This is a genomic window from Streptomyces sp. NPDC042100 (assembly GCF_055582325.1).
On the sequence record NZ_JBVJDK010000016.1, the window covers coordinates 1 to 113,874 of the forward strand.

Consider the following 113,874-nt stretch of genomic DNA (forward strand, 5'->3'; position numbering starts at 1 on the left):
ACCCTCTCGGGCTTTCCTCCGGGCGCTTCCTTCGTTCTTGCGTTTCCGACTCTATCAGATCTTTCCGACCCGATTTCCTCGGTGCTTTCCGGTCCGAAATTAGCTTTCGCTTTTCGGCCCTTCCGGCGGGGTCAAACACTACCAGGCTTTTTCGCTCCCCCTGACCACGTCCCGCTGCGAGCACGCAGAGGTGTAGACCACTGGGGTTAGGATCGGGCTTGGTAGATGCTGCCGACCCACGACTCAAAGCCGCGTTGGGGTCAGGCAGGAGTACGACAGTACATCCCACCGCCACTAGAGGCAAATCGTTTCCGGTAGTCCCTAGCTCCGCCCAACTGGTACGTCTCGTGCGGAACTGGGACTTCTTATGACTTAGGCTTCTGAACAGTACGCCGTCCAGGACAGGTAGTGACGGCGCCACACAATCTCCGCCCCTGGGAGGCTTCCCATGACATCCGTGTCCTCGCCACTCGCTGGAAAGGCCATCGGTCTCGCCGCAGTACCCGACCCCGTCTTCTCGGGCGCCATGGTCGGGCCCGGCACCGCCATCGACCCCGTGCGTGAGCCGTCCGCGGCCGTCTCGCCGGTCGACGGTGTCGTCGTCTCGCTCCACCCGCACGCCTTCGTCGTCGTCGACGGCGAGGGCCACGGCGTCCTCACCCACCTCGGGATCGACACCGTTCAGCTCAACGGCGAGGGCTTCGAGCTGCTCGTCAACAAGGGCGACACCGTGACGCGCGGCCAGGAGGTCGTGCGTTGGGACCCGGCCGCGGTCGAGGCCGCCGGCAAGTCCCCCATCTGCCCGGTCGTGGCTCTGGAGGCCACCTCGGACTCCCTCTCCGATGTCGTCGAGTCCGGTGACGTGAAGGCCGGCGACGCGCTCTTCAGCTGGAGCTGACCGCCGACCCGTCCCTGTGACGGGTCCGCGTACGACATTCAACGCGGCGGCCCCAGGCCGCCGCTCTATCGGAGACGGGTGAGATGGAGACAACGCTGCGAGGCGTCGGTGTCAGCCACGGAGTGGCGATCGGCGAGGTCCGGCACATGGGCACGGCGGTTCTGGAGCCGCCGGCCAAGCAGATTCCCGCGGAGGAGGCGGAGCGCGAACAGGGGCGCGCCCGCCAGGCCGTGGAGGCTGTTGCTGCCGACCTGATTGCACGCGGCAATCTGGCGGGCGGCGAGGCCCAGGCCGTGCTCGAGGCCCAGGCGATGATCGCCCAGGACCCGGAGCTCATCGCCGACGTCGACCGCCGGATCGTGGTCGGCAGTACGGCCGAGCGCGGTATCTATGACGCGTTCTCGCACTACCGGGAGCTCCTCGCGGGCGCCGGTGAGTACATGGCCGGCCGGGTGGCCGACCTGGACGACGTGCGGAACCGGATCGTGGCGCGCCTGCTGGGCGTGCCGATGCCCGGTGTGCCGGACAGCGACGAGCCGTATGTGCTGATCGCGCGGGATCTTGCCCCCGCCGACACGGCGCTGCTCGACCCGGCGCTCGTCCTCGGTTTCGTGACCGAGGAGGGCGGGCCGACCAGCCACAGCGCGATCCTCGCGCGGGCGCTGGGTGTGCCGGCCGTGGTCGCGCTGCCGGGTGCGGGCGAGCTGGCCGAGGGCACGATCGTCGCGGTGGACGGTTCCACCGGTGAGATCTTCGTGGACCCGAGCGAGGAGAAGAAGGCGGAGCTGACCAAGGCCGCCGAGGAGCGCAAGGCCGCTCTGTCCGCCTCCAGCGGTCCCGGTGCGACGTCGGACGGGCACAAGGTGCCGCTGCTGGCGAACGTGGGCGGTCCCGCCGACGTTCCGGCGGCGGTCGAGGCCGGTGCCGAGGGCGTCGGTCTGTTCCGTACGGAGTTCCTGTTCCTCGACGACAGCAAGCACGCGCCGTCGGAGGAGAAGCAGGTCGAGGCGTACCGCAAGGTGCTGGAGGCCTTCCCCGAGGGCCGTGTGGTCGTGCGGGTGCTGGACGCCGGCGCGGACAAGCCCCTGGACTTCCTGACGCCCGCCGACGAGCCGAACCCGGCGCTGGGCGTGCGGGGTCTGCGGTCGCTGCTGGACCACCCGGAGGTGCTGCGGACGCAGCTGACGGCGCTGGCGAAGGCCGCCGAGGGTCTGCCGGTGTACCTGGAGGTCATGGCGCCGATGGTGGCCGACCGCACGGATGCGAAGGCGTTCGCCGACGCGTGCCGTGAGGCGGGGCTGCGGGCGAAGTTCGGGGCGATGGTGGAGATTCCCTCCGCCGCGCTGCGGGCCCGCTCGATCCTGCAGGAGGTCGAGTTCCTGTCGCTGGGCACGAACGACCTGGCGCAGTACACCTTCGCGGCCGACCGTCAGGTCGGTGCGGTGTCCCGTCTCCAGGACCCGTGGCAGCCGGCGCTGCTCGACCTGGTGGCGCTGTCCGCCGACGCGGCCAAGGCCGAGGGCAAGAGCTGTGGTGTCTGTGGCGAGGCCGCCTCGGACCCGCTGCTCGCCTGTGTGCTGACCGGGCTCGGGGTGACCTCCCTGTCCATGGGCGCGGCGTCGATCCCGTACGTGCGGGCGACGCTGGCGAAGTACACGCTGGCGCAGTGCGAGCGTGCGGCCGCCGCGGCGCGTGCCGCGGACACGGCGCACGACGCGCGGCTGGCCGCGCAGGCGGTGCTGTCCGGGGAGTGATCTCCGGTCCGGCGTCGTAAGGCGTCCTCGAAGGGGCTTCCCGTCACTCAGGTGGCGGGAAGCCCCTTCTTTTGTTCTTCGGTCTTTCAGTGGGGGTGGCGGCGGGTGTCGTCGTCGGTGCCGGTGAGGGGGAATCCGGCGCGGTAGTCGACGTCGGACTCCGGGGGGATGGGTTCGCCCGTGCGGGCGTCTGTGCAGTAGGCGTCGAAGACCTCGGCCGCGGTGAGGGGGAGCAGGCGGCCCTGGTGGAGGCGCCAGCCGTGGAGGCGGGCGGGGGCGTCGGGGGCGTGGGTGCGCAGGACGAGTCCGCCGGGGGTGCCGAGGGCGATGCCGGTGGCGAGGACGGTCACGAACTCGGCGCCCTCGGAGCTGTCGAGGCGGGCGGGGCCGGTGGTGTCGCGGGTGGTGTGGAGGACGGCGACGAGCTGTTCGTCACCGGCGGGGACGCTGCAGACGAGGTGGTGGGTGCCGGGTCCGGCGGTGTCGAGGAGGCGCATGAGGAGGTGGGAGGCGCGCTCGAAGGAGGCGTGGCCGATGTCCTCGCCGCAGTCGGCGCAGGTGCCCGCGTCGGCGAGGAGCATCGTGGCGTACTCCCAGGTGGCGCGGCGGACGGCGGTGTCGACGAGGACGGGGAGGAGGGTGGCGAGGGGCTGGCCCGTGTAGGTGAGGCGGGCGCCGGTCGCCGCCCGTTCGGCCGTGTAGCGGCCGCGGCTCGTGGGGTGGTCGGGGTCGAGGCCGGTGTCGGCGCAGTAGTCCGCGAACTCCTCGGGGTCGAAGAGGGCGAGGGTGGTGTGGCCGCCGTCGGCGGCGAGGGTCCGCAGGAGCTCGTCGACGTGGGCGAGGTAGCGGGTGTGGTCGTCGAAGGCGAAGGTCCCGTACCGCCGCATGGCGGTGAAGTCCTCTTCGTCGGCGAGGAGCGCGACGGTGTTGGGCATGTCGCGGCGCAGGGCGCGGCGCAGGGTCTCGGTGGTGCGGTGGTCGGTCATGTCTCCCCCTGGACGGCGTCGATCAGTGTTCACTCACCGTAACCGTGGCCACTGACAGTGACGGTTCGGCGGTGGGGGCGACGCGGTCGCGGATCACGCGGTGCTGGGCGGCTCCGGCGCCGACGAGGGCGAGGCCGAGGAGGGGCCAGGCGAGGGGGCCGGCGGCCATGACGCCGGTGACGAGCAGGGGGCCGGCGAAGCGCTGGGTGGACTGGGCGAGTCCGTGGACGCCGAGGTAGGCGCCCTGGGCCTCGGCGGGGGCGAGGGCGACGGAGAGCTCCCAGGAGGCGGTGGCGTGGATGATCTCGGCGAAGGTGAGGGCGATGACGGCGACGACGAGGGCGGTGACGGCGAGGGTCCGGCCGCCGGCGGCGGAGGCGGCGAGGGCGAGGGTGCCGAGGACGAAGAGGCCGGTGAGGGGGATGAGGAGGCGGCGGGCGGCCGGGGTGGTGGCGCCGAAGCGGGTGAGGGGCACCTGGAAGAGGACGACGAGGACGGTGTTGAGGACGAGGAGCAGCGGGGCGAGGCCGACGGGGGCCGAGGTGGCGTGGACGATCCAGAGCGGGACGGCGACCTGGAGGATCGTGTCGTCAAGGAAGAGGGCGGCGTCGGTGGCGGTGTAGGCGAGGAAGGTGCGGTCGCGCCAGGGGTTGCCGGGGAGGTCCTTGGGGGCGTCGGCTGAGGTGGCGACGGTGCGGGAAGGAGCGGCGGGTTCGGCGCAGCGCAGGGTGAGGAGGGCGATGACCAGGTAGGTGAGGACGTTGCCGACGAGGAGGAAGGTGTAGGCGCGGGGGTCTCCGGTGGCGAGGGCGGCGGCGGCGCCGAGGCCACCGATGGACCAGCCGATGTTGACGGTGGTGCGCTGGATGGCCTGGTAGCGGGTGCGGTCGGGGCCTGCGATGCGGGCGGCGTAGAGCTTGATGAGGACGCTGCCGGCGCGGTCGGGCAGGGCGCCGAGGGCGGAGTAGACGGTGAGGAGGAGGAAGTGGTCGGTGGTGAGGAGGGCGAGGAGGGCGAGGCCGCGCATGAGTTGGGCGGCGACGATGACGCGGACGAGGGGGAAGCGGTCGGCCAGGCGGCCGGCGAGGGGGGCGCCCGCGATGCCGACGCCGCCGGCGACGGTCATGAGGAGGCCGACCTGTCCGAGGCCGAGGCCGGAGACGTAGGTGAAGTAGAGGGCGGTGCAGCCCGCCCAGAGGCCGGTGCCGGTCTTGTCGATGATGCTGACGAGCAGCATCCGGCGGCCGTCGCGGCCTCCGGGCACGCGGTCGAGCGCGGTGCGGTGCCAGGTCGTGCGGTTCACTCGGTTCCCCCTTGACGCGAGTTATGTATTGATACATAATCCAGTACGTGGCAACACAATATTCGATCACTGGGACCACAGCCAAGGGGATTGCCGCGTCCGTCGAACGCGGCGTGACCGAGGGCGAGCTCGCACCGGGCGACGCCCTGCCCCCCGTGCGGCGCCTCGCCGACGACCTGGGCGTCAGCCCCGGCACCGTCGCCACCGCCTACAAGGAGCTGCGGGGGCGCGGCCTCGTCGTCACCCGGGGCCGGGGCGGCACCGTCGTCGCCGAGGCCCCCTCCGTCGCCTCCCGGCGCCCGCCCCGGGTGCCCGAGGGGCTGGTGGACCTGGCCGGCGGGCATCCCGACCCCGCGTTCCTGCCGGTGCTCCGGCCGCCCGCCGAGGTGCGCCCGGTGTACGGCTCGCACCGGGCGGCGCCCCGGCTCGCGGCGCTGGAGGAGCTCACCCGCGCGTGGTTCGGCCGGGACGGCGTGCCGGCGGAGCAGTTGACCTTCGCGCACGGGGCCCTGGACTGCGTCGCCCGGCTGCTCTCCACCGAGCTGCGGCCCGGGGACGCCGTGGCCGTGGAGGACCCCGGCTTCCACCATCTGCTCGACCTGGTCCCGGCCCTCGGGCTGCGGATGGTGCCGGTCGCCGTGGACCGCGAGGGGATGACCCCGGACGCCCTGCGGGCCGCGCTGCGCGCGGGGGTGCGGGCCGTGCTGTGCAGTCCGCGCGGCCAGTCCCCCACCGGCGCCGCCTTCACCCCGGCGCGCCGGGACGAACTGGGCGCGCTGCTGAGGGAGTTTCCCGAGGTGCTGGTCGTGGAGGACGACCACAACGCGGAGATCTCCGGTGTCGCCCCGGTCTCCCTCGCCACGGCGGGCCTGGAGCGCTGGGCGCACGTCCGGACGGTCTCCAAGCACCTGGGCATCGACCTGCGGTGGGCCGGGGTGGCCGGTGATCCGGTGACGCTCGCCCGGCACGACGGGCGGATGCTCATGACGTCCGGCTGGGTCAGCCACGTCCTTCAGGAGACGGTCGCCGGTCTGCTCGTCGACCCCGGGGTCACCCGGCTCGTCGCGGCGGGCGAGGCCGCGTACGCGGAGCGGCGGCGGGCACTGATCGACGCCCTCGGCGCGTACGGGATCCGCTCGACCGGGCCCAGCGGGCTGAGCGTGTGGGTGCCGGTGCGGGACGAGTCGGCGGTGGTGAACGGGCTGCGGACGCAGGGCTGGTGGGTGGCGGCCGGAGCCCGGTTCCGGATCGCCGCGCCCACGGGCGTGCGGATCACGACCGCGACGCTGCTCCCGGCCGACGCGCGGCGGCTCGCCGCGGATTTCGCCGGGGTGCTCGGCGACGCGCAGGCCACCTACGGGGGCTGAGCCGGTACCGGAAGAGGAAGGAAGGGCCCCGCGCACCCGCGCGGGGCCCTTCCTGCGCGTTACGCGCCGCCCGCGCGGGCGCGGGCCAGCTCCTCGTAGAAGCGCAGCAGGTCCAGGTCGTCCACCGAGCCCGCGTTCACGGCGCGCTCCAGCGGGGTGCCCTGGAGGAGGCGCTTGACCGGGACCTCGATCCGCTTGCCGGTGAGGGTGTGCGGGACGCCGGGGACCTCGATGATCTCGTCGGGCACGTGGCGCGGGGAGAGCTCGGCGCGGATCGTGCTCCGGATCCGGCCGACCAGCTCCTCGTCGAGCGTGGCGCCCTCGGCGAGGTGCACGAAGAGCGGCATCCAGTAGCCGCCGTCCGGCTCCTCCAGGCCGATGACGAGCGACTCCCGGATCTCCGGGAGGCGTTCGACCGCCTCGTAGATATCGGCGCTCCCCATCCGGACGCCCTGACGGTTCAGGGTGGAGTCGGAGCGGCCGTGGATGACGACCGAGCCGTGGTCGGTGATCGTGATCCAGTCGCCGTGCCGCCAGACCCCGGGGAACATCTCGAAGTAGCTCTCGCGGTAGCGGCTGCCGTCCGGGTCGTTCCAGAAGCGGATGGGCATCGACGGCATCGGGTTCACGACGACGAGCTCGCCGACCTCGCCGATCAGCGGCTTGCCCGAGGGATCCCAGGACTGCAGGTCGGTGCCGAGGCCGGCGGCCTGGAGCTCGCCGATGTGGACCGGGAGGGTGGGCACCGCGCCCGCGAAGCAGGAGCAGACGTCGGTGCCGCCGCTGACGGAGGCGATCCACAGGTCCGCGCGGACCTGGTCGTGCAGCCAGCGGAAGCCGTCGGGGGGCAGCGGGGAGCCCGTGGTGGCCACGCACTTCACGCGCGAGAGGTCGAAGTCGCGGCCCGGGTGCACGTCGGCCTTGGCGCAGGCCATGACGTACGCGGCGGAGGTGCCGTACAGGGTGGCGCCGGTCCGCTCGGCGACCCGCCACTGGGCGGCCGTGTCCGGGTAGCCGGGGCTGCCGTCGTAGAGGACGACGGTGGTGCCGGTGAGCAGGCCGGAGACGAGGAAGTTCCACATCATCCAGCCGGTGGAGGTGTACCAGAAGAACACGTCCTCGGGCCCGAGGTCGCAGTGCAGGCCGAGCTGCTTGACGTGCTCGATCAGAATGCCGCCCTGGGACTGCACGATCGCCTTCGGCAGGCCGGTGGTGCCGGAGGAGTACAGCACCCACAGCGGGTGCGCGAACGGGACCGGCTCGAACTCCGGCTCGGTGTCGGCGGCGGTCAGGTCGGCCCAGGCCAGTGCCCCCTCGGGGGCGGGGGTGCCGAGCAGCGGGATGTGCACGACGGCGCGCAGCGAGGGCAGTTCGGCGCGCAGATCGGCGACGGTGTCGCGGCGGTCGTGCTCCTTGCCGCCGTAGCGGTAGCCGTCGACGGTGAACAGCACGACGGGCTCGACCTGCTGGAAGCGGTCCAGGACGCTGCGGGCACCGAAGTCGGGGGCGCAGGAGGTCCAGACGGCGCCGACGGCGGCGGTCGCGAGGAGGGCGGCGACGGCCTCGGGGATGTTGGGCAGGTAGCCGCTGACCCGGTCGCCGGGGCGGACGCCGAGGCGGCGCAGCTCGGCGGAGAGGGAGCCGACCTGGCGGCGGAGTTCGGCCCAGGTCACCGGCGTCGGGTCATGTGTCTCGTCCACATGGAGCAGCGCCGTGTCGTGGGGGCGGTCCTCGGCGGCGCGCAGGGCGTGCTCGGCGTAGTTGAGGGTGGCGCCGGGGAACCAGTCGGCGCCGGGCATGTCACGGCTGCCGAGGACCCGCTCGTACGGGGTGTGGAAGCGGAGGTCGAACCACTCGGCGACGGCGGCCCAGAAGGTCTCCGGCTCGTCGACGGACCAGCGGTGCAGGGCCGGGTAGCCGCCCTCGGCGGGCGCTCCGTGGCGCTCGGCCGCCCAGGCGTGGAAGCGGGTGACGGCCGCCGCTGCGACGCGGTCCTCGTCAGGCTGCCAAAGCGGCTCGGTCTGCGCTGATGTCATTGCTGTGGCTCCCTGGCTGTAACGCGGGGTCTGCGTGTGTCGCGCGCACGTGCGAGGGGTGTGCGCGTGACGCGGCTGACAGGGACGATGCCATGCGGGGCGCGATCGCACCAGGGTTCCCCGCCCATGGTCGGTGGGTTGAACATGTGCTCCCACCACGGGTGAACGGCAGTTGAACGGAGCTCGTTCGCCGTGGTCCGGGTGGCAGGGTGAGCGCCATGGACGGTCGTGAGCTGGTGCGCTCGGTGAAGGTGCTGGGTTCGGTGGGGGGACTGCGGGCGGCGCGGGTGGCGTGGCGGCGGCGGCGCGCCGACGCGCGGGCGCTGCCCCCGAGGGGGGCGGAGCGGGCCCGGGTGCCGGGACCGATGGGCGAGGTGGAGCCGCTGCCGGGCGGCGGGATCGTCCGGTTCGCCCGCTCCGAGCTGCGGATCTCCGTGTCGGCCGGCGGAACGGTGTTCTGGGGCTGGGACGGGGCGGGCCCGCTGCCCTCGTACGCGCTGGCCGGACAGGCGCCGGAGCCGGACCCCCGGGCGGTCCTGGAGCCGGACACCGAGGGCGGCTGGCGGGTGGTGTCGGAGCGGGTGACCGTGACGGTCTCCCGGCACGGGGCGGTGGAGGTGCGCACCCCGGGCGGGGTGGTACTGCGGCGGGACCTGCCGCCGCGCTGGTGGGAGCCGGTGCGGGGCGGGGCGGCGCGCTGGGTGCAGCGCAGCGAGGTGCCGGCGGACGCGCGGTTCTTCGGGCTCGGCGGGCGGGCGGCCGGGCCTCGGCTGCGGGACGGCTCGTACCGCCTGTGGAACACCGATCCCGGCGGGAGCTTCGGCCCCGGCGACGACCCGCTGTACGTCACCATGCCGGTGCAGCTGGTGGTGGCGGACTCGGGGACGCACCTGGCCTTCCACGACAACTCCTGGGACGGCCGGGTGGTGCTCGCGGAGGGCGAGGAGGGGGCCGGCTCGGGGCACGACCGGCCCGGGAGGAGCGAGCTGCGCATGGACGGGGGGCCGCTGCGGTGCTGGGTGGTGGTCGGGACGCCCGCGCGGGTACTGCACGGCTGGGCGGCGCTGACCGGGGCGCCGGCGCTGCCGCCGTCCTGGGCGCTGGGGCCGCAGCACGCGCGGTGGGGCTTCGGCAGCGAGCGGGAGGTGCGGCGGGTGGTGGACGGCTACCGGGACCGGGGGCTGCCGCTGTCCGTACTGCACCTGGACATCGACCACTACGCCGGGCACCGGGTGTTCACGGTGGACCGGGAGCGGTTCCCCGATCTGCCGGGGCTGGCGGCGGAGCTGCGCGGGCACGGGGTGCGGCTGGTGTCGATCGTGGACCCCGCGGTGCGGGCGGAGCCGGGTGATCCGGTCTACGACGGGGGGCGGGCGGCCGGGGCGTTCGTCCGGGACGCGGGGGGCGGGGAGGTGCGCGGGGTGGTGTGGCCCGGGGAGTGCGCCTATCCGGACTTCACCGACCCGCGCGCGCGGGAGTGGTGGGGCGGGCTGTACGAGGAGCGGCTGCGGCAGGGCTTCTCGGGCGTGTGGCACGACATGAACGAGCCGGTGTCCTTCGCCCCGTTCGGCGAGCGGACGCTGCCCCGGTCGGCGCGGCACGCGCTGGAGGGGCTGGGCGGGGACCACCGCGAGGCGCACAACGTCTACGGGCTGACGATGGCCCGCGCGGGGTACGAGGGGCTGCGGCGGCTGCGGCCGGAGGAGCGGCCGTTCCTCTTCTCGCGCTCCGGGTGGGCGGGGATGCAGCGGTACGGGGGGACCTGGTCGGGCGACGTGGCGTCGGAGTGGCCGGGGCTGCGGGCCTCGCTGGCGCTCGTGCTGGGGCTGGGGCTGTGCGGGGTGCCGTACTCGGGGCCGGACGTGGGCGGCTTCGACGGGAGTCCGTCGCCGGAGCTGTTCCTGCGGTGGTACCAGCTGGGGGCCTGGCTGCCGCTGTTCCGCACCCACGCGGCGATCGACGCGGGGCGGCGCGAGCCGTGGGAGTTCGGGCCGGAGGTGCTGGAGCACGCGCGGGCGGCGCTCCTGGAGCGGGAGCGGCTGCGGCCGTACTTCGTGACCCTGTCCCGGCTCGCGCGGCTGACGGGCGCGCCGTATGTGCGTCCGGTGTGGTGGGGCACCCCGGAGGACCGGGCGCTGCGGGACTGCGAGGACGCGTTCCTGCTCGGCGACGCGCTGCTGGTCGCGCCGGTGCTGGTGCCGGGCACGGACCGGCGCGCGGTGCGGCTTCCGCGCGGACGGTGGTACGACACGGCGACCGGGCGCGCGTACGACGGCCCTGGCCAGGTCCTGCTGGACGCGCCGCTGTCCCGGGTGCCGGTGCTCGCCCGCGCGGGCGCGGTGCTGCCGGTCCTGGACGGGGACGGCGAGCTGTCGCTGGAGGCGTGGGCCCCGGTCCCGGGCCGCACCGGCGGCGGCCTGGTCGTCCGCGACGCCGGCGACGGCTGGCGGTCCGCCGAGGTCGAGCGCTACCAGTCGCGGCTGGTGGACGGGCGGGTGACGGTGGAGCGGGTGACGGAGCACGGGCCGGAGGAGCCGGAGCTGCCGGTGCGGGTGCGAGGGGAGGGGGCGGAGGGGGGCGGGGGGTGAGGCTCCCGGGACGGGGAGGTGGAGGCCCCAGGCGCCCGGGGCCCGAGGCGGGAGCCCAAGCCCGAGGCCCGAGGCGGGAGCCCAAGCCCGAGGCCCGAGGCGGGAGCCCAAGCCCGAGGCCCGAGGCGGGAGCCCAAGCCCGAGGGCGGGCTGAGGGACAGGGTCCGCGGGCCCGAGGCCGAGGCGGGAGCCCGCGGCCCCACGGCGCGAGCCCGTGACCAAGGCGCGAGCCCGGGACCCCGAGGCGCGAGCCCGGGATCTAGGCGCGAGCCCGGGACCCCGAGGCGCGAGCCCGGGGTGTCCCTGTCGGGGACCGGCCTCCCCTATGCGTACGCGCCCGCGAAGAACCTCCGTACCGCCTCCGTGTGCAGGGGGAAGGCCAGGTCCTGGGGGGTGTGGAGGAGGTGGTGGCCCGTGGTCTCGGTGGTCGGGGCCGGGGGCGGGAGGGCCGCGGCCGGGCGGGGTGGGAGGAGGCCGAAGAGGAGGAGGTGGGCCGTCGGGGAGGAGAGGGCGTCGGCGAGGCGGACGTCCTCGGCGGCGGCCTCGATGCCGGTCTCCTCGCGCAGCTCGCGGACGACGGCCGCGCGCCAGTCCTCGCCGTAGTCGACGAAGCCGCCGGGCAGGGCGACCCCGCCGGCCGCCGGTTCGATGGTGCGGGTGATGACGACGAGCGCGGTGCCCTCGGGGCCGGTCACCGGGAGCAGGGCGACGGCGACGGGCAGCGGGTTGCGGTAGGCGGTGGTGCCGCAGGCGGGGCAGGTGCGGGGCCAGCCGGCGTCGGCCGGGTAGCGGGTGCCGCAGGTGGAGCAGTGGGAGTGCGCGGAGGAGTCGGTCACGGGGCGACCGTACGCGATCTCCCTTTCCCGGGGCGCCCGTTGCTGGTAGACGGGTGCCATGAATCGACCGACTGGACTCGCCTCCGCCGCCCGTGCCCTCGGTGTGCTCGCCGCCGCCGGTCTGCTCGCCGCCACCGCGGGTGCTCCCCCGGCCGGGGCCGTGCCGGAACCCAAGGCGCCGCGGGAGTTCGTGGCGCTGGACCGGGTGGACCCGACGATCCTCCAGGAGATGCGCTACACCACGGCGCACGACTTCGTGGGCGAGCCGGTCGACGGCTACCGGCAGCCCGTGTGCATCGTGACCCGGCCCGCCGCCGAGGCGCTGCACCGCGCGCAGACGCGGCTGCTCGCGCGCGGGTACACGCTGAAGGTGTACGACTGCTACCGGCCGCAGCGCGCGGTGGACCACTTCGTGCGGTGGGCGAAGGACCTGGGCGACGAGCGGATGAAGAAGGAGTTCTATCCGCTGGTCGCCAAGGAGCGGCTGTTCGAGGACGGGTACATCGCCGAGAAGTCCGGGCACAGCAGGGGCTCGACGGTGGACGTGACGATCGTGCGGCTGCCCGCCGTACCGACCCGGCCGTACGTGCCGGGCGAGCCGCAGGTGGAGTGCTTCCGGCCCCGGGCGGAGCGGTTCCCCGACAACTCCGTGGACATGGGGACGGGCTTCGACTGCTTCGACCCCCTGTCGCACACCGACGACCCCAGGATCACGGGCGTCCAGCGCGCCAACCGGGACCTGCTCCGGGGCGCGCTGGCGGAGCAGGGCTTCGTGAACCTGCCGGAGGAGTGGTGGCACTTCACCTTCAAGCCGGAGCCGTTCCCGTCGACGTTCTTCGACTTCCCGGTGGCGCGGCGGTCGGTGGCCGGGCACTGACGCCGCCGGTCCGTCTTCCGTCGCCGGGCACCCCGTGCCACACTTCTGACGGATCGTCAGGTAACGGGAGGGGTGGCGCATGGCACGGACGCAGAGGCCGGTGGTGGACGGCTGGTTCACCGGCCGGCCGGAGGGCGGCGCGGGCGACGACCGGGGCGGCGACGGCTTTCGGCTGCTCGGGACCCGCTGCACCGCCTGCGCCTCGGTGTTCTTCCCCCGCGAGGACGGCGCCTGCCGCAACCCCGGCTGCCCCGGCGGCGGCGAACTGACCGAGACCCCGCTGTCCCGGCGCGGCCGGATCTGGTCCTTCACCGACGGGCGCTACCGGCCCCCGGCCCCGTACGTCTCCGATCCGGCGGTGCCCTGGGAGCCGTACACGCTCGTCGCGGTGGAACTCGAAGCCGAGGCCATGGTGGTCCTCGGTCAGGCCGCGCCCGGTGTGCGCACGGCCGATCTCGCCCTCGGCGACGAGATGGAGCTGGTGCCCGGCGTCCTCAACGAGGACGACGAGCACATCTGGACCACCTGGCACTGGCGGCCGGTCGCCGGGGCCGATGGGGCTGATGGGGCCGATGCGGCCGATGCGGCCGACAAGGAGGGGAAGGCGTGAACGACATCGCCGTGCTCGGCGCCGGGATGCACCCGTGGGGCAAGTGGGGACGCTCCTTCGTCGGCTACGGGACGCACGCGGCCCGCGCGGCGCTCGCCGACGCGGGCCTGGAGTGGCGGGACGTCGGCTCGGTCGTCGGCGCGAACACCATGCGGTGCGGCTACCCCGGCTACGTGTCCGGCGCCACCTTCGCGCAGGCGCTCGGCTGGCAGGGCGCGCGGGTCACCAGCGTCTACGCGGCGTGCGCCTCGGGGGCGCAGGCGGTGAACACCGCGCGGTCGCAGATCCTGGCGGGGCTCGCGGACGTGGTCCTCGTGGTGGGCGCGGACGCGGCGCCGAAGGGCTTCTTCGCCCCGGCGGGCGGCGAGCGGCCGGACGACCCGGACTGGCTGCGCTTCCGGGTGCTCGGCGCGACCAACCCGGCGTACTTCGCGCTCTACGCCCGCCGCCGGATGGCGTTGTACGGGGACACGCCCGAGGACTTCGCCCAGGTCAAGGTGAAGAACGCGGCGGCCGGCGCGCTCAACCCGCTGGCCCGCTACCGCACCCCGGTCAGCGCGGCGGAGGTGGCCGCCTCGGCGGTGGTGGCCGATCCGCTGCGGCTGCTGGACATCTGCGCCACCTCCGACGGGGGCGCGGCGCTGGTGCTGTCGAGCATGGACTTCGCCCGGCGGCACGGGCACCCGGATCCGGTCCGTATCCGCGCGGTGTCGACGGTCACGCCGACCTACCCGAAAGCCGTCCTGGACCTGCCGGACATCGCGACCGACTCGGCCGTCGCGGTCTCCCCCGCCGCCCACTCCTTCCGCGCGTCGATCGCGCGGGCGGCGTACGAGGAGGCGGGGATCGGTCCCGAGGACCTGTCGCTGGCAGAGGTCTACGACCTGTCCACGGCGCTGGAGCTGGAGTGGTACGAGGACATCGGCCTGTGCGGGGCGGGCGAGGGCGCGAAGCTGCTGCGGGACGGGGTGACCGCGCTCGGCGGGCGGCTCCCGGTCAACACGAGCGGCGGGCTGGCCTCCTTCGGCGAGGCGGTGCCGGCGCAGGCCATCGCGCAGGTCTGCGAGCTGACCTGGCAGCTGCGGGGCACGGCGGGCGCCAGGCAGGTGCCGGGGGCGCGCACCGGGATCACCGCGAACCAGGGGCTGTTCGGGCACGGGTCGGCGGTGGTCGCGGTGCGGTGAGGGCGGGGGCGCGGCCCTTCGGGCCGGACGCGCGGCCTTCCGGGCGGGAGGCCGCGCCCCCGTGCCCGGCCCCCGCGCCTTCGTCAGCCGACGGCCGCCGGGCCCCGGTCCGCCAGGACCAGGGCGTGTTCGACGACGGCGACCAGGACGTTCTTCACGGACTCCCGGTCGCGGGCGTCGCACATCAGCAGCTCCACCTCGGGGTCGAGGTCGAGCGCCCCGCGCACGCTCTCCGCGGGGAAGCGGCGGGAGCCCTCGAAGCAGTTGACGGCGACCGTGAAGGGGATGCCGCGCCGCTCGAAGTAGTCGATCGCCGCGAAGCTGTCCTCCAGCCGGCGGGTGTCCGCGAGGACGACCGCGCCGAGGGCGCCCTGCGCCAGCTCGTCCCACAGGAACCAGAAGCGGTCCTGGCCGGGTGTGCCGAACAGGTAGAGGACGAGGTCCTCGCGCAGCGTGATCCGGCCGAAGTCCATGGCGACCGTGGTGGTCGACTTGGTCTCGACGCCGTGCAGGTCGTCGACGGGCCGGCCGGCCTCGCTGAGGATCTCCTCGGTCCGCAGCGGCCGGATCTCGCTGACCGCGCCGACCAGCGTGGTCTTGCCGACTCCGAAGCCGCCCGCGACCAGGATCTTCAGCGTGACCGGCTCCACCGGCGGCTGCTTGCGGCTAGAGCGCCCGAAGGCCATTGATCACCTCGCGAAGGATGCTCACGTCCGGCAGTTCGGCCGGCGGAACGGGGCGGGTCACATGGACGAGCTCGTCGTCGACGAGATCGCCGACGAGGACCCGTACCACCCCGACGGGGAGGTCGAGTCCCGCGGCGAGCTCGGCGATCGACTGGGGCTGCTCGGAGCAGCGCTCGACGATCTCGACGTGCTCGGGGGACAGCGTCTGGTCGCGGCCGGGGTCGTCGGCGGCCGGTTCGGGCACCACCACCGCGATCAGGTCGAGGCGGTGGCGGGTGGCGGCGCTCGTCCGGCCCCGGGTCATGGCGTACGGGCGGACCACGGGGCCCGCCTCGTCGTCGAACCAGTGGCCGGGCGCGTCCTCGTGGGACTGCTCTGCGTCACTCATGCCGTCCCCCTCCGCCTCACGCGCCGTTGGGCAGCCCGGAACGGGGCGCCGTGGCCAGGTGCGCGCCGACCCGCTTGACCATCAGGGTCATCTCGTACGCGATCTGGCCGACGTCCGAGTCGGCGTCGGCGAGCACGGCGAGGCAGCTGCCGTCGCCCGCGGCGGTGACGAAGAGGAAGGCGTCCTCCAGCTCGACGACGGTCTGCCGGACCCTGCCCGCCTCGAAGTGGCGGCCCACCCCCTTGGCGAGGCTGTGGAAGCCGGAGGCCACGGCCGCGAGGTGCTCGCCGTCCTCGCGGGAGAGGTCCTGCGAGGCGCCGGTGGGCAGGCCGTCGCCGGAGAGCACCAGGGCCTTGCGGATGGAGCCGACGCGCTGGACGAGTTCGTCGAGGAGCCAGTTCAGCTCCCCGTTGCCGTGAGCGGAGCTGTGGGTTGCTGCGGCGTTCGGTGCGGTCATCGACCGTCCCCCTCGGGTGTCGTTCCTGGTGCTGTCGTTTCGGCGTTGTGCCGGCGTCCGCGCTGCCAGCCGCGCTGCATGGAGGCCATGCGGCTGCGCACCTCCTCGGCGTCGCGCTCGAAGGAGTCGGTGTCGGCGGCGGAGGCCGCCGCGCCCGGCTGGTCCTCGGCGCGCCCGGCGTCCTCGCGGAGCTGCGGCGCGAGGCTGGCCTGGCGCACCCGGCGGGGCAGCCCGCCGAACGGAGCGGGGCCTTCCTGCGGTACGGGGACGAGCGTGGGGCCGGTGCCGTGCGGCGGCACGGGCTGCGGGACGCGGGCCAGCTCCATCGTGTCGCCGTCCACCGGGGTGCTGGGGACGGGATGGGCGCGGCCCGGCTCGTCCAGGCGGCGGCCGTGGTCGACGACGAGGGTGGGCTGGCGGCGCCGGGGCAGCCGTACGGGGTCGGCGGGCGGCTCCGTGTCGTCCCGGTCCCGGGAGGCGCCGGTCCGGCCGCCGGTCCGGTCCGGGACCTGCTGGTGCTGCTCGCCGCGGCGGCGGTGCTCGCGGGCCCGGAAGAGGCTGCCGCGCTCGCTGTCGCTGTCGAGGAGGTCGGAGGCGCCGCCGAGCAGGTCGTCGAAGCCGTCGGGGCCGAGCGGTGCCTCCAGCTCGACGGGGCCGTCGAGGAGCGGCGCGGCGGGTTCGAGCGCGGGGTCGGGCACCTTGGTGAGGACCGGGCGGCGTACGGGCAGCCCCTCGCCCTTCGCGGCGCCGGCTCCGGCGCCCGTGCCGGAGCCGGTTCCGGCGCCCGCGCCCGCGGCTTCGGCGGACTTGCGGTCGAGGCGGAAGCCCGCGCCCTGGGTCTCGGGGGCGTCGGTGAGCAGCGCGGCCGGGATGAAGACGACGGCGGTGGTCCCGCCGTACGGGGAGGGCTGGAGGGAGACCCGGACGTTCTGGCGCTGGGCGAGCCGGCTGACCACGAAGAGGCCGAGCCGGTCGGTGTCGGAGAGCTCGAAGTCGGGGGTCTCGGCGAGGCGCAGGTTGGCGTCGAGGAGGGCGTCGGGGTTCATGCCGAGGCCCCGGTCGTGGATCTCCAGGGTGAAGCCGTTGGCCACCCGCTCGCCGAGCACCTGCACGGCGGTGTGCGGGGGCGAGAACACCGTGGCGTTCTCCAGGAGTTCGGCGATGAGGTGGGTGAGGTCGGCGACGGCGGGGCCGCCGACGCCGAGCCGGGGCAGCCGGCGGACCTCGATGCGCTCGTAGTCCTCGACCTCGGCGACGGCGGCGCGGACGACGTCCATGAGCTGGACGGGCTTGCGCCACTGGCGGGAGGGCGCCGCGCCGGAGAGGATCACGAGGCCCTCGGCGTGACGGCGCATGCGGGTCGTCATGTGGTCGAGCCGGAAGAGGTCGGCGAGCTCCTCGGTGTCCTCGGTGCGGCGCTCCATGGTGTCGAGGAGGGTGAGCTGGCGGTGGAGCAGGACCTGGTTGCGGCGGGCGAGGTTGACGAAGACCTCGGAGACGCCTCGGCGCATGTCGGCCTGCTTGACGGCGGCCTCGACGGCGGCGCGCTGGAGGGTGTTGAGGGCCTGGCCGACCTGGCCGACCTCGTCGTCGTCGTACCGGAGATGGGGCACCTCGGTCTCGACGTCGACGTGTTCGCCGGCGGCGAGGCGGCGCATGACGCTGGGCAGCCGGACGCCGGAGACCTCCTGGGCCTCCTTGCGCAGGCGGCGCAGGTCGCGGACGAGCTCGCGGCCGACGCGGACGGAGACGATGACGGAGACGAGCAGGGCGACGAAGCCGAGGACGCCGGCGACGCCCGCCTTGAGGAGCACGCTGTACGCGGCGGGCTGGACGCGGTCCTGGTAGCGGTCGCCCGCGAGGGTGTTGTCGCGGGCCAGGTCGTCGAGGACCGAGGTGGCCTGCTCCGACCAGAGCTCGGGGCTGACGGCGCGGGGGCGGTCGGTGGGGCCGGCGGCGATGACCGCCTCCTCCGCCTTGCGCAGCGGGGCGGTGTGGGGGCCGCGCCAGTACTTCTCGAAGCGCTCGCGCTCGCTGCCGGGGAGCAGTTCGAGGTTGGACTCGTAGTAGACCTCGCGGGCCGCCACCAGGTCGGAGATCGCCCGGACCTCCTGGGCGGTGACCCGCTCGGCTATGAGGGCGGAGAGGACGAGGGCGTCCTCGCGGGAGAGGGCCTCGCGGGCGCGGACGATGCCGACGAGGGCTCGGCCCTGCTTGTCCATCTCCACGTTCTCCAGGGCGTGGAGGGTGAGGAGGAAGCTGTAGCAGGGGTCGACGAGCCGGTTGTAGAAGTCGAGCGCCTGGAGCCTGCCGATGTCGCGGTTCTCGACGGAGCGGCGCAGCGAGGAGAGGCCGTCGAGGGCTTCGAGGAGGGAGGTGAGGCGCTGGGCGGTCACCGGGTTCATCTCGGAACGGACGCCGGAGTCGGCGGCGTTGCGGCGGATGAGGTCGAGCTGCCGGTCGGTCGCCTCGCGCTGCTCGCGGAGCCGGGTCAGCGCGTCGGAGGCGCGGGGGTCGGCGAGGTAGACGAGGGACTGGCGGCGCTCCTTCTGGATGACCCGGACGGTGTCCTCCAGGGGGTAGCCGACCTTGTCGACGATGTAGCCGACGTCGAGGAGCTGGCGGGCCTCACGGCCCGTGAGGACCGTGGAGAACCCCCACAGTCCGGTGAGGGAGACGAGCGGCACGAGAAGCAACGCCACGATCTTCCTGCGGATGGACTTCCCGCGAAAGCGCATGGCCTCCCCCACCTCGGCCCCCGCGGCCACGGAGGTCACTCACGTCGTCACGCCCGGCGTCAACACGCGGCGTCAACCTTCAGTTTCAACAAACGGCGGCGCGAGCCTACTACTGCATCACAGCCATCTCGAAGACGCGTCCGGGCGATTTTCAGCCTGTCGAGTGAGTGTTGATCATGAGATGTCCTGGTATTCGGGGAGTTGGGTTCCGGCAGTGTGGCGCAGGACACCTGACAGAACGCCACTTCCCCGGCCTCAGCAGATGGCTGGAACTGCTTGTTCCGCTCCTGAGGTCGCCGCACTGACGGGGTGTCGGAAAGGGGACCCCGGCGAAACCTTTTCCCTCCCTCGTGCGTCATTCTGTACCGGGGGGGTTGTGTCCGCGTAAAGCGGCTGAAGACGGGCAGCCACCCTGAAGACGTCGGTGGTGGGGAGTGACAGCGCTATGGAAGACGAGGCGCGACCGGTTCGGCAGTTGTGGGTGGAGGAGAAGAAGGGGCGCGGGCGGATGCCCGACCCCGTGCGGACGGCCGCCGTCCGCGCGGTGATGCTGACGGCGGTGACCCTGATCCAGGCGATGGTCGCCTTCTTCTGCTCGGTCACCGGATCCTGGCTGGCGTTCCCGGTCACGGTCACGTCGGTGATCAGTACGGTGGCGGCCACCTGGAGCGTGCTGGACGTGTGGATCACCCGTCAGGTGTGGCGCCAGCGCAACGGAGTGGTGTCGCAGCCGAGCAGCACCGCCCGGTCCCGGCGCGGCGAGCAGCCGGCCGAGCGCCTCTCCGAAGCGGCCTGACGAACGTACGCGCACGAACGCGGACGTACGCACACGAAGAACGTACGCGCACGATGGCCGGGTGGCCCGGATCTCCTTACGGGGATCCGGGCCACTCTGCTTTCACCGGGCGGGCCGGGCGGCCCGGGGGCTACTCCGCCGTCGCGGCGGCGGGTGCCGGTGAGGGCGCCTGGGCGTCGGGCGTCCGGCGGAACATCCGGGTCGCGGTGATCTCGCCGTGGATCGCCTCGCCCTCGGCGCTCGGCTGCGGCAGCCCCGGGCGCAGGTGCTCCTCCACGCTGATGTACTTCAGGCCCGCGCGCAGGTCCGCGTCATTGCGCAGTCGGATGACCAGCGGGAACTCGGCGAGCGCGGTCGTGTCGAACAGGCCCGTCGTGTACAGCAGCTGCACGCCCAGCGCGTCCGACACGGCCCGCTGGAGCTCCAGCAGGTACGTGGCGTTCGCGCGGCCGATCGGGTTGTCGAGGAAGAGCGTGCCCGCGTGGCGGTGCTTGTCGCGGCCCCGGTCGTTGGAGCGGAGCGCGGCCATCGTGCAGTAGAGGGCGATGGCGGCGGTGAGCAGCTGGCCGCCGGAGAAGACGTCGCCCATCTGGCCCACGGGCACCCGCTCCGCGCGCAGCACCGCGTCCGGCTTGAGGATCTCGACGGCGATCCCCTTCGGTTCGAGGGCGGCCTGGACCCCGCGCAGCAGCAGGGACATACCGTCGCGGCGCAGGTCGGAGTTCTTCCGCACGGCCGCGCGGGTCGCCTCGTCGACGACCTCGCCGAGCCGCTCGGTCAGCGTCGCCGGGTCGGGCTCCTCGAAGCGGATCCGCAGGAACTCCTGGCCCGACCACTCGCCGAGCCCCTCGGGCAGCCGGGACAGCCGCTGGGCCGACCGCAGGGTGGCCAGCGAGGACTCCACGAGGCCCCGCAGCCGGTCCACGATCGACTCGCGGTTGCGCTCCAGCTGCGCCAGCTCGTCGGTGAGCACCCGCAGCCGGGGCGCGAAGGCCTCGGCCCACTTCGCGGCGTGCTCCGGGAGCGCGGCGGCGGGCAGCTCGCGGATCTGCTGCCGGGCCGGGGTGCGCACCTGCTCGAAGCGGGTCGCGTTGGCGTGCCGGACGAGGATGTCGCTCGCCTCGCGGACGGCCGCGTCGGCGGCCGACAGCTCGGCGGCGCAGCCGCGCAGCGCCCGGCGGTTCTCCGCCGCCGCCTCGCGGGCCTCGGCCAGCGGGCCCGGGTAGGGCTCGGGCCGCTCCTGCTCCTCGTCCGTGTGGTCGCGCAGCAGGTCGCGCAGGAGCGCGGCGGTCTCGTCGAAGCCGCCGGTGGCGTCCTCGGCGGCCCGGTGGGCCTGGAGCAGCCCGGTGTGGGCGGCGCGGGCCGCCTCCAGGGCGTCGGTGCGGGCGGCCAGCTCGGTGGTGGCGGTGCGCAGCAGGCTCTGGGCGTGCTCGGCGTCGGCGGGGTGCAGTTCCTCGGGCAGCTCGGTGTGCGCCTCGCCGTCCTCGGGGGCGAGCCGCTCGGACTCGCCGCGCAGCCGGCCGAGCTTCTCGCTGGCCTCGGAGGCGCGCGACTCCAGCTTCTGCACCAGCGCCTCGGCGCGGGCGGCGGCGGCCTGGCGGGACGGGCCGTCGGCGCCGTCGGTCGACTCCAGGAGCTGTTCGGCGCGGGTGCGGACCTTGTTGGTGAGGCGGTCGAGCTCGGCGAGGGCGGCGGACTCGTCGCTCTCGGCGCGGGCCTGCTCGGCGCGCAGGTCGGCGCCGACGCCGACCTTCTCGTACACCTGGGAGGCGGCCCGGTAGGCCTCGCGGAGGGTGGGGAGCGCGGCGCGGGGCGCGGCGGCGTCCTCCTCCGGCAGGTTCTCCGGGGCGCCGGCGATCTCGGCGCGCTCGGCGCGCAGCGCGCGGGCGGTGCGGTGGGCGTCGTCGGCGGCGCGCTGGGCGGCGCGGCGGTCCTCGTCGGCGGCGCGGGCGCGCTCCAGGCAGGTCTGGGCGCGGGCCTCGGACTCGGTGGCGTCGTCGGCCAGTTCGCGCAGCTTCGCCTGCCAGGCGGAGCGCTCGCGCAGCCGGTAGGCGAGGCCCGCGAGCGCGTCGGCGGCGCGGCGGGCGCGCTGGGCGGCGTCCTGGCGCTCGTCGCGGACGCGGGTGGCGTCGGCGGCGGTCTCCTCGGCCTCGGCGCGGACCGCGCGGGCCTCGGCGAGGACGGCGGCCGCGGTCTCGGCGGCGGTGCGGGCGGAGGCGGCGACGGCGGCCAGCTCGGCGAGCATCCCGGGCGGGCAGTCGGCGCGCCAGGAGCCGATCCGGGCGGCCAGCGAGCGGTCGCCGGTGAGCCGGGCGGCGAGCGCGCGGATCTCCTCGTCGCGGGCGGCGGCCCGGCCGCGCAGCGCCTGGCGCTCCTCGTCGGCGGCGTTCTCGTCGTGCATGGCCGGGTTCGGCGGGACGAGGAAGACGTCCGCGTCCTGGCCGGAGGCGGGGGCCGGTACGGGGGCGAGCAGCGCGGCGGCGGTGCCGACGGCGACGGTGGAGCGGGGCAGCAGGGCGGCGCCGCCGAGGACCTCGCGGGCGCGGCCGTACGAGACGGGGTCGGTGATCACGACGCCGTCGACCAGCTCGGGGCGGGCGGCGAGGACGGCGGCGTGGTCGGCGGGGTCCACGGACTGGGCGAGGTAGCGCCAGCCGGGCAGGGCGGGGATGCCGTGCTCGCCGAGGAACTCGACGGTGGCGAGGACGTCGGGGCCGGGCGGCAGCAGGCCGCCGTCGCCGAGGGCGCCGAGGATGCGGTTGTCGTCGGCGGCGGCGGTGCGCAGGTCGAAGAGCTGGCGTTCGGCGGAGCCGATGGACCGGTCGAGCAGGGCGCGCAGCTCGTCGGCGTACCGGTCGAAGTCGGTGACGGAGAGCGCGTCGCCGTCGGGGGCCGCGAGGGGGCCGGCGGCGGGGGTGGCGGCGTCGCCCGCGCGCTGGCCGGGCAGCGGGGAGCCGGCGGGCTGGCCCGTGGTCTCCCCGGCGGCCGGCAGGGAGAGCAGTTCGGCCAGGCGCGGGTCGGCGGCCAGGGACTCGGCGGCGCGGCGCTCGGCGTCGTAGGCGTTCTCGGCGGCCTCGGCCGCGTCGGCGGCGCGGGCGGCGGCGAGTTCGGCGCGGGACTCGGCGCCGGCGGTCTCGCGGGCCCGCTCGGCGGCGGCGCGCGCGGCGTCCCGGGCCGCGTCCCAGGCGGCGACGGTGGTCTTCTCGGCGTCGCTGGCGGCGAGGGCGGCGCGGGCCGGGTCGGCGTCGGGGGCGGAGTCGTCGAGCCAGCCGGCCCGTACCGCCTCGGCGGTCTCCTGCTCGACCTCGGCGAGGCGCTGGCGCAGGTGGCCGGCCTCGCTGCGGGCGCGCTGGGCCTCGGTGGCGGCGGCGGTGGCGTCGCGGTGGGCGCTCTCGCCGGCCTCCTGGAGGGCGGCGGAGCGCTCCTCCTCCTCGGCGGCGTGCCGCTCGCCCTCGGCGGCGGCCGAGGCGAGGGCGCGGACCAGGTCGGCGGCGGCCTTGGCGCGGGCGGCGAGGGCGGGGGCGGCGTCCCGCTCGGCCTCGCGGATGGCGGCGGCGACGCGGGTGGAGCGGTCGCCGGCGGCGCGGTGCCGGAGCACGGACTCGGCGGCCTGCCAGGCGGAGTGCAGGGTGCGGGCGTCGGTGAGCTCGCGGCGCTGGGCGGCGGCGCCCTTCTCCGCGGCGGTCAGGGCCAGCGAGGCGTGCCGGTAGGCGAGCTCGGCGGCGATGAGGGCGCTGCGGCCTCGGGCCAGCTCCGCCTCGGCGACGGCGTGGGACGCCGCCGTGACCTGCTCGGCGAGCTCGGCGACCCGGCCGCGCTCCTGGGCGGCGCGGGCGGAGAGCCGGCGGGCCAGGGTGCGGGTGCGGCGCTCGGCCCCGGCGTGCACGTCCCGCGCGCGGGCGCGGGTGTCGGCGGCCTCGACGATGCGGGTGAGCAGGTCGACGGAGCCGGCGGTGAAGTCGCGCTCGGCGGTGAGTTCGGCGCGGCGGCCGAGCTTGTTGCCGAAGCCTCCGACGAGGTCGGCGAGGCCGTCGGTGTCGCGGGTGTCGGTGACGGCGCGCAGCAGGAGGTCGGTGAAGTCGGAGTCCTTCTTGACCGCGAAGAGGCCGGCGGCCTCGCCCTCGTCGGCGTTCATCTCGCGCTGGTAGCGGAAGAGTTCGGGGTCGAGTCCGAGGTCGCCGAGGTGCTCGTTCCAGCGGTCGTGGATCTCCTCCCAGGAGACCTCCAGGTGCGGGTACGCCTTGCCCGCCTCGGTGATCGCGTCGCGGAAGCCCTTCATGGTGCGGCGGCGGCCGGAGGCGCCGGAGGCGCCTTCGACGGGCGGGCGCACGGAGGTGGCCTCGGCGACGGGCAGGTTGTCGAGGCTGAGGCCGGGGCCGGGGCGGAAGGAGTACCAGGCCTCGGCGAACTTGCGCGGGTCGTTGGAGACCTGGCGGCCGCGCCACTCGCTGGCCTTGCCGACGACGACGAGCTCGCCGGTGAGGGTGTGCTGCCACTCCAGGGCGACGTGGCCGCAGTCGTCGGCGAGCAGGAACTTGCGGAGCACGCCGGAGCTGGCGCCGCCGAGGGTGTTGCGGTGGCCGGGGAGCATCACCGAGAAGATCAGTTTGAGGAGGACGGACTTGCCGCCGCCGTTCTCCAGGAAGAGCACGCCCGCGGGGGCGGGGCGACGCGGCGGGCCGACCGGCTCCTCCTCGAAGAAATCCGCCTGGGCGGGGGCGGGGTGGGGCACCGGGGCGCCGACGCCGCGCAGATCCAGGACGGTGTCGGCGTAGCGGGCGCCGGCCGGTCCGATGGAGTAGAGACGGACCCGGGACAGCTCGTACATGCGGCGGACTCTCGTGCTTCTCGTACGCGGGATGGGCGGTGACGTGCGGTGGGGGTGGGACGTGCCGGGGGCTTGCCGGGGGGCGGTCGGCCGGTCGGCCGTTCAGCCGTTCAGCCGGTCAGCCGTGGAAGGACAGGCCGGCGTCGGCGGCGAGCGCCAGGTCGTCGCCCTCGGGCGGCGGCAGGAGGGTCGCGGAGCCGTCGCTGACGGGGACGACGCCGAGGTCGAGCAGTTCGGCCATGGCGGCGGTGCCGGCCATGTCGCGGACCTGGAGCTGGTAGCGCGCGGTGGTGCGGTAGGAGCCGCCGGACTCGTCGCCGGTCCGCTGGAGGAAGCCGGAGTCGGTGAGGAAGGCGACGGCCTTGCCGACGATGCCGGTGGTGGAACCGGCGAGGCGGCGGGCGTCCTTGGTGGCGCCGGTGGCGCTGCGCCGGGCGTAGATCCGCCAGGCGGCCTCCAGGCCGGGGGCGTCGGAGGCGGGGTCGGTGTTCTCGCCCTGCTCCTCGGCGCGCTCTTCCAGGCGGCGGCAGGCCTGGCGGACGAAGGCGTCGACGCCGTTGACCGTGAGGCGGCCGATGTAGCCGTCGTCGGCGAGGTCCTCGGGGCGGGGGAAGGCCATGGTGGCGACGGCGAGGTGCGCGAGGCCGTGCAGGAAGCGGTCGGCGGAGTCGGTGGAGGCGCGGCGGGCGTAGTCGCCCATGCGGACGGCGAAGACGGAGTCCTCGCCGGCGGTGACGGCCATGCCGGCGCGCGGGGAGACCTCCAGGACGACGAGGCCGAGGCCGGTGGCGACGGCGTCGGCGAGCCGCGCGAAGGCGGGGTCCTCGCGGTAGCGGCGGAGCAGCTCGGCGTACTCGGCGTCCCGCGCGGGCAGCAGCTTGGGCTGGAGCCCGAAGGAGACGAGCCGGGCCGCGTCGGCGGCGTCGGCGGGGGTGACGGCCGAGGGCGCGACGGGGGTCCCCGGGGCCTCCGGCTCGCTCCACGCGTCGGTGTGCTCGACGTGGTGTTCGCTCACGGCTGGGGCTCCTCGGTACGGCGGGGCTGCGGCGGGGCGGTGCGCCCTGCGGGGGCGGGGGTCTGGGGGGCTGCGGAGTCGGCCGCGGCGTCCGGGGCCGTCGCCGTCGCCGTCGCCCCCGCCGGGGCGGGGCCGGAGAGCGGCAGGCGTACGGGAGTGACGGTGACGGGCGCGGACTGCGGGCCCGCGTCGGACCCGTCCCGCGATCCGGCCGGGGTGCCGGGGCCGCCTCGCGCGGGCGGCTCCTCGGGGTGCCGCCCGCGCGGGAGCGGCACGGCGCGCACGAAGGCGCGGCGCACGGGCCGGGGGGCCGTCCCGGCGGGCACCGGGCGGACCCGGGGACCGTCGGCGGGCGGCTCGCCGGGCCGCTCGGCGGCGGGCCGCGCGAGGGGCACGGCGGCGACCCGGGGGCCGGGGGTCCGCGTGTCCGGGGTGCCGGGGGTCCGCGCGTCCGGGGTGCCGGAGGTCCGCGCGTCCGGGGTGCCCGGGGTCCGCGCGTCCTCGGGCGGGTGGGGCGCGGTCACGTGGCCTCCGTGCGGTCCGCGGCCATGCCGACGGCGTCGAGGAGGGCCGTGCCGACGATGAGGTCGGCGCCGCCGAACTCGTGGTCGTCGAGGGGGGTGCCGTCGTCGACGGCGAACAGCAGGCGCTCCTCGCCCTGGCGGTAGGCGGTGCCGACCGGGGGGCTCGCGGCGTGGACGGCGAGGAGGGCGACCAGGTAGGGCAGGTCGAGGTCGCCGCCGAGCCGGGCTTCGGCGAGCAGGCCCGAGAGGCGGCGCGGGGCGTCGTGCTCCAGGTCCAGCAGTTCCATGGCGGCGGCGAGCTGCTCCTCGCTGAAGCGGCTGTCGTCGGGGGTGGCGATCAGGTCGGGCTCGGGCATCTCGGCGCCGAGGTGCTGGCGCTCCACGGGCGGGGTGAGCAGCAGCTCGACGAGGTCGGCGACGCGGACGGAGGCGGGTGTGCGCAGTCCGGTGCCGTGCGCGAAGAAGGCGTCGGTGACCCGGGTGGCCTGCTCGACGGGGAGCGGGAGCAGCGGGGCGACGAGCTGCCCGTACAGGTCGAGGCCGGTGTACGCGGTGGGCGCGGCGAAGGCCTGGCGGTCCTGCTCGGCGCGGAAGAGCGGGCCGGCCTCCAGCAGGCGGGACTGGAGCTGGGTGTGGCGCCGGATGCAGTCCTTGACGATGTCGACGAGCTCGGCGGCGCGGCGCTTGTGCTCGTGGTCCTCGGCCTCGTCGCGGGCCTTGCGGATGTTGGTGAGGATCGCGTTCTCGTGGCGGTAGCGGTCGGCGACGTGGTCGAGCGCCTCGGCGATCATGTCGGGCACCGTGGTGAGCCAGTCGACGGCGCGGACGTTGCGCCGGGTGGCCTCCAGGGTGCGGCGGAGGGTCTCCGCGTACTGCACGGTGCGGTAGCGGGCCTGCTCGGCGGCGAGCTGGGCGTCGGCGAGGCGGCCCCGGCTGATCAGGACCTCCAGCTTGACCTCGGCGGCGATCTGGGCGCTGGTGACGTCGGTGTCGAGGGCGCCGACCAGCACGTTCACCGCCTCGTCGGTGGTGCGGAGGCAGACTCCGCCGCCATAGCCGGGGACCTCTTCGACGAGCTTGAAGTCGTAGTCGCGGCGGGTGTAGACGCCGTCGGCGCCGAAGGTGCCGTAGACCGCGCGGAAGCCCCGGTCGACACTGCCGACGTTGATCAGGTTCTCCAGGACCCAGCGGGCCACCCGCTCGTGCTCGGCGGCGGGGCGCTCGGGGGCCTGGGCGGCGACGCGGGGCAGCAGCCGGGAGACGACCTGCTCGTGGTCGGCGCCGGTGTCGAAGTCCATGTTGAGCGTGACCAGGTCGATCGCGGCGAGGGCGACCTCGGCCATCGCGTAGACCGTGTACTCCCCGGCCAGGTGCGCCTTGCGCACGTCCAGGTCGTGCAGCGGGGCGGTGCACGCGAGCGCGCGGAGGCGCCGCGCGAGCCCTTCGTCGGCGGCCGGACCCTGCGCGGGCCGCGGCCCCGCGCTGAGCTGGGGCGGAGCGAGGTCCGTCGAGGCAGGCGAAGTCACGGTGCACAGAGTAGGTCCTCGGACTGACAACGGTCGAAACGGCGCTTATACGACCGTGGCCCTGTCCGGAACCCGCCGGGCGGGCGGGCCGGGCGCGTCCGGCGGCTCCCGGACGGCTCACGTCTCCGGGTCGTCGACCGCCTTCGCGTACGCGTCGGTGATCCGGGTGCGGGAGTCGTCGAGGTAGCGGGCCAGCAGCCGCTCGGCCCGGTCGCGCTCCCCGGCGTTCAGGGCGCCGAGGATCTCCCGGTTCCGCACGAGGTAGGGCTCGTGGAGGCCGCGCGGGTCGGCCACGGTGTGGAAGGCGAGGCGGAGTTCGGCGAGGACGCCGCGCATCAGCTCGTCGGTGCGGGCGCTGCCGGCGAGGGCGACGAGCTCGCGGTGGAAGTGGATGTTGGCGGTGGAGACGCCCTTCCAGTCCTCCGCGCGGGCGGCCCGCTCCCCCTCGGCGACGGCGTCGGCGAGCCCGTCGACGGCGAACGGGGGCTCCCCGAGGGCGTGGACGACCGCGCACTCGACGAGCCGCCGGGTGCGGTAGATGTCGGCGACGTCGTCGACGGTGAGGACCCGGACGAAGACGCCCCGGTTGAGCCGGTGGACGAGCAGGCGTTCGTGGGTGAGCAGCCGGAACGCCTCGCGCAGGGTGTTGCGGGACACTCCGAGGGCGCCGCCGATGCCGTCCTCGGAGAGCCGGGTGCCGGGCGGGAAGAGCCCCTCGGCGATCCGGGTGCGCAGGATGTCGGCGACCCGCTCCGCCGTGCTCGTGCGTCCCAGCAGCGCGCGGTCGTCCGCCAGCTCGCCGATCGAGTCCCTCGGTTCCATGCCGTTCCCGTTCCCTCCGTCGTTCGCGGCCGAGTCAATCGCAGGTCAGGCGCCGGAAACAAGGACGTGCCGAAAGGATCGACGACAGGTCTCTTGTCGGATCGTTGAACGATCCCTACATTGAACGACACCGCACGGCACGTCAGCACGGTTCGTCAGCACGTCTCTCCCGCACTCTCCTCCCCTTCTGCGAGGTGCAGATGAGCACGACCCAGACCCGGCACTCCGCCCGGGACGAACGCCCCGACGACACGGGCGCGTTCGCCTGGCTGCGCGCCCTCGGCCCGCGCGGCAGGCGCGCGTTCGGCGGCGCCTTCGGCGGCTACGCCCTCGATTCCTACGACTTCTTCACGCTGCCCCTGGCGATGGTGGCGATCGCCGCCTACTTCGGCCTGGACAAGGGGCAGACCGGTCTCCTCACCACGGTCACGCTGGCGGTCTCCGCCGTCGGCGGCGCGCTGGCCGGCGTCCTCGCCGACCGGATCGGCCGGGTGAAGGCGCTGCTGGCCACGGTGATCACCTACGCGCTCTTCACCGTCCTGTGCGGCTTCGCGCCCAACTACGAGACCCTGCTGGTCTTCCGCGCCCTCCAGGGCCTCGGCTTCGGCGGGGAGTGGGCGGTCGGCGCCATCCTGGTCGCCGAGTACGCCTCCGCGCGGCACCGCGGCCGGACCCTCGGGGCCGTGCAGAGCGCGTGGGCGGCCGGCTGGGCGCTCGCCGTGATCGTCTACACGCTGGTCTTCCGCTTCGTCGACGCCGACACCGCCTGGCGGGTCATGTTCTGGACGGGCGCGCTGCCCGCGCTCCTCGTCGTCTACGTGCGGCGGCACGTCGAGGACGCCCCGCAGGCGGCCGAGGCACGCCGCGCGGGCGCCGGGCGCGGTTCCTTCACCGCCGTCTTCAAGCGCCCGCTGCTCGGCACCACGTTCTTCGCGGTGCTGCTCTCGACGGGCGTCCAGGGCGGCTACTACACGCTCGCCACCTGGGTGCCGACCTTCCTGAAGACGGAGCGCGGGCTCACCGTCGTGGGCACCGGCGGCTATCTCGCCTTCCTCATCTCGGGCGCCTTCACCGGCTATCTGGCCGGCGGCTACCTCACCGACCGGCTCGGCCGGAAGAAGAACATCGCGCTCTTCGCGGTGCTGTCCGCGCTCGCCGTCCTCGTCTACACCCGCATCCCGGACGGGGCGAACACGCTCCTGCTGCTGCTCGGCTTCCCGCTCGGCTTCTGCATGTCGGCCATCTTCAGCGGCTTCGGCTCCTTCCTCGCGGAGCTCTATCCGACCGCCGTGCGCGGCACCGGGCAGGGCTTCACGTACAACACGGGGCGCGCGGTCGGCGCCGTGTTCCCGGCCCTGGTCGGCTTCCTCGCCGAGAGCTGGGGCGTCGGCGGGGCCCTGGTGTTCGGGGCGGTGGGCTACGGCCTCGCCGTACTGGCCCTGCTGGGACTGCCGGAGACCCGGGGGAGGGAGCTCGCGTGACCACCCACGACGCCGTCCCCTCCGCCGTTCCCTCAGCCATTGCCTCCACCGCCCGCCACCGCGCCCACTCCCCCGCCCACCCGGCCGTACGGGACCCCCGGGAGGCCCGCGCGCGGGTGCGCGCCGGGGCCACCGGGCCGACGGCCGGCTGGGCGCCGGGCCACGCGCAGGCCAACCTGATCGCGGTGCCCGCGGACTGGGCGTACGACGTCCTGCTCTTCTGCACCCGCAATCCGCGGCCCTGCCCGGTCCTGGACGTCACCGACCCGGGCTCCTGGCGCACCCTCCTCGCCGCCGGCGCCGACCTGCGCACCGACATCCCGCGCTATCGCGTGTGGGAGCACGGGCGGCTGGTGGACGAGCCGACCGACGTCACGCCCTACTGGCGGGGCGACCTGGTGTCGTTCCTCATCGGGTGCAGCTTCACCTTCGAGGGCGCGCTGGCCGAGGCGGGGGTGCCGCTGCGCCACGTCGAGCAGGGGCGGAACGTGTCGATGTACGTCACCGACCGCGCCTGCCGTCCGGCGGGGCGGCTGCACGGGCCGATGGTGGTGTCGATGCGCCCGGTGCCGGCGGCGCTGGTGCCGACGGCGCGGCTGATCAGCGGGCTGCTGCCCGCCGTGCACGGCGCCCCGGTACACGAGGGCGATCCGGCCGCGCTGGGCATCTCGGACCTGGCCCGGCCCGACTTCGGGGACGCGGTGCGCGCGGAGCCGGGGGACGTGCCGGTCTTCTGGGCCTGCGGGGTCACTCCGCAGGCCGCGCTGACGGCCTCGCGTCCGCCGTTCGCGATCACCCACGCGCCGGGCCGGATGCTCGTGACCGACGTCAGGGACGCGGAGTACCGCGTCGGGGCCTGAACGCGGGGCCGGAACGGGGAGCGCGCGCGTTCGCGGGCTCTTCCGCGTACGAAAGGAAGGAAACCCACCATGGACCGGGTCTCGATCGACCTCAACGCCGACCTCGGCGAGGGCTTCGGCCGCTGGACGCTGACCGACGACGAGCGGCTGCTCTCGGTGGTCACCAGCGCCAACGTCGCCTGCGGCTTCCACGCCGGGGACGCGGCGACGATGCGGCGCGTGTGCGAGCTGGCGGCGGCGCGCGGGGTGCGGATCGGGGCCCAGGTCTCCTACCGGGACCTCGCCGGCTTCGGCCGCCGCTCGATGGACGTGCCGGCGGCCGAGCTGGCGGCCGAGGTCGCTTATCAGATCGGCGCCCTGGAGGTGTTCGCGCGGGCCGCCGGCTCCCGGGTCGCGTACGTGAAGCCGCACGGCGCGCTCTACAACCGGGCGGTGCACGACGAGGAGCAGGCGGCGGCGGTCGTCGAGGGGGTCCTGCTCGCCTCGGCGGAGCTGCCGGTGCTCGGGCTGCCCGGCTCGCGGCTGCACGAGGCCGCGCGCGAGGCCGGGCTGCCCGTGGTGGCCGAGGCCTTCGGCGACCGCGCCTACCGGGCCGACGGCACCCTGCTGCCACGGGGGCAGGAGGGCGCCGTGCTGTCCGATCCGGGCGAGGTCGTCGAACGGGCGGTGTCCATGGCCCGGTTCGGGGTGGTCACCGCGCACTGCGGGCGGTCCGTGCCCGTGCGGGCGCGCTCGCTGTGCCTGCACGGCGACACACCGGGCGCGGTGGGGCTGGCCCGGCGGGTGCGCGAGGGCCTGGAGTCCTCGGGCGTCAGGGTGGAGGCCTTCGCGTGAGGGCCCGCAAGGTGTACCGGGTCGGGGACCGTGGGCTGCTCGTCGAGCTGGTGAGCGGGGAGGCGACGGAGGCCTTCCACGCCGAGCTGCTGCGGCGGCGGGCGGAGGGTGCGCTGCCCTCCGTACGCGAGATCGTGCCGGCGGCGCGGACCGTGCTCCTCGAAGGGGTGGCGGCGCCGGACCGGCTGGCGGCCGAGCTGCGCTCCTGGGACGTGTCCGCGCGGTGCGCGCCGGAGGGGGCCGCCGTGACGGTGCCGGTGCGCTACGACGGGCCGGACCTGGCCGAGGTGGCCGCGCTGTGGGGGGTGTCGCCGGAGGCGGCGGTGCGGATCCACGCGGCGACCGTGTTCCGGGTCGCGTTCTGCGGGTTCGCCCCGGGCTTCGGCTATCTGACGGGGCTCGGGCCCCGGTACGAGGTGCCGCGCCGGGCGACGCCGCGGACCGCCGTCCCGGCCGGGTCGGTGGCGCTGGCGGGGCCGTACACGGGGGTGTACCCGCGCTCCTCGCCGGGCGGCTGGCAGCTGATCGGCACGACGGACGCGGTGCTGTGGGACACCGCGCGGGAGCCGGCCGCGCTGCTGTCGCCGGGCGCGCGGGTGCGGTTCACGGTGGCGGCCCGATGAGCGATCGTGCCGTGGCCGTCGTCCGGGCCGGGGCGCTGACCACGGTGCAGGACCTGGGCCGGGCGGGGCACGCGCATCTGGGCGTGCCCCGCTCCGGCGCGCTCGACCCGGGCGCGGTGCGGCTGGCGAACCGGCTGCTCGGCAACGAGGAGGGCGCCGCCGTGCTGGAGACCACGGTCACCGGCTGCGCGGTGCGGCCCCGGTGCGCGGTGACGGCGGTGGTGGGCGGCGCGCCGTGCCCGGTGCGGGTGGACGGGCGTCCCGCGGCCTGGGGGACGCCGGTGCGCGTCCGTGCCGGGCAGCTCCTGGAGGTGGGCGCGGCCGTGCGCGGGCTGCGCTCGTACGTGGGTTTCGGCGGCGGTATCGGCGTCGATCCGGTACTCGGCAGCCGCTCGGCCGATCTGCTGTCCGGGCTCGGTCCGGCGCCGCTGACGGACGGGATGGTGCTGCCGCTGGGGGCGGCCTCGGCGGCGGTGCGGGGGCCGGTCGACGCCCCGCCCTGGCCGGGGCCGCCGGACGAGCTGGTCCTGCGGGTGCGGCTGGGTCCGCGCGAGGACTGGTTCACGCCGGGTGCGCTGCGGACCCTGGCGACGGGGGTGTGGCGGGTGTCGCCGGCGAGCAACCGGATCGGGCTGCGCACGGAGGGGCCCGCGCTGGAGCGGTCCGTCGCGCGGGAGCTGCCGAGCGAGGGCATGGCGCTGGGGGCGGTGCAGGTGCCGCCGGACGGGCGTCCGGTGGTGTTCCTGGCCGACCATCCGACGACCGGGGGCTATCCGGTGGTGGCGGTGGTCCGGGAGGCGGATCTGGCGGCGGCGGCACAGGCCCGGCCGGGGACGGCCGTGCGTTTCGTCCCGTACCGCTGAGGAGGCCGAGTATCGCCTTTTTCTCTGAAAACCGTGTTCACAGGGGTGGTGGTCCGTAACCGCCGCCACCGGGGGTGCGGATGACGAGGACGTCGTCGGGGCCGACCTCGGTGGTGTCGACGCCGTCGAGGCGGTCCACGGTGCCGTCGGCGCGTTCGACGGTGTCGGCGCCGAGCGCGCCGGGCCCACCGCCGGCCATGCCGTAGGGCGGGACGCGGCGGTGGCCGGCGAGCAGGGCGACCGTCATGGGCTCCAGGAAGCGGATGCGGCGCTCCACGCCGTCGCCGCCGTGCCGTCGTCCCCGGCCGCCGCTGCCCGCGCGGACGGCGAAGGAGTCGATCCGGACCGGCAGGCGCCATTCCAGGACCTCGGGGTCGGTGAGCCGGGAGTTGGTCATGTGGGTCTGGACGGCGTCGGCCCCGTCGAAGTCCGGGCCCGCTCCGGAGCCGCTGGCGACCGTCTCGTAGTACTGGACGCGGTCGTTGCCGAAGGTGACGTTGTTCATGGTGCCGGAGCCCTCCGCCTGCACGCCGAGGGCCGCGTACAGGGCGCCGGTGACGGCCTGGGAGGTCTCGACGTTCCCCGCGACGGTGGCGGCGGGGTGGACGGGGGCGAGCATGGAGCCGGGCGGGACGCGGACGTCGAGCGGGGCCAGGCAGCCGCTGTTGAGCGGGATGTCCTCGTCGACGAGGGTGCGGAAGACGTAGAGCACGGCCGCCATGACGACGGCCGTGGGAGCGTTGGCGTTGCCGGGGAGCTGGGGCGAGGTGCCGGTGAAGTCGATGACGGCGCCCCGGCGTTCGCGGTCGATCCGGACGGCGACCTGGATGACCGCGCCGCCGTCGGTCTCGTAGCGGCAGCTCCCGTCGCGCAGCCGGGCGACGATCCGGCGGACGGACTCCTCGGCGTTGGCGCGGACGTGCCGCATGTAGGCGTGGACGACGTCGAGGCCGAACTCGGCGACGGTCCGGCGCAGTTCCTCGATGCCCTTCTCGTTGGCGGCGAGCTGGGCGCGCAGGTCGGCGAGGTTGGTGTCGGGGTCGCGCGAGGGGTGGCGGGCGCCGGTGAGCAGGGCCCGGGTCTCGGCCTCGCGCAGCCTCCCGTCGCGGACGAGCAGCCAGTTGTCGAAGAGGACGCCCTCCTCCTCCACGGTGCGGCTGAAGGCGGGCATGGAGCCGGGGGTGATGCCGCCGATCTCGGCGTGGTGGCCGCGCGAGGCGACCAGGAAGAGCAGGGCGGTGCCCTCGGGGTCGAAGACGGGGGTGACGACGGTGACGTCGGGCAGGTGGGTGCCGCCGTGGTACGGGTCGTTGACGGCGTAGGCGTCGCCTGGGCGCAGGGTGTCCCCGTTGCGGCGCAGCACCTCCTTGATGGACTCGCCCATGGAGCCGAGGTGGACGGGGATGTGGGGGGCGTTGGCGATGAGGTTGCCCTCGGGGTCGAAGAGGGCGCAGGAGAAGTCGAGCCGTTCCTTGATGTTGACGGAGCGGGCGGTGTTCTCCAGGCGGAGGCCCATCTGCTCGGCGATCGCCATGAAGTGGTTGTCGAACACCTCCAGGAGGACCGGGTCGACGTCGGTGCCGACGGCGGTCCGCGCGGGGCGCGGGGCGGCGCGGCGCAGCAGGAGGTGGCCGCCGTCGGCGGCGGTGGCGCGCCAGCCGGTGTCCACGACGGTGGTGGCGTCGTCCTCGGCGAGGATCGCGGGGCCGGCGACGGAGTCGCCGGGGCGCAGGTCCTCGCGGCGGTAGAGGGGGGTGGGGACCGGTGCGTGTCCGTCGTGGGTGCGGACGGTGGCGAGCGGGGCGAGCGGTCCGCGCCGGGCGCCCTGGGGGACGACGACGGGTCCGTGGGGTCCGGCGGCGCCGACCGCCTCGACGGAGACGGCTTCGACGACGACCGGCTGGTCCATGGTGAAGGCGTACCGCGCCCGGTGAAGGGCTGTGAACTCGGTTTTCATCGTTTCCGGGTCGGTGAGCGGCACCGGGAGGCTCGCGTCGGTGCCCGCGTACCGCAGCAGGGCGCGGGCGCGGGTGGTGATCGCGGTCTCGGGCAGCCCGTCGGAGCGCAGGTCCGCGCGGGTGCGGGCGGCGAGGTCGGCGTGGAGCGCGGTGAGGCGCGCGGCGGTTCCGGGGGCGTCGAGCCCGGCCGCGACGGTCTGCTCGCGCATCGCGGTCGCGTCGGCCAGGCCGATCCCGTACGCGGAGAGGACTCCGGCCAGCGGCGGTACGAGGACGGTGTCGATGCCCAAGGCGTCGGCGACGGCGCAGGCGTGCTGGCCGCCGGCGCCGCCGAAGCAGGTGAGGGCGTAGCGGGTGATGTCGTGGCCGCGCTGGACGGAGATCCGTTTGACGGCGTCGGCCATGCCCGCGACGGCGATCTCCAGGAAGCCGGCGGCCACCTGCTCGGGGGTGCGTCCGCCGCCCGCCTCGGCGGCGAGGGCCGTGAAGCGGGTGCGGACGGTCTCGGTGTCCAGCGGCAGGTCGCCGTGTTCGCCGAAGACGGCCGGGAAGTGGGCGGGCTGGATCCGGCCGAGCATCACGTTGGCGTCGGTCACGGTCAGCGGGCCGCCGCGCCGGTAGCAGGCGGGCCCGGGGACGGCGCCCGCGGAGTCGGGTCCGACGCGGTAGCGGCGCCCGTCGTAGTGCAGGACGGAGCCGCCGCCCGCGGCGACGGTGTGGACGCTCATCATCGGGGCGCTCATCCGGACGCCCGCGACGGAGGTGCCGAGCTCGCGCTCGAACTCGCCCGCGTAGTGCGACACGTCGGTGGAGGTGCCGCCCATGTCGAAGCCGATGACCCGGTCGAACCCGGCGTGGACGGAGGTGCGGGCCATGCCGACGACTCCGCCGGCGGGTCCGGACAGGACGGCGTCCTTGCCTCGGACGTGGGCGGCGTCGCGCAGGCCCCCGTTCGACTGGAGGAACATGAGGCGGATCCCGGCGAGTTCGCGGGCGACCTCGTCCACGTACCGGCGCAGGATCGGCGAGAGGTAGGCGTCGACGACGGTGGTGTCCCCGCGCGGGACGAGCCGGATCAGCGGGCTGACCTCGTGGGAGCTGCTGACCTGGGTGAACCCGGCGGCGCGGGCGAGGGCGGCGACGCGGGTCTCGTGCGCGGGGTGGCGGTAGCCGTGGAGGAGGACGACGGCGGCGGAGCGCAGTCCGGCGGCGCGGGCGGCGGCGAGCTCCGCGCGGACGGCGTCCTCGTCGAGCGGGCGGACGACGCCGCCCCGCGCGTCGACGCGTTCGGGGACCTCGATCACGCGCGCGTAGAGCGCCTCGGGCAGGACGATGTGCCGGTCGAAGAGGCGGGGGCGGTTCTGGTAGGCGATGCGCAGGGCGTCCCGGAACCCGGCCGTGACGAGCAGGACGGTGGGCTCGCCGCGCCGTTCGAGGAGCGCGTTGGTGGCGACGGTGGTGCCCATCTTGACGACGTCGATCCGGTCGGCGGGGACGGGCTCGTCCGGGGCGAGGCCGAGCAGGAGCCGGATGCCGGCGACGGCGGCGTCCTGGGTGCGGGCCGGGTCGTGCGAGAGCAGCTTGCGGGTGACGATCCGGCCGTCCGGCCGCCGCCCGACGACGTCCGTGAAGGTGCCGCCCCGGTCGATCCAGAACTCCCAGCCCGCGGCCATGCCTTCATTGTGACGGTCCCGCGGCGGCGAGGGCGGTCGACAGGGCGCGCTCCGCGCGGGCGTCCAGGCGGGCGCTGGTCCCGGTGGCCGTGTGGCGCAGTTCGGCGGCGGCGAGCAGGAGCAGCTGGGGCAGCAGGTCGTGGCAGCGGCGCAGCACCCAGGCGGTGCCCGCGGTGGCGAGCCAGAGCGCCGCGTCCGCGCGGCCGGGCGGCGGCTGCCCCGGCTCGGGGCTCGGGGGCGGGCCGTCGGCGAGCCCCCGGTCGCGCAGCAGCCGGTGGTAGGCGGCGGCGATGGCCCGGTGGCCGCGCTCCCCGGGGTGCAGCCGGTCGGCGCTCCACAGCGCGCGGTCGGCGGTCCAGGCGGGGGCGTCCAGGTGCAGGTGGACCGTGTCGTAGCGGGCGGAGAGGGCGTGGACGACGGCGTTCACGGAGCGCTGGCGGCGGGCCAGCGGGCGGGCGAGCGGGGCGGGCAGTCCGAGCATGAGCCCGGGGTCGGGCAGGCAGGCGGTGAGCAGCACGGCACCGGCGGCGGTGAGCTCCGCGCACACCCGGTCGAGGCGGGCGGCGAGCAGCCCGATGTCGAAGGTGTGCCGCAGGGTGTCGTTGACGCCGACGACGACGGAGGCGAGCCGGGGTTCCAGGGCGAGCGCCGCGGGGAGCTGCCGTTCGGCGACCTCGCGGCTCTGGGCGCCGCTCTCGGCGAGGTTGGTGAAGGCGGTGGCCGCCGCGTCGGCCCGCAGCCCCTCGGCGAGCAGCGCCGCCCAGCCGCGCCAGCGCCCGTCGACCCGGTCGCCGACGCCTTCGCTGAGCGAGTCCCCGAGCGCGACGAAGCGGGCCGGGGCCGCGCGCGGGCTCATCCCGGCGTCCTGAGGCGTACGGGGGCGTCGTGGGCGGCCAGGAAGGCGGCGGTGGCGCGGTCCCAGGAGAAGAGCTCCGCGCGGGCGCGGGCGGCGGCCCGCCGGGGCTCCTCGGGGAGGGCGAGGAGGGTGCGGACCGCGCGGGCGAAGGCGGCGGGTTCGTCGGCGGCGCAGGCGCCCGCGTCGGCGACGACCTCGGGCAGGGCGGAGGAGGCGCTGCAGACGACGGGCGTGCCGCAGGCCAGGGCCTCCAGGGCGGAGAGCCCGAAGGTCTCGGCGGGTCCGGGGGCGAGGCAGACGTCCGCCGCCGCCTGGAGGTCGGCGAGCGCCTCCCGGTCGGCGACGTGGCCGAGGAAGCGGACGGGCAGCCGGCGCTCCCGGGCCCGGCGCTCCAGGGCGGCCCGCAGCGGCCCGTCGCCGGCCACGACGAGCGCGGCGGCCACCCCGAGGGCGCGGAGCTCGTCGAGGGCGTCCAGGGCCGCGCCGGGGCGCTTCTCGACGGAGAGCCGGGAGCACAGGACGAGCAGCACCCGCGCGCCGTCCGCGTACCGGGCCCGCAGGACGGTGCTGCGGCGGCCGGGCCGGCAGCGGTCGAGGTCGACGCCGAGCGGGGCGCGGACGACGTTGCGGGCCCCGATCCGTACGAACTCCCGCTCGGCCCACCCGGTGGTGCAGACGATCCGGGAGTAGGCCCAGGCGGTGCGCCGGTTGAGCCGGTCGGCCGCGCGCGCGGCGAGCGCCCCGGGGACGCCCCAGGTGCGCAGGACGCCGTCGGCGGTCTCGTGGGAGACCATCACGGCCGGCACCCGCGCGCGGCGCGCCCACTCCCCCGTCCAGCGCAGGGTGGTCCGGTCGGAGACCTCCAGGCGGTCGGGGGCGAGCCCGTCGAGGACGTGGCGCAGGCGGCGCCGGTCGGCGAGCACCCGGTAGCCGCCGGTGCCGGGGACCACGGGTCCCGGCAGGGTGACGACGCGGCCCTGGGCGGCCTCCCGGTCGCCCGCCGTCGCGCCGGGGACGACGAGCACGGGGCGGTGCCCGGCGGCGGCGTAGCCGCGTCCGAGCCGGTCGAGCGCGGTGCGCAGGCCGCCGGAGGTGGGGGTCACGAAGTTGGCGACCCGGACGATCCGCAGCGCCCGCCCGGGGTCCCCGGGCCGTGTCCCGGTCACGCCGCCACCGCCGCCCGCTCGCGCAGCACCTCGCGGTAGTGGCCGATCAGCTCGTCGCCGACGGACTCCCAGGTGCGCCGTTCGACGGCGGCGCGGGCGGCCCGGCCGTAGACCGCGCGCAGGGCGGGGGCGGCGGCGAGGGCGGCGACGGCCTCGCGGAGCGCGCCGGGGTCCTCGGGCGGGACGAGGTAGCCGGTGCCTCGGTGGTCGACGAGGTCCAGGGGGCCGCCGGCGGCGGGGGCGACGACGGGGACGCCGGAGGCCATCGCCTCCTGGACGGTCTGGCAGAAGGTCTCGTAGGGGCCGGTGTGGGCGAAGACGTCGAGCGAGGCGAAGATCCGGGCGAGCTCGTCGCCGGTGCGGCGGCCGAGGAAGACGGCGCCGGGCAGGGCGGCCCGCAGCGCGGGGGCGCTCGGCCCGTCGCCGACGACGACGAGCCGGACGCCGGGCAGTCCGCAGACCCCGGCGAGCAGGTCGACGCGCTTCTCGGGCGCGAGCCGTCCGACGTAGCCGACGAGGGTCTCACCGCCGGGCGCGAGGAGCCGCCGCAGGGACGCGTCGCGCAGCTCCGGCCGGAAACGCGCGGTGTCGACGCCGCGCCTCCAGAGCCGGATCCGGCCGATGCCATGCGCCTCCAGGTCGCGGACGGCGGCGGTGGAGGGGGCGAGGGTGCGGTCGGCGGCGCCGTGCACGGCGCGCAGCCGGCGCCAGGCCGCGGCCTCGCCGGCGCCCACGTACGTACGGGCGTAGCCGGCGAGGTCGGTCTGGTAGACGGCGACGGCGGGCAGGCCGAGCCGGGCGGCGGCCGTCATGCCCCGGACGCCGAGGACGAAGGGGCCGGCCAGGTGGACGATCTCGGCGCGGTGCGCGGCGAGGGCGGCGGCGACCCGGCGGCTGGGCAGGGCGACCCGTACCTGGGGGTAGCCGGGCAGCGGCAGGGAGGGCACCCGGACGACGGGGCAGGGCGCGTCGGTGTCCGGGCCGGCGGCGGCGAGGGCGCCTTGGGGGGCGGGGGCGACGACGAGCGGGGTGTGGCCTCGGCGGGCCAGGTGGAGCGCGGTCTGCTGGGCGCAGTGCGCGACCCCGTTGACGTCGGGCGGGAAGGACTCGGTGACGATGACGACACGCATACGGGTGTTGTCGTCGCGCTCGGCGTGTCCCCGTCAAAGTGGATCTGGACGGGCGGGGAACGTCCCATGAGCGTTTGCCCCGGGCGGCACCGGAAGCCGCGGGGGTGGCCGGATGAGGGCCACCCCCGGGGTGCGGTGCTCAGACCTGGAGGTCGAGATCCGGTCCTATCCGGTTGCGCACGGCCGTCTGGACCTCGGCCTCCTCGGCCGGGTCGGCGGCCAGGCGGCGCAGCCGGTCGGCGACGCGTACGTCCCCGGTCTCGGCGTGCAGCGCGGCCAGCTCGCGGGTGGTCTCCTCGCAGTCCCACAGGCACTCGACGGCGAAGCCGGTGGCGAAGGTGGGGTCGGTGGCGGCCAGCGCGCGGGCCGTGCGGCCGCGCAGCTGGGAGGAGGCCGTCTCGCGGTAGATGTGGCGCAGCACGGGGGCCGCGCAGCCGATGCCGAGGCGGCCGGCGCCGTCGACCAGGGGGTAGAGGGCGACCGCGTCGGGGCCCTGGGCCCGGACGGTCTCGCGGAGGGCGCCGAGGACGAGGGGGGAGTCCTGGGTGCCGCCGCGGAAGGCGAGCGTCCCGGCGGCGGCGGCGCCGAGCGCGTCGGGCCGGTGGATCCAGCCGCGGGCGCGGTCGACGGCGGCTTCGCCGGTCATGCGCGCGAAGGCGGCGACGGCCGCCTCGGCGACGGTGGAGCCCTCGCCGGCGGCGAGCTCGACGAGGTCGAGGACGGCGGGGTCCTCCGCCGCGGCGAGGTAGTGCAGCGCGGCGCGGCGGGCGCCGTCGGGGCCTCGGCGGGCGGTGGCGAGGATCAGTTCGCGGTCCTCGGGGCCGGCGACGGCGGCCAGGCAGCGGGCGGCGGGCCCGGTGAGCTCGGCGCCGCGCTCCAGGCCCTCCTGGGCCCAGTCGAGGACGGCCTGGACGCTCCAGCCGGGCCGGGGCCCGGTGGGGCTGAGCTGGCGCTGCCAGCGGTCGAAGGAGCCCTGTTCGCCGGCGGCCCTGATCCGGGCGCCGACGGCGGCGCGCGGGTCCTCGGCCCACAGCCGCCAGGGCCGCGGCTCGTAGGCGTCGCGGACGGCGGCGGCCAGCGCGGCCTCGCCCTCGGCGTCGGCCGGGAAGCGGGCGAGCACGGCCCGCGCGAGGGAGCGCAGTCCGGCGTCGTCGTCGCGCAGCGCGAGCTCGTCCAGGGCCCAGGCCCAGTTGGCCCCGGTGGCGGCGTAGCGCCGCAGCAGGACCACCGCGTCGCGGCGTCCGTACGAGGCGAGGTGCCCGAGGACGGAGAGCGCGAGCCCGGTCCTGGCCTCCTCGTCGTCGAGGCGGTCCTCGGGCGCGAAGAGGTGCGCCTCGATCTCGTCCAGACCTCCGTGGAGGTCGAGGTAGAGACGGGCGTAGTAGAGGGAGCGGTTCTCGACCTGCCAGTCGTGGCGGGGGTCGTCGAGAACGCAGCCGTTGAGGGCCGCGAGGGCCTCGGCACGTGGCGCCGCGAGCGCGTGCAGGGTGCCGTCGCCGCGGCCCCTCTGCAACAGGCCGAGCAGAGTGCCGCTCGGCGCTATGACTGGATCGAACATGGAAGACGCCTCACATCAAGCTGTCGACACGACCGGGGGAATCCGGGATGAACCGGGTCAGGCTGATCGCCTAGGCCGTGCGGCAACATGTAGGGCCGCCCGTGGTTCCGCGCTTGTGATTGACCATCTTCCTCTGCCTCTCGTCGGTGGCCCGCTGCGGGCCCGTCGTCATGATGACCCACCCATTTCGCCACCGCGACCACATTTACGACGCTGCTCTCACCTGGGGTTCAGCCGGTGTTCACCGGGCCTGGAAGAGCTCCAGGAGTTCGGCCTTGCCGAACATCCGTGCGGTGTCCACGGCGGACGGAGTCCCGGCTTCCGGATTCGCCCCGCCGGCCAGCAGGGCGCGGACGACGTCGTCGGCGCCCTTGAAGACGGCACCGGCGAGCGGGGTCTGGCCCCGGTCGTTGGCGCGGTCGGCGTCGGCACCCCGCTCCAGGAGCGCGGCGACGGCCCCGGCGTGCCCGTGGTAGGCGGCGAGCATGACGAGGGTGTCGCCCCGGTCGTTGGTGAGGTCCGCCGGGACGCCCGCGTCGAGATAGGCGGCGAGGGCCGCCGCGTCGCCGGTCCTGGCCAGGCCGAAGACCTTGCCGGCCAGCTCGACGACCTCGGGGTCCGGGGTCTGGCTCTCGCTCATGGTGGCGCCTCGCTCTCGTGCTTGACCTGCGCACGGCAAGTGAGGCCGTACGAGTGAATCGACAGGGTACTGCCCACCTGGGGACATGACCGTGCCTGTTGGAGGCAAAGATCACTCGCGACACCCGCCCTTTTAGCGCGATCCGGACTTTTCGCCACCCGAAGAAGGGTCACTTCTAGGCCGGTCAAGTGAAAACGCCAGCAATTCACCCATATGCACCTTTAGTCACATAGATACTTGCTGTGAACCTGGAAGAACTGATGGTGACTGTCCCCTCAACCAGGAGAACACCTCATGATCCTGTCCATTTCAGGCGTCGTCCTGCTCGGCATCATCTGCTTCCTGTTCTTCAAGAAGGACGGCATGAAGGCCTCGCACGCCCTCGTCAGCGCCCTCTTCGGGTTCTACCTCGCGGGCACCGCGATCGCCCCGAGCATCACCGCGGGCGGACAGAGCCTCGCCAGCCTTCTGGGCGGGATCAAGTTCTGACGCCCCTCCGCCCCTTCCACCACTCCAGGAGTACGACGTGGCCCGGCGACCACTCCCCCGCATTCTGAGCAGCGGCAGCGCCCAGATCGCTCGCAGCCGAGAGATCGCGCGCACGGCCGCCGACAGCGCCACCGATGTGCTCCATCCGCTGATCACGATCTCGCGCGGTCTGCGGAAGCTGGCCGCGACCGTGCGCGCCAGGTGGGCCGCGACCCCCAAGGAGCGGCGCGGTCCTACGCTGTTCCTGGTCGCGGCCTGCGTCCTGGTCCTCGCCTTCCTGCCGTACGGCCCCCTGCTCGCCCTCGTCGGGGTGATGGGCGCCGCCGCCTGGCAGGGACGGGAGCGCCCCGTCGTCAAGACCGGTCCCGACGACGCCGAGGCCGCCCGGCTCAAGGGCCTCTACGAGGCCCTGGTGCCCTATCTCTCCCTCCCCGAGGACCCCGCGCCGCTCTTCGCGCACGGCGGGGACTGGAGCGCCGCCTTCGCGGACCACGCCTTCGACGAGGACGGCCGGCTGACCCGGCTGCGCATCTCCTACCCCCCGTACTTCACCGACGGCGAGCCCGCCGCCCGCGCCCGCGTCGAGCAGCTGCTGCACGCCAAGTCGGGCCGCGGCCGCGAATACCTCTTCACCTGGGACGAGGAGGGCAACCGGCTCACCATGCGGGTCCTCGACGCCCTCCCCACCACGATCGCCGCCCAGCGCTTCGTCACCGCGCCCGGCGAGACCGTGCTCGGCTTCACCGACGCCGACGCCGTGCCCCGGACCGTGCCCGTCCAGGGCCCCGACGGCACCGAGGACGCCCCCGCCGTCATCTGGCGCACCGGCCCCCGCTCCGCCGAGCCCCACCTGCTCGCCGTCGGCCAGCCCGGCAGCGGCACCACCTCCCTGCTGCGCTCGATCGCGCTCCAGGCCCTCCCGCACGGCGACGTCCTCGTCATCGAGGGCGGCGGCACCGGCGAGTTCGCCTGCCTCGTCGGCCGGGCCGGGGTGCTCGCCGTCGAATGCGGCCTCGCCGGCGCGCTGGCCAGCCTGGAGTGGGCGGCCCACGAGACCGAGCGGCGCCTCATCGCCGCCAACCGCGCCCGCCAGGCGGGCCACCCGGCGCCCGAGGACACCCGGCGCCCGCTGTGGATCCTCCTCGACCGGCCGAGCGTGCTGGGCCACCTCGCCGCCGCCGACGGCCGCCCCGACCCTCAGGAGCTGCTCCAGGTGCCGCTGCGGCACGGGCGCGCGGCGCAGGTCACGGTGGTGGTGGCGGAGCAGTTCGACAGCCTGGACGCGCTCGGCGAGACCGTACGGACCCACACCCGGGCCCGGATCGCGCTCGGCCCGGCCGCCCCGGACCAGATCGCCGCCGTCCTGGGGGCCCCGCCGCACACCACCCCCGTCCCCGAGGTGCCCCCGGGCCGGGGCTACGCCCGCCTCGGCGCCGCCCCGGTGCTGCGCCTCCAGGTCCCGGCCACGCCCGACCCGTACGACGACGCGACCGGCGAGGCGCACCGCCAGGCGGTCCTGGAGCTGCTGCCGGAGCGGCAGACGGCCACCATGGCGACGATCGAGGCCGCCCCCGGCTCGGCCCCGGACCCGGACGTGGAGGCCGACACGGCGCCGACCCTCCGCAAGGGCCCCGGCACCACCGCGCTGCCGTCCCCGGTGCCCGCCGAGGGCTGAGCCCCGTACGGACACGAGAGGGCGGGCGCACCTTCACCGGTGCGCCCGCCCTCTTCTCGTGCCGCCGGGGCGCGAACCGCCCGTCCGGGTCAGGCCACGAAGGACCTCGGGGCCTCGGCGCCCGAGCCCGCCGCGCCCGACTCCACCAGCCGCGCGGCGGCGGCCAGGCGGGCGGCGGCCTCGTCGGCGACCGGGCCGCCGACGGTGAAGGGCAGCCGGACGTACCCCTCGAAGGCGCCGTCCACCCCGAAGCGCGGCCCCGACGGCACCCGGACGCCGACCCGCTCGCCGACCTCGGCGAGGCGGGAGCCGGACAGGCCGCCGGTGCGCACCCAGAGCGTCAGCCCCCCGCGCGGCACCTCGAACTCCCAGTCCGGCAGCTCCCGGCGCACGGCCGTCACCAGCGCGTCGCGGTTCTCCCGGGCCTGGGCCCTGCGCAGGCCGACGGCCTCCTCCCAGCCGCCGGTGCGCATCAGCCAGTTGACGCCGAGCTGCTCCAGGACCGGGGTGCCGAGGTCGGCGTAGGCGCGGGCGGCGACCAGGGAGCGGATGACGTCGGGCGCGGCCCGCACCCAGCCGATCCGCATCCCGGCCCAGAAGGCCTTGCTGGCCGACCCGACGGTCAGCACGGTGGCGCCCGCCGGGTCGAAGGCGCAGACCCGCCTCGGCATGGTCACGTCGTCGTCCAGGAAGAGCTCGGTCATCGTCTCGTCCACCACCAGCACCGTGCCGGCCGAGCGGGCGGCCTCGACGAGCTGCCGCCGCTGGTCCTCGTCGGCCAGGGCGCCGGTGGGGTTGTGGAAGTCGGCGACCACGTACGCGAGCCGGGGCGCGGCGTCCCGCAGCACCTGGCGCCAGCGGCCCAGGTCCCAGCCGCCGAGGCCCTCGGCCATGGCGACGGGCACCAGCCGCGCGCCGGCCTCCCGCATCAGCTGGAGGATGTTGGCGTACGAGGGCGACTCGACGGCGATCCGCTCGCCGCGCCCGGCGAAGAGGTGGCAGATGGCGTCGATGGCACCCATGGCGCCGGTCGTCACCATGATCTGCTCCGGCATCGTCGGGATGCCCCGCTCGGTGTAGCGGTCGGCCAGCATCTGCCGCAGCGCGGGCAGCCCGGCCGGGTAGTCGCCGTGGGTGTGCGCGTAGGGCGGCAGCTCCTCCAGGGCGCCCTGGATGCCCCGGGTGAGCCAGGGTTCCGGCGCGGGCAGCGCCGCGCAGCCCAGGTCGATCATGGAGCCCAGCGACTCCGGGGGCAGCGGTTCGAGCCCCCGCGCGGGCAGCGGATTGCCGGCCGGGACCGCCGTCCAGCTCCCCGCCCCGCGCCGGGACTCCAGGAAGCCCTCGGAGCGCAGCGCCTCGTAGGCGGCGGCGACGGTGGTGCGGCTGACGGTGAGGGCGAGGGCCAGTTCGCGCTCGGCGGGCAGCCGGGCGGCCACCGGGACGCGGCCCTCCAGGACGAGCAGCCGGATGCCGTCGGCGAGGGCGCGGTAGGCGGGCGGCTTGCGGGTGCCGGGCGCGGCGGGCCGGGCCTGCTGGGCCTGGAGCTGCCGGGCGAGCTGGGCAGGCCCCACCGCCGAGGTCCACTGAGCCATGGAAATCAGTCCACCTTCCGCGAATTGGCCATGGTTGGCGCGTTCTCTCCCGCCACAGAGTGTCATGAGCCAGTCCACCACGACCACCCAGGTCATCTCCCAGGGGGCAAGTCCTGTGTCCATCGCCTCCGGCCTCCGCGGCCGGCATCTGACCCGCCGCCTCGTCCAGCTGTACGCGGGCCTCGCGCTGTACGGGATCAGCTCGGCGCTGCTCGTGCGCGCGGGGCTCGGTCTGGAGCCCTGGGGCGTGCTCCACCAGGGGCTCGCCGAGAAGACGGGCCTGACGATCGGCGTGGTGTCGATCGGCGTCGGGGCGGTCGTGCTGCTGCTGTGGATACCGATCCGGCAGCGGCCCGGCCTCGGGACCGTCTCCAACGTCTTCGTCGTCGGCCTGGCCATGGACGCCACCCTCGCCCTCGTCCCCGGCCTGGACGGCCTGGCCGCCGGGATCGCCCTGATGGTCCTCGGCATCGTGCTCAACGGCGCCGCCACCGGGCTCTACATCGCGGCCCGGCTCGGCCCCGGCCCGCGCGACGGCCTGATGACGGGCCTGCACCGGCTGACCGGGCGCTCGATCCGGCTGGTCCGCACCGCGATCGAGATCGCGGTCGTCGCCACCGGCTTCGTCCTGGGCGGCTCGGTCGGCGTGGGCACGGTGCTCTACGCCCTGTGCATCGGCCCGCTGGCCCAGTTCTTCCTGCGCCGCTTCGCGATCCCGGAGCCGGACGCCGCCTCCGGGACGCCGGAGGCGGCCTCCGCCGCGCCGGGCGCCACTCCCGCCGCGCCGGACGCCGCCTCCGGTGTGCCCGACGTCGCACCCTCCCCCGTCCCCACCCCGGCGCCCTGACCGCCATACTGCGGCGGTGACTCGCGTACCCCACCCCTACCTCGACCACCCGGCCCCCCTCCCCTTCGCCCACCGCGGCGGCACGGCGGACGGTCTGGAGAACACCGCGGAGGCGTTCCGGCGCGCGACCGCGGCCGGCTACCGCTACTTCGAGACCGATGTGCACACCACGGCGGACGGCGTCCTGGTCGCGTTCCACGACGCGACCCTGGACCGGGTGACGGACGCCGGGGGCCGGATCGGGGACCTGCCCTGGGCGGCCGTCAAGGAGGCCCGGGTCGCGGGCAAGGAGCCGCTGCCGCTCTTCGAGGAGCTCCTGGAGGAGTTCCCCGAGGCACGCTGGAACGTGGACCTCAAGGCGGAACCGGCCCTCGGGCCGCTGCTGGACCTGATCGCCAGGACCGGCGCCTGGGACCGGATCTGCGTGGGCTCCTTCACCGAGGCACGGGTGGCGCGCGCGCAGCGGCTGGCCGGGCCGAGGCTGGCCACCTCGTACGGCGTGAAGGGCGTGCTGGGGCTGCGGCTGCGCTCGCTGGGCCTCCCGGCGGCGCTGCGCGCGGGTGTGGTCGCGGCCCAGGTGCCGGAGCGGCAGGCGGGGCTCCCGGTGGTGGACCGGCGCTTCGTGCGGGAGGCGCACGCGCGGGGCGTCCAGGTGCACGTGTGGACGGTGAACGAGCCGGAGCGGATGCACGCTCTCCTGGACCTTGGCGTGGATGGCATCATGACCGATCATCTGGAGACGCTGCGCGGTGTCCTGACCGACCGCGGACTGTGGGTCTGAGCGCGCGTACCACGGGGAACACGGGGACGAACGAGGGGGCGCGGCCGTGACCGACGTCGACAACACCGGCCTGCCGGACGGCCACGCCGCCGGCCCGGGGAGCACGGGCGGCCCGGGGAGCCCGGAAAGCCCCGTGAGCCCGGCCGAGCGCAGGCGCGAGCAGCACGGCTGGTACTTCTACGACTTCGCCTGCTCGGTCTACTCCACGAGCGTGCTGACGGTGTTCCTGGGGCCGTACCTGACCTCGGTCGCCAAGGCGGCGGCGGACCCGGAGGGGTTCGTGCACCCGCTGGGCATACCCGTGCGGGCCGGCTCCCTCTTCGCGTACGCGGTGTCCGCGTCGATCGTGGTCGCGGTGCTGGCGATGCCCCTGGTGGGCGCGGCGGCCGACCGCACGGGGCGGAAGAAGCCGCTGCTCGCGGCCTCGGCGTACGTGGGGGCGACGGCCACGACGGGGATGTTCTTCCTGTCGGGCGACCGCTATCTGCTGGGCGCCTTCCTGCTGATCGTCGCGAACGCCTCGCTGTCGGTGTCGATGGTGCTCTACAACGCCTATCTGCCGCAGATCGCCGAGCCGGACGAGCGGGACACCGTCTCCTCGCGCGGCTGGGCCTTCGGCTACACCTCGGGCGCGCTGGTGCTGGTCCTCAACCTGGTCGTGTACTCGGGCCACGAGTCCTTCGGGCTGACCGAGGGGACCGCGGTGCGGATCTGCCTCGCCTCGGCGGGGCTCTGGTGGGGCGCCTTCACCCTGGTGCCGCTGCGGCGGCTGCGCGACCGGCACGCGGATCCGGCCGCCCGCGCGGGCGAGGGTTCCGTCGGCAGCGGCTGGAAGCAGCTTCGGGCCACCCTGAAGGACATGCGCCGGCATCCGCTGACGCTCTCCTTCCTGCTCGCGTACCTGATCTACAACGACGGCGTGCAGACGGTGATCTCGCAGGCGTCGGTGTACGGCTCGGAGGAGCTGGGCCTGGACCAGACGACGCTCATCACGGCGGTGCTGCTGGTGCAGGTGCTGGCGGTGGCGGGGGCGCTCGGCATGGGCCGTCTGGCGCGTTCGTACGGGGCCAAGCGGACGATCCTCGGCTCGCTGGCGGTGTGGACGGCGATCCTGGCGGCGGGATACTTCCTGCCCGCCGACGCGCCCGTCTTCTTCTACTGCCTGGCGGCGGCGATCGGCCTGGTCCTGGGCGGCAGCCAGGCGCTGTCGCGCTCGCTGTTCTCGCATCTGGTGCCGCGCGGCAAGGAGGCGGAGTACTTCTCGGCGTACGAGATGAGCGACCGCGGGCTGAGCTGGCTGGGGCCGTTGGTGTTCGGTCTCGCGTATCAGCTGACCGGGAGCTACCGGGATGCCATCATCTCTCTGGTGATCTTCTTCGCGGTCGGGTTCGTGCTCCTCGCGAGGGTCCCGGTGCGGGCGGCCGTGGCCGCCGCGGGGAACCCCGTACCGGACCGGATTTAGACGCGGAAATGAAAGACCGGTAGTGTACGCCTTTGGCCTGCCAGGCGGACCGTTACTGCGTGCTGACTTGGTGAAGACGTTGGGTGACATCTCCTGCCAGATGTGACAAAACGGGCACTGGTGGGTAAAACAAGGGGCGGCACGACGGGCGACGCATGACCCGTAACGGGAATCTTTACCGCCGACCGGACGTTGACCGGATGACGACGACAGCGACACCTGTCCTGTGGGCGACAAGCCCGGGAGGCACGATTCATGAGTGAGCGAGCTCTTCGCGGCACGCGCCTCGTGGTGACCAGCTACGAGACCGACCGCGGCATCGATCTGGCCCCGCGCCAGGCGGTGGAGTACGCATGTGAGAAGGGGCATCGTTTCGAGATGCCCTTCTCTGTCGAGGCGGAGATTCCGCCCGAGTGGGAGTGCAAGGTCTGCGGGATCCAGGCACTCCTGGTGGACGGGGACGGCCCCGAGGAGAAGAAGGGCAAGCCGGCGCGAACGCACTGGGACATGCTCATGGAGCGGCGCACCCGCGAGGAGCTGGAGGAGGTGCTGGCCGAGCGGCTGGCCGTCCTCAGGTCCGGAGCCATGAACATCGCCGTGCATCCGCGCGACAGCCGCAAGTCCGCCTGACGGACGACAGCACGGCCTGAGATACGCCGAGGGGCCCGGTACACGCTTCGTGTACCGGGCCCCTCGGCGTTCCCGCGCGCGCCCCCGCGTACGGTTCCCGCGCGTGGCTCCCCCGTGCGGGAACCGTACGCGGGACGCCCACAGGAACGCCGGAGCCCCCGGGGGAATCCCCCGGGGGCTCCGGCGTCATGCCATGCCATGCCATGTCATGTCACGTCATGCCACACCGCGCCGCGGCGCTCAGGGCATCAGTGGCGGGCGGGGGGCCTGCGGCTCACGCGGCCCCTGGGGCGCGTCCTCGCGGATGACCTCGCCCTGGACGACCTTTCCGTCCGGGCGGTGGATGCGGGCCTGCTGGAAGACGTCCTGGAGGCTTCCCTCCGGGGCGGCGCTCATCCGGCGCTCCGCGGCCTTCTCCGCGTACCGCCCGAGCGCCGCGCGCACCGGCGGGATCAGCAGCAGCAGTCCGGCCGCGTCCGAGAGCAGGCCGGGGATCATCAGGAGCAGGCCGCCGAGCATCAGGAAGCCGTTGCGGTCCTCCGCGCCGACCCGGTCGGCCTCGGTGGGCGCGGCGCCCGTCCGGGCGGCCTCCTGGGCCTTCTGGAAGGTCCCGGTGAGGTTGGCGAAGGCCCGCCGGCCGGCCCGCTTGATCACGGTGCCGCCGAGCACGGCGCCGCCGACGAGCAGCAGGAGGACCGTGAGGCCGCCGGCCGCGTTCGCGACCACCGTGAGCAGCCAGATCTCCAGGACCAGCCAGGCGGCGACGGCCAGGGGAAGGAACGTACGCGCCCGGGAGCGCTTGGGGGCGAGGGGAGGCGTTGCGCCGGTCGTCATGCCCTCCAGTGTGCCTGGCGGCCCGCCGGAACGTCGTAAAGGAGAGATCAGCTCGCGGGCCCCCGGCCGAGCAGCTTGCCGACCTTCCGCGCGCGGGCGGTCAGGCCCCAGCCGGTGACCCGCCACAGCGCCTCGACGACGATGTTCCGGCTCATCTTGGAGTCGCCGACCTCGCGCTCGACGAAGGTGATGGGGACCTCCACGACGTGGAAGCCGGCGGCGACCGCGCGGCGGGCCAGGTCGACCTGGAAGCAGTAGCCGGCGGAGGCCACGTCGTCGAGGCCGAGGCCCTCCAGGGTCTCCTTGCGGAAGGCCCGGTAGCCGCCGGTGACGTCGCGGATCGGGACGTCGAGCATGACGCGCGAGTAGAGGCTGCCGCCGCGCGAGATGAACTCGCGGGACTTCGGCCAGTTCACGATCCGGCCGCCGGGCACCCAGCGGGAGCCGAGCACCAGGTCCGCGCCCTTGAGGGCGGTGAGCAGCCGGGGCAGCTCCTCGGGCTGGTGGGAGCCGTCGGCGTCCATCTCGACCAGGACGTCGTAGCCCTGCTCGATGCCCCAGCGGAAGCCCGCGAGGTAGGCGGCGCCGAGCCCCTCCTTGCCCTTGCGGTGCAGGACGTGGACGTGGTCGTCCTCGGCCGCGAGTTCGTCGGCGAGCTTGCCCGTGCCGTCGGGGCTGTTGTCGTCGGCGACGAGGATGTGCGCCTCGGGAACGGCCTCCCGCACCCGCGCGACGATCGGCTTGATGTTCTCCGCCTCGTTATAGGTCGGAATGATCACCAAGGCCTTGCCGAGCGGGCCGTAACGCCTCTGGCCACCGTCGTTCACTACTGCCCCTTCGGATACATGCGAGAGGCACCACCATAGCGAGCCCCGCCCACGGGGTGCGGGATCGGGGCCCGGCGTCCTTCGGGCCGACCCGGGACCCGCTGGCTGCGGATCGACCGAGGCCGTTGTCTACTGAACGCCGGAGCCCTGCCCGGGTCGCACCCTCCGCCGGAAAAACCTTCCCTCGCCCCCGAGGCGCGGGCGGCGTTCGGTGCCAGCGTGGAGGTTTCGATCCGGTCGGACGTCCGTGGTGGACGTGCCGAACCTACCGGCCCCCGCCCGCCGCCTGTCAACACCCGTTTGACCTGCGGCGATGTGCCCACCACCCGGCCGGAGCCCGAAGATCCGCAGGTGGCGGGGGAACCCGGCCGATATCGAGCGGCGGCTCGAAATGTCCCTACGTCACTCGTTCGGTCGTACGAACACCGTCTGCCCGAACACCACGGTCCGCAGGCAGACGGGAAGATCGCGGCCGGGGGACAGATCGGGCAGACCGGGCGTCCCGGAGCGCGGGTCGGTCGACCAGCGGGCAACCCGGTCGTCGGGCGCCTGCACCACCAGCTCGCCGGTGCGCCAGATCGCGTAGTCGGCGGGGGCGCCCGGCACCAGGGTGCCGCCGTCGTCCCGGCCGACCGCGCGCCAGCCGCCCCGGGTGTGCGCGGCGAAGGCGGCGCGGACCGAGATCCGGTGCTCCGGGGTGCGGTGGAAGGCGGCGGCCCGGACGGTCCCCCACGGGTCCAGCGGGGTGACCGGGCTGTCCGAGCCGAAGGCCACCGGCACGCCCGCGCGCAGCAGCGCCGCGTACGGGTTGAGGGTGCGGGCCCGCTCCACGCCGAGGCGGTCGGCGTACATGCCCTCGTCGCCGCCCCAGTACGCGTCGAAGGCGGGCTGCACGGAGGCGGTCAGGCCCAGCTCCGCGAAGGCGGCGATCGACTCGGGGGTGAGCATCTCGGCGTGCTCGACGCGGTGCCGGGCGGAGCGGATCCGGGCCAGGCCCAGCTTCTCGGCGGCGGCCCGGACGCCGTCCACGACGGCGTCGACGGCGGCGTCCCCGATCGCGTGGAAGCCGGCCTGGAGCCCGGCCTCCGTGCAGGCCACGACATGGGCGGCGACGGCCGCCGCGTCCAGGTGGGCGACGCCGGCTCCGGCCCGGTCGGCGTAGGAGTCGTGGAGGCAGGCGGTGTGCGAGCCGAGGGAGCCGTCGGCGAAGAGGTCGCCGGCCGCGCCCAGCGCGCCGAGGGCGCGGGCCCGATCGATGTCGAGGTCGGCCCAGTAGCCGACGATCCGGGGGCCGGGCTCGCTCCGGGCGAGGTCCATCAGGCCCGTGAAGTCCTCCTCGGAGGAGATCTCGGGGCCGCCGCACTCGTGCAGGGTGCCGATGCCGAGCGAGGCGGCGTGCCGGCGGGCCGCGCGCTGCGCCTCGGTGCGCTGCGACGGGGAGAGCGCGGCGTAGGCGGCGGCGCGCACGGCGTGGTGGGCGTCGCCGGTGAGCGGCTGCCCGTCGTGACAGCCGGTCAGCTCGCGGACGCCGGGCACGAGGTCGAGCAGGGCGGTGGTGACGACGGCCGAGTGGACGTCGATCCGGGTGAGGTAGAGCGGGCGGCCGCCGGTCAGCTCGTCGAGCTCCGCACGGGTGAGCGGGCGCCGCTCCGGCCAGCGGGCGGCGTCCCAGCCGTGCCCGATGAGGATGCGGTCGGCCGGACGGGCGGCGGCGTACGCGCGGATCCGGTCCGCCGCGTCGGCGAGCGAGACCGCGTCCGACAGGTCGAGGCCGGTGAGGGCGAGGCCGGTGGCCGTGGTGTGCACGTGCGCGTCGACGAACGCCGGGGTGACCAGCGCCCCTTCGAGGTCGACCACCTCGTCCACGCCGGAGGCGAAGGCGTCGGCCGCGCCCTCCGAACCCACCCAGGCGACGTGCCCGCGCTCCACCACCATGGCGGTGGCGAAGGGGTCGGCGGGGCTGTGGACTTCTCCACCGCGCAACAGCACGGTGCGGTGTTCGTACGCACTCATGCGACCAGGCTAGGCCGTCGCGGACGCCGTCCTTACCAGCGGGTTCGGCTCGCGGGACGGCCCCGGCTCAGATGCGCGGCGGCCTGGACTCGTACGGGGTGGAGAGGACGACCGTGGTCCGGCTGGAGACATGGGCCTGCGAGCGGATCCGGCCCAGCAGGTGCTCCAGCTCCAGCGGGGTCGCCACCCGCACCTTGAGGATGTAGTTCTCCTCGCCCGCGACGCTGTGGCAGGCCTCGATCTCGGGGATGTCGGCGAGCCGGTCGGGGGTGTCGTCGGGGGCGCTGGGGTCGAAGGGTTTCACCGAGATGAAGGCGGTGAGCGGCAGGCCGACGGCCTCCGGGTCCACGACGGCGGCATAGCCGCGGATGACACCGCGCTGCTCCAGGCGGCGGACACGCTGATGCACGGCCGAGGTGGACAGGCCGGTGGCCTTGCCCAGGTCGGTGTAGCTCATGCGCCCGTCCTTGACGAGCAACTCCACGATCTGACGATCCAGCTCCTCCATGCGGTGACCCTATTGCCCCGAAGGGGCCGGAGCCCAGCCGAGGGCCGCCCGTATGTCCGCCTTTGGGCATCGGCGGGGCACCTGCGACGGGCATGTGACGAACACCACAGGTTTTGGCGGGCTCCGGGCGTGACCTCACGGTTATGCGGTGGACCGTATGGGAATTGCTTGCTGTGGTCGAGGCCACTCAGATCCGGCCGACCCGTCCGAGGGGGAGATCTCCATGCAGGAGCCTGTTGATTCCGTCGCCATGTCCGACGCCATGTCCGACGGCACGTCCGACGAGCTCGACACGTACGACACCTTTGAGATGTACCGGGTGATCTGCCCGGACTGCGCGCAGCCCATCGCGCTGCTCGCCGACGAGGACGTACTGCCGGAGCACGCGCTGTGCCCGAGCCCGTGGAACCCCTTCGTGCTCACCGTCTGCTCCGGCACCGGTCTGCCGGCGGCCGACACGCGCCCGGCCGACGAGACGCTGGAGGTGCAGGAGCAGGACACCGCCCTCCTCCTGACGCTCCCCCAGGGCCTCGACTGGCGGATGCAGCCCTTCTCGCACGTCGGCGGTCCGGGCTCGCGTCCGATCAAGCCGGCGCAGCTGCGCCGCGCCGCCTGAGCCTCACCAGTAGCGTCCGCGCACCATCGCCGCCAAGGTGGCGTGGTGCAGGATCAGGCCGTCCACGTCGGCGGCCTCGCCCGGCACCGCTACCTCGCCGAAGTGCGCCTGCCGGTACGCGATCCGCAGCATCACGATCGCGTGCCGCAGCGCCGCGTACAGGGTGTGGAACTCCATGTCGCGCGGGGTGTGCCCGGTGAGCCGCGCGTAGCGCCGCTCGATGTCCTCGCGGCGCAGGAAACCGGGCAGCCCCGGCTGGCCGAAGCCCACCGTGAGGTCCTGGAAGAAGCGGTGCAGATAGACCGTCCAGCCGAGGTCCACCTCGCGCGGGGCGCAGGCCGCCATCTCCCAGTCGAGGACGGCGGCGGGCCGGAAGCCCTCGTAGACGATGTTGCCGATGCGGGCGTCGCCCCAGTTGAGCACGGCCGGGCCCTCGTCGGCGGGCCAGTGCGCCTCCAGCCAGTCGAAGGCCGACTCGATCAGCGGCGAGGGCGTGAGGCCGTCCACCACCCAGGCGTAGTAGGCCCGTTGGGCGTCGACGTGGCGGCGCAGCGGGCTGCCGGGACCGTCCGGCAGCAGGAACTCGGCCTCCTTCGCGGGGAACTGGTCGTGCAGCCGGGCCACGATCGCGACCGACTCGGCCTCCAGGAGCTCGCGTTGGGCATCGTCGGCGGCGTGCAGCCAGTTCCCCTCGTACGTGTAGGGCATGACGTCCGGCGGGACCCGGCCCTCCGCGCGGGCCATCACGAAGAAGGGCGCGCCCAGCGGCCCGGGGTCCTCCTCCAGCCAGAGCACCCTCGGCACGGGCACGTCGGTGTGCTCGGCGACCAGGCTCATCACCCGGTGCTGGCGGGCCATGTCGTAGACCGGGAAGACGCTGTACGCGGCCGGGTCGGCGGCCAGCCGGAGGGCGCAGCGGCGGACCGGGGCGTCGGGGTGGTCGAGGTCGAACAGCAGGGTCTCGCTGGACATGCCGTTGGAGCCGGGCACGGCCAGGTCGTGGACGCGGGCGCCGGGGAGCCGCGCGTCCAGCCAGACGGCCAGCCGTCGGCCGAGCTCCTCGGGGTCCCGGGTGGTGGTGCGGGGGCGGGGCGCGGTGGCCATGGGACTCCTCGGGCTCAGGGGGCGGTGGAGGTGTGGTCGGCGAAGCCGCTGGGGTCGTGGCGGCCGAAGGAGCCGTGTTCGAAGATGCCGTAGCCGGTGCGTCCGTCGAGGGTGAAGCGGGCGGCGTGGTCGGTGACGCCGTACGCGGCCATGGGGTGGGCGGCCGGGTCGGAGAGGTCGTAGACGCGCCGGTCGGTCCAGTTCCGGCCCTGCCAGCTGCCGTGCTGCCAGTCGGTGGCGGGCGGGTAGCCGGCGCCGACGGCGAGCGGCGAGGAGGCGAGGATCTCGACGCCGATCTCCAGCGGCTTGCCGGCCGGGTCGGTGACGTGGACGACGGCCCGTTCGGGGTGGCGGGTGCCGGGGCGGTAGGTGATGTCGGTGCGGGGCCAGCCGAGCTGGGTGTCGCGGCGGCCGTTCCGTACCAGCAGGGCCTCGTTCAGGGTGCGGTAGCCGTCGGCGTCCTCCTGGGCGATGACCATGAGGAAGCGGTCCTCGAAGCGCATGGGTATCCAGAGCCAGTGGAAGCCCTCGGTGCGGAACTCCTCGGCGCGGCCGGGCTCTTCGCCGGGCAGCGGGCGCACGCCCCAGCTGCGGTCGCGGGTGCCGGTCCACTCCCCCTCGGTCACCTCGTACGCCTCGCCGCCCGCGCGGACGGTGCCGGTGACGTGGCCCGCCTGGACGAAGCGGCGGCCCTCCAGGGTGAGCCGGTCGCCGCGGCGCTGGGTGTGGTGGGGCTCCCAGACGGCGGGGAAGTCCCCGGTCCAGGTGAGGTCGAAGGAGAGGCCCTCCGGGTCGTCGGGGTCGGCCGCGCAGTGCAGGGTGAGGCGGCGCAGCGGCTCGTCGACGGCGATCCGCAGCGGGCCGACGGAGAGGTCCATCCGGTCCTCGCCGAGGGCGTCGGAGGCGCGGACGGCGTGCAGCCGGTCACCGGTGCGCAGGGTCGCGTAGGCGTCGACGACACCGGCGTTGGGGTAGACGCCGAGGCCGGCGATGAGCAGGGCGCGGCCCTGGTGGTCGAAGACGTGGAAGATGCACCGGTCATAGGCGTTCCGGTCGCCGCTGACGTGGTGCTTCATCGAGAGCGGTGCCTGGTGCACGGGGTACTCGTCGAGGGCGACGGGCCGGTCGTCTGACACGTGTTACCTCCAGGGCGGCGATGGAGAACTGACGGTACGTCAGAAAGCGCGGTCCGGAACAGGGGCGTGCAGCGCGGATACGGGGTGGGGGCGGGGCGACGGCGGCGCGCGGGGGCGGGGCGACGGCGGCGTGGGGGGGGCGGGGCTCGCGGCCACTTTTGGGCTGGGCTGGGCTCGGCGGGGGCGGGCGGGGGCCGGGAATCGCCGCCTTCCCGGGGGCCGGGCGCGGGCGGGGATCGCCGCCTCCCCGAGGGCCGGGCGCGGGCGGCTCCGGGGACGCCTCGAACTCCCGCTCGACGGCGCGCGCCGGTGACCGGCGGTACGGCGGGGCCGTTGGTCCGGGCATGACCACGCTGTATACGGCACCCAGCGGATACGGCCGGCACCGCCAGTCCGAGCCCCGCCCTGAAGAATCGGTTCCTCAGATGCTCCCCGCGCTACCGTCGCCGGCACCGCCGCCCGCGCCGGAGCTCGCCGACCCGCCCATCTACCGGGCGATGCTCGACCTCTGGGCGAGCCAGGGCAGGGCCCTGCCCGGCCACCGCGACCAGGAGTGGACCCGGCTGGCCGCGGGCCCGGTCTGGGCCGGCCGCACGGTCCGGGTCAGCGGGACTCTGGTCCGGCGAGATGACGCGCGATGACCATGCGCTGGACCTGGTTGGTACCCTCGACGATCTGGAGCGCCTTCGCCTCGCGCATCAGCCGCTCGACGGGGAAGTCGGCCGTGTAGCCGTAGCCGCCGAGGACCTGGACCGCGTCGGTCGTGACCCGCATCGCCGCGTCGGAACAGAACAGTTTGGCCATCGCCGCCCGCTGCGCGAACGGCCGGCCCTCGTCGCGCAGCCGGGCCGCCTCCAGGTAGAGGGCGCGGCCCGCCTCGACCTGGGTCGCCATGTCCGCGAGCAGGAAGCGCAGCCCCTGGAAGTCGGCGACGGGGCGGCCGAACTGGCGCCGCTCGCGGGCGTACGCCACGGCGGCGTCCAGCGCGGCCTGGGCCACGCCCACCGCGCAGGCGGCGATGCCGAGCCGGCCGGAGTCGAGCGCGGCCAGCGCGATCGCGAAGCCCTGGCCCTCCGCGCCGATCCGGCGGGTGCCGGGGACCCGGACGCCGTCGAGGTGGACCTGGGCCGTGGGCGAGCCCTTCATCCCCATCTTGCGCTCGGGCGCGGCGGCGCTCAGGCCGGGCGCGTCGCCCGGGACCAGGAAGGCGGTGATGCCCTTGGGGCCGGGGGCGCCGGTGCGGGCGAGGACGGTGTAGAAGTCGGCGATCCCGCCGTGGGTGATCCAGGCCTTGGTGCCGTCGAGCACCCAGTCGTCCCCGTCCCGGACGGCGCGGGTGCGCAGGGAGGCGGCGTCGGAGCCGGAGGCGGGTTCGGAGAGGCAGTAGGCGCCGAGGAGGCCGCCGCCGAGCATCGCGGGCAGCTCGGCGGCGCGCTGGTCGTCGGTGCCGAAGGCGGCGAGGGCGTGGCAGGCCAGGCTGTGCACGCTCACGCCGAGGGCCACGGTGAGCCGGGCGGCGGCGAGCTCCTCCAGGACCTGGAGGTAGACGGTGTAGGGCTGGTCGCCGCCGCCGTACGCGGAGTCGTACGGGAGGCCGAGCAGGCCCGAGGCGGAGAGCAGCGAGAACAGCTCGCGCGGGAAGCGGCCGGCCGCCTCCTCCTCGGCGGCGCGGGGCGCGATCTCCCGCGCGGCGATCTCCCCTACCAGGGCGAGGAGCTCGCGGGCCTCGTCGGTGGGCAGCCGTCGTTCCACGGGCGGTCACTCTCCTCCCTCGTCGTCGCGACGCGGTAGCGCGTCCGTCGCTCACTCACTGCCGATGCTGCCCCTGTCGGGGCGGGGGCGCGCGGGGAGCGGGCGTGGCGCGTCGCGGTGGAGTGATACCCCGGGGCGGGGGCGGGCGCACGCGGCCGTGGACCGTCATGGACCGTCATGGACATTGACTCCCCCACGGTCCGTGCCTACGCTCCCGAGCTCACCCGCGTACGGGAGGGAGGGCGGCCATGCGAGGCACCGCGGCGCCGCTCCGGCTGGTGCTGCCGCTGGTGGTCTGCGGCGGCGGTCTGCTGCTCGTCCAGCCGTCCCCGCCGGCCGCGCTGGCGTCGCTGGGCCTGACCGGGCTCACGGGCGCGGGCACGGGCCTCGTCCTGCTGGCGGCGGGCGCCCTGCTGTGGCTGCGGCCGCCGACCCCGGCCCGGACGACCCGGCTCACCGCCGCGCTGGCGGCGCTGTCGGTGGCGGCGACGTGGCTGGGCGGCTACCCGGCGGGGGTGGCGCTGGGGGCGCTGGGGGTGGCGGTCGGCCTGGGCCGCTTCACATCAGCCCGGCCTGGGTGACGAACACGGCGAGCACGACCACGAGGGTCCACCCGAGCAGGTGCTCAAGGATCTTGGGGCCGTCTTCTCTGGGGCCGCCGGTACGCACGCGGGCGCCGGCATGGGAGGTCGCACTCATGCGGCCCACCATGCCAGCGGACGGCGCCCGGGGGTAGAGACGTCGGTCACCCCCACGGGGGTCCGCCGACCCTCCCATCCCCCCCCGAACGCCTGAGGTCTTGCCTCTACATAGTCGAGGAGCTGCCTCTCGTCACGGATGCAGTCACGGGGACACCTCCGGAACGTTCCACTGGGCACACTCGGCCACGACTCGCGCGACCTCACGACGCTTCGGATAACCGGAGTGGATCCGAGCAAGGCGCTCCGCATATACCACCGCCACGTCTACACCCGTGCCGGACAAGAGGCGAATATCCCCCTCGCGCCACATATCCTCGATTCCTCGAAGAGTAGTCCTGAGCCCCCGAATCTCCTCCCTGGAATATCCGCCACCGGCTTGCAGCACCTCATCACAGGAGTCCCAGAAATTTCCGACACTTGCCTCGATTCTCCATTTTCGATCGTCATCGGCAAGGTCCCGCGATGCCACAAGAATTGCCACTCCAGCAGCCGTCGACTGAAAATAGGCAGAGCTGGACGAGTCCTCCAGGGGACCGATCTCTTTACGCCAGGCCCGCAACGCAGCGATCTTCTCTACGCCTCCAGGAATGGACTGCCCGATGCAACCTGTGACGATGCTATCGATCTCCGACAAGGCTGTAGCGTCGGCGAGCTCCAGTACAGGGCGCATCCTGGCGAGAGCCAATCCTCCGGCCAGACTCCACACATCCATTAGTTGCCATCCCCTAGAACTACTCGCCATGGAGTATTTCCTGTACTTGAGACTCCGCCGCCCTTGCCGATATTACTCGGCGTCAGACCCATTCCTGTCGCCTGGTCGAGGCACGCCGGGCACATCCTCGTCGATGACGCCATTCCGGTGATTCGCCAGTCGCTACCCAGGCCATTCATGATGGTCGCTTCAGCGTGGCCTTTCCCGGAGATGTAGCGTTCGCCGCTAAGCGGCGCATTGCCACCCTTCCACTCATTGGGCAGACCCGTGCGCTCCGTTGCGACCCACGTCTCGACTCGGCCCGTGTTCACGTTCTGCACATTGGCCACCGCGACGGTCGACGCCTCGTCGGCTCGCGTCGCGTAGAGCTCACGAGAGCGATCGTACAGAGCATCGCCACAGTTATGAACGAGGACCGAAGCAGCCCCCGCCACCACGTAATACGTATGCAGATCCTCGACCGTCAGGTTGTGCACCCGCTGCCGCTGCGTCCACGCGCGGACCGCCGTCACCTGGGCGTATGTGCCGTTGCCGGTCTGGAGGAGGGTGCCGGGGAGGAGTTCCTTGGCGTACAGCCACTTGCCCTCGGCCGGGGCCCAGAAGGGGTGGTTGTCCGTGGCGACGAGCTTGCCGGCGGGGGCGGTGGCGGTGGTGACCGTGAGTTCCACCAGGTGCTTCTCGCCCTCGCCCGTGATCAGGGCCGTGACCGTGCGCGGACCGGTCTCGCCCGTCGTCGGGTCGGTGGCGGTGACCTCGTCGCCGACGCGTACCCGGGCTATCGGCTTCCGGGTGCCGTCGGCCATCGCGACCTCGGTGTCCGGGGTGAAGCTGTTGCCCGTGCCGCCGCAGCCGCCCGCCCCCGTCCCGGTCCCGCTGTCCGCCGGCTTCGGGGCCGGCGGGCTGTCCGCCGCCTTGGGCACGGGTGGGGTGTCGGCCGCCTTGGCCGCCTTCGACGCGTCGGCCGCGTTGTTGGCGTTCTTGGCCGCCTGGGCCATGTCGATCGCCTTGTTGCCGTACTTCGCCGCGTTCGCCGCGTACCCCGCGCCCGGGATCGCCGAGGCCAGGGAGAGGCCGGCGTTGAGGCCGTCGCCCTCCGCCGCGTACCAGCCCGCGTTCGCCAGGTCCGCCGCCTCGCCGACGACCGGGACCATGCCGACGACGTCCAGCGTGGTGTGGCCGATCGTCTTCCACGACGGCATCCTCGGCCACTTGCCGGTCGGGTCGGTCAGCTTGACCGGGTTGCCGTGGGCGTAGGTGTAGGCGGCCAGGTTGCGGGGCTCGGCGATGCCGCCCGCCATGTCGCCGTCCAGGTAGTCCGGCAGCGCCGGGTCCGCGCTCGCCCACAGCTGGGTCCGCGGGTTGTAGTAGCGGGCCCCGTAGTAGTAGAGCCCGGTCTCCGCGTCGAGCTCCTTGCCGGTGAACTGGTACGGCGTGTCCGTCTGCCCGGTCCGCTCCTCCACCCAGGTCTCGCCGTACGGGAAGTACTCCAGGTGCTCGACGACCTTGCCCCGCGCGTCGGTCACATAGCCGGAGGAGCCGATGTGGTCGGCGTGGAAGAACTGCCGGGTGTCCTCGGGCCCGCTGGCCGCCACTTCCTTGGTGGTCACGCGGGCGTCGCCCACGAAGACGTGCTTGTAGCCGGTGGCGTCGCGCTCGCTGAAGTAGCGGTTCGGGTAGAGCGAGAGACCGTCGTCGCTCCGCTTGACGACCCGGTCGCCCTTGTCGTCGTAGACGTAGGAGACGGTGGCGGCCGCGCAGCCGTTCGGGTCCTGCGTGAGCGTGCCGGTCGCCGTGTCCTGGGTGCAGACCAGGCGGCTCTCCTCGTCCCACACGTACTGCCGGCGCTTGTTCGCGGCGGCCGTGTTGACCGTGCCGGTGAGGTTGCCGTCGGCGTCGTACGCGTGGGTGACCGGGCCGACCCTGCTCGGGGCGTGCGGCCGGGCACCCGGGCCGCTGTCGTAGGTGTAGGCGTAGGAGTAGGTGGTCCGGTCCTGGACGTCGGCCGGGTTGGTCGGGTCCTCGACCGGTTCGATCGGGCCGATCGGGCTGGTCGGGCCGGTCCCGCCGCCGCCACCGGGCGGGAAGGCCGGGGTGCCGCCGGTGACCTCGTGGGTCTGCGTCTTGCTCGTGGTGTTGTGCAGCGAGTCGTACCCCAGGGCCAGGGTGTACGTGTTGACCGCGTCGTTCTTGTCCGTGTAGCGGCCCGACGCCGAGGTGAGCCGGTACTGGTCGTCGTACCCGTAGGTCTGGGTGCTCGGGCCGCCGATCTCCCCGCCCTTCGGGGCGTCGTTCACCAGCGAGGTGACGTTGCCGATCTTGTCGTAGCCGTAGCCCAGGTCCTGGAACGCGGTCCCGTCCGGCGACGCGGACTTCAGCGCCGCGAGCCGCCGGTCCTCGGCGTCGTAGGTGTACGTGGTGCGCACCCCGTTGCCGGCCTGCTGGAGGATCTTCTGGCCGAACTTGTCGTAGTCGAGCCGGTCCACGTACGTGTAGGGCGTGCCGCTCTTGGCCCCGGTGGCGCGGGCCACCTGCCCGCCCGAGTCGTAGGCGTAGGTGAGGACCTCTCCGTCCGGATAGGTCATCTCCAGCACGCGGTTGAAGGCGTCGTAGCGCCAGGCCGTGGTGTAGGTGCGCGGGGCGTCGCGGACCGCGGTGATCGTGCGGGTCTCCTTCACCACCTCGCCCAGCGCCCCGTAGGCGCGCTTGACCGTGCCGGCCGCGTCGTGGACCTCGGTGATGCGCGAGGCCGCGTTGTCCGGCGCGCCGGGCGCCCCGTACACGTAGGACACGTCGTTCGCCGGGAAGGTCGGGTAGCGCACGGCCTTCAGCCGCGAGTAGTCGTAGTCGTACTCGACCGCCCCGCCCGCCGCGCGCAGCTTCGCGGTGGTCTTCGAGGTGACGTTCCCGGCGAGGTCGTAGCGGGTCTCCGAGCGCCCCGCGTCCGGGCTCTCGAACGAGACCCGGCGGCCCAGGCCGTCGTAGCCGGCGCGCGTGACGTTGCCCTTGTCGTCGGTGACCGTCGTGACCTGGCCCATCGGGTCGTAGGCGTAGCCGGTCCAGATCACCGCGGCGCCGTTGAACTCCTTGACCGAGGTGACGGCGCCCCAGACGTCGGTGTAGGTGCGGCGCTCCTTGCCGTTGCCGTCGGTCAGCGTGCGCTCGAAGCGGGCCGTGCCCGACCGGTCCTCGCCGAAGCCGTAGCGGGTGCCGGTGGTGACGCCGTCCGGCTGCACGGTCCTGACCGAGCGGTCCAGGACGTCGAAGGTCTCCCTGGTCGGCGCCACGGTGTCGAAGGAGGCGTTGAACGCGGTGTTCGCCGCCCCCTTCGGCTCGGTCACCGGGTAGTACCGCTCCACCGCGCGGCCGAGGTGGTCGAAGGTCAGCCGGCCGGAGACCGTCATCACCTGCGCGGGGGCCGCCCCCGGCGCGGCGGACACCGAGGCGTCCTTCTTGGTCTGCAGGACGCGCTTGAGGCCGTCGCTGAAGGTGACGGTGTCGATGGTGTCGTCGCGCACCCCCGCGGCGGCGCGGTCCAGGTGCCTGGTCGTGGCGTACGGGACGGTCGCCTCGGGGTGGTAGCCGAAGGCGATCGTGGCCCGGTCGCCGTCCTTCTCGTAGGGCCCCGTCACCGTGTCGAGCCGGCCCACGCTGTCGTACGTCATGCGGAGCGGCTGGCCGTTCTGGTCGGTGTTCCGCTCGGGCAGCCCGTACTTGAGGTTGAAGGCCGTGGTCGAGCGGTAGCCGAAGCTGTCCTCGACGGACTCGACGTGGACGCCGACGGTGGTGTCGTAGCCGTACTCCAGCGTGTAGCGCTGCCCCCGGGCGTTCGCCGGGCCGGTCACCGACTTCAGGTTCCCGTCCGGGTGGTACGCGAGGTCGGTGACGGCCGCCGTGTCGTCGTCGAGGTACTCGCGGGTCTGGCGCACCTCGCCGGTCGCGCAGTCGACGGCCGACTCGCGACGGCGCAGCGGCGCGCCGGTGGCCGCCGCCCGCTGCCGGATCGTGTCGGCGACGCCCACGAGGTGGCGGTCGCGGCACACCGGGTCCGCGCCCGTGTAGCCGTAGACGGTCTCCAGGTCGTCGGCGGTGCCCTCGTCGCCCCTGTCGACGACGCGGACGACGTTGCCGTACGCGTCGTAGGAGAGCTCGGTGGAGGTCGACTTCCCGGCGCCGGAGCCGCCCTCGAAGTACCGTTCCTCCACGCGGACGAGCTGCGGGAAGACCGTCGCGGTCCGGCTCCTCGGGTCGGCCTCCGCGTCCGTGGCGGTGTCGAGCAGCCGGTACGTGTTCAGGGTCTCCCGGTACGGGCGGCCCGCGCCGTCCTCGGTCAGCGAGCGGGTCAGCAGGCCTCGGCCCACGTAGCCGTCGGTGCGGTACTCGTCGGTCACCGTGCGGCGGACGGCGTCGCCCGCCGAGGGGTCGCGGTCCTCGGTCACCACGCGCCCGAAGCCGAGGAACTCCCGCTCCAGCCGGTCGTAGCGGCCCTGCTCGTAGCGGAAGCCGGTCACCCGCGTGTCGGCGCCGTCACCGGTCAGCCCGTCGAACACCGAGGTGCGGGACAGCACCCAGTGGCTCTCCGGCATCGCGGCGGTGTTGCCGGTCCGGGTGTAGTCCAGGTCGATGCGGGCGCCCATCGGGCGCGAGACCGAGCGCAGCAGGTTGGTGCGCCCGGTGCGGTTGGCGGCGACCAGGAGCTCGTCGTCGCGGGTGGAGCGCACGTGGTCGGCCAGACCGTCGCCGTTGACGTCGCGCAGGGAGGTCTCGGCCCGGCTGATCCCGGTGGAGACGTTGGCGCCGGGGTTGAAGACGAAGACGCCGACGGGGGTGGGCAGGCCGACGGTGAAGTAGACGCCCCCGCCGAGGGTGGCGTTCTTGTCCACGGCGATCTCGCGGAAGCCGCCCCGGAAGGGGGTGGGCGCGGTGAAGCCGGTGCCGGTGTTGAAGGCGACCTTGATCGGGTTGGCCCCGTCGGTGAACACCCGGTCGGTGAGCCCGTCGCCGTTGACGTCCGCCATGCTCGCGTTGGTGTACGAGGTCCCGAGCTCGGCGGAGAGGCCGCCCGCGAAGCCGTAACGGTCCACGTTGAAGCCGAGGTTGACGCCCACGTTGCGGGTGGAGGCGTCGTTGAGGGGGCCGGCGGGCCAGGGTTCGCGGGCCGCGAAGGAGTAGCCCAGGTTCAGCTGGACGTCGCCGCTCGCGTAGACCTTGTCCGGCAGCCCGTCGCCGTTGATGTCGAGCAGGTCGACGCGGGCGTCGGACTCGCCGCCGCCGAGGCTGCCGCCGATGCCGAGCGAGGGCTGGACGGCGCCGGTGGAGGCGGTGTTGGCGCTGGTGCCCGCTTCGGGCGCGGCCATGCCGAGGGCGCTGGCGACGGTCGCGGTCTCGCTGCCCGCCGACAGCGACACGTTGCCGGAGACGTTGTCCGACTCGCGCACGTTGCCGCCGAGGGTGCCCCGGGTGGCGCCGAGGGCGCCGTTCATGTCGGAGTACTGGATCTCTTTGGCGCCGACGACGTCGGGGTAGCCGTCGCCGTTGAGGTCGAGGTAGTCGACCGAGCCCGCGGTGATCCCGCCGACGACGGTGCCGCCGAAGGGGCCCGCCGCGAGGGTCGCCGACACCTGACCGGTGACGCCCCGGCGCATCACCGTCCGGTCGCCCGCCACGTCGGCGTCGGTGACGACGTCGATGGTGTCGGCGCCGAGGCGGGAGCTGGTCGCCATCGCCGCGGTGATCCAGGACGACTGGTCCTGGGCGGCCCAGCCGCCCTTGGCGGGGACCGGCGCGAACACCGCGAGCCTCGGCATCGACAGCCGGGGGTTCGCGGCGAACGGCGCGACGTCCGCCTCCTTCGGTTCCTTGGGCAGCGCGTCCTTGAAGCTCTGGTCCAGGGTGAGTTCGGCCTGCTTGAGCGGCTGGGTGGCGCGCTCGCGGTTGCCCTGGTAGCCGATGACGCCCCAGCCCCGGTAGGGCTGGGCGAAGGCGCCCTGCCCGACGGCGCCGTGCATGGCGCTGGGCGCCGGGGTGAGGGTCGGCCAGCCCGACGTCACGTCGTAGGTGACCGACGCGGACTGTTCGAGGAGCAGGCCGAGCAGCGCGGTCTCGGCCGTGGAGTAGTCGACGTAGAGCTCGTCGCCGGCGGTGACCGGCACGGTGAGGTCCAGGTTGGGCCCGCCGAACGGGCCGGTGTCCTTGACCTGGAAGACCCGCTTGCCGAGCAGCTGCCCGCCGCGCTTCTTCACGGTGAACGCGATCTTGGCGTCACCGAAGAGGTTGAAGTTGAAGGACAGCTTGGGCCGGATCTTCAACTGGCCCGTCTTGGTGGCCTTGAAGGACTGCTGCGGCGTGCTGAGGGTGTCCGAGGGGAACAGGCTCAGGTCGTACGGGGGGCTGATGACCAGCGTCGGCTCGCCCTTGTCGTCGACGAGCTTCTCGACCCCGGGCGCGGCCGTGTAGTGGGCCTTCGGCGTCCAGTTCACGGCCGAGGCGTCGATCGGGGAGTCGGTCTTCAGCTTCCAGGACATCTTCTCGAACTGGCCGACCGGGATGCTGAGATCGATCGCGGTGGTGCCGGTCGAGGCGGCGGGCAGGACCTTGCGGTACACCTCCGTGGGGGCGTGGACGCCGTTGCCCTTCTCGATCACGACGGTCACGTCGTCCGAGGTCGCCTTGGACTTGACCACGTCACCGGTGAGCCGCAGCGTGCCGGAGACCGGCACCGTCACCAGCGACGGCCGGCCGCCGTAGGTGAAGTCGCTCGACGCGCGGAAGACGGTGTTCGCCAGGCCGTTCGCGTCCGTGCCGGCCGGCAGGTCGGTGTACGTGATCACCGGGTCCCAGGCCACGGTGTCGTACGCGCCGTCCAGGATCGACTGGGTGCGGAAGTAGAGCGCGTCGCCCTTCTTCACCGGGACCGAGGCCACGTTGCCCGGGGTGAAGAGGGTGTGGTCGTCGGGGCCGATCCGCTGCGCCCACAGCTCGGCGTCCTTGTGCTGGACGGTGACCCGTACGCCGTCGGCCTTGGTGTAGGCGGCGCGCGCGGCGGAGGGGTCCTGGGTCAGCTGGACGGTGCCGTCCACCCGGACGCTGCCGTCGTACGGGGCGACCCAGCGGCGCACGGTGTCCAGCAGCGGCGAGTTGTCCACCTGCTGGTTGAACTGCGCGGTCTGGTCGCCGACGATCTGGCCGGTCACCGCGCCGCCGCCGACCGGCACCGGGGTGCGGCCGGAGTCGGCGCTGTAGGCGGGCTGCCCCTTGTCGTCGAGGTAGCCGAACAGCACGCCGCCGTTGTTGACCAGGTCGGTGATGCCGTCGCCGTTGACGTCGCCGAAGAAGCGGTCGGAGGTGGTCGTGGTGCCGACGAAGTCGAGCTGGGCCGAGGTAGTCAGGACGTACGACTCGACGCCGATGGTGCCGGACAGCGAGCGCTCGGTCGAGATCCCCGGGAGGCCGGTGAGCTTGACGGGGGTGTCGCCGAACTTGGCCGGGCCGCCCGGTGCGGCGAGGTTGGGCCGGTAGAAGACCTCGCCGTTCTTGCGGAAGACCTTGTCCGGCAGGTTGTCGCCGTTCACGTCGGTCAGCGCCGACAGCCCCTCGGACTGGCCCGCGTTGAAGCCGACCTTCAGCCCGACGGAGCCCTCCTTGGTGGTGAGCCCCTGGAGGTTGTAGCCGGCGAACAGGTGGGCCCCGAAGCCGGCCGAGGTGTTCGCGGAGATCGCGCTGGCCTCGCCCTCGCGGATGTCCACGCCGAGGCCGTCGTCCGGCACCGACCAGCCCGCGGCGGCGGCGAAGGCGTCGTAGCCGCCCGAGGCGTCGCGCACGTCGTCGAAGTAGTCGAAGGTGTGGGTGTTGAAGAGCCGGCCGTCCTCGCCGAACTGCGACACCGAGGCGAGCAGCGTCTTGGCGAAGGCCCCGGTCCGGTAGTTCAGCTCGTAGGCGCGGACCGGCCGGTCGTCCAGGGTGACCTCGACGCGCCGCAGCAGGTCGGCGGTGACCCGCTTGAAGCCGTACTTGGCGTCGATCCGCACGTCCGCCCGGCGGGGCTCGCCGCGCTCGCGGTCGCGCACGAAGGTCACCGCGTACCGGCCGTCGGTGTCGCCTCGGCCGGTGTAGGTGATCTTCTTCGGGTACAGCTCGCTGCCCGGCACCGTCGCGTTCGCCGTGCCGCCGTCGGCCACCTTGGTGTACCGGTAGCGCATGACGTTGTCGTGGCCGTCGCGGATCTCCCGCGCCGCCCAGGTGGCGACGCGGCCCTTGCCGTCGGCCAGCGTGCTGTCGGCGGTGCCGCCGTAGACCGTGCGGACGCCCTGCTTGTCGGTGACCTCCCACCAGTAGTTCGCCGGGGCGTCGCCGTGCCGGACGATCCGCTCGAAGCGGCCCTCGACCCGGAGGTGGAACACCTTCTCCGCCGTACGGGCCTTCGGCTCGCCCCGGTGCGCCACCGGGGTCAGCTGCTCGCCGTCGAGGAGGTACGTCTCGGTCTCCAGCGCCGCGTCGTAGCGCGGCACGCCCCAGCGCGTGTCGACGGAGATCGTCGGGGTGGCGAGGTCCCACCCGACGCCGAGCCACCCGTTGGAGCCGGAGGAGTTGTAGGTGACGGCCAGGGCCGGCTCCAGGCCGGCGCGCCCCTTCGGCACCTCCAGCGGGTACGAGAGCCGCGCGTCGCCGTTGTTGTTCGCCGTCGGCGCCTCGATGAGGTTGACCCCGGAGCCGGGGTCCGCGGCCTTGACGTCCTTGATCTGGTTCGGGTTGAAGGAGACGCCCTCCGGCCCCTCGGGCCCGGTGACGGCCGACCCCGCGTCCGGCACCGACGCGGCGGCGCCGCGCAGTTGCCCGGGCGCGCTGATCCCGGTCAGGGTGAGCACCACGGCCAGGGCGACGGTCACCCCCGCCCGTCTGCGGACCACACGCTGGACAGTCATCGAAAGAGCCCCCCGAACCGCCGGATGTCCCGGAGCACGGGTCACACGCCGACCCCCGCCCCCCTTGCTACCGAACGGTAGATCGCAACGCGGCGCGTTCGTACAGGCTTTCTGGACAACAGCGGCCCACGGGATCACGATCCGGCAACGGGGCTGGGGGGCGGGGCGGGAGCGGGGGCAGGGCCCGGGGCGGCGGCGGGGCAGTACCCGGGATCAGAGCAGCCCGACACCCCGCAGCGCGCGGCGCTGGGCCGGCGTCGTGTGGTCCGGCCAGAAGACGTAGCAGACCCCGCCGGTACCGCCCCTGACCTTGCCGTTGGCGTCGTAGCGCTTGGTGCGGAGCCAGATGTCCTCCCATTCGCGGCGCTTGTAGACGCGGCGGACGGCCGGGTTGTCCGGGGAGGCCGGGTCGTTGGCGATGACGTCGCCCGTCGGCGTGAAGCCGATCACCGTCATCAGGTGGCCCGAGGTGCCGTAGCCGGCGCCGGTCAGTTCCTCCTCGCGGAAGGACTGGGACGTGATGGCCGGGATGCCCGCGTGGACCAGCGTCTCCAGTTCGGTGAGCGAGCGCAGCCGGGTCACCACCGCGTTCATGCCGCGGTAGCTCGCGGCGTAGGCGGCGTTGAAGGGCCAGTTGCCGCAGCCCTCGTACTGGTAGTCGTAGGTGGAGCGGGCGGCGTGGCAGACCTGGGGGTCGGCGAAGGCCGGGTTCACCCAGGCCAGTTCCTCGGGGGTGGGCCCGTGGCCCCAGTACTCCACGATCATCTGCGAGGAGGTCGGGCTGCACCAGGCCTCGCCCCCGTTGTCGTACTCGGGGTACTGGCCCACGTGGACGTTCTGCGAGTAGCGCGGCACGGTCAGCTCCCCGGACCGGCCCGGCGCGGAGGCCGGGACGGTGAAGCGGTCCGGGATGTCCGAGGCCATCGCGCCGAGGCGGCGGACCGTCGGGGTGAGGGTGGTGCCGGGGGTCCGGTAGAGGGTGAGACGCAGGCGGTACGAGGCCAGCCGGAGGCCGCTCGCCGGGTCGTCGACCGCGAGGGTGTCGGTCCACACGGACGCCTTGCCGTCGGTCTGGCCGTCGACGGAGGTGCGCCGGATGTCGCCGTCACCCGAGGCCCAGCGGCCCATCACGAACCAGGGGGTCCCGGTCCCGTCCCCGTAGGTGCCGCGCAGCTCGACCTGGAGCCAGGTGCCGGCCGGGGTGTCGGCGTTCCAGGAGGCGATGACCTCCGTCGCGGGCACGCCGGAGGTGTGCACCGGCGAGGTCCAGCTCGCGTACTCCCAGGTGCCGGTCCGCCCGGTGTGCGGGTCGGCGTAGTCGGTGCGGCCCGCCGGGGTGCCGATCACCAGCGCCGGGCGCTGCCCGGAGACCGCCCGGGTGCCGGCCGAGGTGCCGCAGCGCCAGTCGGTGTACGTGCTCCAGAAGCGGTTGTCGACGAGCCCGGGCGCCGGGGGCCGGGCCGCGGTCTCGGGGGCGGTCGCGGTCTCGGGCGCGCAGCCGTCGGCGCACCCCGCGGGACCCCCGGCCGGCTCGGCCGCGGCCGGCGCGGCGCCCGCCACTGCCGAGCCCGCGGCCGCCACCAGCGCGGCGGCGAGGACGGTGCGGCGCGGTGTCGCGCCCGGAGAGGAGCAGGCGGCGTCGGGCGTTGCTGGCATGGCGGGACCCCCGGTCGAGAGCTGGGCGAGCGGGCGCGGTGCGTGGCGCCGCGCGCCCACTATCCCGGCTCCCCGGCTCCTTCTGCCAGCCATTCGACGCGCGCCGCCCGAGCAATATTGGTCTGGGCCACTGGCGCCCGGCCCCGCGCTGACCTGCGCGCTCGCCTACCCTGGGGGCCATGACCGACCTCGACCGCGCCGCCGCCGCGCTCCGCGCGCTGCCGCCCTCCTGCGGGCCGGTGCGGCTCGTCGCCGTCGACGGGCACGCCGGTTCCGGCAAGTCCACGCTGGCCGCCCGGCTCTCCGGGGCGCTGGGCGGCGCGCCCGTGCTCCACCTCGACGACCTCGCCACCCACGAGGAGCTCTTCGCGTGGACCGGCCGGATGCTCGCCGAGGTGGTCGGGCCGCTCTCCCGGGGCGGGACCGCGCGCTACCGCCCGTACGACTGGACCCTGCGCGCCTTCGGCCCGGCCCGCCCGCTGGCGCCGGAACCGGTGGTGCTGGTGGAGGGCGTGGGGGCCGGGAGGCGGGCCCTGCGACCCTTCCTGGCACGGCTGTTGTGGATGGAGCGCGGTCCCGAGGACTCCTGGGCGCGGGGGCGCCGCCGGGACGGTCCGGAGCTCTCCTCCTTCTGGGACGGCTGGACCGTGGCGGAGACTCGCCATTTCACCGAGGACCCCTCGCGGCCCTTCGCCGACACCCTGGTGCGGGAGCGCGAGGAGGGTTACGAGTGGCTCCCAGGGCCCTCTGTGACAGCGAGTCCGCACCAGACCGTCACCCACCGTGACGCTTCCCGTGCTGCGAACTGAGTGGGCGGAAGTCCGCTTCCGCAAGTGCCCCAACTCCGCTTGACCCAAGGGGCGTAAAGGTCTTACGTTCTGAATGTGCGGCTTTCCGAAGTCGCCGCAGACGCGAAGCCCCCGGTTGTTCCCCCGTGACCGGGGGCTTCGTTCTGCCCTTGCCCTCACCGTGGGTCACCACTCGTGAGCGGTCGTCGGATCACGCCGGATCCCGGTGGATCGACTCCTTCTCCCTCATCAGGCACCCCCTGCGCAGGTACGATGCCCCTCGGTGCGGTCAATTCCCGTCCACGTGATGACGGTTGTGGGGGACCCGATGGACATCGGCACACAGGGCGCGCACGCCCCCGCCGAGCTCGCCTGGCTGCGCGGTGTGGACGCCTACACGATGGGCGCCTATCCGCAGGCCGAGGAGGAGTTCCGGACGGCGGTGCGCATCGATCCCGGCATGGCCGACGGCTGGCTCGGCCTGCACGCGCTGCGGGTGGACACCACCACCGCCCTGCTGCGGATGTACCGCAACCGCGAGCGGTTCGGCGAGCAGCGGGCCCGGCACCGCCGGACCCTGAACTCCTGGTACTGGCTGGGCTGGTGGGTGCAGCCGGTCCTGGAGAGCCCGCGCGACCTGCTGCTCGCGCACGCCTCGCACTGGCTCGACGGCCGGCATGTGCCGGAGCTCGACCGGGCGCTCGCCGGACTGCCGCCGGTCGACGCCGACCCGCAGGTCCGCTTCCTGCACGCCTGCCGCTCGTACCTGGTCAAGGACTGGGAGCAGCTCGTCCGGCACACCGAGCCGCTGGTGGACGATCCGCTGCTCGGCATCGAGGCCGGGCTCTTCGGCGGCATGGCCCGGGTGCGGATGGAGATGTACGGGCAGGCCGAGCCGCTGCTCGCGACGGCGCTGATGCGCTGCCGCAGCGAGCAGCCGCAGCGCAAGGAGCTGCGCTACTGGCTGGCCCGGGCGCACGAGGGCACCGGGCGGACCGCCGCCGCCATGCCGCTGTACCGCGCGGTGCACCGGATCGACCCCGCGTTCATGGACACCGCCGCGCGGCTCGCGGCCATCGCCGAGTACGACGGCTTCGAGGGCCCGGACGACCCGGCCGGGCTCGCCCCCGTCGCACTCGGCGGCTTCGGCCAGGACGCGCGGGACGCCATGGACACCGTGCCGGGCGATCCGGAGCCCCTGGGCGGGGACGCCCTGCTGCTCAAGCCCGGCGCCGTGCCGCCCGCCGCGCCGCCCGTGCCGCCCGCTCCCCCGGAGCCGCCGGAGTTCGTCCGGCAGAAGGCGGTGGTCCCGCCACAGCCGGTGCCGCCCCGCTTCCCCGCCAGCCCCACCGACCCGGCGCTGCTCGCCGAGGCCCTGTCGGAGCTGGAGCGGATGGTGGGGATGGAGCCGGTGAAGCGGCAGGTCAAGGCGCTGTCGGCGCAGCTGGAGATGGCTCGGCTGCGAGCCGGGCAGGGGCTGCCGGTGCAGCCCCCGAAACGTCACTTCGTCTTCTCCGGCCCCTCCGGCACCGGGAAGACCACGGTCGCCCGGATCCTCGGCCGGGTCTTCTACGCGCTCGGCCTGCTCGGCGGCGACCACCTGGTGGAGGCCCAGCGGGCCGACCTGGTCGGCGAGTTCCTGGGCCAGACCGCGGTCAAGGCCAACGAGCTGATCGACTCGGCGGTCGGCGGGGTGCTCTTCGTCGACGAGGCCTACTCGCTCTCCAACTCCGGCTACAGCAAGGGCGACGCCTACGGGGACGAGGCCCTCCAGGTGCTGCTCAAGCGCGCCGAGGACAACCGCGACCACCTGGTGGTGATCCTGGCCGGCTACCCGGAGGGGATGGACCGGCTGCTGGCCGCGAACCCGGGTCTCTCCTCGCGGTTCACCACCCGGGTCGACTTCCCCTCGTACCGCCCGCTGGAGCTGACCTCGATCGGCGAGGTGCTGGCCGCCTCGAACGGCGACGGCTGGGACGACGAGTCCCTCGACGAGCTGCGCTCGATCAGCGCGCACGTCGTCGAGCAGGGCTGGATCGACGAGCTCGGCAACGGACGCTTCCTGCGCACCCTGTACGAGAAGTCCTGCGCCTACCGGGACCTGCGGCTCTCCGGGTACGCGACCACCCCGACCCGCGAGGACCTGGCCACCCTGCGGCTGCCGGACCTGATGCAGGCGTACGGGGAGGTCCTGTCGGGCCGCGGCCCGGTGGACCGCGGCCCGCAGGAGCCGCCGGGGCTGTAGCGGGGCCCGACCCGGGGCAGCCCCTACGGGGGTTTCCCCGGGGCGGGGCCCCGGGAGCCTCCGGGGCGGCTCCCCCGGAGGCTCCCCGGCTCAGCTCGCCAGGACCTGCGTCGCCCTCGGGTGCAGCGGCGCCGCCGGCATCCGGTGCGCCGGGTCGCGGACCTCGCCGACCAGCATCTCCAGGACGTCCTCCAGGGCGACCAGCCCCAGCACCCGCCCGGACGCGTCGGCGACCTGCGCCAGGTGCGTGGCGGCCCGGCGCATCACGGTGAGGGCGTCGTCCAGCGGGAGTTCGGCCCGCAGCGTGCCCATCGGGCGCCACGCCTGCTGCGGGACGGCCCGCTCCCGGTCCTCCAGGTCGAGGACGTCCTTCACGTGCACGAAGCCCATGAAGGCGGCCCGGCCCTCGGAACGCACCGGGAAGCGGGAGTAGCCGGTGCGGACGGTGAGCTCCTCGATCTCGCGCGGGGTCACCGACGGGGAGACGGTGACCAGGGCGGCCGAGGGGATCAGGACGTCCGTGACCGGGCGGGTGCCGAGCTCCAGGGCGTCCTCCAGGCGCTCCTGCTCCGCCGGGGCGAGCAGTCCGGCCTGGCCGGCGTCCTCGACGAGCCGGCCGAGCTGGGCGCGCGTGAACACCGCCTCCACCTCGTCCTTGGGCTCCACGTGGAAGGCCCTCAGGACGAGCCGGGCGCAGGCCCCCAGCGCGCTGGTGACCGGACGGCAGAGCCGGGCGAAGCCCACCAGGCCGGGGCCCAGCCGGAGCGCGGTGCGCTCGGGGTCGGCCATGGCCAGGTTCTTCGGGACCATCTCGCCGATCACCAGGTGGAGGAAGACCACCGCGGCGAGCGCGAGCACGTACCCGAGGGGGTGGATCAGGCCCTCCGGCACGCGGACGGCGTGGAAGACCGGTTCGAGCAGCCGGGCCACGGTCGGCTCGGCGACCGCGCCCAGGGTGAGCGAGCAGACGGTGATGCCGAACTGGGCGGCGGCCATCATCTGCGGCAGGTGCTCCAGGCCGTAGAGCACCTGGCGGGCGCGGGCGCCTCCGAGCGGCTCGATCTGGCTGCGGCGGACGGAGACGAGGGCGAACTCGGCGCCCACGAAGAAGCCGTTGGCCAGGACGAGGAGCAGGGCGAACAGCAGCGGGAGCAGGCTCATCGGACCGCCTCCGCGCCGACCGGCACCGGCGTGGCGCCGGCGGTCTCGGCGGTGCGCGTGATCCGCACCCGCCCGGCCCGGTAGCGGTCCACCTGGCGCACCGAGAGGCGCCAGCCGGGGAGTTCGGCGCGGTCGCCCGGGGCGGGGATCCGCCCGAGGAGGTCGGCGACGAGCCCGGCGACCGTCTCGTACGGCCCGTCGGGGACGTCGAGGCCTATCCGGTGCAGGGTGTGGACCCGGCAGGAGCCGTCGGCCTCCCAGGCCGGCTGGCCGTCCTCGGAGGGGACGGCGGCCAGTTCGGGCCGCTCGTCGTCGGCGGTGTCGTGCTCGTCGCGGACCTCGCCGACGAGCTCTTCCACGATGTCCTCCAGGGTGACGATCCCGGCGGTGCCGCCGTACTCGTCGACGACGACCGCGATCGGCTGCTCGCGCCGCAGCCGCTCCAGGAGGGCCTGGGCGGGCAGCGACTCGGGGACGAGCAGCGGGGGGACGGCGATCCGGCCAACCGGGACCCGGTGCCGCTCGTGCGGGACGACGGCGAGGGCGTCCTTGAGGTGGACCATGCCGACGATCTCGTCGATCCGCTCGCGGTAGACCGGGAAGCGGGAGAGGCCGGTGGCCCGGGTCAGGTTGAGGACGTCGGCGGCGGTGGCGTCCGACTGGAGGGCGCTCATCTTCATCCGCGGGGTCATGACCTGCTCGGTGGTGAGCCCGCCGAGCGTGAGGGTGCGGACGAAGAGGTCGGCGGTGTCCTGTTCGAGGGCGCCGGCGAGGGCCGAGTGCCGGGCGAGGGAGACCAGCTCCCCCGGGGTGCGGACCGAGTCGAGCTCGTCGGTGGGCTCCACGCCGAAGAGCCGGACGAGCCGGTTGGCGACCCGGTTGAGCAGGGTGATCACGGGCCGGAACAGCGAGGAGAAGACGTGCTGCGGGCCGGCGACGAAACGGGCCACCTGGAGCGGCCGGGAGACCGCCCAGTTCTTGGGGACGAGCTCGCCGACGACCATCTGGACGGCGGAGGCGAGCAGCATCCCGATGACCACGGCGATGCCGGAGACGGCCCCGGCGGGGAGCCCGGTCGCGGTGAGCGGCCCGTCGACCAGCCCGGCCAGGGCGGGTTCGGCGAGCATGCCGGTGACGAGCGAGGTGATGGTGATGCCGAGCTGGGTGCCGGAGAGCTGGAAGGACAGCTCGCGCAGCGCCTTGACGACGGTACGGGCGCGGCGGTCGCCTTCGGCCGCGGCCCGTTCGGCCTCGGGGCGTTCCACGGTGACGAGGCCGAATTCGGCGGCCACGAAGAAGCCGTTGGCGAGGATGAGCAGGAAGGCCGCCGCGAGCAGCAGGAGCGAGACGATCATGCCGCCGCCTCGGGTGAGGGGGCGGCGCGGGTACTACCGGACGATCCGTCCATTGCCGGAGGGAGTCACTCCTCGGGTCGAAGGGCTGCCCCGCGGGCCGCCGGCGGGCGGCCCTGCACGCGCGAGGCGGTGGTGCCGCGTGGCACCACCGCCTCAAGAGTAGTCACGCCCGTGCCGCCGGGGGCAGGGGGTCGGCCCCGTATGGGGGACGGACCGGGGACGGACCGGGGTCAGGAATCCTCGTGGCCGCCGCCGTGGCTGTCGGCGAGGGCGCGCAGCGCGCGGGCGTCGCGGATGGCCGACTCCTTGGCGATGCCGGGCTGGATGCCGAGCGCCGGCATGCTGGTGCCGTCGCTCAGGTCGAGGAAGACCCAGGGGTCGCCGGGGCGCAGGTTGACCTTGAGGATCTCGGCCCAGGCGAGCCGGCGCGTCCGGGTGATGTTGACGACCGTGACGCCCTGGTCGTCGGCGACGACCTTGGGGCGGCTGAGCAGCACCAGGACGCCGAGGAACAGCGCGGCGGTGAAGACGAAGCTGGCCCGCTCCCCCGGCCCGAGCTTGTCGAGCATCATCCCGACGGTGGTGATCACGACGAACATGGCCACCCCGACGGTCAACAGCACGATCCGGGTGCGGGCGGGCCGGAAGGTGACCGGGAGGGCGGCGGCGGTGGGCTCGGACATGCGGGTTCCTTGCGCGGTTCCTGCGGGCGCCCCGTCGGGCGCCCGCCGGCGGGTCGGGGTCAGAGGCGGCAGGCGTGGATGGCCGTGGTGAGGATGGCGCGGGCACCGAGCTCGTACAGGTCGTCCATGACCTTCTGCGCCTCCTTCGAGGGGACCATGGCGCGGACGGCGACCCAGCCCTCGTTGTGCAGCGGGGAGACGGTGGGCGACTCCAGGCCCGGGGTGAGGGCGACGGCCTGCTCCAGGTGCTCGGCGCGGCAGTCGTAGTCCATCATCACGTACGAGCGGGCGACCAGGACGCCCTGGAGGCGGCGCAGGAACTGCTGGACCTTCGGGTCGTCGGCGGGGGCGCCGGAGCGGCGGATGACGGTGGCCTCGGAGGTGAGGATCGGCTCGCCGATGACCTCCAGGCCCGCGTTGCGCAGGCTGGTGCCGGTCTCGACGACGTCCGCGATGATCTGGGCGACGCCGAGCTGGATGGCCGTCTCGACGGCGCCGTCGAGGTGCACGACGGAGGCGTCGACGCCCTGCTCGGCGAGGTGCTTGGCGACGATGCCCTCGTAGGAGGTGGCGATCGTCATGCCGGCGAAGTCCTCGGGGCCGTTGGCGGTCCCGGGGCGGGTGGCGTAACGGAAGGTGGAGCGGCCGAAGTTGAGCGGCAGGATCTCCTCGGCGTTGGCGCCGGAGTCGAGCAGCAGGTCGCGGCCGGTGATGCCGATGTCGAGCCGGCCGGACGCCACGTAGATCGCGATGTCCTTGGGGCGGAGGTAGAAGAACTCCACCTCGTTCTCCGGGTCGACGACGACGAGCTCCTTGGACTCCTTGCGCTGCCGGTAGCCCGCCTCATGGAGCATTGCCATCGCAGGTCCGGAGAGGGAACCCTTGTTGGGGACGGCGATGCGCAGCATGGGACGGGCTTCCTTTGCCTCAGGTGTAAGGGAGTGTTTCGGTGCTCACGTGCTCGGAAGTGCTCGGCGGGACGTCCCGCTCGGGGGCGGGGCGCCGCGCTCAGAGATGGGAGTAGACGTCGTCGAGCGAGATCCCTCGGGCGACCATCATCACCTGGACGTGGTACAGCAGCTGCGAGATCTCCTCGGCGGCGGCTTCCTTGCCCTCGTACTCGGCGGCCATCCAGACCTCGGCGGCCTCCTCGACGACCTTCTTGCCGATGGCATGGACGCCCTTGCCGACCAGTTCCGCGGTGCGGGAGGTCGCCGGGTCGCCGGTCTCGGCCTTGAGCGTGAGCTCCGCGAAGAGCTCTTCGAAAGTTTTGTTCGCCATGATGTCCTTAGGGTACGTGGTGGGCGGGCACCACTCAGCGCCAGGGTTCGCTGACCGTGCGCAGCGTGGTCGCGGTGGCGACGGCGGCGACGACGGCCTCGTGGCCCTTGTCCTCGGAGGATCCCTCAAGACCGGCCCGGTCCAGGGCCTGCTCCTCGTCGTCGACGGTGAGGACGCCGAATCCGACGGGTACGCCGGTGTCGATCGAGACCTGGGTGAGGCCGTGGGTGACGCCCTGGCACACGTACTCGAAGTGCGGCGTTCCGCCGCGGATGACGACGCCGAGCGCCACGATGGCATCGTAACCGCGACCGGCGAGTACCTTCGCCACGACCGGGAGCTCGAAGCTGCCGGGGACGCGGAGCAGGGTGGGCTCCTCGATGCCGAGGTCGTTCAGGGCCCGCAGGGCGCCGTCGACGAGGCCGTCCATGATCTTCTCGTGCCACTGCGCCGCGATGACGGCGACGCGGAGGTCGCCGCAGTTCTTCACGCTGAGGACGGGTGCGCCCTTGCCGCTCATGTGTCTCCTTGCCTGGTGCCGGTGGTACGTGCGGGATTACTGGTTGTCGCAGGTGGAGGCCGGGGAGCCGTCCAGCCAGGGCAGGTCGTGGCCCATCCGGTCGCGCTTGGTGCGCAGGTAGCCGAGGTTGTGCTCGCCCGCCTGGACGGGCATGGGCTCGCGGCCCACGACGCCGAGGCCGTGCCGGGTGAGGGCGTCGACCTTGTCGGGGTTGTTGGTCATCAGCCGCAGGCTGCGGACGCCGAGGTCGGCGAGGATCCGCGCGCCGGCCGCGTAGTCGCGGGCGTCGGCGGGCAGCCCGAGCTCCAGGTTGGCGTCGAGGGTGTCGCGGCCGCGCTCCTGGAGCTCGTAGGCGCGCAGCTTGGACAGCAGGCCGATGCCTCGGCCCTCGTGGCCGCGCAGATAGACGACGACGCCTCGGCCGGCCTCGGTGATCCGGTCCATGGAGGCGTGCAGCTGGGGCCCGCAGTCGCAGCGCAGCGAGTGGAAGACGTCGCCGGTCAGGCACTCGGAGTGGACCCGGACCAGGACCTCCTCGCCGTCGCCGAGCTCGCCGTGGACGAGGGCGACGTGCTCGACGCCGTCGACGGTGGAGCGGTAGCCGTACGCGGTGAACTCGCCGTGCGCGGTGGGGAGGCTGACCTCGGCCTCGCGGCGGACGGTGGGCTCGGCGGAGCGGCGGTAGGCGATCAGGTCCTCGATGGAGATGATCGTCAGGCCGTGCTTGCGGGCGAAGGGGATCAGCTCGGGCAGCCGGAGCATCACGCCGTCCTCGCCGGCGATCTCGACGATCGCGCCGGCCGGGCGCAGTCCGGCGAGCCGGGCGAGGTCGACGGCGGCCTCGGTGTGCCCGTCGCGGGCCAGCACGCCGCCGGGCTTGGCGCGGAGCGGGAAGACGTGGCCGGGGCGGACGAAGTCGCCGGGCTCGTGGACGCCGCTCGCCAGCATCCGCAGGGTGGTGGCGCGGTCGGCGGCGGAGATGCCGGTGGTGACGCCGTGGGCGGCGCTCGCGTCGACGGAGACCGTGAAGGCCGTCCGCATGGACTCGGTGTTGTGGTCGACCATCTGCGGCAGGTCGAGGCGCTCCAGTTCCTCGCCCTCCATGGGGGCGCAGATCAGGCCGCGGCACTCGCTCATCATGAAGGCGACGATCTCGGGGGTGGCCTTCTCGGCGGCGATGACCAGGTCGCCCTCGTTCTCGCGGTCGGCGTCGTCCACGACGACGACGGGGCGGCCCGCGGCGATGTCGCGGACGGCCTGCTCGACGGGGTCGAGGGCGAGGCCGGCGGGGTCCCAGGGAGACGGCGCGCTCATGCGTGGGCTCCTTCCAGGGCGGGGGCGGTGCGGGACCGGAGCCACCAGTCGCGCATCCCCCAGATGACGAGGGCGAAGTAGACGACGTAGACGAGGCCGGAGAAGGCGAGGCCGCTGTTGAAGGCGAGCGGGACGCCGACCAGGTCGACGAGGAGCCAGGCGAACCAGAACTCGACCAGGCCGCGGGCCTGGGCGACCATCGCGACGAGGGTGCCGACGAAGATGTACGCGTCGGCCCACGGGCTCCAGGAGAGCGACGGGTAGAGGGTGAAGAGGCCGCCGACGGCGAGGGTGCCGAGGACCGCGCCGCCGAGGAGCAGGCCGCGCTCCTTCCAGGTGGCGAAGCGGACGGCGATGGAGCCGTCCTGGGCCTGCTGCCGGCCGCGGCTCCACTGGCGCCAGCCCCACAGGGCGACGCCGATGACCAGGAGCTGCTTGCCGACGCCGCCGCTGAGGTGGGCGGAGGCGTAGGCGCCGACGAGGATGACGCCGGAGAGCAGCTGGGCGGGCCAGGTGAGGACGGAGCGGCGCCAGCCGAGGGCCAGGGCGATCAGGCCGATCGTGTTGCCGATCATGTCGGACCACAGGATGTGCTGGCCGAAGGCGCTGAACGCCTCGGAGTTGAGCCAGTTCACTTGACGTTCTCCTGGGCGTTCGGGCCGAGCAGGCGCTCGACGTACTTGGCGATGACGTCGACCTCGAGGTTGACCGGGTCGCCGGGCTGCTTGATGCCGAGCGTGGTCAGGGCGAGGGTGGTGGGGATGAGGCTGATGGTGAAGAAGTCGGCGGCGGCGTCGACGACGGTGAGGCTGACGCCGTCGACCGTGATCGAGCCCTTCTCGACGACGTAGCGGGAGAGGTGGGCGGGCAGGCCGACCTTGACGAGTTCCCAGTGCTCGGAGGGGGTGCGCTCCAGGATGGTGCCGGTGCCGTCCACGTGGCCCTGGACGATGTGGCCGCCGAGGCGGTCGCCGACGGCCATGGGGCGCTCCAGGTTGACCCGGGAGCCGGTCTCCAGGGCGCCCAGCGAGGAGCGCTTGAGGGTCTCGGCCATCACGTCGGCGGTGAACTCGCCGTCGCCGTGCTCGACGACGGTGAGACAGACGCCGTTGACCGCGATGGAGTCGCCGTGCTTGGCGCCCTCCGTGACCAGCGGGCCGCTCAGCCGGAAGCGGGAGGCGTCCGGCAGCTGCTCGACGGCGACGACCCGGCCCAGCTCTTCGACGATTCCGGTGAACACGGTCAGGCTCCCTTGGGGGTGGTGGTGGGGACGGCGGTGACGCGGAGGTCGGGCCCGATGCGCGCGGTGTCGGTGACGTCGAGCCGCAACGCCTCGGTGAGGGTGCCGATTCCCGCGTCGGCGAGGACGGCGGGGCCCGCGCCGAGGAGGACCGGGGCGAGGTAGCCGACGACCTGGTCGACGGCGCCCGCGGCGACGAAGGAGCCCGCGAGGGTGGCGCCGCCTTCGAGGAGGACGGAGCGGACGCCCCGCGCGTACAGCGCGGAGAGCAGGTCGCGGACGTCGATGCGGCCCGCGCGCAGCGGCAGCCGCAGCACCTCGGCGCCGGTCAGGTGCCCGGTGTCGGCGTCCTCGCCGACGACGAGGAGTGTGGGCGCGGCCGGGTCGAGGATGCGGGCCCCGGCGGAGAGCCCGGCGCGGGTGTCGAGGGCGACCCGGAGGGGCTGGGTGACGTCGTCGAGGCCCCGGACGGCGAGGTGCGGGTCGTCGGCGCGCAGGGTGCCGCCGCCGACGAGGACGGCGTCGGACTCGGCGCGCAGCCGGTGCACGTCGGCGCGGGACTCGGCGGAGCTGATCCAGCGGGAGGTGCCGTCGGCGGCGGCGGTGCGCCCGTCGAGGGTGGCGGCGTACTTCCAGCGGACGAAGGGGCGGCCGAGGCGCACGGCGGTGAGCCAGGCGATGTTCCCGGCCTCGGCCTCGGCCTCCAGGAGGCCCTGACCGACCACGACGCCGGCCGCGCGCAGGGTGTCGGCACCGCCGGTGGCCTGCGGGTTCGGGTCGCCGACCGCGTACTCGACCCGGCTGATCCCGGCCTCGACGAGGGCCTGGGCGCAGGGGCCGGTGCGACCGGTGTGGTTGCACGGTTCGAGGGTGACGTACGCGGTGCCGCCTCGGGCCCGGTCGCCGGCCTCGCGCAGGGCGTGGATCTCGGCGTGCGGGCCGCCGGCACGCTTGTGGTGGCCGGATCCGACCGGGTGGCCGGCGGCGTCGGTGATGACGCAGCCGACGACGGGGTTGGGGCTGGTCGAGCCGAGACCACGGGCGGCGAGCGCGATGGCGCTCCGCATGGCGGTGACGTCGGCTTGTGCGGCCACCGGGTCCTCCTGCCTCTTCGGGCACGGACTCCGGGGCCTGTCGATGACGACAGAGAGCGGGTACGACGTCTCACACGGGTGCGCCGAGGCCGAGGGTCCCCTGGGACGCCGGAGCGCGCCGGCATGCGGCGTCTCGGCGACCAGCGGACGTACGGCCGGCACACCCCCGGAAAGGGGTCGCCCGCCGCGCACTGCCTCCCATCCGGACTTTCACCGTCGGTCCAGGAATCTCACCTGGTCAACCGGCCGCTGGCTTGCGGACGGGTCGCGGACTATACCGCCGGTTCGGAATTACACCGACCCCGGAGTGCGCTGCTGCTGATACAGGGCCAGTGTGCCACGGCCGGGATCCGGCCAAACGGGTGAGGTCCTGTGGGCTGGCTCACAGCCCGCGCTCAGAGTGTCACGAATTCCTTCGTTGGTCCAGACCTATTGACGCACTGGTCTAGTCCTCTTAATCTCCGAGTCACCTCCGAGGTACGGCCCGCCGGTTGTGCGCACTCCACGGGCCCAACACGACCCACCCCCTTGTTCGTTGTGTTCTGCCGACCTCCCCCTGGAGGAATCGAACGTGCTGTCCCCCACGAAGAAGAGAGCGAGCCTGCTCGCCTCCGGCGCCGCCGTCGCCGGACTGCTGATCAGCTCCCTCGCCTCCGGCGGCGTCTCCTACGCGGCCGACAACGAGTCCTGTCGCCCCGACGGCCTCTACAAGACGCCCGGCGTCGACGTCCCGTACTGCTCGGTCTACGACACCGAGGGCCGCGAGAAGATGGGCGCGGACCACCAGCGCCGCGTCATCGGCTACTTCACCGGCTGGCGCACCGGGAAGAACGGCGAGCCCGCGTACCTCGCCAACAACATCCCGTGGGACAAGATCACCCACATCAACTACGCCTTCGGTCACGTCGGCAGTGACAACAAGCTGTCCGTGGGCACGGACGGCCCGAACAACGCGGCCACCGGGATGACCTGGCCGGGCGTCGCGGGCGCCGAGATGGACCCGGCGCTGCCCTACAAGGGCCACTTCAACCTGCTGAACAAATTCAAGAAGCAGTACCCGAACGTCAAGACGCTGATCTCGGTCGGCGGCTGGGCCGAGACCGGCGGCTACTTCGACGACAACGGCGCCCGGGTGAACTCCGGCGGCTTCTACTCGATGGCCACCAACGCCGACGGCTCGGTCAACCAGGCCGGCATCGACACCTTCGCCGCCTCTTCCGTCGACTTCATCCGGAAGTACGGCTTCAACGGCGTCGACATCGACTACGAGTACCCGACGACCATGAAGGACGCGGGCAACCCGCTCGACTGGCAGCTCGCCAACGCGCGCCGCGCGGGCCTCGTGCAGAGCTACGCCGTCCTCATGAAGTCCCTGCGCGAGAAGCTCGACCGGGCCGGCGCCGCCGACGGCAAGCACTACCTGCTGACCGTCGCCGCGCCCTCCTCGGGCTACCTGCTGCGCGGCATGGAGACCTTCCAGATGCAGAAGTATCTGGACTACGTCAACATCATGTCCTACGACCTGCACGGCGCCTGGAACGAGTACGTCGGCCCCAACGCCTCGCTCTTCGACGACGGCAAGGACGGCGAGCTCGCCGCCGCCAACGTCTACGGCTCGGCGCAGTACGGCAACATCGGCTACCTCAACACCGACTGGGCCTACCACTACTTCCGCGGCTCGATGCCGGCCGGCCGCATCAACATCGGCCTGCCCTACTACACCCGCGGCCACAAGAACGTGCAGGGCGGCACCGACGGCCTGTGGGGCAAGGCCACCGCGACCACCTGCCCGGCCGGCTCCGGCCTGACCAAGTGCGGTGACGGCGCCTCCGGCATCGACAACCTCTGGCACGACAAGGACACCAACGGGCAGGAGTCGCCCGCCGGTTCCAACCCGATGTGGCACGCCAAGAACCTGGAGAAGGGGATCGTCGGCGACTACGTCACCCAGTACGGCTTCCCCGCGAACACCACGCTGACCGGCACCTACGCCCGCAAGTACGACTCCACGCTGGTCGCCCCGTGGCTGTGGAACGCCCAGAAGAAGGTCTTCCTCTCCACCGAGGACGAGCAGTCCGTGGCCGCCAAGGCCGACTACGTGGTCAGCCGGGGCATCGGCGGCACCATGGTCTGGGAGATGGCCGGCGACTACGCCTGGAACGCCGCCAAGGGCCAGTACGAGATGGGCTCCACGCTCACCTCGCTGATGTACGACAAGTTCAAGGCGGCCACCCCGTACGGCGCCAAGAAGTCCAACGCGACGCTGCCGGCCAAGGCCGTGAACGTGGGCGTCGAGTTCACCGAGTTCAAGCTCGGCGACTCCAACTACCCGATCACCCCGAAGATCAAGATCACCAACAACACGCAGACGGCCCTGCCCGGCGGCACCGAGTTCCAGTTCGACTACGGCACCTCGGCCCCGGGCAACGCCTCCGACCAGTCCGGCTTCGGCACCAAGGTCATCAGCAGCGACCACACGGGCGGCAACGTGGGCGGCCTGAAGGGCGACTTCCACCGGGTCTCCCTGAAGCTCCCGGCGTGGCAGTCGCTGGCCCCCGGCGCGACCGTGGACCTGGCGTTCAACTACTACCTGCCGGTCTCCACGCCGTCGAACTGGACGGTCACGATCAACGGCACCGCCTACGCCCTCGCCGGCGACCTGGCGCGCGGCACGACCGTGGTGGAGCCGGGCGCGACCGTGCCGCCCACCACCCCGCCGACCACGCCGCCGACGACCCCGCCGACGACTCCCCCGACCACGCCGCCCACCACCCCGCCGACGACGCCGCCCACCGGCTGCACCGCCCCGGCGTACGTGGCCGGCACGGTCTACAACGCGAACAGCGTCGTCTCCCACAAGGGCCGCAAGTGGCTCGCCCAGTGGTGGACGCAGAACGAGGAGCCGGGCACGACCGGCCAGTGGGGCGTCTGGAAGGACCAGGGCGCCTGCTAGCCCCCCTCTGATCACTCCCTGAGAACCCCCGGCGGCGGTCTCACGGCCCTTGGCCGCCGCCGGGCCTCCCACCGCGCCGCGTCCCCCTGTCCGGGGCGCGGCGCGGACGCGTTCGCGGACGCCTTCGCGGGCCCGGCACGGGGCCGCGGCCCGGGCCCACGACGACGGGCCGCCTACGGGAAGAGCTCCTCCTGCGCCGCGTCGCGCGCCCGCAGCAGGGCGCCGCGCAGCACGGCCGTGTCGCCGAGGGCGGTGGCGCGGACCTCGGTGCGCAGCGGCGAGAGCCGGGCGAGCGCGGCCTCGACCCGGGCGGCGAGCTCCGGGCCGCCCTGGTGCCCGGTCTCGCCGGCCAGCACCACGCAGCCCGGGTCCAGGACGGCGGCCACGGCGGCCGCGCCGACCGCGAGGCGGTGCGCGAGGGCGTCCAGGAAGGGGCCGTGGCCCGAGCCGAGGGCCGTCGCCGGGTCGAGGCCGTGCGCGACGGCCAGCGCCCGTACGGCGGCCACGCAGGCGAGCTCGTGGAAGCCTCCGTCGCAGCCGAAGGCCGAGGGCAGCCCCGAGGTGCCGGGCACCGGCAGGAAGCCGAGCTCGCCCGCGCCGCCGGAGGCCCCACGCCGTAGCCGCCCGTCGAGGACGACCGCCGCGCCGACGCCCTGGCCGAGCCAGAGCAGCACGAAGTCGTCGCGGTCGCGGGCCGCGCCCTCGCGGAGCTCGGCGACGGCGGCGAGGTTGGTCTCGTTCTCGACCAGCACCCGGGCCGGCAGCCGCTCTTGGAGGACGGCGATGAGCCGCCGGTGCCAGGCGGGCAGTCCGCTGGAGTCGCGCAGCTCGCCGGTGGCCGGGTCGATCAGGCCGGGCGCGCCGACGGCGACGGTGTGCAGCCGGTCGACGCCGGCCTCCTTCGCGGTGCGCTCCAGGAGCGTGACGGCCTTCTCCACGGCGGGGCCGGTGCCGGCGTCGTCGCCCACGGGCGCGGCCGCCTCGGCCAGCGGGGCGCCGAGCAGATCGGTGACGGTGACCGCCACCGAGCGGGTGCGCACGTCGAGCGCGGCGAGGTGGGCGCGGTCGGCGACGAGCCCGTAGAGCTTGGCGTTGGGGCCGCGGCGCTCGGCGCCCGCCTCGCCGACGATCCGGACGAGTCCGGAGCCGCTGAGCCGTTCGACGAGGTCGGCGACGGTGGGGCGGGAGAGCCCGGTGAGGGTCTTGAGCTGGGTCGCCGTCAACGGGCCCTCGTCCTGGAGCAGGCGCAGGGCGAGCCGGTCGTTGATGGCCCGGGCGGTGCTCGGGGATGCGGCCATGCGGTGATCCTCTCAGATGCCCTCAGGTCCGGCGGGAGCCCGTCCACTATTTATCAGGGAGGGTTCCTGATAGTTTACGCGGCACACACACTCCCGGGGAGGGAACAGGTATGGACGCACTCGGCACCCGACGGCTTCGGCGCGCCCGGTTCGCCGTCGCCGCCGTCTTCTGCGTGCACGGCGCGGTCACCGGCAGCTTCGCGACCCGGATCCCGTGGATCCAGGAGCACGCGGGGGTGAGCGCGGGCCAGCTCGGCCTCGCGCTCGCCTTCCCGGCCATCGGCGCCTCGCTCGCGATGCCGCTGGCCGGGGCGGTCAGCCACCGCTTCGGCGCCCGCACCGCGCTGCGCGGACTGCTCGCGCTGTGGACCCTCGCACTGCTGCTGCCCTCGCTCGCGCCGAACGTGTACGGGCTGTGCGGCGTCCTCTTCGTCTACGGCGCCACGGCCGGCATGTCCGACGTGGCGATGAACGCGCTGGGTGTCGAGACGGAGAACCGGCTCGGCCGCTCGATCATGTCCAGCCTGCACGGCATGTGGAGCGTGGGCGCCCTGATCGGCTCCGCCGCGGGCACCCTCGCCGCCCACTTCGGCGTCGACGCCCGGCTCCACCACCTGGTCGCCTCGCTGCTGCTGACCGCGCTCGGCCTGGTCTTCTGCCAGAGCGTCCTGGACCTGCGCAGCACCCCCGACGAGGAGCCGCCGCCGCGCTTCTCGCTGCCTCCCAAGTCGGCCCTGGTGATCGGCGCGATCGGCTTCTGCGCGGTCTTCGCCGAGGGCGCGAGCCTGGACTGGTCGGCGGTCTACCTCAAGGACGAGCTCGGCACCTCGGCGGGCCTCGCCGCCGCCTCGACCACCGCCTTCGCGCTCACCATGGCCGTCGCGCGGCTGGCCGGCGACCGGATCGTGGACCGCTTCGGCGCCCAGCGCACGGTACGGGTCGGCGGCGTCGCCGCGACCCTCGGCGGACTGCTCGTGGTCTTCGCCCCGCACGTGGCCCTGGCGCTGGCCGGATTCGGACTGATCGGGCTCGGCGTGGCGGTCGTCGTCCCGCTGGCCTTCGCCGCCGCCGGGCGCAGCGGCCCGAACCCCAGCCAGGCGATCGCGGGCGTGGCCACCATCACGTACACCTCGGGTCTCATCGCCCCCTCGGCCATCGGCGGCATCGCGAACGCCACCTCCCTCGTGGTCTCGTTCGGCCTGGTCACGCTGCTCTCCTTCGGGCTGGTGCTCGGCGCGAGCGTGCTGCGCGGCGGCTCGCGCGACACCGCCGCCGGGGCGGAGCGGACCGGCGCGGGCGTCCGGGAAGGGGTCCACTGACCTCGGGCGCATTACGATGTGGCTGATCATTTTCGGCCATGGCCCGGCCCTCACCGCCCGGCGCAGGCCGTCGGGACCCGGAGAACTGGAGCGACCACATGAGCCTCGGCGTGCGCTGGAAACTGCACGGCGACGGGAGGACACCGGCTCCGGGAGCCGTCGTCCGGCCGGACGAGCGCCTCTCCTGGCCCCGTACCGCCGGGCTCGGCGCCCAGCACGTGGTCGCGATGTTCGGCGCCTCGTTCGTGGCGCCGGTCCTCATGGGCCTGGACCCGAACCTGGCCATCATGATGTCCGGCGTCGCGACCGTGATCTTCCTGCTCGCGACCCGGGGCACGGTCCCCTCCTACCTGGGCTGCTCGCTCTCCTTCGTGGGCGTCGCCGCCGCGATCCGGGCCTCCGGCGGCTCCAGCGCCACCGTGACCGGCGCCGTCTTCGTGGTCGGCGGCGTGCTGTTCCTGGCCGGTCTCGCGGTGCGGAAGTTCGGCGCGCGGATCATCCACGCGGCGATGCCGCCGGTGGTCACCGGCGCCGTGGTCATGCTGATCGGCTTCAACCTGGCCCCGGTCACCGCCTCCACCTACTGGCCGCAGGACCAGTGGACGGCGCTCCTGGTGATGCTCTTCACCGGGCTCGCCGTGGTCTGCCTGCGCGGCTTCTGGTCGCGGATCGCGATCTTCCTCGGCCTGGTCTTCGGCTACGCGATCTCCTGGGTCTTCGACCTGGTCTTCGGCAAGATCCACTCGATGTCCCCGGGCGGCCAGGTCACCGACCACTGGCGGCTCGACCTCTCCGGCGTCTCCCAGGCCGACTGGATCGGCCTGCCCAGCTTCCACGGCCCCAGCTTCGAGTGGTCCGCGATCCTGGTGGCGCTCCCCGTCGTCATCGCCCTGATCGCGGAGAACGCCGGCCACGTCAAGGCCGTCGGCGAGATGACCGGCGACAACCTGGACGACAAGCTCGGCACCGCGATCGCCGCCGACGGCGCCGCCTCGATGCTCTCCACCGCCGTGGGCGGCCCGCCGAACACCACGTACTCCGAGAACATCGGCGTCATGGCCGCCACCCGCGTCTACTCCACCGCCGCCTACTGGGCCGCGGCCGGATTCGCGCTGCTCTTCGGCCTCTGCCCCAAGTTCGGCGCGATCGTCGCCGCCATCCCCGGCGGCGTGCTCGGCGGCATCACCGTGATCCTGTACGGCATGATCGGCCTGCTCGGCGCCCAGATCTGGATCAACGCCAAGGTCGACCTGCGCAACCCGCTCAACCTGGTGCCCGCCGCGGCCGGCATCATCATCGGCGTCGGCGGCGTGAAGCTCACCTTCACCGACACGTTCGAGCTCGGCGGTATCGCGCTCGGCACCATCGTGGTCATCACCGGCTACCACGTGCTGCGCGCCTTCGCCCCGGCCCACCTCAAGCAGCAGGAACCGCTGCTGGACTCGGGCACCAGCTCGTACGAGGGCACGTCCGGCGACGGCGCGGGCCCGAAGCCGTAGCCCATTCGCCCGATCTGGGGAAGCCGGGCGGCGGAACGCCCCCGTCCGGCCGCCGGACTGCCACGCTGCGTCCATGGCGCAGACGCAGCACCTCCCCGTCGGGCCCTTCACCGCCGTCGACCCCGTGGTGGACCGGATGCGGGCCTTCCGTTCGGCCTGGCACCCGGCCGACGGGGTCGCCGTGTTCAACCGGGTCTACCTGACCGTCACCGAGGAGATCGGCCACGCCCTGGAGGCCGGCGCCTTCGCCGACCGGCGGGCCGCCGCCACCCTCGACGTGCGCTTCGCCCAGCGCTACCTCGCCGTCGTCGACGCGGTCGCCGCCGGCACCCCGGCCCCGGCCTGCTGGCGCCCGCTCTTCCACTACCGGCGGCATCCCGGCGTACGCCCGCTGCAGTTCGCCCTCGCCGGGATCAACGCGCACATCGGGCACGACCTGGCGCTCGCCGTGGTGGACACCTGCCGGACGCTGGAGTGCGCGCCGAAGGAGCTGGAGGACGAGTTCGACCGGGTCGGCGACATCCTCGTCCTGCTGGAGGAGCGGATCCGGGAGGAACTGATGCCGGGCCCGGACCTCCTGGAGGTCACGGACCCGCTGACGCATCTGCTCGGCTGCTGGAGCCTGGACCGGGCCCGCGACGGGGCCTGGCTCGCCGCCCGCTCGCTGTGGCAGCTGCGGCGGCTGCCCGACCTGGCCGAGGAGTTCACCGAACGCCTCGACCGGTCGGTGGGCCTGGTGGGACGGATGCTGCTCACCCCGCTGGCCCGGCCCTGACCCTGACCGGGCCCCGGCCCCGAGCCCGACCCCTGCCCCGGATCAGCCCTCCGGATCAGTCCTCGGATCAGTCCTCCGGCAGCTCGACCGGGGCGATCTCGTCGTACAGGTCGCCCGGACCCGGGTTGGTGGCGTCGGTGGCGCCGCCGAAGTGGCGCATCACGCCCCAGACCGCGTTGAGCGCCGTCTGCACCGCGCCCTCGGCCCAGCCGGCCGTCCAGGAGATGTCGTCGCCGGCCAGGAAGATGCCACGCTTGTCCTCGGGCAGCCGGTCCTGCATGAAGTGGGTGAACAGGCGCCGCTGGTAGCGGTAGTGGCCGGGCAGGTTGGCCTTGAACGCGCCCATGAAGTAGGGCTCGTTCTCCCAGGAGACGGTGACCGGGTTGCCGATGATGTGCTTGCGGATGTCGACGTTCGGGTAGATCTCGCCGAGCGACTTCAGCATGACCTCCATCCGCTCGTTCGCGGACAGCGGCAGCCACTTCAGGCTGTCGTCGCACCACGTGTACGAGAGGCAGATGGTGGCCGGCTTGTCCGGGCCGTCGTCCAGCAGGTAGGTGCCTCGGGTCATCCGGTCGGTCAGCGTCATCGACATGACATCGCGCCCGGTGACCTCGTCCTTGTCCAGCCAGAACGGCCGGTCGACGGGCACGAAGAGCTTCGAGGACTCCATGTAGTGGGTCCGCTCCATCGCCGTCCAGTGGTCGATCGGGAAGAGCGAGTCGTCGCAGGCGATCTTGGACAGCAGCATCCAGGACTGGGCGGTGAAGATCGCCGCCTGGTACGTGCGGATGTCGCCGGACGCGTCGGTGACGGTGATCCGGTTGCCGGCCGCGCGGGTCAGGCGGGTCACGGCCGGGCGCGGGGTGCCCTCGTGCAGGGAGCTGAGCGAGGTGCCCTGGGCCCAGTGGACGATCTTCTGCGGCTCGCGCTCCCACAGGCGCAGCGGCAGCTGCTGCGAGCCGCCGACGATGCCGCGGTGGTGGTCGTCCGCCTCGGTGTAGACGACCCGGAGGATCTCCAGGATGGAGTTCGGGAAGTCGGTGTCCCAGCCGCCGGTGCCGAAGCCGACCTGGCCGAAGATCTCGCGCTTGCGGAAGGACTGGAAGGCCTCGGACTTGCAGAGGAAGCCGTAGAAGGTCTCGTCGTCCAGCTTCTCGACCAGCCGGGCCCAGATCTCGCGGATGCGCGGGACGTCGCGCTCGCGCATCGCCCGGTTCATGTCGGAGAAGTCGGCGCCCTCGTCGAGACAGGCGTTCCACGCCTCGGCGACGTCCCGGTAGATCTGCGGGAGGTCGGCGATGGTCTCGGCGTAGTGGGTCTCGCCCTTGAGGTCCACGACGGTCGAGGGGGTGGCCTCGGCCAGCGGGTTCGGGAACGGCGTGGTCTCCAGGCCGACCAGGTCGATGTAGTGCTGGAGCGCGGTCGAGGAGGGCGGGAAGCGCATCGCGCCCATCTCGGCCGTCAGGCCCTCGGTCTCCGGGCCCTCGAAGCCGACGGTGCGCAGCCGGCCGCCGATCTGGTCGGCCTCGTAGACGACGGGCTTGAGGCCCATCTTCATCAGCTCGTACGCGGCGATGACGCCGGACAGGCCGCCGCCGATGACCGCGACCTCGGTGCCGTGCTCCGTCGCGGGGACCTGCCCGAGGCCGGCCGGGTGGGCCAGGAAGTCGTCGTAGGCGTACGGGAAGTCCGGGCCGAACATGGTGATCGGCGGCTGCTGCTCGTCGGCGTGCTCGACGGCGTTGGGCACGGTGGACGTCATGGGGTACGGACTCCTTGCACGGAAAGCGGGTGGGGCAGGCGGGGAGGGGCGGGGGGGCTGGACGGGTCCGGCTCAGACGAGGGAGCCGTAGAGCCCGGGCCGCCGGTCCCGGAGGTAGGGGTTGAGCGCGCGGGAGGCCGCGAGGGCCGCCGGGTCGACGTCGCCGAGGACCAGGTCCTCGCCGTGCCCGGCGCGGGCCCGGGCCGTGCCGTCGGGGGCGGCGAGCGTGGACAGGCCGACGAACTCGAAGTCGCCCTCGGGGCCGGTCCGGTTGGCGTACGCGATGTAGAGCTGGTTCTCGAAGGCGCGGACGGGCACCACCGAGAGCGGCACGACCTCCGCGGGGTGCATCAGCGCGGTCGGCACGAGGAGGAGGTCGGTGCCGGCCAGCGCCTGCGCCCGGACGTTCTCGGGGAACTCGACGTCGTAGCAGATCATGAGGCCGACGGTGAGCCCGCCGAGCTCGGCCTGGACGACGGCGCGGTCGCCGGGGGTGAACCACTTCAGCTCGAAGTCGCCGAAGAGGTGGGTCTTCCGGTAGTGCGCGAGCACCTCGCCGTCGGCGCCGAAGAGCTGGGCGGAGTTGTAGAGGACCCCGTGCCGCTCGGTGTCGCGCTCCGGGTAGCCGTAGCCGACGGCCAGGCCGTGGCGGGCGGCGATCGCGGCGACGGCGCGCGCGGAGGGGCCGTCCGAGGGCTCGGCGAGCCGGGCGATGGAGTCGCCGACGGCGTAACCGGTGAGGAAGAGCTCGGGGGCCAGCAGCACCCCGGCGCCGGCGGCCGAGGCACGGGCGGCGGCCTCGTCGAGGCGCTTGAGGTTGGCGGCCACGTCACCGAGCTCACCGGAGCTCTGGAGCAGGGCGGTGCGCAGCGCGGGCATGGGCCGTCCTCGGGGCAGAAGGGGAGGGAGTAATTCAAAGGGAAGACGTCAAAAACGGTACGGTTCCGGACTCCGCCGGGACAAGGCGAGACCGTTGCGGACCGACCGTCGAACCGTTGCGCGATCCTCGGCCGCGACGGCGATTCGTTGCGCACGGCCCCGACCCGGGTCGTACGGCTCCCCCGCCGCACGGCGGAGACGGGGACCGTCCCCTGGCCCGACGCCGGGGCGCGGGCGGCGCGGAAGAGTGGTGGCCGTCCGGTTGACCTGCCGAAAGGACCGCACGACATGAACCGCCGCACGAAGATCGCCGCCGTCGCCGCAGCGCTCCTGATCACCGCCGGGGCGGCGGGCTCCGCCACCGCCTCGGGCGACGGCAAGGGCCCGCGCCGGGAGGCGGCGGCCCTGACGGGGACGGCCAAGCTGTACCGGGTGGCCTCCGACGACATCACCTTCGCGTTCGACGCGCACCTGGCGCTGGAGGACCGGAACGACCCGCTGGCCGCGACCGGCACCTTCCGCTACAGCCACTACAAGAACGGCGAGGGCGGCCGGGCCGAGGTGCGGGTGGACTGCCTGGTCACCGGCGGCAAGGTGGCCACGGTCACCGGCGTCGTCACGGCGACCGACGTGCCCGGACTGCTGCACCGGCGGATCGGGGTCTCGGTCCACGACGACGGCCGGCGCGACCGGCTGGGCTACAGCTGGGCGGCGTCCGACCCGACGAAGGGCGAGGTCCCGCCGTGCACCGCCGCCGCTCCGTTCGAGCGGGTGAAGGCGGGCACCGGCGACTTCGACGTGCTGCCGTGGGTGTACGACTACCCGGTCGAGTAGCCCGTACGGGCCAGGCCCAGGACAGGTCCTAGGCGGGCGAGCCGGAGGAGAAGCGCCGCAGCAGCGGCGAGAGCACCAGGACGGACTTGGTGCGCTCCACGAAGGGCTCGCCGGCGATGCGCTCCAGGACGCGCTCGAAGTGGCGCATGTCCGAGGCGAAGACCTGGACGACGGCGTCCGCGTCACCGGTGACGGTCGACGCGGACACCACCTCGGGGTACCGCTCAAGACCTCGCCGGATGTCCTCCGGCGAGGTGTTGTGGCGGCAGTAGATCTCGACGAACCCCTCGGTCTCCCAGCCGAGGGCCGCCGGGTCCACCCGCACGGTGAAGCCGGTGATGGCGCCCTCGGCCCGGAGCCGGTCCACCCGCCGCTTGACCGCGGGGGCGGACAGCCCGACGAGCGAGCCGATGTCGGCGTAGCTGCGGCGGGCGTCTTCCGCGAGGGCGTGGACGATGCGTTCGTCGAGGTCGTTGAGTCGCACTACGGGTGGATCACTTCTCTGCGGATGCCAGTCGGGAGCGGCGAATGCCGTACAGGAAGTAGAACACGAGACCCGCGGCCATCCAGCAACCGAAGACCACCCAGGTGACGGCGTCGAGGCTGAACATGTTGTACGCGCAGAAGGCGAAGCCGAGGACCGGGAAGACCGGGCCGAGGGCGACCTTGAAGGTGCGCGGCATGTCGGGCCGCGTGTAGCGCAGGACGATGACGGCGATGTTGACCAGGCCGAAGGCGAAGAGGGTGCCGATGCTGGTGGCGTCGACCAGCTTGCCCAGCGGGATGACCGAGGCGAGCGCGGCGCAGAACAGCGAGACGATCACCGTGTTGACGCGGGGGGTGCCGGTCTTCTCGCTGACCTTGCCGAAGACCTTGGGGACGAGGCCGTCGCGGGACATCGCGAAGAGGACGCGGGTCTGGCCGTAGAGCACGGTCAGGACGACGCTGGCGATGGAGATGACGGCGCCGGCGGCGAGCATCGTGCCCCAGAAGGTCTGGCCCGTGACGTCGTTCATGATCGCCGCGAGGGTGGCCTCGGAGCCCGCGAAGTCCTTCCACTGCCAGGCGCCGACGGCGACCGCGGCGACGAGGACGTAGAGGACGGTCACGATGAGCAGCGAGAGCATGATCGCCCTCGGCAGGTCGCGCTTGGGGTCCTTGGCCTCCTCGCCGGCCGTGGAGGCGGCGTCGAAGCCGATGTAGGAGAAGAACAGGCTGGCGCTGGCCGCGCCGACGCCGGCCATGCCGAGGGGCATGAAGTCCTTGTAGTTGCCGGACTTGAAGCCCATGAAGCCGATGGCGCAGAAGAGCACGAGCGCCGCGATCTTCACCACGACCATGATCGTGTTGACCAGCGCGGACTCCCGGGCGCCGCCGAGCAGCATGACCATCGCCAGCAGGACGACGATGAGGCCGGGCAGGTTGATCACGCCACCCTCACCGGGGGCGGAGGAGAGCACCTCGGGGATGGTGACGCCGATCGTGCCGTCGAGCAGCTCGTTGAGGTACTCGCCCCAGCCGACCGCCACGGCGGCCACCGAGACGCCGTACTCCAGGACCAGGCACCAGCCGCAGACCCAGGCGACGAGTTCACCCATCGTTGCGTACGCGTACGAGTACGAGGAGCCCGCGACCGGTATGGAGCCGGCCAGCTCGGCGTACGAGAGGGCCGAGAAGAGCGCCGTGAGACCGGCGATCACGAACGAGAGCGTGACGGCGGGACCGGCCTTGGGGACCGCCGAGCCGAGCACGACGAAGATGCCGGTGCCGAGCGTCGCACCGATGCTGATCATCGTCAGCTGCCACATGCCGAGCGTGCGGCGGAGGCTGCCGCCCTCGCCCTGTCCACCCTCCGCGACCAGCGCTTCCACCGGCTTGCGCCGGATCAGGGCCGCCAGTGCGGAGGTCTTGCGTGCGGTCGTGTCCTCGACCGGTGGGGCTGCGCCGTGGTCCAGCACTGCGGGGGCTCCTTATCGCTGCCTGACGATGAGGCGGGGACCGCGGCGGTACGCGGGCATGACTGAACAGCCCACGGGGGAAGGGGGGAACCGCCGAGCAGGCGGTCGCCGCCACTCCTGGTACGGGGCATGAGCCTAAGGGCTCGACCTTCGCACCCGTAATGCAGCGTTGTTGCGCAATGGCGGATGATCATTGCGCGCTCGCGGCCCCAACGGGGAAACATTGCGCTCCCCCGCATGAATCGACACATCGGGGGCATCCGGCCACCCCCCGCGCGCGCCTTGACTCCTCGCGCCGGATGACCCACGCTGCACCCGCCTGATCGGAGGCCCTCGTGAGCTGGCTGGAGCCCGCCCCCTTCCTTCGCGGCACGGCCTGGCTGGACGGCGACCGGCCGGTGCGCGCCGACCCCGCCGACCTGGAGCGGCTGCCCTGGGACATCGCCGAGCGGGCCGCGCTGCCGATCGGGGTGCGGGTCGAGTTCACGGCCGCGCCGGGCACCCGGGCGGTGGAGCTGCGCTACCGGGCGGCGGTCCCCGGGCCCGGGGACGCGCTGCGCGCGCTGCGGCACGGCTTCGCGCTCTGGCGGGGCCCGCGCTGCCTCGCCGAGGTGTTCCCCGAGCCGGTCGCCGAGGGCACCGTGCGCCTGGAACTCCCGGGCGCCGGAGGCGAGTTCACGATCCATCCGCCGGAGGGCCAGGCCCCGGTGGTGTGCGGCCTGCGGCCGGTCCGCGGCGCGCTCGCCCCGGCGCCCCGGCGCCCGCGCTGGCTGGTGCACGGCGACTCCATCACCGAGGGCTGGTGGTCGACCCGCCCCGCGCACTCCTGGCTCGCGACGGCCGGCCGGGCGCTCGGCCTGGACCCGGTCAACCTCGGCTACGCGGGCGGCGCACGCGGCGAACTCCCGCTCGCCGAGCACCTGGCCCGGCTCCCCGGCGAGCTGATCACCCTCGCGTTCGGCACCAACTGCTGGTCCAGGGTGCCCTGTTCGGCCCCGCTGCTGTACGAGACGACCCGCGCCTTCGTGGCCTTGATCCGGCGCGGACACCCGGACACCCCGCTGCTGCTGCTCTCCCCCGTGCTGCGCCCGGCGGCCGAGCGGACCGGCAACGCCCTGGGCGCCACCCTCGGGCAGCTCCGGGACGCCATGGAGGAGGCCGTGCGGGGCCTTGTGGCGGCCGGGGACACGCGACTGGCCCTGCTGCCCGGCCGGCCGCTGCTGGGCCCCCAGGACCTCGCCGACGGGCTCCACCCCAACGACCGGGGCCACCTGCGGATCGCGGCGGCGGTGGCGGGGGCGCTGCGGACGGCGGGCTTCGTGCCCCCGGGCCCCTCCTGAACCCCTCCTGAGCCCCCAGGCCCGCCGCGCCCCGGAAACGCCACGGGCCCCCGGGAGGGATCTCCCGGGGGCCCGTGGACCGCGCTGTCGCGGCAGGGGTCAGCTCCAGCTGGCGTGCAGCGGCTTGCCCTCGGCGTAGCCGGCGGCGGACTGGATGCCGACGGTCGCCTTCTCCTCGAACTCGGCGAGCGAGCTGGCACCGGCGTAGGTGCAGGAGGAGCGGACACCGGCGATGATCGAGTCGATCAGGTCCTCGACACCCGGACGCTGCGGGTCGAGGAACATGCGCGAGGTGGAGATACCCTCCTCGAACAGCGCCTTGCGGGCGCGGTCGTAGGCGGACTCGTCGCTCGTGCGGTTCTTGACGGCGCGGGCCGAGGCCATGCCGAAGGACTCCTTGTACGCGCGCCCCTTGGCGTCGTACTGGAGGTCGCCCGGGGACTCGTACGTACCGGCGAACCAGGAGCCGATCATGACGTTGGACGCGCCGGCGGCGAGCGCCATGGCCACGTCGCGCGGGTGCCGGACGCCACCGTCGGCCCAGACGTGCTTGCCGTACTTCTTCGCCTCGGCGGCGCACTCCAGGACGGCGGAGAACTGCGGGCGGCCCACGCCGGTCATCATGCGGGTGGTGCACATGGCGCCGGGGCCCACGCCGACCTTGATGATGTCCGCGCCGGCCTCGATGAGGTCCTTGACGCCCTCGGCGGCGACGATGTTGCCGGCCACGATCGGGACCTGCGGGTCGAGGGCCCGGACGGTCCTGATCGCGGCGATCATCGACTCCTGGTGGCCGTGCGCGGTGTCGATGACGAGCGTGTCCACACCCGCGTCGAGAAGCTGCTTGGCCTTGCCCGCCACGTCGCCGTTGATGCCGACGGCGGCGGCGATGCGCAGCCCGCCCTTGGCGTCGACGGCCGGGCTGTACAGGGTCGCCCGGAGCGCGCCCTTGCGGGTGAGGATGCCGGCCAGGCGCCCGTCCTTGTCGACGGCCGGGGCGTAGCGGCGGTTGGCGGCGTCGAGGGTGTTGAAGGCCTCGCGCGGCTCGATGTCGGCGTCGAGGAGCAGCAGGTCCTTCGACATGACCTCGGACAGCTGGGTGAAGCGGTCCACGCCGGACAGGTCCGCGTCGGTGACGACGCCGATCGGGCGGCGGTCCTCGTCGACGACGACGCCGGCGTCGTGGGCCCGCTTGGGCAGCAGCGACAGCGCGTCGGCGACGGTCTGGTGCGGCTCCAGGACGATGGGGGTGTCCAGGACGTGGTGACGGCTCTTGACCCAGCCGATGACGTCGGTGACGACCTCGATCGGGATGTCCTGGGGGATGACGACCAGGCCGCCGCGCCGGGCGACGGTCTCGGCCATGCGGCGGCCGGCGATGGCGGTCATGTTGGCGACGACGAGCGGGATCGTCGTACCGGTCCCGTCGGGCGAGGAGAGGTCCACGGCCTGCCGGGAACCCACGGCCGAGCGGCTCGGCACCATGAACACATCGTCGTACGTGAGGTCGTACGGCGGCTTGACGTCATTGAGGAAACGCACGTGCTGACATCCCAGTCGTTCGGATCGGCCCCTAGGCATTTCAGCCAGGGGAAAAAGCACGTAGTTCATTGTCCCACGTCTGTACGAATACCAGTCCCGGGCGAATCATCCGAGGCTCGCGGGGTCTCTTTCGTCGTTTCCTCCGAATCCTTCGGGGATCTCACCGAGGGAGAGGAGGACGGCGAGGCCGGCGGGGCGCTCCTCGACGGCCGTGGCGAAGACCTCCTGGGCCAGCCGCCACTCCCCGGGGTGGGTCGCGGCGTACTCCTGCCAGCCGGTGACGACGAGGGTGACGGGCTCGGGCAGGTCGGTGAGGCAGTCGGCGAGGGCGTCCCAGTTGCGCCCGAACCAGTCGGGCAGGGCGAGGGCGGTGGCGCAGCGGTCCATGAAGGCGGCCTTGTCGGCGACGCCGCGCAGGTCGAGGACGACGGGGTCGCCGTGCTCATCGAGCCTCATCCGCGACCACCTCCCGGAAGCTCTCGTAGTGGTCGTCGGTGTAGTACACGTCGCCCTCCGTCCCGGTCACGATCCGCCGGGCCCCCCGGTCGCGGGCGCCGGGGGTCTTCACCGTGTACTCGTGGTAGTAGCCGCGCTTCTGCCGGGGCAGCACCTTCTCGAAGTTCGAGAAGACGGTGCCGTCCTTGGCGTACGGGAAGGGCCCGCCGTCCCGGATGAGGGTGAGCGTCCGCCGCGCCTCGGCGGGCAGCGCGCCCTCCCGGACGGTGGGGAGCGCGGAGAAGCGGGTGGCGGCGGCGCCGGGGCTCCGGGTCCCCGGGCCGCTGCCGGGGGTGCGGGAGGCGGCCGGCGGGGCGGCCGCGGTGGTGCGGGAGGGGGCTGCGGTGGCGGTGCTCTCGGCCCTGCTCGGGCCGCCGCCGGTGCCGCCGCCCGCACAGCCGGTCAACAACAGCGCGAGCCCCGCCAGCAGGGCGAGCCCGTGCCGGGCACATCGTGTGATCATGCCCCCGATGCTGCCATCCGGCGGCGCCCGCCGACACGAACGCCCCGCCGGGCGAGCGGCGGGGCGCATCGGGCACGGGGGCCGGATCCGGTACGGGATCGCGTACGGACCTCGCACGGCATCGGGTGCGCGTACGGGATCCGGTACGGGTCCGGGATCAGGCGCCGTCGGGGTCCTTGCGGTCCAGGGCCGGGCGGGGGCCCGGGCTGGACTCGGTGAGCAGGTAGTCGGCGGCCGAGCGGTCCGTCACCAGGCTGGTGACGAGGCCCGAGCGGAGCACCGCGCCGATCGCCGCGGCCTTGCGCTGGCCGCCCGCGATGGCGACGACCTCGGGGATCCGCCGCAGCCGGTCGGCCTCGACGGTGATGCAGCGCTCGCCCAGGTCGCGGCCGACCCGGCGGCCGTCGGCGTCGAAGAGGTGCGCGGACATCTCGGCGGCGACGCCGAGCGAGGCGTAGTGGGCGCGCTCCTCGTCCGAGAGCATGTCGTGGACGGTGGAGATGCCCGGCTCCCAGGAGCCGATGGAGACGCAGGCGACCGTCACCTTGTCGAAGTACTCGAAGGCGCGCGCGATGCCGGTCTGGCTGCGCAGCGCCGCCGCGGTGGCCGGGTCGGGCAGCAGCATCGGCGCGTAGATCGGGTGCGCCTCGCCGCCGGAGACCTGCGCGGCCCGCCGGACCGCCTCGACCGAGCCCCGCTCGGCCGTGCCCGCGTCGTAGACGCCGGTGAGCTGGACGACCGTGCAGGGCGGCAGCCGGTCGAGGGCCGCCGCCATGTGGATGGTGGACCGGCCCCAGGCCAGGCCCAGCACGTCGCCCTCGGTGACCAGCTCGCCGAGCAGGTCCGCCGCGACCTCGCCGAGGTTCTCCGGGTCGGGCGACTCGTCCTCGCCCTCCGCCGGGGACTCGACGACGACGGCGTGGCGGAGCCCGTAGCGGGCGCGGAGCGCGTCGGAGCGCTCGGCGTCCAGCTCCGCCGGTACGCGGATCTCGATGCGCACGAGGTCGCGCTCCAGGGCGGTCTCCAGGACCCGGGCCACCTTGAAGCGGCTCACGCCGAACTCCTCGGCGATCTGGATCTTGGACTTGCCCTCGAGGTAGAAGCGGCGGGCCATGGCCGCCGCCTGCACGAGCTCCGCGGGTCCCATCCGCAGGGCTGACCGTCCCGCCGACATACCCGCCACCGCGATCTCCTCACTGCTGTTCACGTACGGCTGCTCCGGTGCCGCGGGCCCCTGTCCGGTCCGCGTCACGCTGTTGTCACCGGGGCTGGAGCGCCCGGCGCTGTTCACACTCTGGACTCACCGTTCATCCTGTCAGATCCGGTGGGTCCTGTTCGGTTCCGTCGGCGGCCCGACGGGCCGCGTTCATGTCCCGGAGGGCCGCTGGCGGCTCAGTGGCCACACGCCCACGGGGCCGAGGCCGTCACGGCCTCCGCCTTCGCCCGCAGGGAGCGGACGGCGGCGGCCGGGTCGGCCGCCCCGTAGACGGCGGAACCGGCCACGAAGACGTCCGCGCCGGCCTCGGCGCACCGCTCGATCGTGGACTCGGCGACCCCGCCGTCGACCTGGAGCCACAGCTCCAGACCGTGCTTGGAGATCAGCTCACGGGTGCGGCGGATCTTGGGCAGCATGATGTCCAGGAAGGCCTGCCCGCCGAAGCCGGGCTCGACCGTCATGATCAGCAGCATGTCCAGCTCGGGAAGCAGGTCCTCGTACGGCTCGATGGGCGTGGCCGGCTTGAGCGCCATGGACGCCCGCGCGCCCTTGGCCCGGATCTCCCGCGCGAGGCGCACCGGCGCCGCCGCGGCCTCCACGTGGAAGGTGACCGAACCGGCGCCCGCCTCCACGTACTGCGGGGCCCAGCGGTCCGGGTCCTCGATCATGAGGTGGCAGTCGAGCGGGGTGTCCGTGGCCCGGGCGAGCGACTCGACCACCGGCACGCCGAGGGTCAGGTTGGGCACGAAGTGGTTGTCCATCACGTCGACGTGCAGCCAGTCGGCTCCGTCGACCGCCTTCGCCTCTTCGGCGAGCCGGGCGAAATCAGCGGACAGGATGCTGGGATTGATCTGCGCCATGTGCCAAGCCTGCCATGTTCTTGAGTACTTCTTTGCCGCGAATCGGTTTGCGTGCCGAGACCGTGGCCCCGTACTGGTACAGACCAGCTGATTCCGCCGCCCGGGTGTCAGGCGGTCCGCCGGATCAGGGCCAGATACATGGCGTCCGTACCGTGCAGATGCGGCCACAGCTGGACGTCCGGCCCCTCGCCGAGGTCCGGGACGCCGGGCAGCAGCGGGCGGGCGTCGATGAGCTCGGCACCGCCGGTCTTCTTGAGGACGTCGTCGACGACGACCCGGGTCTCGGCCAGGTGCGGGGAGCAGGTCGCGTAGCCGACGACGCCGCCGACACGCACGGACCGCAGCGCCTCGGCGAGCAGCCCGCGCTGGAGCGGGGCGAAGCCGTCCAGGTCGGAGGGGCGGCGGCGCCAGCGCGCCTCGGGGCGGCGGCGCAGCGCGCCGAGCCCGGAGCAGGGCACGTCCATCAGGACCCGGTCGAAGACGCCCTCGCGCCACGGCGGGCGGGTGCCGTCGGCGGCGATGACCTGGTACGGGCCGGGGTTGCCGGCCAGCGCGCGCTCGACGAGGCGCGCGCGGTGCGGCTGCTTCTCGGACGCGAGCAGGGCGGCACCGCGCTCGGCGGCCAGCGCGCCCAGCAGCGAGGCCTTGCCGCCGGGGCCCGCGCAGCCGTCCAGCCAGCGGGCGTCGGGGCCGTCGAGCGGGGCGTTGGCGAGGGCGATCGCCACGAGCTGGCTGCCCTCGTCCTGGACACCCGCGCGGCCCTCGGCGACGGCCGGGAGCGCTCCGGGCTCGCCGCCCTCGGCCAGCGACAGCGCGTACGGGGACCAGCGGCCCGGCTCGGTCTCGGCGGAGGCCGCGAGCTCCTCGACGGTGGCGCGGCCGGGGCGGGCGACCAGGGTCACGGCGGGACGCTCGTTGTCGGCCTCCAGGAGCGCCTCGATGCCGGCGCGCCCGCCGCCGAGCGAGTCCCAGAGCGCGGAGACGACCCAGCGCGGGTGCGAGTGGACGACGGCCAGGTGGTCCTCGGCGTCGTCCTCGTACGGCGGGGCGACCCGCGCGACCCAGGTGTCGAAGTCGTCCCGCGCGATCTTGCGGAGCACCGCGTTGACGAACTTGGCGCGCCCGTCGCCCAGCACCACGCGGGCCAGCTCGACGGTGGCGGAGACGCCGGCGTGGCTGGGGATGCGGGTGCCGAGGAGCTGGTGGGCGCCGAGCGCGAGCACGTCGAGCACCGGCGGGTCGACCTCGCGCAGCGGGCGGTCGATGCAGGCGGCGATGATCGCGTCGTAGGTGCCCTGGCGGCGCAGCGTCCCGTAGACGAGCTCGGTCGCGAGCGCCGCGTCCCGCCCGTCGAACTTCTCCGGCCCCTCCTTCTCGCGGGCCTTCTTGAGCAGCGGCGGCAGCACCAGGTTCGCGTACGCGTCCCGCTCGTCCACGGCCCGCAGCGCCTCGAAGGCGAGGATCCTGACCGGGTCCTTCTTGGGGCGCCGGTAGGGCTTGGGGGTACGGGGACGTGCCTGCTCGCTCAAAGGTGCTCCGCGTGAGAAGTGAACGGGGTGGTGGAACGGGTGGGGTGAAAGCGGATGGGGTGGAACGGGTGGGGTGAAGCGGGCCCGACGGGCGGCGGGAGGGCCGCCCCGGCCCTCCCAGCCTACGTCCGCCGGCGGGGGCTCACGCCCCGACCCGCTCCCCGGGGGCGATGCGGACGCCGCGCGCCCAGTCGGCCGCCTTCATCGGCTTCTTGCCCTGGGGCTGCACCCACAGCAGCTCCACGGCGTGCGAGCCGGTGCCGGCGTAGACGTTGTTCTTGCCGACGGACAGCTCGCCGGGCGCGAGGTCCGCGCGGTCCGGTACGAGGGCGGCCTGGATCAGCTTGAGGCGCTCGCCTCGGAAGAGGGTCCAGGCGCCGGGCGCCGGGGTGCAGCCCCGGACGACCCGGTCGACGCGCAGCGCGGGGGCCGCGAAGTCGACGTGGGCGTCCTCGACCTGGATCTTCGGGGCGAGGGTGATGCCGTCGGCGGGCTGCGGCACGGCCTTGAGGGTGCCGTCCTCGATGCCGTCCATGGTGGCGGCGAGCAGCCCGGCGCCCGCGAAGGCGAGCCGGGTGAGCAGGTCGCCGCTGGTGTCGGCGGGGCGGACCTCCTCGGTGACGACGCCGTAGACGGGGCCGGAGTCCAGGCCCTCCTCGATCTGGAAGGTCGAGGCGCCGGTGACCTGGTCGCCGGCCATCACGGCGTGCTGCACGGGCGCGGCGCCGCGCCACGCGGGCAGCAGCGAGAAGTGCAGGTTGACCCAGCCGTGGGCGGGGATGTCGAGGGCGGTACGGGGCAGCAGGGCGCCGTAGGCGACGACGGGGCAGCAGTCCGGCGCGATCTCGCGCAGCCGGGCCAGGAAGGCCTCGTCGCGGGGCCGCGCCGGCTTCAGGATCTCGATCCCGGCCTCCTCGGCGCGCTCGGCGACGGGGCTGGCGACGAGCCGCCGGCCTCGGCCCGCGGGCGCGTCGGGGCGGGTGACGACGGCGGCCACCTCGTGCCGCCCGGAGGCGAGCAGGGCGTCCAGGGCGGGCACGGCGACCTCGGGGGTACCAGCGAAGACGAGCTTCACGCGGGAAAACCTCGCATCTCGGGGCGATCGGGGACCTCCCCGCCCCGGGCGGGGCCGGGCGCGCGCGGGTGAGGGCAGCGCACCAGTCTAGGGCCTGTCGTCAAAGTCCCGTCGTCGCCCGGAGGGCGGCCTCGCGGCGTCTGGTGCGTGCTCTCGGCGTGCCGGGCGCAAGCCCGCGTACTGGACGTACTCGGGCTTTCGCCCGGTGCGGCGAGAGCGCGTGCCAGGCGTCGCGAGGCAGACGGGACTTTGACGACAGGCCCTGGGCCGGGCGGGCGGGCCCGGCTCCCCGGCCTCCGGCGGGTCCGCCCCGGGGGGCGTACGCGTGGGCGAGCGCCCTGCGCATATGCGTGTACGCCCCCGGGGCGTGACCAGACCCCGGGTGGCGCGTTGGTCAAGAGAGATTGACCGAAATCGGGCCGCCCCTCCCCACGCGGCCCGCCCCTTCATACGCCGGTTCGAGAGGCTTATCCATGGCCGACCACGCAACCCACGACGCCCAGGCCCGGGCGAGTCTGCACCTGCTGGTGCGGGACATCGAGCGGGTCCGGCGGCAGGTGGACGCACTGCGCACGCTGACGGCCCAGCTGGGCAATGTCTACCGCCCTCGCCGCTCCGCCCCGTCCACGGGCTTCGTCGTCTACGGGCGTGCCCCCGCCCCGACCGTCCGGCTCGCCCAGGAGCTGCGGGACAGCGTCGAGACCCTGGTGACGGCGGCGGTGGACTTCGACCGTTCCCTCGGGTTCTCCTGGGACGCGGTGGGCTCCGCCCTGGGTGTCACCAAGCAGGCGGTGCACCGCCGCTACGGCTCCCGGCGCGCCCCGCAGCCGGGTGCCGCGCTGGAGCAGGAGCGGACGCCCGAGACGACCGCGACCCGCACGCTGCCGGTGGTCCCGCCGGCCCGCAGCATGCCGCCGCAGCCGACCTCGGGCAGTCAGACCCTCCGCGAGGACCAGCGCCCGCCGGCCTTCCCCGCCCCCCGCAACGGCTGACCGCTCCCCCCTCGAAAGGCCGCCGACCGCGCGCACCGTGCGCGCCCGGCGGCCTTTCGGCGCGTACGGGCCCGGGGCCCGCCTCAGCCGATGTCCGGCGGATCCACCCGCACCCGCACCGGCTCGCCGCCGCCGCGCGCGAGCCGGGAGGCCCGGGCCTGTTTGAGGGCCGAGGCCAGGGCCGCGCCGCTGCCGGGGGGCACCCGGATCAGGGCCCGCTCCCACTGCTCGCCGGGCGGGGTGTCGCCGGGGCGGCGCGGGCCTCCGGGGCGGGTGACCGGCAGCGGGACCGGGCCGAGGACCTCGGCGTCGGCCGGCAGCGCGGCGGCGGCCAGGAAGCCCGCGAGGGCGTCCGGCGGGCCGGCGACGGCGGCCATCCGGGAGACCGGCGGGAAGCCCAGCTCGGCCCGCTCGGCCAGCTCCCGCCGGGCGTGCCCGACGGGGTCCCAGCGGACCAGGGCCTGGACCGGCCGCAGGGTCGGTTCGGCGACGACGACGACCGTGCCGCCGTCCGGCTGGCCGCGGACCAGGGAGGCGGCGTCGATCCAGCGCCGCAGCGCCTCCTCCCCCGCGCGCAGGTCGGGCCGGCCGAGCATGGCCCAGCCGTCGAGGAGCAGCGCGGCGGCGTAGCCGCCCTCGGCGACGGGCTCGGCGCCGGGCGTGCTCACCACCAGCGCGGGGCGGCCCGGCACCCGGTCGAGCACATGGTCGCGCCCGGAGGTGCGCACGGGCACGGCGGGGAAGGCCCGGCCGAGCTCCTCGGCGGTGCGCCGGGCGCCGACGATCTGGGCCCGCAGCCGGGCGGAGCCGCACTCGGAGCAGTGCCAGCCCTCGGCGCCGCGCCCGCACCAGGCGCAGTGCAGCGCCTGCTGCTCGGGGGCCTCCAGGGGGCCGGCGCAGTGCGCGCAGCGGGCGGGCGTGCGGCAGCGCTCGCAGGCGAGCCGGGGCACGTAGCCCCGGCGCGGGACCTGGACCAGGACGGGGCCGGTCTTCAGCCCCTCCCGGACGACCTGCCAGGCGAGCGTGGGCAGCCGGGCGGCGCGGGCGGCCTCGTCGCGGGCGAGGTCGGTGTCGCCGACGGTCCGCACCAGCGGGGCGGCGGCGCGGATCTGCTCGCGCCCGGCGGCGAGCGGCTGCGCCCAGCCGGACTCGACGAGCTGGGCGGCCTCGACGGTGCAGCCGGTGGAGCCGAGCAGGAAGGCGCAGCGGTCGTGGGCGGCGCGCAGCAGCAGGACGTCGCGGGCGTGCGGCTGGGGGGCGTGCGGCTCGCTGTGGCTGCCGTCGCCGTCGTCCCAGATGACGGCGAGGCCGAGTTCGCGGACGGGCGCGAACATGGCGGCGCGGGTGCCGACGACGGCCCGGACGGCGCCGCGCCGCACGGCGAGCCACTGCGCGTACCGCTTCTCGGGTCCGGCCTCGGCGGTGAGCAGGGCGTGCCGTCCGTCGCCGAGGAGCTCGGTGAGGGCCCGGTCCACCCGGTCGGCGGCGCGCCCGTCGGGGACGACGACGAGGGCGCCTCGGCCGGAGGCGAGGGTGGCGGCGACGGCGCGGGCGATCTCCTCGGCCCAGTGGGGGCCGGGCAGCGCGGTCCAGACGGCCCGGGGCGCCCCGCCGCGCGCGAGGGAGTCCAGGAAGCCGGCCCCCCGCTCGTACCGCGTCCAGCTCCCCGGCTCGGGGACGGGCGGCGGGGGCAGCGGCGCCGGCGAGGGGCGGCCCTCGGCGCGGGCGCTGCGGGGGGGCACGGCGAGCTGGAGCACGTCGGCGAGGCTGCCGGCGTACCGGTCGGCGACGGCGCGGGCGAGGGCGAGCTGCTCGGGGCCGAGCACGGGCTCGGGCGAGACGACGTCGGCGAGCGCGGCGAGCGGCCCGGAGTAGTCGGAGTGGGCCAGCCGCTCGACGAGGAAGCCGTCGATGAGCCGGCCGCCCTCGCGCCGCCCGCCCCTGACCTGGTGCGCGCCGGCCCCGAACCGCACCCGCACCCGCACGCCCGGCTGGGCGGCCTCGTCGAGCTCCTCGGGCACCGCGTAGTCGAAGAACTGGTCGAGGTGGAGCACGCCCTTGTTGACCACGACCCGCGCCACCGGAAGCTCCTTGGCGAGCGCGGCCCCCCGCCAGGTCCGGGGCTTGGCCCGCGGCACCTTGGCCTGCCGGACGGTCTCCCGGATGAGCGCGAGCTGCTCGGGCTCCTCGTGCCCCGCGGGCTCCGTGTGCCCCTCGGGCTTCTCGTTCTCGCTGCTCACAGCCTCATACCTACCAGACCGCACCGACAGTCCGGCGGACACGGCGAAGGCCCGGCCCCCCGTGAGGGGTGCCGGGCCTTCGGAGGACTGCCGTGGGGGCGTGGATCAGACGCCGGCGGCCGCCTTCAGGGCCTCCACGCGGTCGGTGCGCTCCCAGGTGAAGTCGGGCAGCTCGCGGCCGAAGTGGCCGTAGGCGGCGGTCTGGGAGTAGATCGGGCGGAGCAGGTCGAGGTCGCGGATGATCGCGGCCGGGCGGAGGTCGAAGACCTCGGCGATGGCGTTCTCGATCTTCTCGGTCTCGATGGTGTTGGTGCCGAAGGTCTCGACGAAGAGGCCGACGGGCTCCGCCTTGCCGATCGCGTACGCGACCTGGACCTCGCAGCGGGAGGCGAGGCCCGCGGCGACGACGTTCTTGGCGACCCAGCGCATGGCGTAGGCGGCCGAGCGGTCGACCTTGGACGGGTCCTTGCCCGAGAAGGCGCCGCCGCCGTGGCGGGCCATGCCGCCGTAGGTGTCGATGATGATCTTGCGGCCGGTGAGGCCGGCGTCGCCCATCGGGCCGCCGATCTCGAAGCGGCCGGTCGGGTTGACCAGCAGGCGGTAGCCGTCGGTGTCCAGCTTGATGCCGTCCTCGACGAGCTGCTTCAGCACGTGCTCGACGACGAACTCGCGGATGTCGGGCGCGAGCAGCGACTCCAGGTCGATGTCGGAGGCGTGCTGCGAGGAGACGACCACGGTGTCGAGGCGGACGGCCTTGTCGCCGTCGTACTCGATGGTGACCTGGGTCTTGCCGTCGGGGCGCAGGTACGGGATGGTGCCGTTCTTGCGCACCTCGGTGAGGCGGCGGGAGAGGCGGTGCGCGACGTGGATCGGGAGCGGCATGAGCTCCGGGGTCTCGTCCGACGCGTAGCCGAACATCAGGCCCTGGTCGCCGGCGCCCTGCTTGTCGAGCTCGTCCTCGTCACCCTCGACGCGCTGCTCGTAAGCGGTGTCGACGCCCTGGGCGATGTCCGGGGACTGCGACCCGATGGAGACCGAGACGCCGCAGGAAGCGCCGTCGAAGCCCTTCTTCGAGGAGTCGTACCCGATGTCGAGGATCTTGTTGCGGACGAGGGTGGGGATGTCCGCCCACGCCTTCGTGGTGACCTCACCGGCGACGTGCACCAGGCCGGTGGTGATCAGGGTCTCGACGGCGACACGGGAGGTGGGGTCCTCCTTGAGCAGCGCGTCGAGGATGGTGTCACTGATCTGGTCAGCGATCTTGTCGGGGTGACCCTCGGTGACGGACTCCGAGGTGAACAGACGACGGGACACAACGCTCCCTGGGGTTGCAGCGGCTGCTGGCTAGACGATTGCGGACCGGCAGGGGGCTGCGCCCCGCGACGTTCCGAGAACAGTCTATCGGTCACGATCGGGTATCTGGCCAGGAGTCTTGGCACGTGATTCCCGTCGCGGAGCGGAAATGGACAGCCCCGCGCCATGAGTTGTCCGTTTTCTATTGATTTAAGGATGGCGGAGCGACGGAAACCGGACGGTCCGCTCCCTTGACGGTCCGCCTCCGCCGTCGCTCCCGCCCCTCACGTCACACGGATGGGGCATCCAGCTCCGTCAGGAGACCCGCAGCCGAGGCAGCACGAGGTCCCAGACCGTCTCCGCCAGCGCTTCCTTCGGCCCGTACGGGACCGGGGTCTCGGTGCCGTCGGCGGCGAGGACCACGGCCTCGTTCTCCTCGGAGCCGAAGGTCTTGCGCTCCCCCACCTCGTTGACGACCAGCAGGTCGCAGCCCTTGCGGCGCAGCTTGGCGCGCCCGTTGGCGAGGACGTCGTCGGTCTCGGCGGCGAAGCCGACCACGACCTGGCCGGGCAGCGCACGCTCGGCGGCCAGCTCGGCGAGGATGTCGGGGTTGCGGACCAGTTCGATGGTCGGGGCGCCGCCGTCGTCGGTCTTCTTGATCTTGCCGGGGGCGTAGGCGGCGGGCCGGAAGTCGGCGACCGCGGCGGCCATCACGACGGCGTCGGCGTCGGCGACCGCCTTGAGGACCGCCTCCCGCAGCTGGACGGCGGTGCCGACGTGCACGACGTCGACACCGGCCGGGTCGGGCAGCCCGGCGTTGGCCGCCACCAGCGTGACCCGGGCGCCGCGCGCGGCGGCGGCCTTGGCGAGGGCGTAGCCCTGCTTGCCGGAGGAGCGGTTGCCCAGATAGCGGACCGGGTCCAGGGGCTCGCGGGTGCCGCCCGCGCTGACCACGACGTGCCGGCCGGCCAGGTCGGGGGCGGCGGCGCCGCGCGCCAGCACGTTCCGGCAGACCTCGAAGATCTCGCCCGGGTCGGGCAGCCGGCCCTTGCCGGTGTCGACGCCGGTGAGCCGGCCGACGGCGGGCTCGATGACGACCGCGCCGCGGCGGCGCAGCGTCGCCACGTTCTCCTGGGTGGCCGGGTGCTCCCACATCTCGGTGTGCATGGCCGGGGCGAAGACCACCGGGCAGCGGGCGGTGAGCAGCGTGTTGGTGAGCAGGTCGTCGGCGAGGCCGTGGGCGGCCTTGGCCAGCATGTCGGCGGTGGCCGGGGCGACCACGACCAGGTCGGCGCCCTGCCCGATGCGCACGTGCGGGACCTCGTGCACGGAGTCCCAGACCTCGGTGGAGACCGGGTGGCCGGAGAGCGCGGACCAGGTGGCCGCGCCGACGAAGTGCAGGGCCGCGTCGGTGGGCACGACGCGGACGTCGTGGCCGGACTCGGTCAGCCGCCGCAGCAGCTCGCACGCCTTGTAGGCGGCGATCCCGCCGCTGACCCCCAGGACGACCTTCGGCTTGGCCACGACTTCTCCTGCTCCCCGTACTCGGATGCGTACGACTTCATGAGACACCACAGGCCCGGCGGGTGGTCCGCCGGGCCTGTGGTGACAAGCGATTACGAGCTCTGCTGCTCTACTGCGCCGGGTCCGCGATGGCCTCGGAGGTCAGCAGACCCGCGTTGATCTCGCGCAGCGCGATCGAGAGCGGCTTCTCGTGGACGTGGGTGTCGACGAGAGGACCGACGTACTCGAGCAGGCCCTCGCCCAGCTGCGAGTAGTACGCGTTGATCTGGCGCGCACGCTTGGCCGCATAGATCACGAGGCTGTACTTGGAGTCCGTCGCCTCGAGCAGCTCGTCGATCGGCGGGTTGATGATGCCCTCGGGCGCGGTGATGGAAGAGGACACGCTCTACCTTCCGAAGATGGAAAAAAGATCAGACAACGTTCATCAACGTTAGCAGCTCACGGGCGACGTCCTCGACCGAGGTGTTGACCAGCGTGGTGTCGAACTCCGACTCGGCGGCCAGCTCGACCTTCGCGGCCGCCAGCCGGCGCTCGATCACCTCGGGCGACTCGGTGCCTCGGCCGGTGAGCCGGCGGACCAGCTCCTCCCAGCTCGGCGGGGCCAGGAAGACCAGCTGGGAGTCGTCCATGGACTCCTTCACCTGGCGCGCGCCCTGGAGGTCGATCTCCAGGAGGACCGGCTCGCCGGCCTCCAGGCGGTCGAGCACCGCACCGCGCGGGGTGCCGTAGCGGTTGCCCGCGAACTCGGCCCATTCGAGGAGCTCGCCGTTGGCGATCAGCTTGTCGAACTCGTCGTCCGTCACGAAGAAGTACTGGACGCCGTGCTTCTCGCCGGGGCGGGGCTTTCGTGTCGTGGCCGACACCGAGAGCCAGACCTCGGGGTGGACCTTGCGCATATGAGCGACGACCGTGCTCTTGCCCACCCCTGAGGGGCCGGAGAGCACGGTCAGCCGCGGACGTACCTCTGCTGCCATGCAGCGATTATTCCAGCTTCACCGGGGTGCCCGGGACGCGTGTCCCGGGCACGGTCCGCCGTTCAGGCGCCGGTGCTGCCGAACTCGCGCTCCAGGGAGGCGATCTGGTTGGAGCCGAGGCCACGGACCCGGCGGCTCTCGGAGATGCCCAGGCGCTCCATGATCTGCTTGGCGCGGACCTTGCCCACGCCCGGGAGCGACTCCAGCAGCGCGGAGACCTTCATCTTGCCGATGACGTCGTTCTCCTGGCCGGACTTGATCACCTCGTGGAGGGATGCGCCGGAGTGCTTGAGTCGATTCTTGACCTCGGCCCGCTCCCGGCGAGCCGCGGCGGCCTTTTCGAGCGCGGCTGCGCGCTGTTCAGGGGTAAGGGGCGGAAGAGCCACGCCTACGTCACCTCGGATGTCGAACTGTCGGATACGGACCGGTGGGAAGCTGCACGCCACACACCAGTGGAGCAGCGACCGACGTGGAGTACGCCGAACGCCGACTCTGCCCCGGAGACTAGCGGCCATGGCCGCTCCAGTCAGCGAGAACAGACGAAAACTCCAGGTCAGCATCCATCGGATCGGGCTTTTAAGACAAATCGGCCCGGATTTCGGTAAGGATTCCGCCAAGGAGTCGTCGACCGGCGTCCGAGACGTGTTCGGAAACACTGTCCGATCCGGCGTCCGGACAGCGCTCGGCCGGCGCTCGGCCGGCGTCTTCCCGGCGCCGGATCAGGGACGGAACGGTTCCGGAGCGCTACCGGCGGGCGCCCCTCGGCCACCGGATCAGCGGTGCGCGTATCCCACGGCGTCCCGGAACGCGCCGAATCCGCGCTCCGCGAGCTCCACGCGCAGTTCCCGGAGGACGTCGAGCGGCGCCGACGGGTTGGTGAAGATCGCGGTGCCGACCGCGACGCCCGAGGCACCCGCCAGGACGAGCTCCAGGGCGTCGGCGCCCGAGGTGATCCCGCCCATGCCGAGGATCGGGACCGCGCGGAAGTCGCCGCGCCGCATCGCCGCGTACACCTGGTGGACGCAGCGCACCGCGACCGGGCGGACGGCGGGGCCCGACAGGCCGCCCGTGACGCCGGCGAGGGCGGGCCGCAGGGTGACGGGGTCGATCCTCATGCCGAGCAGCGTGTTGATCATCGACAGGCCGTCGGCGCCCGCCGCCACGCACGCCGCCGCGACGTCGACGATCGAGGTGACGTCCGGGGTGAGCTTCGCGTAGACCGGCAGCGCCGGATCGGCGGCCGCCCGTACCGCGGCGACCACCTCGTGGGCGGAGTCCGGGCCGGCGGCGAAGACCAGGCCGCGGTTGGCGACGTTGGGGCAGGAGATGTTGACCTCCACCCCGACCACCCCGGGCGCGCCGGTGAGCCGGGCCGCCGCCTCGGCGAACTCCTCGGGCCGCTCCCCCGCCACCGACACCAGCACGCGCGCCCCGCGCTCGGCGAGCCAGGGCAGCTCGCGGTCCACCAGGTGGTCGACGCCGGAGCCCTGGAGGCCGATGGAGTTCAGCATCCCGCTGGGCGTCTCCGCCATGCGCGGGGTGGGGCGGCCCTGCCGGGGCCGCGGCATGACGGTCTTGGTGGTGAGGGTGCCGAGCTCGCCGAGCGGTACGAAGGCGGCGAGCTCCCGGCCGTATCCCGCGCAGCCGGAGGCGGTGGTCACGGGGTTGGGGAGGGTGACGGACGCGCCCAGCGGGGCCGACATGTCGACGGCGGCGGGGTCGAGGGCGCTGGAGCGGGAGGTCGTGCGGGCGGTGGCGGGGAGCTGGACGGGGGCGTTCATGCGTGGACTCCTCCCCGGGGGTCCCGGGACTCGGCGGACGGGGACGGGGACCCGGGCACGGCCGGGGAGGCGGGTGGTTCCGGGGAGGCGGATGCGGGCGGGGAGGCGGGTGCGGGCGGGGAGGCGGGTGGTTCCGGGGAGGCAGCCGGGGGCGGGGAGGCCGCCGGGCCCGGGACGCCCGCCTCCGACCAGCGGACGGCCGTGCCGTCGAAGACCGGGCCCTCGGTGCAGGAGCGGACCAGGCGGGTGGTCCCGTCCGGGCCCGCCACCGGCAGCACGCAGCTCATGCAGACGCCGAAGCCGCAGGCCATCGCCTCCTCGACGGCGGTGTGGCTGCGGGCGCCCGCCGCGACGGCCACCTCGGTGACCGCGCGCAGCATGGGCATCGGCCCGCAGGAGTGGACGACGTCCGCGCCGACGGTCCGGACCATGGCGGCCAGCGGGTCGGTGACCCGGCCCCGCTCGCCGTACGAGCCGTCGTCGGTGACCACGGCGACGTGCGGGGTCAGGGCGCGGGCCTCGGCCACGCCGAAGAGGCGGTCGGCGGTGGCGGCGCCCAGGACGAAGCCGACCGAGCCGCCGCGCGCGAGGATCGCCTCGGCCAGCGAGAACATGGGCGCGCTGCCGTAGCCGCCGGCGACCAGTACGGCCGCCTCGGGGCCGTCGGCGAGCGGGAAGGGGGTGCCGAGCGGCGCGACCAGGTCGACGGTGTCGCCGGGCCGGTGCCGGGCCAGCGCACGGGTGCCCCGGCCGTGCTCGGCGAAGATCAGCTCGATGGTGCCGGCGGCCGGGTCGGCGCGGTGGATCGAGAAGGCGCGCCGCAGCGGCGTGGCGGAGTCGCGGCCGCCGATGGCCAGCGTGGCGAAGTGGCCGGGGCGGACGCCCGCGGCGACACCCGGGGCCCGCAGCAGCAGCCGGTGGTAGGCCCCGGCCGGTTCGATGCCGAGTACCTCGGCGGGGGTCTGTACGGGCCGCGCCACGTCCGCTCCGTTCCTGCTCCGCGCCCCGGGCGGGCGCGTCCACCCTCCACGCTGCCCGGGCGGGTGCGGCTCGGACAGGGCCTAACGCCCCTTTCCCGTAAGGCACTTCGGGCCGCGAGGGGCGGTGGACGGAAAGCGCGGCGGGACCCGTGCGCGCGCCGTACCGGGTACGGCGCGCGCACGGGTCCCGCGCGGGCTCGGGGAGGGGGGCTCCCGGGGCGGGTCCTAGCCGGCGACGGCCGTGCGCACCTCGTCGGCGAAGCGCTCCGCCGCGCCGCGCAGCGCGGCGGCGTCGGGGCCCTCCTTGAGGACGCCCCGGCTGACGTTCGGGACCACGTTGCGGACCGCGGCGCCGAAGACCCTGGGGAGGTCCGCCGGGGTCGCGCCCTGGGCGCCGATGCCGGGCGCGAGGAGCGGCCCGTCGATGTCCAGGTCGAAGGCGGACAGGTCGCCGAGGGTGGCGCCGACGACCGCGCCGAAGGAGCCCATGGGGGT

93 protein-coding genes and 1 riboswitch (1 of these 94 only partly in view) are annotated in these 113,874 nt (G+C 74.1%); of the genes, 31 read left to right on the top strand and 62 right to left on the bottom strand.

Annotation, left to right across the window (positions count from 1 at the left end):
- The first annotated feature begins 448 nt into the window (after positions 1–448).
- Both ACZ6J5_RS29985 and ptsP read left to right on the top strand, forming a co-directional pair.
- Positions 449–898, top strand: a complete 450-nt coding sequence (locus ACZ6J5_RS29985) for a PTS sugar transporter subunit IIA (protein ID WP_469396696.1) — start codon at positions 449–451, stop codon at positions 896–898.
- Between the two features lie 83 nt (positions 899–981).
- Positions 982–2,652, top strand: coding sequence for a phosphoenolpyruvate--protein phosphotransferase (ptsP, locus tag ACZ6J5_RS29990; RefSeq protein WP_469396697.1), 1,671 nt, complete (start codon positions 982–984; stop codon positions 2,650–2,652).
- Between the two features lie 86 nt (positions 2,653–2,738).
- On the opposite strand, the gene ACZ6J5_RS29995 is transcribed toward ptsP, so the two are convergent.
- Complete coding sequence (locus ACZ6J5_RS29995) at positions 2,739–3,638, bottom strand: hypothetical protein (protein WP_469396698.1); 900 nt, start codon at positions 3,636–3,638, stop codon at positions 2,739–2,741.
- A gap of 22 nt (positions 3,639–3,660) precedes the next feature.
- Positions 3,661–4,941 (bottom strand): MFS transporter, encoded by a 1,281-nt coding sequence (locus ACZ6J5_RS30000; protein ID WP_469396700.1) that lies wholly within the window; start codon positions 4,939–4,941, stop codon positions 3,661–3,663.
- Positions 4,942–4,988: 47 nt separating this feature from the next.
- On the opposite strand from ACZ6J5_RS30000, the gene ACZ6J5_RS30005 reads away from it, so the two are divergent.
- Positions 4,989–6,308 (top strand): aminotransferase class I/II-fold pyridoxal phosphate-dependent enzyme, encoded by a 1,320-nt coding sequence (locus tag ACZ6J5_RS30005; protein ID WP_469396701.1) that lies wholly within the window; start codon positions 4,989–4,991, stop codon positions 6,306–6,308.
- Between the two features lie 59 nt (positions 6,309–6,367).
- Here the strand turns inward: ACZ6J5_RS30005 and ACZ6J5_RS30010 are convergent, their stop codons facing one another.
- Complete coding sequence (locus tag ACZ6J5_RS30010; RefSeq protein ID WP_469396703.1) at positions 6,368–8,344, bottom strand: acetoacetate--CoA ligase; 1,977 nt, start codon at positions 8,342–8,344, stop codon at positions 6,368–6,370.
- 218 nt (positions 8,345–8,562) lie between these two features.
- Here ACZ6J5_RS30010 and ACZ6J5_RS30015 point away from each other — a divergent pair, with 218 nt between their 5' ends.
- Complete coding sequence (locus ACZ6J5_RS30015) at positions 8,563–10,932, top strand: glycoside hydrolase family 31 protein (RefSeq protein WP_469396704.1); 2,370 nt, start codon at positions 8,563–8,565, stop codon at positions 10,930–10,932.
- Between the two features lie 323 nt (positions 10,933–11,255).
- Here the strand turns inward: ACZ6J5_RS30015 and ACZ6J5_RS30020 are convergent, their stop codons facing one another.
- Positions 11,256–11,828 carry an NUDIX domain-containing protein gene (locus ACZ6J5_RS30020; protein WP_469396705.1) on the bottom strand — a complete coding sequence of 191 codons (573 nt, stop codon included), beginning with the start codon at positions 11,826–11,828 and terminating at the stop codon, positions 11,256–11,258.
- Here ACZ6J5_RS30020 and ACZ6J5_RS30025 point away from each other — a divergent pair.
- From ACZ6J5_RS30025 to ACZ6J5_RS30035, 3 genes are all read left to right on the top strand, one after another.
- A complete protein-coding gene (locus tag ACZ6J5_RS30025) occupies positions 11,827–12,645 on the top strand; it encodes a M15 family metallopeptidase (RefSeq protein ID WP_469396707.1) in 819 nt (272 codons plus the stop codon). The genes ACZ6J5_RS30020 and ACZ6J5_RS30025 overlap by 2 nt on opposite strands.
- Before the next feature lie 79 nt (positions 12,646–12,724).
- A complete protein-coding gene (locus ACZ6J5_RS30030; protein ID WP_469396709.1) occupies positions 12,725–13,255 on the top strand; it encodes a Zn-ribbon domain-containing OB-fold protein in 531 nt (176 codons plus the stop codon).
- The gene (locus ACZ6J5_RS30035) at positions 13,252–14,439 is read left to right on the top strand and encodes a lipid-transfer protein (RefSeq protein ID WP_469396711.1); all 1,188 of its coding nucleotides are present in this window, start codon (positions 13,252–13,254) and stop codon (positions 14,437–14,439) included. Before ACZ6J5_RS30030 ends, ACZ6J5_RS30035 begins: the two co-directional genes overlap by 4 nt.
- A gap of 83 nt (positions 14,440–14,522) precedes the next feature.
- On the opposite strand, the gene ACZ6J5_RS30040 is transcribed toward ACZ6J5_RS30035, so the two are convergent.
- The 4 genes from ACZ6J5_RS30040 to ACZ6J5_RS30055 are packed head-to-tail and all read right to left on the bottom strand — an operon-like array spanning position 14,523 to position 18,708.
- Entirely contained in the window at positions 14,523–15,125 is a 603-nt protein-coding gene (locus tag ACZ6J5_RS30040; protein WP_469396712.1) for a GTP-binding protein, read from the bottom strand.
- The gene (locus ACZ6J5_RS30045; protein WP_351667200.1) at positions 15,106–15,513 is read right to left on the bottom strand and encodes a DUF742 domain-containing protein; all 408 of its coding nucleotides are present in this window, start codon (positions 15,511–15,513) and stop codon (positions 15,106–15,108) included. The genes ACZ6J5_RS30040 and ACZ6J5_RS30045 overlap by 20 nt, the downstream gene beginning before the upstream one ends.
- Before the next feature lie 16 nt (positions 15,514–15,529).
- Positions 15,530–15,970, bottom strand: a complete 441-nt coding sequence (locus tag ACZ6J5_RS30050) for a roadblock/LC7 domain-containing protein (RefSeq protein ID WP_469396714.1) — start codon at positions 15,968–15,970, stop codon at positions 15,530–15,532.
- Complete coding sequence (locus ACZ6J5_RS30055; RefSeq protein ID WP_469396715.1) at positions 15,967–18,708, bottom strand: sensor histidine kinase; 2,742 nt, start codon at positions 18,706–18,708, stop codon at positions 15,967–15,969. The genes ACZ6J5_RS30050 and ACZ6J5_RS30055 overlap by 4 nt, the downstream gene beginning before the upstream one ends.
- Positions 18,709–19,216: 508 nt before the next feature.
- On the opposite strand from ACZ6J5_RS30055, the gene ACZ6J5_RS30060 reads away from it, so the two are divergent.
- On the top strand, positions 19,217–19,504 hold the full coding sequence (locus tag ACZ6J5_RS30060; protein WP_469396717.1) for a hypothetical protein: 288 nt from the start codon (positions 19,217–19,219) through the stop codon (positions 19,502–19,504).
- A 130-nt stretch (positions 19,505–19,634) separates the two neighbouring features.
- Here ACZ6J5_RS30060 and ACZ6J5_RS30065 read toward each other — a convergent pair whose 3' ends face one another.
- From ACZ6J5_RS30065 to ACZ6J5_RS30085, 5 genes are all read right to left on the bottom strand, one after another.
- Complete coding sequence (locus ACZ6J5_RS30065; RefSeq protein WP_469396719.1) at positions 19,635–24,332, bottom strand: hypothetical protein; 4,698 nt, start codon at positions 24,330–24,332, stop codon at positions 19,635–19,637.
- 118 nt (positions 24,333–24,450) lie between these two features.
- Positions 24,451–25,347, bottom strand: a complete 897-nt coding sequence (locus tag ACZ6J5_RS30070; protein ID WP_469396721.1) for a hypothetical protein — start codon at positions 25,345–25,347, stop codon at positions 24,451–24,453.
- Entirely contained in the window at positions 25,344–25,871 is a 528-nt protein-coding gene (locus tag ACZ6J5_RS30075; protein WP_469396723.1) for a hypothetical protein, read from the bottom strand. The genes ACZ6J5_RS30070 and ACZ6J5_RS30075 overlap by 4 nt, the downstream gene beginning before the upstream one ends.
- A complete protein-coding gene (locus ACZ6J5_RS30080) occupies positions 25,868–27,397 on the bottom strand; it encodes a hypothetical protein (protein WP_469396725.1) in 1,530 nt (509 codons plus the stop codon). Before ACZ6J5_RS30080 ends, ACZ6J5_RS30075 begins: the two co-directional genes overlap by 4 nt.
- A 117-nt stretch (positions 27,398–27,514) precedes the next feature.
- A complete protein-coding gene (locus tag ACZ6J5_RS30085; protein WP_469396727.1) occupies positions 27,515–28,219 on the bottom strand; it encodes a GntR family transcriptional regulator in 705 nt (234 codons plus the stop codon).
- Between the two features lie 200 nt (positions 28,220–28,419).
- Between ACZ6J5_RS30085 and ACZ6J5_RS30090 the strand changes: the two genes are divergently transcribed.
- The 5 genes from ACZ6J5_RS30090 to ACZ6J5_RS30110 all read left to right on the top strand — a co-directional run bounded on the left by ACZ6J5_RS30090 (position 28,420) and on the right by ACZ6J5_RS30110 (position 32,880).
- Positions 28,420–29,700 carry an MFS transporter gene (locus tag ACZ6J5_RS30090; RefSeq protein ID WP_469396729.1) on the top strand — a complete coding sequence of 427 codons (1,281 nt, stop codon included), beginning with the start codon at positions 28,420–28,422 and terminating at the stop codon, positions 29,698–29,700.
- A 38-nt stretch (positions 29,701–29,738) separates the two neighbouring features.
- A complete protein-coding gene (locus tag ACZ6J5_RS30095) occupies positions 29,739–30,560 on the top strand; it encodes a putative hydro-lyase (protein ID WP_469396892.1) in 822 nt (273 codons plus the stop codon).
- 69 nt (positions 30,561–30,629) lie between these two features.
- Positions 30,630–31,394 carry a LamB/YcsF family protein gene (locus ACZ6J5_RS30100; RefSeq protein ID WP_469396731.1) on the top strand — a complete coding sequence of 255 codons (765 nt, stop codon included), beginning with the start codon at positions 30,630–30,632 and terminating at the stop codon, positions 31,392–31,394.
- Complete coding sequence (locus ACZ6J5_RS30105; protein WP_469396732.1) at positions 31,391–32,017, top strand: 5-oxoprolinase subunit B family protein; 627 nt, start codon at positions 31,391–31,393, stop codon at positions 32,015–32,017. The genes ACZ6J5_RS30100 and ACZ6J5_RS30105 overlap by 4 nt, the downstream gene beginning before the upstream one ends.
- Entirely contained in the window at positions 32,014–32,880 is an 867-nt protein-coding gene (locus tag ACZ6J5_RS30110; RefSeq protein ID WP_469396734.1) for a 5-oxoprolinase subunit C family protein, read from the top strand. The genes ACZ6J5_RS30105 and ACZ6J5_RS30110 overlap by 4 nt, the downstream gene beginning before the upstream one ends.
- 37 nt (positions 32,881–32,917) lie before the next feature.
- Here the strand turns inward: ACZ6J5_RS30110 and ACZ6J5_RS30115 are convergent, their stop codons facing one another.
- The 6 genes from ACZ6J5_RS30115 to ACZ6J5_RS30140 form a co-directional block, all read right to left on the bottom strand.
- A complete protein-coding gene (locus ACZ6J5_RS30115) occupies positions 32,918–36,511 on the bottom strand; it encodes a hydantoinase B/oxoprolinase family protein (RefSeq protein ID WP_469396736.1) in 3,594 nt (1,197 codons plus the stop codon).
- Positions 36,512–36,515: 4 nt separating this feature from the next.
- Positions 36,516–37,367, bottom strand: coding sequence for an SGNH/GDSL hydrolase family protein (locus ACZ6J5_RS30120; RefSeq protein WP_469396738.1), 852 nt, complete (start codon positions 37,365–37,367; stop codon positions 36,516–36,518).
- Complete coding sequence (locus ACZ6J5_RS30125) at positions 37,364–38,533, bottom strand: glycosyltransferase (RefSeq protein ID WP_469396739.1); 1,170 nt, start codon at positions 38,531–38,533, stop codon at positions 37,364–37,366. Before ACZ6J5_RS30125 ends, ACZ6J5_RS30120 begins: the two co-directional genes overlap by 4 nt.
- On the bottom strand, positions 38,530–39,663 hold the full coding sequence (locus ACZ6J5_RS30130; protein WP_469396741.1) for a glycosyltransferase family 4 protein: 1,134 nt from the start codon (positions 39,661–39,663) through the stop codon (positions 38,530–38,532). The genes ACZ6J5_RS30125 and ACZ6J5_RS30130 overlap by 4 nt, the downstream gene beginning before the upstream one ends.
- Positions 39,664–39,802: 139 nt before the next feature.
- The gene (locus tag ACZ6J5_RS30135) at positions 39,803–41,221 is read right to left on the bottom strand and encodes a HEAT repeat domain-containing protein (protein ID WP_469396743.1); all 1,419 of its coding nucleotides are present in this window, start codon (positions 41,219–41,221) and stop codon (positions 39,803–39,805) included.
- A gap of 241 nt (positions 41,222–41,462) precedes the next feature.
- Positions 41,463–41,861, bottom strand: coding sequence for an ankyrin repeat domain-containing protein (locus ACZ6J5_RS30140; protein ID WP_469396744.1), 399 nt, complete (start codon positions 41,859–41,861; stop codon positions 41,463–41,465).
- Between the two features lie 294 nt (positions 41,862–42,155).
- Here ACZ6J5_RS30140 and ACZ6J5_RS30145 point away from each other — a divergent pair, with 294 nt between their 5' ends.
- Positions 42,156–42,350 (top strand): hypothetical protein, encoded by a 195-nt coding sequence (locus ACZ6J5_RS30145; protein WP_046907412.1) that lies wholly within the window; start codon positions 42,156–42,158, stop codon positions 42,348–42,350.
- Positions 42,351–42,387: 37 nt separating this feature from the next.
- Positions 42,388–44,025 (top strand): hypothetical protein, encoded by a 1,638-nt coding sequence (locus tag ACZ6J5_RS30150; RefSeq protein ID WP_469396746.1) that lies wholly within the window; start codon positions 42,388–42,390, stop codon positions 44,023–44,025.
- 89 nt (positions 44,026–44,114) lie between these two features.
- Here ACZ6J5_RS30150 and ACZ6J5_RS30155 read toward each other — a convergent pair whose 3' ends face one another.
- On the bottom strand, positions 44,115–45,617 hold the full coding sequence (locus ACZ6J5_RS30155; protein ID WP_469396747.1) for an SCO1417 family PLP biosynthesis transcription factor: 1,503 nt from the start codon (positions 45,615–45,617) through the stop codon (positions 44,115–44,117).
- Between the two features lie 64 nt (positions 45,618–45,681).
- Here ACZ6J5_RS30155 and yczE point away from each other — a divergent pair, with 64 nt between their 5' ends.
- From yczE to ACZ6J5_RS30175, 4 genes are all read left to right on the top strand, one after another.
- Entirely contained in the window at positions 45,682–46,464 is a 783-nt protein-coding gene (gene yczE / locus ACZ6J5_RS30160) for a membrane protein YczE (protein ID WP_469396749.1), read from the top strand.
- Between the two features lie 16 nt (positions 46,465–46,480).
- Complete coding sequence (locus tag ACZ6J5_RS30165) at positions 46,481–47,245, top strand: glycerophosphodiester phosphodiesterase family protein (RefSeq protein WP_469396751.1); 765 nt, start codon at positions 46,481–46,483, stop codon at positions 47,243–47,245.
- A gap of 133 nt (positions 47,246–47,378) precedes the next feature.
- A complete protein-coding gene (locus ACZ6J5_RS30170) occupies positions 47,379–48,707 on the top strand; it encodes an MFS transporter (protein ID WP_469396894.1) in 1,329 nt (442 codons plus the stop codon).
- 255 nt (positions 48,708–48,962) lie between these two features.
- Positions 48,963–49,337, top strand: a complete 375-nt coding sequence (locus ACZ6J5_RS30175) for an RNA polymerase-binding protein RbpA (RefSeq protein ID WP_015032218.1) — start codon at positions 48,963–48,965, stop codon at positions 49,335–49,337.
- Between the two features lie 240 nt (positions 49,338–49,577).
- Here the strand turns inward: ACZ6J5_RS30175 and fxsA are convergent, their stop codons facing one another.
- From fxsA to ACZ6J5_RS30195, 4 genes are all read right to left on the bottom strand, one after another.
- Positions 49,578–50,171: an FxsA family membrane protein gene (gene fxsA, locus ACZ6J5_RS30180; protein ID WP_469396753.1), complete on the bottom strand. Its 594-nt coding sequence runs from the start codon at positions 50,169–50,171 to the stop codon at positions 49,578–49,580.
- A gap of 47 nt (positions 50,172–50,218) precedes the next feature.
- A complete protein-coding gene (locus tag ACZ6J5_RS30185) occupies positions 50,219–50,998 on the bottom strand; it encodes a polyprenol monophosphomannose synthase (RefSeq protein ID WP_469396755.1) in 780 nt (259 codons plus the stop codon).
- A gap of 402 nt (positions 50,999–51,400) precedes the next feature.
- A complete protein-coding gene (locus ACZ6J5_RS30190) occupies positions 51,401–53,011 on the bottom strand; it encodes an amidohydrolase (RefSeq protein WP_469396757.1) in 1,611 nt (536 codons plus the stop codon).
- 67 nt (positions 53,012–53,078) lie between these two features.
- Positions 53,079–53,519, bottom strand: a complete 441-nt coding sequence (locus ACZ6J5_RS30195) for an Lrp/AsnC family transcriptional regulator (protein ID WP_362483171.1) — start codon at positions 53,517–53,519, stop codon at positions 53,079–53,081.
- A 223-nt stretch (positions 53,520–53,742) separates the two neighbouring features.
- On the opposite strand from ACZ6J5_RS30195, the gene ACZ6J5_RS30200 reads away from it, so the two are divergent.
- Positions 53,743–54,135: a hypothetical protein gene (locus ACZ6J5_RS30200; RefSeq protein WP_469396759.1), complete on the top strand. Its 393-nt coding sequence runs from the start codon at positions 53,743–53,745 to the stop codon at positions 54,133–54,135.
- 3 nt (positions 54,136–54,138) lie between these two features.
- Here the strand turns inward: ACZ6J5_RS30200 and ACZ6J5_RS30205 are convergent, their stop codons facing one another.
- Together ACZ6J5_RS30205 and ACZ6J5_RS30210 are read right to left on the bottom strand one after the other, a co-directional pair.
- Positions 54,139–55,239 (bottom strand): phosphotransferase family protein, encoded by a 1,101-nt coding sequence (locus ACZ6J5_RS30205; RefSeq protein WP_469396761.1) that lies wholly within the window; start codon positions 55,237–55,239, stop codon positions 54,139–54,141.
- A 14-nt stretch (positions 55,240–55,253) separates the two neighbouring features.
- On the bottom strand, positions 55,254–56,375 hold the full coding sequence (locus ACZ6J5_RS30210; RefSeq protein ID WP_469396763.1) for an Rv3169 family protein: 1,122 nt from the start codon (positions 56,373–56,375) through the stop codon (positions 55,254–55,256).
- A 425-nt stretch (positions 56,376–56,800) separates the two neighbouring features.
- On the opposite strand from ACZ6J5_RS30210, the gene ACZ6J5_RS30215 reads away from it, so the two are divergent.
- Positions 56,801–57,016, top strand: coding sequence for a hypothetical protein (locus tag ACZ6J5_RS30215; RefSeq protein ID WP_469396765.1), 216 nt, complete (start codon positions 56,801–56,803; stop codon positions 57,014–57,016).
- Here ACZ6J5_RS30215 and ACZ6J5_RS30220 read toward each other — a convergent pair.
- Positions 56,979–58,127 carry an acyl-CoA dehydrogenase family protein gene (locus ACZ6J5_RS30220; RefSeq protein WP_469396766.1) on the bottom strand — a complete coding sequence of 383 codons (1,149 nt, stop codon included), beginning with the start codon at positions 58,125–58,127 and terminating at the stop codon, positions 56,979–56,981. The genes ACZ6J5_RS30215 and ACZ6J5_RS30220 overlap by 38 nt on opposite strands.
- A 248-nt stretch (positions 58,128–58,375) precedes the next feature.
- Between ACZ6J5_RS30220 and ACZ6J5_RS30225 the strand changes: the two genes are divergently transcribed.
- A complete protein-coding gene (locus ACZ6J5_RS30225) occupies positions 58,376–58,708 on the top strand; it encodes a DUF6114 domain-containing protein (RefSeq protein WP_469396768.1) in 333 nt (110 codons plus the stop codon).
- Here the strand turns inward: ACZ6J5_RS30225 and ACZ6J5_RS30230 are convergent.
- The 4 genes from ACZ6J5_RS30230 to ACZ6J5_RS30245 form a co-directional block, all read right to left on the bottom strand.
- Positions 58,686–58,826: an SCO1431 family membrane protein gene (locus ACZ6J5_RS30230; protein WP_469396770.1), complete on the bottom strand. Its 141-nt coding sequence runs from the start codon at positions 58,824–58,826 to the stop codon at positions 58,686–58,688. The two genes, ACZ6J5_RS30225 and ACZ6J5_RS30230, sit on opposite strands and share 23 nt — an antisense overlap.
- Before the next feature lie 144 nt (positions 58,827–58,970).
- Positions 58,971–59,462, bottom strand: a complete 492-nt coding sequence (locus ACZ6J5_RS30235; protein ID WP_469396772.1) for a hypothetical protein — start codon at positions 59,460–59,462, stop codon at positions 58,971–58,973.
- A 77-nt stretch (positions 59,463–59,539) separates the two neighbouring features.
- Positions 59,540–68,458, bottom strand: a complete 8,919-nt coding sequence (locus ACZ6J5_RS30240; RefSeq protein WP_469396773.1) for a SpvB/TcaC N-terminal domain-containing protein — start codon at positions 68,456–68,458, stop codon at positions 59,540–59,542.
- 213 nt (positions 68,459–68,671) lie between these two features.
- Complete coding sequence (locus tag ACZ6J5_RS30245; RefSeq protein WP_469396774.1) at positions 68,672–70,114, bottom strand: peptidase C39 family protein; 1,443 nt, start codon at positions 70,112–70,114, stop codon at positions 68,672–68,674.
- Positions 70,115–70,293: 179 nt separating this feature from the next.
- On the opposite strand from ACZ6J5_RS30245, the gene ACZ6J5_RS30250 reads away from it, so the two are divergent.
- Both ACZ6J5_RS30250 and ACZ6J5_RS30255 read left to right on the top strand, forming a co-directional pair.
- Complete coding sequence (locus ACZ6J5_RS30250; protein WP_469396776.1) at positions 70,294–70,923, top strand: uridine kinase family protein; 630 nt, start codon at positions 70,294–70,296, stop codon at positions 70,921–70,923.
- Between the two features lie 307 nt (positions 70,924–71,230).
- A complete protein-coding gene (locus tag ACZ6J5_RS30255; protein WP_469396896.1) occupies positions 71,231–73,147 on the top strand; it encodes an AAA family ATPase in 1,917 nt (638 codons plus the stop codon).
- A gap of 90 nt (positions 73,148–73,237) precedes the next feature.
- Here ACZ6J5_RS30255 and ACZ6J5_RS30260 read toward each other — a convergent pair whose 3' ends face one another.
- The 10 genes from ACZ6J5_RS30260 to ribD form a co-directional block, all read right to left on the bottom strand.
- Positions 73,238–74,308: a hemolysin family protein gene (locus ACZ6J5_RS30260; RefSeq protein ID WP_469396778.1), complete on the bottom strand. Its 1,071-nt coding sequence runs from the start codon at positions 74,306–74,308 to the stop codon at positions 73,238–73,240.
- Positions 74,305–75,663 carry a hemolysin family protein gene (locus ACZ6J5_RS30265; protein WP_469396779.1) on the bottom strand — a complete coding sequence of 453 codons (1,359 nt, stop codon included), beginning with the start codon at positions 75,661–75,663 and terminating at the stop codon, positions 74,305–74,307. The genes ACZ6J5_RS30260 and ACZ6J5_RS30265 overlap by 4 nt, the downstream gene beginning before the upstream one ends.
- A gap of 230 nt (positions 75,664–75,893) precedes the next feature.
- Positions 75,894–76,346 (bottom strand): PH domain-containing protein, encoded by a 453-nt coding sequence (locus tag ACZ6J5_RS30270; RefSeq protein WP_469396781.1) that lies wholly within the window; start codon positions 76,344–76,346, stop codon positions 75,894–75,896.
- A gap of 59 nt (positions 76,347–76,405) precedes the next feature.
- On the bottom strand, positions 76,406–77,254 hold the full coding sequence (gene hisG, locus ACZ6J5_RS30275) for an ATP phosphoribosyltransferase (RefSeq protein WP_469396783.1): 849 nt from the start codon (positions 77,252–77,254) through the stop codon (positions 76,406–76,408).
- A gap of 100 nt (positions 77,255–77,354) precedes the next feature.
- Positions 77,355–77,627 carry a phosphoribosyl-ATP diphosphatase gene (locus ACZ6J5_RS30280; RefSeq protein WP_469396785.1) on the bottom strand — a complete coding sequence of 91 codons (273 nt, stop codon included), beginning with the start codon at positions 77,625–77,627 and terminating at the stop codon, positions 77,355–77,357.
- 34 nt (positions 77,628–77,661) lie between these two features.
- Positions 77,662–78,147, bottom strand: a complete 486-nt coding sequence (gene ribH, locus ACZ6J5_RS30285) for a 6,7-dimethyl-8-ribityllumazine synthase (RefSeq protein WP_469396787.1) — start codon at positions 78,145–78,147, stop codon at positions 77,662–77,664.
- A gap of 36 nt (positions 78,148–78,183) precedes the next feature.
- Positions 78,184–79,461 carry a bifunctional 3,4-dihydroxy-2-butanone-4-phosphate synthase/GTP cyclohydrolase II gene (locus tag ACZ6J5_RS30290; RefSeq protein ID WP_469396789.1) on the bottom strand — a complete coding sequence of 426 codons (1,278 nt, stop codon included), beginning with the start codon at positions 79,459–79,461 and terminating at the stop codon, positions 78,184–78,186.
- Positions 79,458–80,036, bottom strand: a complete 579-nt coding sequence (locus ACZ6J5_RS30295) for a nicotinamide mononucleotide transporter family protein (protein ID WP_469396898.1) — start codon at positions 80,034–80,036, stop codon at positions 79,458–79,460. The genes ACZ6J5_RS30290 and ACZ6J5_RS30295 overlap by 4 nt, the downstream gene beginning before the upstream one ends.
- Before the next feature lie 56 nt (positions 80,037–80,092).
- Entirely contained in the window at positions 80,093–80,701 is a 609-nt protein-coding gene (locus ACZ6J5_RS30300; RefSeq protein ID WP_469396791.1) for a riboflavin synthase, read from the bottom strand.
- Positions 80,702–80,703: 2 nt separating this feature from the next.
- A complete protein-coding gene (gene ribD, locus ACZ6J5_RS30305; RefSeq protein ID WP_469396900.1) occupies positions 80,704–81,768 on the bottom strand; it encodes a bifunctional diaminohydroxyphosphoribosylaminopyrimidine deaminase/5-amino-6-(5-phosphoribosylamino)uracil reductase RibD in 1,065 nt (354 codons plus the stop codon).
- Between the two features lie 211 nt (positions 81,769–81,979).
- Positions 81,980–82,110: riboswitch (FMN riboswitch) on the bottom strand.
- Positions 82,111–82,366: 256 nt separating this feature from the next.
- On the opposite strand from ribD, the gene ACZ6J5_RS30310 reads away from it, so the two are divergent.
- A complete protein-coding gene (locus ACZ6J5_RS30310) occupies positions 82,367–84,748 on the top strand; it encodes a chitinase C-terminal domain-containing protein (protein ID WP_469396793.1) in 2,382 nt (793 codons plus the stop codon).
- A gap of 173 nt (positions 84,749–84,921) precedes the next feature.
- On the opposite strand, the gene ACZ6J5_RS30315 is transcribed toward ACZ6J5_RS30310, so the two are convergent.
- Entirely contained in the window at positions 84,922–86,046 is a 1,125-nt protein-coding gene (locus ACZ6J5_RS30315) for an ROK family transcriptional regulator (RefSeq protein WP_469396794.1), read from the bottom strand.
- Positions 86,047–86,156: 110 nt separating this feature from the next.
- Between ACZ6J5_RS30315 and ACZ6J5_RS30320 the strand changes: the two genes are divergently transcribed.
- The 3 genes from ACZ6J5_RS30320 (at position 86,157) to ACZ6J5_RS30330 (ending at position 89,639) form a co-directional block, all read left to right on the top strand.
- The gene (locus tag ACZ6J5_RS30320; RefSeq protein WP_469396796.1) at positions 86,157–87,365 is read left to right on the top strand and encodes an MFS transporter; all 1,209 of its coding nucleotides are present in this window, start codon (positions 86,157–86,159) and stop codon (positions 87,363–87,365) included.
- 98 nt (positions 87,366–87,463) lie between these two features.
- Positions 87,464–88,864, top strand: coding sequence for a uracil-xanthine permease family protein (locus tag ACZ6J5_RS30325; protein ID WP_469396798.1), 1,401 nt, complete (start codon positions 87,464–87,466; stop codon positions 88,862–88,864).
- A 73-nt stretch (positions 88,865–88,937) separates the two neighbouring features.
- Complete coding sequence (locus ACZ6J5_RS30330) at positions 88,938–89,639, top strand: DUF5995 family protein (protein WP_469396800.1); 702 nt, start codon at positions 88,938–88,940, stop codon at positions 89,637–89,639.
- A 67-nt stretch (positions 89,640–89,706) separates the two neighbouring features.
- Here ACZ6J5_RS30330 and ACZ6J5_RS30335 read toward each other — a convergent pair whose 3' ends face one another.
- Both ACZ6J5_RS30335 and ACZ6J5_RS30340 read right to left on the bottom strand, forming a co-directional pair.
- Positions 89,707–91,404, bottom strand: coding sequence for a flavin monoamine oxidase family protein (locus ACZ6J5_RS30335; protein ID WP_469396801.1), 1,698 nt, complete (start codon positions 91,402–91,404; stop codon positions 89,707–89,709).
- A 72-nt stretch (positions 91,405–91,476) separates the two neighbouring features.
- Positions 91,477–92,283, bottom strand: a complete 807-nt coding sequence (locus tag ACZ6J5_RS30340; protein WP_469396803.1) for a carbon-nitrogen hydrolase family protein — start codon at positions 92,281–92,283, stop codon at positions 91,477–91,479.
- A 288-nt stretch (positions 92,284–92,571) separates the two neighbouring features.
- On the opposite strand from ACZ6J5_RS30340, the gene ACZ6J5_RS30345 reads away from it, so the two are divergent.
- Positions 92,572–93,117, top strand: coding sequence for a Repetin (locus ACZ6J5_RS30345; protein ID WP_469396805.1), 546 nt, complete (start codon positions 92,572–92,574; stop codon positions 93,115–93,117).
- Positions 93,118–93,145: 28 nt separating this feature from the next.
- On the opposite strand, the gene ACZ6J5_RS30350 is transcribed toward ACZ6J5_RS30345, so the two are convergent.
- Positions 93,146–93,601 carry an Lrp/AsnC family transcriptional regulator gene (locus ACZ6J5_RS30350; RefSeq protein WP_030691274.1) on the bottom strand — a complete coding sequence of 152 codons (456 nt, stop codon included), beginning with the start codon at positions 93,599–93,601 and terminating at the stop codon, positions 93,146–93,148.
- 10 nt (positions 93,602–93,611) lie between these two features.
- The gene (locus tag ACZ6J5_RS30355; protein ID WP_469396807.1) at positions 93,612–95,075 is read right to left on the bottom strand and encodes an amino acid permease; all 1,464 of its coding nucleotides are present in this window, start codon (positions 95,073–95,075) and stop codon (positions 93,612–93,614) included.
- Positions 95,076–95,410: 335 nt separating this feature from the next.
- Between ACZ6J5_RS30355 and ACZ6J5_RS30360 the strand changes: the two genes are divergently transcribed.
- On the top strand, positions 95,411–96,415 hold the full coding sequence (locus ACZ6J5_RS30360; RefSeq protein ID WP_469396808.1) for a GDSL-type esterase/lipase family protein: 1,005 nt from the start codon (positions 95,411–95,413) through the stop codon (positions 96,413–96,415).
- A gap of 99 nt (positions 96,416–96,514) precedes the next feature.
- Here ACZ6J5_RS30360 and ACZ6J5_RS30365 read toward each other — a convergent pair whose 3' ends face one another.
- The 7 genes from ACZ6J5_RS30365 to fmt all read right to left on the bottom strand — a co-directional run bounded on the left by ACZ6J5_RS30365 (position 96,515) and on the right by fmt (position 103,595).
- Complete coding sequence (locus tag ACZ6J5_RS30365) at positions 96,515–97,957, bottom strand: GuaB1 family IMP dehydrogenase-related protein (protein ID WP_469396810.1); 1,443 nt, start codon at positions 97,955–97,957, stop codon at positions 96,515–96,517.
- A 105-nt stretch (positions 97,958–98,062) separates the two neighbouring features.
- Complete coding sequence (locus ACZ6J5_RS30370) at positions 98,063–98,413, bottom strand: barstar family protein (RefSeq protein WP_469396811.1); 351 nt, start codon at positions 98,411–98,413, stop codon at positions 98,063–98,065.
- Complete coding sequence (locus ACZ6J5_RS30375) at positions 98,400–98,915, bottom strand: guanyl-specific ribonuclease (protein ID WP_469396813.1); 516 nt, start codon at positions 98,913–98,915, stop codon at positions 98,400–98,402. The genes ACZ6J5_RS30370 and ACZ6J5_RS30375 overlap by 14 nt, the downstream gene beginning before the upstream one ends.
- A 157-nt stretch (positions 98,916–99,072) precedes the next feature.
- Complete coding sequence (locus tag ACZ6J5_RS30380; RefSeq protein ID WP_469396814.1) at positions 99,073–100,122, bottom strand: sugar-binding transcriptional regulator; 1,050 nt, start codon at positions 100,120–100,122, stop codon at positions 99,073–99,075.
- Positions 100,123–100,307: 185 nt separating this feature from the next.
- Positions 100,308–100,991 carry a ribulose-phosphate 3-epimerase gene (gene rpe, locus ACZ6J5_RS30385; RefSeq protein ID WP_469396816.1) on the bottom strand — a complete coding sequence of 228 codons (684 nt, stop codon included), beginning with the start codon at positions 100,989–100,991 and terminating at the stop codon, positions 100,308–100,310.
- Positions 100,992–101,098: 107 nt separating this feature from the next.
- Entirely contained in the window at positions 101,099–102,520 is a 1,422-nt protein-coding gene (locus tag ACZ6J5_RS30390; RefSeq protein WP_469396817.1) for an RsmB/NOP family class I SAM-dependent RNA methyltransferase, read from the bottom strand.
- Between the two features lie 142 nt (positions 102,521–102,662).
- Positions 102,663–103,595, bottom strand: a complete 933-nt coding sequence (fmt, locus tag ACZ6J5_RS30395) for a methionyl-tRNA formyltransferase (protein ID WP_362482810.1) — start codon at positions 103,593–103,595, stop codon at positions 102,663–102,665.
- A gap of 473 nt (positions 103,596–104,068) precedes the next feature.
- Between fmt and ACZ6J5_RS30400 the strand changes: the two genes are divergently transcribed.
- Positions 104,069–104,587 carry a hypothetical protein gene (locus ACZ6J5_RS30400; RefSeq protein WP_469396819.1) on the top strand — a complete coding sequence of 173 codons (519 nt, stop codon included), beginning with the start codon at positions 104,069–104,071 and terminating at the stop codon, positions 104,585–104,587.
- A gap of 83 nt (positions 104,588–104,670) precedes the next feature.
- On the opposite strand, the gene ACZ6J5_RS30405 is transcribed toward ACZ6J5_RS30400, so the two are convergent.
- The 9 genes from ACZ6J5_RS30405 to pyrF form a co-directional block, all read right to left on the bottom strand.
- On the bottom strand, positions 104,671–106,827 hold the full coding sequence (locus ACZ6J5_RS30405; RefSeq protein WP_469396821.1) for a primosomal protein N': 2,157 nt from the start codon (positions 106,825–106,827) through the stop codon (positions 104,671–104,673).
- Between the two features lie 105 nt (positions 106,828–106,932).
- Positions 106,933–108,141 carry a methionine adenosyltransferase gene (gene metK, locus ACZ6J5_RS30410; RefSeq protein ID WP_469396823.1) on the bottom strand — a complete coding sequence of 403 codons (1,209 nt, stop codon included), beginning with the start codon at positions 108,139–108,141 and terminating at the stop codon, positions 106,933–106,935.
- Between the two features lie 294 nt (positions 108,142–108,435).
- Positions 108,436–109,644, bottom strand: a complete 1,209-nt coding sequence (gene coaBC, locus ACZ6J5_RS30415) for a bifunctional phosphopantothenoylcysteine decarboxylase/phosphopantothenate--cysteine ligase CoaBC (protein WP_469396825.1) — start codon at positions 109,642–109,644, stop codon at positions 108,436–108,438.
- A gap of 109 nt (positions 109,645–109,753) precedes the next feature.
- Entirely contained in the window at positions 109,754–110,026 is a 273-nt protein-coding gene (gene rpoZ / locus ACZ6J5_RS30420) for a DNA-directed RNA polymerase subunit omega (protein ID WP_132914500.1), read from the bottom strand.
- Between the two features lie 28 nt (positions 110,027–110,054).
- Complete coding sequence (gmk, locus tag ACZ6J5_RS30425) at positions 110,055–110,618, bottom strand: guanylate kinase (RefSeq protein ID WP_469396827.1); 564 nt, start codon at positions 110,616–110,618, stop codon at positions 110,055–110,057.
- A 62-nt stretch (positions 110,619–110,680) separates the two neighbouring features.
- Positions 110,681–111,004, bottom strand: a complete 324-nt coding sequence (locus tag ACZ6J5_RS30430) for an integration host factor (RefSeq protein WP_030693098.1) — start codon at positions 111,002–111,004, stop codon at positions 110,681–110,683.
- 387 nt (positions 111,005–111,391) lie between these two features.
- Entirely contained in the window at positions 111,392–112,399 is a 1,008-nt protein-coding gene (locus ACZ6J5_RS30435; protein ID WP_469396828.1) for a dihydroorotate dehydrogenase, read from the bottom strand.
- Positions 112,396–113,379 (bottom strand): dihydroorotate dehydrogenase electron transfer subunit, encoded by a 984-nt coding sequence (locus tag ACZ6J5_RS30440; protein ID WP_469396830.1) that lies wholly within the window; start codon positions 113,377–113,379, stop codon positions 112,396–112,398. Before ACZ6J5_RS30440 ends, ACZ6J5_RS30435 begins: the two co-directional genes overlap by 4 nt.
- Positions 113,380–113,604: 225 nt before the next feature.
- Positions 113,605–113,874 carry the end of an orotidine-5'-phosphate decarboxylase gene (pyrF, locus tag ACZ6J5_RS30445; protein WP_469396831.1) on the bottom strand. Its footprint extends 588 nt past the window's final position, so only the last 270 of its 858 coding nucleotides appear in the window; its start codon lies beyond the right edge, outside the window — the gene reads right to left on this strand; it ends in the stop codon at positions 113,605–113,607.

Excerpts from the sequence above, each read along its gene's own strand:
- ACZ6J5_RS29985 (WP_469396696.1), top strand. The coding sequence starts at position 449 with ATGACATCCGTGTCCTCGCCACTCGCTGGAAAGGCCATCGGTCTCGCC.
- ptsP (WP_469396697.1), top strand. The coding sequence starts at position 982 with ATGGAGACAACGCTGCGAGGCGTCGGTGTCAGCCACGGAGTGGCGATC.
- ACZ6J5_RS29995 (WP_469396698.1), bottom strand. The coding sequence starts at position 3,638 with ATGACCGACCACCGCACCACCGAGACCCTGCGCCGCGCCCTGCGCCGC.
- ACZ6J5_RS30010 (WP_469396703.1), bottom strand. The coding sequence starts at position 8,344 with ATGACATCAGCGCAGACCGAGCCGCTTTGGCAGCCTGACGAGGACCGC.
- ACZ6J5_RS30015 (WP_469396704.1), top strand. The coding sequence starts at position 8,563 with ATGGACGGTCGTGAGCTGGTGCGCTCGGTGAAGGTGCTGGGTTCGGTG.
- ACZ6J5_RS30025 (WP_469396707.1), top strand. The coding sequence starts at position 11,827 with ATGAATCGACCGACTGGACTCGCCTCCGCCGCCCGTGCCCTCGGTGTG.
- ACZ6J5_RS30020 (WP_469396705.1), bottom strand. The coding sequence starts at position 11,828 with ATGGCACCCGTCTACCAGCAACGGGCGCCCCGGGAAAGGGAGATCGCG.
- ACZ6J5_RS30030 (WP_469396709.1), top strand. The coding sequence starts at position 12,725 with ATGGCACGGACGCAGAGGCCGGTGGTGGACGGCTGGTTCACCGGCCGG.
- ACZ6J5_RS30040 (WP_469396712.1), bottom strand. The coding sequence starts at position 15,125 with ATGGCCTTCGGGCGCTCTAGCCGCAAGCAGCCGCCGGTGGAGCCGGTC.
- ACZ6J5_RS30045 (WP_351667200.1), bottom strand. The coding sequence starts at position 15,513 with ATGAGTGACGCAGAGCAGTCCCACGAGGACGCGCCCGGCCACTGGTTC.
- ACZ6J5_RS30050 (WP_469396714.1), bottom strand. The coding sequence starts at position 15,970 with ATGACCGCACCGAACGCCGCAGCAACCCACAGCTCCGCTCACGGCAAC.
- ACZ6J5_RS30055 (WP_469396715.1), bottom strand. The coding sequence starts at position 18,708 with ATGCGCTTTCGCGGGAAGTCCATCCGCAGGAAGATCGTGGCGTTGCTT.
- ACZ6J5_RS30060 (WP_469396717.1), top strand. The coding sequence starts at position 19,217 with ATGCCCGACCCCGTGCGGACGGCCGCCGTCCGCGCGGTGATGCTGACG.
- ACZ6J5_RS30065 (WP_469396719.1), bottom strand. The coding sequence starts at position 24,332 with ATGTACGAGCTGTCCCGGGTCCGTCTCTACTCCATCGGACCGGCCGGC.
- ACZ6J5_RS30085 (WP_469396727.1), bottom strand. The coding sequence starts at position 28,219 with ATGGAACCGAGGGACTCGATCGGCGAGCTGGCGGACGACCGCGCGCTG.
- ACZ6J5_RS30090 (WP_469396729.1), top strand. The coding sequence starts at position 28,420 with ATGAGCACGACCCAGACCCGGCACTCCGCCCGGGACGAACGCCCCGAC.
- ACZ6J5_RS30100 (WP_469396731.1), top strand. The coding sequence starts at position 30,630 with ATGGACCGGGTCTCGATCGACCTCAACGCCGACCTCGGCGAGGGCTTC.
- ACZ6J5_RS30110 (WP_469396734.1), top strand. The coding sequence starts at position 32,014 with ATGAGCGATCGTGCCGTGGCCGTCGTCCGGGCCGGGGCGCTGACCACG.
- ACZ6J5_RS30115 (WP_469396736.1), bottom strand. The coding sequence starts at position 36,511 with ATGGCCGCGGGCTGGGAGTTCTGGATCGACCGGGGCGGCACCTTCACG.
- ACZ6J5_RS30120 (WP_469396738.1), bottom strand. The coding sequence starts at position 37,367 with ATGAGCCCGCGCGCGGCCCCGGCCCGCTTCGTCGCGCTCGGGGACTCG.
- ACZ6J5_RS30130 (WP_469396741.1), bottom strand. The coding sequence starts at position 39,663 with ATGCGTGTCGTCATCGTCACCGAGTCCTTCCCGCCCGACGTCAACGGG.
- ACZ6J5_RS30135 (WP_469396743.1), bottom strand. The coding sequence starts at position 41,221 with ATGTTCGATCCAGTCATAGCGCCGAGCGGCACTCTGCTCGGCCTGTTG.
- ACZ6J5_RS30140 (WP_469396744.1), bottom strand. The coding sequence starts at position 41,861 with ATGAGCGAGAGCCAGACCCCGGACCCCGAGGTCGTCGAGCTGGCCGGC.
- ACZ6J5_RS30145 (WP_046907412.1), top strand. The coding sequence starts at position 42,156 with ATGATCCTGTCCATTTCAGGCGTCGTCCTGCTCGGCATCATCTGCTTC.
- ACZ6J5_RS30155 (WP_469396747.1), bottom strand. The coding sequence starts at position 45,617 with ATGGCTCAGTGGACCTCGGCGGTGGGGCCTGCCCAGCTCGCCCGGCAG.
- yczE (WP_469396749.1), top strand. The coding sequence starts at position 45,682 with ATGAGCCAGTCCACCACGACCACCCAGGTCATCTCCCAGGGGGCAAGT.
- ACZ6J5_RS30175 (WP_015032218.1), top strand. The coding sequence starts at position 48,963 with ATGAGTGAGCGAGCTCTTCGCGGCACGCGCCTCGTGGTGACCAGCTAC.
- fxsA (WP_469396753.1), bottom strand. The coding sequence starts at position 50,171 with ATGACGACCGGCGCAACGCCTCCCCTCGCCCCCAAGCGCTCCCGGGCG.
- ACZ6J5_RS30190 (WP_469396757.1), bottom strand. The coding sequence starts at position 53,011 with ATGAGTGCGTACGAACACCGCACCGTGCTGTTGCGCGGTGGAGAAGTC.
- ACZ6J5_RS30195 (WP_362483171.1), bottom strand. The coding sequence starts at position 53,519 with ATGGAGGAGCTGGATCGTCAGATCGTGGAGTTGCTCGTCAAGGACGGG.
- ACZ6J5_RS30200 (WP_469396759.1), top strand. The coding sequence starts at position 53,743 with ATGCAGGAGCCTGTTGATTCCGTCGCCATGTCCGACGCCATGTCCGAC.
- ACZ6J5_RS30205 (WP_469396761.1), bottom strand. The coding sequence starts at position 55,239 with ATGGCCACCGCGCCCCGCCCCCGCACCACCACCCGGGACCCCGAGGAG.
- ACZ6J5_RS30215 (WP_469396765.1), top strand. The coding sequence starts at position 56,801 with ATGCTCCCCGCGCTACCGTCGCCGGCACCGCCGCCCGCGCCGGAGCTC.
- ACZ6J5_RS30225 (WP_469396768.1), top strand. The coding sequence starts at position 58,376 with ATGCGAGGCACCGCGGCGCCGCTCCGGCTGGTGCTGCCGCTGGTGGTC.
- ACZ6J5_RS30230 (WP_469396770.1), bottom strand. The coding sequence starts at position 58,826 with ATGAGTGCGACCTCCCATGCCGGCGCCCGCGTGCGTACCGGCGGCCCC.
- ACZ6J5_RS30240 (WP_469396773.1), bottom strand. The coding sequence starts at position 68,458 with ATGACTGTCCAGCGTGTGGTCCGCAGACGGGCGGGGGTGACCGTCGCC.
- ACZ6J5_RS30245 (WP_469396774.1), bottom strand. The coding sequence starts at position 70,114 with ATGCCAGCAACGCCCGACGCCGCCTGCTCCTCTCCGGGCGCGACACCG.
- ACZ6J5_RS30250 (WP_469396776.1), top strand. The coding sequence starts at position 70,294 with ATGACCGACCTCGACCGCGCCGCCGCCGCGCTCCGCGCGCTGCCGCCC.
- ACZ6J5_RS30255 (WP_469396896.1), top strand. The coding sequence starts at position 71,231 with ATGGACATCGGCACACAGGGCGCGCACGCCCCCGCCGAGCTCGCCTGG.
- ACZ6J5_RS30260 (WP_469396778.1), bottom strand. The coding sequence starts at position 74,308 with ATGAGCCTGCTCCCGCTGCTGTTCGCCCTGCTCCTCGTCCTGGCCAAC.
- ACZ6J5_RS30265 (WP_469396779.1), bottom strand. The coding sequence starts at position 75,663 with ATGATCGTCTCGCTCCTGCTGCTCGCGGCGGCCTTCCTGCTCATCCTC.
- ACZ6J5_RS30270 (WP_469396781.1), bottom strand. The coding sequence starts at position 76,346 with ATGTCCGAGCCCACCGCCGCCGCCCTCCCGGTCACCTTCCGGCCCGCC.
- hisG (WP_469396783.1), bottom strand. The coding sequence starts at position 77,254 with ATGCTGCGCATCGCCGTCCCCAACAAGGGTTCCCTCTCCGGACCTGCG.
- ACZ6J5_RS30280 (WP_469396785.1), bottom strand. The coding sequence starts at position 77,627 with ATGGCGAACAAAACTTTCGAAGAGCTCTTCGCGGAGCTCACGCTCAAG.
- ribH (WP_469396787.1), bottom strand. The coding sequence starts at position 78,147 with ATGAGCGGCAAGGGCGCACCCGTCCTCAGCGTGAAGAACTGCGGCGAC.
- ACZ6J5_RS30290 (WP_469396789.1), bottom strand. The coding sequence starts at position 79,461 with ATGAGCGCGCCGTCTCCCTGGGACCCCGCCGGCCTCGCCCTCGACCCC.
- ACZ6J5_RS30295 (WP_469396898.1), bottom strand. The coding sequence starts at position 80,036 with ATGATCGGCAACACGATCGGCCTGATCGCCCTGGCCCTCGGCTGGCGC.
- ribD (WP_469396900.1), bottom strand. The coding sequence starts at position 81,768 with ATGCGGAGCGCCATCGCGCTCGCCGCCCGTGGTCTCGGCTCGACCAGC.
- ACZ6J5_RS30315 (WP_469396794.1), bottom strand. The coding sequence starts at position 86,046 with ATGGCCGCATCCCCGAGCACCGCCCGGGCCATCAACGACCGGCTCGCC.
- ACZ6J5_RS30320 (WP_469396796.1), top strand. The coding sequence starts at position 86,157 with ATGGACGCACTCGGCACCCGACGGCTTCGGCGCGCCCGGTTCGCCGTC.
- ACZ6J5_RS30325 (WP_469396798.1), top strand. The coding sequence starts at position 87,464 with ATGAGCCTCGGCGTGCGCTGGAAACTGCACGGCGACGGGAGGACACCG.
- ACZ6J5_RS30330 (WP_469396800.1), top strand. The coding sequence starts at position 88,938 with ATGGCGCAGACGCAGCACCTCCCCGTCGGGCCCTTCACCGCCGTCGAC.
- ACZ6J5_RS30335 (WP_469396801.1), bottom strand. The coding sequence starts at position 91,404 with ATGACGTCCACCGTGCCCAACGCCGTCGAGCACGCCGACGAGCAGCAG.
- ACZ6J5_RS30340 (WP_469396803.1), bottom strand. The coding sequence starts at position 92,283 with ATGCCCGCGCTGCGCACCGCCCTGCTCCAGAGCTCCGGTGAGCTCGGT.
- ACZ6J5_RS30345 (WP_469396805.1), top strand. The coding sequence starts at position 92,572 with ATGAACCGCCGCACGAAGATCGCCGCCGTCGCCGCAGCGCTCCTGATC.
- ACZ6J5_RS30370 (WP_469396811.1), bottom strand. The coding sequence starts at position 98,413 with ATGAGGCTCGATGAGCACGGCGACCCCGTCGTCCTCGACCTGCGCGGC.
- ACZ6J5_RS30375 (WP_469396813.1), bottom strand. The coding sequence starts at position 98,915 with ATGATCACACGATGTGCCCGGCACGGGCTCGCCCTGCTGGCGGGGCTC.
- rpe (WP_469396816.1), bottom strand. The coding sequence starts at position 100,991 with ATGGCGCAGATCAATCCCAGCATCCTGTCCGCTGATTTCGCCCGGCTC.
- ACZ6J5_RS30400 (WP_469396819.1), top strand. The coding sequence starts at position 104,069 with ATGGCCGACCACGCAACCCACGACGCCCAGGCCCGGGCGAGTCTGCAC.
- gmk (WP_469396827.1), bottom strand. The coding sequence starts at position 110,618 with ATGGCAGCAGAGGTACGTCCGCGGCTGACCGTGCTCTCCGGCCCCTCA.
- ACZ6J5_RS30435 (WP_469396828.1), bottom strand. The coding sequence starts at position 112,399 with ATGAACGCCCCCGTCCAGCTCCCCGCCACCGCCCGCACGACCTCCCGC.